This is a genomic window from Chitinophaga jiangningensis, assembly GCF_900142605.1.
Lineage (GTDB): Bacteria > Bacteroidota > Bacteroidia > Chitinophagales > Chitinophagaceae > Chitinophaga > Chitinophaga jiangningensis.
This window is the reverse complement of record NZ_FRBL01000010.1, coordinates 173015-275994: the sequence shown is the minus strand read 5'-3', so window position 1 is coordinate 275994 and position 102980 is coordinate 173015. Positions and strand designations below refer to the sequence as shown.

The 102980-nt window shown below is 47.8% G+C and carries 96 protein-coding genes and 1 riboswitch (1 of these 97 cut by a window edge); of the genes, 39 read left to right on the top strand and 57 right to left on the bottom strand.

The annotated features are described in order from the left end of the window. Positions 1-117 precede the first annotated feature (117 nt). Positions 118-564 carry a cold-shock protein gene (locus BUB18_RS25340; RefSeq protein ID WP_073086496.1) on the bottom strand — a complete coding sequence of 149 codons (447 nt, stop codon included), beginning with the start codon at positions 562-564 and terminating at the stop codon, positions 118-120. Positions 565-877: 313 nt separating this feature from the next. Here BUB18_RS25340 and BUB18_RS25335 point away from each other — a divergent pair, with 313 nt between their 5' ends. The 12 genes from BUB18_RS25335 to BUB18_RS25280 all read left to right on the top strand — a co-directional run bounded on the left by BUB18_RS25335 (position 878) and on the right by BUB18_RS25280 (position 14406). After that, positions 878-2446, top strand: a complete 1569-nt coding sequence (locus BUB18_RS25335; RefSeq protein ID WP_073086494.1) for a Na+/H+ antiporter — start codon at positions 878-880, stop codon at positions 2444-2446. Between the two features lie 9 nt (positions 2447-2455). After that, on the top strand, positions 2456-4171 hold the full coding sequence (locus BUB18_RS25330) for a CocE/NonD family hydrolase (protein ID WP_143160097.1): 1716 nt from the start codon (positions 2456-2458) through the stop codon (positions 4169-4171). A 144-nt stretch (positions 4172-4315) separates the two neighbouring features. Beyond that, a complete protein-coding gene (locus BUB18_RS25325) occupies positions 4316-5506 on the top strand; it encodes an ankyrin repeat domain-containing protein (RefSeq protein WP_073086490.1) in 1191 nt (396 codons plus the stop codon). A gap of 4 nt (positions 5507-5510) precedes the next feature. Beyond that, positions 5511-6845 (top strand): ankyrin repeat domain-containing protein, encoded by a 1335-nt coding sequence (locus tag BUB18_RS25320; RefSeq protein WP_073086488.1) that lies wholly within the window; start codon positions 5511-5513, stop codon positions 6843-6845. An 83-nt stretch (positions 6846-6928) separates the two neighbouring features. Further along, complete coding sequence (locus BUB18_RS29220; protein WP_083550761.1) at positions 6929-9556, top strand: sigma-54-dependent Fis family transcriptional regulator; 2628 nt, start codon at positions 6929-6931, stop codon at positions 9554-9556. A 160-nt stretch (positions 9557-9716) separates the two neighbouring features. Beyond that, positions 9717-10478 carry an SDR family oxidoreductase gene (locus tag BUB18_RS25310; protein ID WP_073086486.1) on the top strand — a complete coding sequence of 254 codons (762 nt, stop codon included), beginning with the start codon at positions 9717-9719 and terminating at the stop codon, positions 10476-10478. Between the two features lie 281 nt (positions 10479-10759). Beyond that, the gene (locus BUB18_RS25305) at positions 10760-10945 is read left to right on the top strand and encodes a hypothetical protein (RefSeq protein ID WP_073086484.1); all 186 of its coding nucleotides are present in this window, start codon (positions 10760-10762) and stop codon (positions 10943-10945) included. Between the two features lie 100 nt (positions 10946-11045). Next, on the top strand, positions 11046-11348 hold the full coding sequence (locus tag BUB18_RS25300) for a hypothetical protein (RefSeq protein ID WP_073086482.1): 303 nt from the start codon (positions 11046-11048) through the stop codon (positions 11346-11348). A 57-nt stretch (positions 11349-11405) separates the two neighbouring features. Continuing rightward, on the top strand, positions 11406-12434 hold the full coding sequence (locus BUB18_RS25295) for an alpha/beta hydrolase (RefSeq protein WP_073086480.1): 1029 nt from the start codon (positions 11406-11408) through the stop codon (positions 12432-12434). A 17-nt stretch (positions 12435-12451) separates the two neighbouring features. Next, positions 12452-13216 carry an SDR family oxidoreductase gene (locus BUB18_RS25290; RefSeq protein WP_073086478.1) on the top strand — a complete coding sequence of 255 codons (765 nt, stop codon included), beginning with the start codon at positions 12452-12454 and terminating at the stop codon, positions 13214-13216. A 37-nt stretch (positions 13217-13253) separates the two neighbouring features. Further along, the gene (locus BUB18_RS25285; RefSeq protein ID WP_178372205.1) at positions 13254-14015 is read left to right on the top strand and encodes an alpha/beta fold hydrolase; all 762 of its coding nucleotides are present in this window, start codon (positions 13254-13256) and stop codon (positions 14013-14015) included. A gap of 43 nt (positions 14016-14058) precedes the next feature. Next, positions 14059-14406, top strand: coding sequence for a YciI family protein (locus BUB18_RS25280; protein ID WP_073086476.1), 348 nt, complete (start codon positions 14059-14061; stop codon positions 14404-14406). A 43-nt stretch (positions 14407-14449) separates the two neighbouring features. Here BUB18_RS25280 and BUB18_RS25275 read toward each other — a convergent pair whose 3' ends face one another. The 8 genes from BUB18_RS25275 to BUB18_RS25240 all read right to left on the bottom strand — a co-directional run bounded on the left by BUB18_RS25275 (position 14450) and on the right by BUB18_RS25240 (position 26455). Continuing rightward, entirely contained in the window at positions 14450-15742 is a 1293-nt protein-coding gene (locus BUB18_RS25275; protein WP_073086474.1) for a M43 family zinc metalloprotease, read from the bottom strand. A 6-nt stretch (positions 15743-15748) separates the two neighbouring features. Next, a complete protein-coding gene (locus tag BUB18_RS25270) occupies positions 15749-16426 on the bottom strand; it encodes a collagen binding domain-containing protein (protein ID WP_073086472.1) in 678 nt (225 codons plus the stop codon). Between the two features lie 2 nt (positions 16427-16428). Next, positions 16429-18807: a hypothetical protein gene (locus tag BUB18_RS25265; RefSeq protein ID WP_073086470.1), complete on the bottom strand. Its 2379-nt coding sequence runs from the start codon at positions 18805-18807 to the stop codon at positions 16429-16431. Positions 18808-19271: 464 nt separating this feature from the next. Further along, on the bottom strand, positions 19272-20489 hold the full coding sequence (locus BUB18_RS25260; protein WP_083550759.1) for a CHASE2 domain-containing protein: 1218 nt from the start codon (positions 20487-20489) through the stop codon (positions 19272-19274). Further along, a complete protein-coding gene (locus BUB18_RS25255; RefSeq protein WP_083550756.1) occupies positions 20467-21786 on the bottom strand; it encodes a caspase family protein in 1320 nt (439 codons plus the stop codon). The genes BUB18_RS25260 and BUB18_RS25255 overlap by 23 nt, the downstream gene beginning before the upstream one ends. Before the next feature lie 9 nt (positions 21787-21795). Further along, positions 21796-23727, bottom strand: a complete 1932-nt coding sequence (locus BUB18_RS25250) for a C1 family peptidase (RefSeq protein ID WP_073086464.1) — start codon at positions 23725-23727, stop codon at positions 21796-21798. A gap of 218 nt (positions 23728-23945) precedes the next feature. Beyond that, positions 23946-25499 carry a S41 family peptidase gene (locus tag BUB18_RS25245; RefSeq protein ID WP_083550754.1) on the bottom strand — a complete coding sequence of 518 codons (1554 nt, stop codon included), beginning with the start codon at positions 25497-25499 and terminating at the stop codon, positions 23946-23948. 89 nt (positions 25500-25588) lie between these two features. Continuing rightward, positions 25589-26455 carry an AraC family transcriptional regulator gene (locus BUB18_RS25240; RefSeq protein ID WP_073086460.1) on the bottom strand — a complete coding sequence of 289 codons (867 nt, stop codon included), beginning with the start codon at positions 26453-26455 and terminating at the stop codon, positions 25589-25591. Between the two features lie 127 nt (positions 26456-26582). Between BUB18_RS25240 and BUB18_RS25235 the strand changes: the two genes are divergently transcribed. The 5 genes from BUB18_RS25235 to BUB18_RS25215 are packed head-to-tail and all read left to right on the top strand — an operon-like array spanning position 26583 to position 31971. After that, positions 26583-27335 (top strand): SDR family NAD(P)-dependent oxidoreductase, encoded by a 753-nt coding sequence (locus BUB18_RS25235; protein WP_073086458.1) that lies wholly within the window; start codon positions 26583-26585, stop codon positions 27333-27335. Positions 27336-27356: 21 nt separating this feature from the next. Next, positions 27357-28583 carry an enolase C-terminal domain-like protein gene (locus BUB18_RS25230; protein ID WP_073086456.1) on the top strand — a complete coding sequence of 409 codons (1227 nt, stop codon included), beginning with the start codon at positions 27357-27359 and terminating at the stop codon, positions 28581-28583. A 23-nt stretch (positions 28584-28606) separates the two neighbouring features. Further along, positions 28607-30253 (top strand): sodium:solute symporter, encoded by a 1647-nt coding sequence (locus tag BUB18_RS25225; protein ID WP_073086454.1) that lies wholly within the window; start codon positions 28607-28609, stop codon positions 30251-30253. An 18-nt stretch (positions 30254-30271) separates the two neighbouring features. Continuing rightward, positions 30272-31570, top strand: coding sequence for an alpha-L-fucosidase (locus tag BUB18_RS25220; protein ID WP_073086452.1), 1299 nt, complete (start codon positions 30272-30274; stop codon positions 31568-31570). Next, on the top strand, positions 31567-31971 hold the full coding sequence (locus tag BUB18_RS25215) for an L-rhamnose mutarotase (protein WP_083550751.1): 405 nt from the start codon (positions 31567-31569) through the stop codon (positions 31969-31971). The genes BUB18_RS25220 and BUB18_RS25215 overlap by 4 nt, the downstream gene beginning before the upstream one ends. Here the strand turns inward: BUB18_RS25215 and BUB18_RS25210 are convergent. Further along, the gene (locus BUB18_RS25210; RefSeq protein ID WP_073086450.1) at positions 31968-32315 is read right to left on the bottom strand and encodes a PKD domain-containing protein; all 348 of its coding nucleotides are present in this window, start codon (positions 32313-32315) and stop codon (positions 31968-31970) included. The two genes, BUB18_RS25215 and BUB18_RS25210, sit on opposite strands and share 4 nt — an antisense overlap. A gap of 160 nt (positions 32316-32475) precedes the next feature. On the opposite strand from BUB18_RS25210, the gene BUB18_RS25205 reads away from it, so the two are divergent. After that, positions 32476-33489: a hypothetical protein gene (locus tag BUB18_RS25205; RefSeq protein ID WP_073086448.1), complete on the top strand. Its 1014-nt coding sequence runs from the start codon at positions 32476-32478 to the stop codon at positions 33487-33489. Positions 33490-33529: 40 nt separating this feature from the next. Here BUB18_RS25205 and BUB18_RS25200 read toward each other — a convergent pair whose 3' ends face one another. Next, positions 33530-34273 carry an SDR family oxidoreductase gene (locus tag BUB18_RS25200; protein ID WP_073086445.1) on the bottom strand — a complete coding sequence of 248 codons (744 nt, stop codon included), beginning with the start codon at positions 34271-34273 and terminating at the stop codon, positions 33530-33532. An 85-nt stretch (positions 34274-34358) separates the two neighbouring features. Between BUB18_RS25200 and BUB18_RS25195 the strand changes: the two genes are divergently transcribed. Next, the gene (locus tag BUB18_RS25195) at positions 34359-34694 is read left to right on the top strand and encodes a winged helix-turn-helix transcriptional regulator (RefSeq protein ID WP_073086443.1); all 336 of its coding nucleotides are present in this window, start codon (positions 34359-34361) and stop codon (positions 34692-34694) included. 61 nt (positions 34695-34755) lie between these two features. Here the strand turns inward: BUB18_RS25195 and BUB18_RS25190 are convergent, their stop codons facing one another. The 4 genes from BUB18_RS25190 to BUB18_RS25175 form a co-directional block, all read right to left on the bottom strand. Then, positions 34756-34980 (bottom strand): helix-turn-helix domain-containing protein, encoded by a 225-nt coding sequence (locus BUB18_RS25190; protein ID WP_073086441.1) that lies wholly within the window; start codon positions 34978-34980, stop codon positions 34756-34758. A 3-nt stretch (positions 34981-34983) separates the two neighbouring features. Continuing rightward, complete coding sequence (locus tag BUB18_RS25185) at positions 34984-35526, bottom strand: DUF2975 domain-containing protein (protein ID WP_073086439.1); 543 nt, start codon at positions 35524-35526, stop codon at positions 34984-34986. A gap of 96 nt (positions 35527-35622) precedes the next feature. Beyond that, positions 35623-36858, bottom strand: a complete 1236-nt coding sequence (locus BUB18_RS25180; RefSeq protein ID WP_073086436.1) for an MFS transporter — start codon at positions 36856-36858, stop codon at positions 35623-35625. Positions 36859-36877: 19 nt separating this feature from the next. Beyond that, the gene (locus BUB18_RS25175; RefSeq protein ID WP_073086434.1) at positions 36878-37567 is read right to left on the bottom strand and encodes a DUF2461 domain-containing protein; all 690 of its coding nucleotides are present in this window, start codon (positions 37565-37567) and stop codon (positions 36878-36880) included. A 259-nt stretch (positions 37568-37826) separates the two neighbouring features. Between BUB18_RS25175 and BUB18_RS25170 the strand changes: the two genes are divergently transcribed. The 3 genes from BUB18_RS25170 to BUB18_RS25160 all read left to right on the top strand — a co-directional run bounded on the left by BUB18_RS25170 (position 37827) and on the right by BUB18_RS25160 (position 39977). After that, the gene (locus BUB18_RS25170; protein ID WP_083550748.1) at positions 37827-38684 is read left to right on the top strand and encodes a helix-turn-helix domain-containing protein; all 858 of its coding nucleotides are present in this window, start codon (positions 37827-37829) and stop codon (positions 38682-38684) included. A gap of 91 nt (positions 38685-38775) precedes the next feature. Continuing rightward, positions 38776-39318: a YbhB/YbcL family Raf kinase inhibitor-like protein gene (locus BUB18_RS25165; protein ID WP_073086432.1), complete on the top strand. Its 543-nt coding sequence runs from the start codon at positions 38776-38778 to the stop codon at positions 39316-39318. A 149-nt stretch (positions 39319-39467) separates the two neighbouring features. Then, entirely contained in the window at positions 39468-39977 is a 510-nt protein-coding gene (locus BUB18_RS25160) for a hypothetical protein (protein WP_143160096.1), read from the top strand. A gap of 39 nt (positions 39978-40016) precedes the next feature. Here the strand turns inward: BUB18_RS25160 and BUB18_RS25155 are convergent, their stop codons facing one another. The 5 genes from BUB18_RS25155 to BUB18_RS25135 all read right to left on the bottom strand — a co-directional run bounded on the left by BUB18_RS25155 (position 40017) and on the right by BUB18_RS25135 (position 45018). Further along, on the bottom strand, positions 40017-40736 hold the full coding sequence (locus BUB18_RS25155) for a 3-keto-disaccharide hydrolase (RefSeq protein WP_245805734.1): 720 nt from the start codon (positions 40734-40736) through the stop codon (positions 40017-40019). Between the two features lie 31 nt (positions 40737-40767). Next, the gene (locus BUB18_RS25150; RefSeq protein WP_073086428.1) at positions 40768-41517 is read right to left on the bottom strand and encodes a DeoR/GlpR family DNA-binding transcription regulator; all 750 of its coding nucleotides are present in this window, start codon (positions 41515-41517) and stop codon (positions 40768-40770) included. A gap of 113 nt (positions 41518-41630) precedes the next feature. Then, a complete protein-coding gene (locus BUB18_RS25145) occupies positions 41631-42503 on the bottom strand; it encodes a sugar phosphate isomerase/epimerase family protein (RefSeq protein ID WP_073086426.1) in 873 nt (290 codons plus the stop codon). Positions 42504-42658: 155 nt separating this feature from the next. Beyond that, on the bottom strand, positions 42659-43843 hold the full coding sequence (locus tag BUB18_RS25140) for an MFS transporter (RefSeq protein WP_073086522.1): 1185 nt from the start codon (positions 43841-43843) through the stop codon (positions 42659-42661). A gap of 191 nt (positions 43844-44034) precedes the next feature. Continuing rightward, positions 44035-45018, bottom strand: coding sequence for an aldo/keto reductase (locus tag BUB18_RS25135; protein ID WP_073086424.1), 984 nt, complete (start codon positions 45016-45018; stop codon positions 44035-44037). A gap of 250 nt (positions 45019-45268) precedes the next feature. On the opposite strand from BUB18_RS25135, the gene BUB18_RS25130 reads away from it, so the two are divergent. After that, positions 45269-46162: a helix-turn-helix domain-containing protein gene (locus BUB18_RS25130; protein ID WP_073086422.1), complete on the top strand. Its 894-nt coding sequence runs from the start codon at positions 45269-45271 to the stop codon at positions 46160-46162. A gap of 68 nt (positions 46163-46230) precedes the next feature. Here the strand turns inward: BUB18_RS25130 and BUB18_RS25125 are convergent, their stop codons facing one another. The 5 genes from BUB18_RS25125 to BUB18_RS25105 form a co-directional block, all read right to left on the bottom strand. Continuing rightward, entirely contained in the window at positions 46231-48444 is a 2214-nt protein-coding gene (locus BUB18_RS25125) for a xanthine dehydrogenase family protein molybdopterin-binding subunit (protein WP_073086419.1), read from the bottom strand. Between the two features lie 9 nt (positions 48445-48453). Further along, positions 48454-49431, bottom strand: coding sequence for an FAD binding domain-containing protein (locus tag BUB18_RS25120; protein WP_073086417.1), 978 nt, complete (start codon positions 49429-49431; stop codon positions 48454-48456). After that, a complete protein-coding gene (locus BUB18_RS25115; protein WP_073086415.1) occupies positions 49428-50018 on the bottom strand; it encodes a (2Fe-2S)-binding protein in 591 nt (196 codons plus the stop codon). Before BUB18_RS25115 ends, BUB18_RS25120 begins: the two co-directional genes overlap by 4 nt. Positions 50019-50250: 232 nt before the next feature. Continuing rightward, entirely contained in the window at positions 50251-50706 is a 456-nt protein-coding gene (locus tag BUB18_RS25110; protein ID WP_073086413.1) for a hypothetical protein, read from the bottom strand. A 6-nt stretch (positions 50707-50712) separates the two neighbouring features. Continuing rightward, positions 50713-51216 carry a hypothetical protein gene (locus BUB18_RS25105; RefSeq protein ID WP_073086412.1) on the bottom strand — a complete coding sequence of 168 codons (504 nt, stop codon included), beginning with the start codon at positions 51214-51216 and terminating at the stop codon, positions 50713-50715. Positions 51217-51622: 406 nt separating this feature from the next. Here BUB18_RS25105 and BUB18_RS25100 point away from each other — a divergent pair, with 406 nt between their 5' ends. Next, positions 51623-52273 carry an NAD(P)-dependent oxidoreductase gene (locus BUB18_RS25100; protein WP_073086409.1) on the top strand — a complete coding sequence of 217 codons (651 nt, stop codon included), beginning with the start codon at positions 51623-51625 and terminating at the stop codon, positions 52271-52273. On the opposite strand, the gene BUB18_RS25095 is transcribed toward BUB18_RS25100, so the two are convergent. Next, the gene (locus tag BUB18_RS25095; RefSeq protein ID WP_073086407.1) at positions 52270-52644 is read right to left on the bottom strand and encodes a hypothetical protein; all 375 of its coding nucleotides are present in this window, start codon (positions 52642-52644) and stop codon (positions 52270-52272) included. The genes BUB18_RS25100 and BUB18_RS25095 overlap by 4 nt on opposite strands. A gap of 146 nt (positions 52645-52790) precedes the next feature. Here BUB18_RS25095 and BUB18_RS25090 point away from each other — a divergent pair, with 146 nt between their 5' ends. Beyond that, entirely contained in the window at positions 52791-54704 is a 1914-nt protein-coding gene (locus BUB18_RS25090; protein ID WP_143160095.1) for a zinc dependent phospholipase C family protein, read from the top strand. Between the two features lie 40 nt (positions 54705-54744). After that, positions 54745-55890 (top strand): hypothetical protein, encoded by a 1146-nt coding sequence (locus BUB18_RS25085; protein ID WP_073086403.1) that lies wholly within the window; start codon positions 54745-54747, stop codon positions 55888-55890. A gap of 78 nt (positions 55891-55968) precedes the next feature. Here BUB18_RS25085 and BUB18_RS25080 read toward each other — a convergent pair whose 3' ends face one another. Then, entirely contained in the window at positions 55969-56640 is a 672-nt protein-coding gene (locus BUB18_RS25080) for a YceI family protein (protein WP_073086401.1), read from the bottom strand. A gap of 252 nt (positions 56641-56892) precedes the next feature. On the opposite strand from BUB18_RS25080, the gene BUB18_RS25075 reads away from it, so the two are divergent. Beyond that, positions 56893-57558: a hypothetical protein gene (locus tag BUB18_RS25075; protein WP_073086399.1), complete on the top strand. Its 666-nt coding sequence runs from the start codon at positions 56893-56895 to the stop codon at positions 57556-57558. A gap of 64 nt (positions 57559-57622) precedes the next feature. Here BUB18_RS25075 and BUB18_RS25070 read toward each other — a convergent pair whose 3' ends face one another. Continuing rightward, the gene (locus BUB18_RS25070; protein ID WP_073086397.1) at positions 57623-57925 is read right to left on the bottom strand and encodes an HP0495 family protein; all 303 of its coding nucleotides are present in this window, start codon (positions 57923-57925) and stop codon (positions 57623-57625) included. Between the two features lie 163 nt (positions 57926-58088). On the opposite strand from BUB18_RS25070, the gene BUB18_RS25065 reads away from it, so the two are divergent. From BUB18_RS25065 to BUB18_RS25055, 3 genes are read left to right on the top strand one after another with little or no spacing between them, the layout of a single operon-like run. Further along, positions 58089-58742: a FadR/GntR family transcriptional regulator gene (locus tag BUB18_RS25065; protein WP_073086395.1), complete on the top strand. Its 654-nt coding sequence runs from the start codon at positions 58089-58091 to the stop codon at positions 58740-58742. Between the two features lie 3 nt (positions 58743-58745). Beyond that, complete coding sequence (locus BUB18_RS25060) at positions 58746-59579, top strand: sulfite exporter TauE/SafE family protein (protein WP_073086393.1); 834 nt, start codon at positions 58746-58748, stop codon at positions 59577-59579. 5 nt (positions 59580-59584) lie between these two features. Further along, a complete protein-coding gene (locus BUB18_RS25055) occupies positions 59585-59977 on the top strand; it encodes a DUF1634 domain-containing protein (RefSeq protein ID WP_073086391.1) in 393 nt (130 codons plus the stop codon). A gap of 85 nt (positions 59978-60062) precedes the next feature. On the opposite strand, the gene BUB18_RS25050 is transcribed toward BUB18_RS25055, so the two are convergent. From BUB18_RS25050 to BUB18_RS25020, 7 genes are read right to left on the bottom strand one after another with little or no spacing between them, the layout of a single operon-like run. After that, positions 60063-61985 (bottom strand): early set domain-containing protein, encoded by a 1923-nt coding sequence (locus BUB18_RS25050; protein ID WP_073086389.1) that lies wholly within the window; start codon positions 61983-61985, stop codon positions 60063-60065. 23 nt (positions 61986-62008) lie between these two features. Next, on the bottom strand, positions 62009-64285 hold the full coding sequence (locus BUB18_RS25045) for an FAD-dependent oxidoreductase (protein ID WP_073086387.1): 2277 nt from the start codon (positions 64283-64285) through the stop codon (positions 62009-62011). 26 nt (positions 64286-64311) lie between these two features. Then, positions 64312-66054, bottom strand: coding sequence for a sodium:solute symporter family protein (locus tag BUB18_RS25040; protein ID WP_073086385.1), 1743 nt, complete (start codon positions 66052-66054; stop codon positions 64312-64314). Next, on the bottom strand, positions 66051-68597 hold the full coding sequence (locus tag BUB18_RS25035) for a YyaL domain-containing protein (protein WP_073086383.1): 2547 nt from the start codon (positions 68595-68597) through the stop codon (positions 66051-66053). Before BUB18_RS25035 ends, BUB18_RS25040 begins: the two co-directional genes overlap by 4 nt. A 6-nt stretch (positions 68598-68603) precedes the next feature. Next, positions 68604-69422, bottom strand: a complete 819-nt coding sequence (locus BUB18_RS25030) for a sialate O-acetylesterase (RefSeq protein WP_073086381.1) — start codon at positions 69420-69422, stop codon at positions 68604-68606. After that, positions 69388-70884 (bottom strand): RagB/SusD family nutrient uptake outer membrane protein, encoded by a 1497-nt coding sequence (locus BUB18_RS25025; RefSeq protein ID WP_073086379.1) that lies wholly within the window; start codon positions 70882-70884, stop codon positions 69388-69390. The genes BUB18_RS25030 and BUB18_RS25025 overlap by 35 nt, the downstream gene beginning before the upstream one ends. Positions 70885-70911: 27 nt before the next feature. After that, positions 70912-73932, bottom strand: a complete 3021-nt coding sequence (locus BUB18_RS25020; RefSeq protein ID WP_073086377.1) for a SusC/RagA family TonB-linked outer membrane protein — start codon at positions 73930-73932, stop codon at positions 70912-70914. A gap of 214 nt (positions 73933-74146) precedes the next feature. Here BUB18_RS25020 and BUB18_RS25015 point away from each other — a divergent pair, with 214 nt between their 5' ends. Next, positions 74147-75187, top strand: a complete 1041-nt coding sequence (locus BUB18_RS25015; RefSeq protein ID WP_073086375.1) for a LacI family DNA-binding transcriptional regulator — start codon at positions 74147-74149, stop codon at positions 75185-75187. On the opposite strand, the gene BUB18_RS25010 is transcribed toward BUB18_RS25015, so the two are convergent. Further along, positions 75188-75577 carry a DUF6766 family protein gene (locus BUB18_RS25010; protein ID WP_073086373.1) on the bottom strand — a complete coding sequence of 130 codons (390 nt, stop codon included), beginning with the start codon at positions 75575-75577 and terminating at the stop codon, positions 75188-75190. Positions 75578-75760: 183 nt separating this feature from the next. Between BUB18_RS25010 and BUB18_RS25005 the strand changes: the two genes are divergently transcribed. The 4 genes from BUB18_RS25005 to BUB18_RS24990 all read left to right on the top strand — a co-directional run bounded on the left by BUB18_RS25005 (position 75761) and on the right by BUB18_RS24990 (position 78644). Then, on the top strand, positions 75761-76201 hold the full coding sequence (locus tag BUB18_RS25005; protein ID WP_073086371.1) for a hypothetical protein: 441 nt from the start codon (positions 75761-75763) through the stop codon (positions 76199-76201). Positions 76202-76225: 24 nt separating this feature from the next. Beyond that, a complete protein-coding gene (locus tag BUB18_RS25000; protein WP_073086369.1) occupies positions 76226-76672 on the top strand; it encodes a hypothetical protein in 447 nt (148 codons plus the stop codon). A gap of 363 nt (positions 76673-77035) precedes the next feature. Continuing rightward, the gene (locus BUB18_RS24995; protein WP_073086367.1) at positions 77036-77416 is read left to right on the top strand and encodes a hypothetical protein; all 381 of its coding nucleotides are present in this window, start codon (positions 77036-77038) and stop codon (positions 77414-77416) included. A 16-nt stretch (positions 77417-77432) separates the two neighbouring features. Next, entirely contained in the window at positions 77433-78644 is a 1212-nt protein-coding gene (locus tag BUB18_RS24990) for a hypothetical protein (RefSeq protein WP_073086365.1), read from the top strand. A 16-nt stretch (positions 78645-78660) separates the two neighbouring features. On the opposite strand, the gene BUB18_RS24985 is transcribed toward BUB18_RS24990, so the two are convergent. The 5 genes from BUB18_RS24985 to BUB18_RS24965 all read right to left on the bottom strand — a co-directional run bounded on the left by BUB18_RS24985 (position 78661) and on the right by BUB18_RS24965 (position 85619). Further along, complete coding sequence (locus BUB18_RS24985; protein ID WP_143160094.1) at positions 78661-80376, bottom strand: hypothetical protein; 1716 nt, start codon at positions 80374-80376, stop codon at positions 78661-78663. A gap of 16 nt (positions 80377-80392) precedes the next feature. Beyond that, the gene (locus tag BUB18_RS24980) at positions 80393-81736 is read right to left on the bottom strand and encodes a PKD domain-containing protein (RefSeq protein WP_073086362.1); all 1344 of its coding nucleotides are present in this window, start codon (positions 81734-81736) and stop codon (positions 80393-80395) included. A 50-nt stretch (positions 81737-81786) separates the two neighbouring features. Further along, entirely contained in the window at positions 81787-82803 is a 1017-nt protein-coding gene (locus BUB18_RS24975; RefSeq protein WP_073086360.1) for a hypothetical protein, read from the bottom strand. A 188-nt stretch (positions 82804-82991) separates the two neighbouring features. Beyond that, a complete protein-coding gene (locus BUB18_RS24970; protein WP_073086358.1) occupies positions 82992-84002 on the bottom strand; it encodes an outer membrane protein assembly factor BamB family protein in 1011 nt (336 codons plus the stop codon). A 93-nt stretch (positions 84003-84095) separates the two neighbouring features. Then, complete coding sequence (locus tag BUB18_RS24965; protein ID WP_073086356.1) at positions 84096-85619, bottom strand: hypothetical protein; 1524 nt, start codon at positions 85617-85619, stop codon at positions 84096-84098. A gap of 6 nt (positions 85620-85625) precedes the next feature. Here BUB18_RS24965 and BUB18_RS24960 point away from each other — a divergent pair, with 6 nt between their 5' ends. Next, on the top strand, positions 85626-86444 hold the full coding sequence (locus tag BUB18_RS24960) for a hypothetical protein (protein WP_073086354.1): 819 nt from the start codon (positions 85626-85628) through the stop codon (positions 86442-86444). A 45-nt stretch (positions 86445-86489) separates the two neighbouring features. On the opposite strand, the gene BUB18_RS24955 is transcribed toward BUB18_RS24960, so the two are convergent. Both BUB18_RS24955 and BUB18_RS24950 read right to left on the bottom strand, forming a co-directional pair. After that, on the bottom strand, positions 86490-86963 hold the full coding sequence (locus BUB18_RS24955; protein WP_073086352.1) for a MarR family winged helix-turn-helix transcriptional regulator: 474 nt from the start codon (positions 86961-86963) through the stop codon (positions 86490-86492). A 3-nt stretch (positions 86964-86966) separates the two neighbouring features. Continuing rightward, a complete protein-coding gene (locus BUB18_RS24950) occupies positions 86967-87455 on the bottom strand; it encodes a GNAT family N-acetyltransferase (protein ID WP_073086350.1) in 489 nt (162 codons plus the stop codon). Between the two features lie 101 nt (positions 87456-87556). Here BUB18_RS24950 and BUB18_RS24945 point away from each other — a divergent pair, with 101 nt between their 5' ends. After that, positions 87557-88345 carry an acetolactate decarboxylase gene (locus tag BUB18_RS24945; RefSeq protein ID WP_083550744.1) on the top strand — a complete coding sequence of 263 codons (789 nt, stop codon included), beginning with the start codon at positions 87557-87559 and terminating at the stop codon, positions 88343-88345. 1 nt (position 88346) lies between these two features. Here the strand turns inward: BUB18_RS24945 and BUB18_RS24940 are convergent, their stop codons facing one another. Then, complete coding sequence (locus BUB18_RS24940) at positions 88347-88949, bottom strand: DUF502 domain-containing protein (RefSeq protein ID WP_073086348.1); 603 nt, start codon at positions 88947-88949, stop codon at positions 88347-88349. 93 nt (positions 88950-89042) lie between these two features. On the opposite strand from BUB18_RS24940, the gene BUB18_RS24935 reads away from it, so the two are divergent. Continuing rightward, on the top strand, positions 89043-89483 hold the full coding sequence (locus tag BUB18_RS24935; protein ID WP_073086346.1) for a PepSY-like domain-containing protein: 441 nt from the start codon (positions 89043-89045) through the stop codon (positions 89481-89483). A gap of 1 nt (position 89484) precedes the next feature. Here BUB18_RS24935 and BUB18_RS24930 read toward each other — a convergent pair whose 3' ends face one another. The 5 genes from BUB18_RS24930 to BUB18_RS24910 form a co-directional block, all read right to left on the bottom strand. After that, positions 89485-90477: an SDR family oxidoreductase gene (locus tag BUB18_RS24930; protein ID WP_073086344.1), complete on the bottom strand. Its 993-nt coding sequence runs from the start codon at positions 90475-90477 to the stop codon at positions 89485-89487. Positions 90478-90539: 62 nt separating this feature from the next. Next, positions 90540-91514: a hypothetical protein gene (locus tag BUB18_RS24925; RefSeq protein ID WP_073086342.1), complete on the bottom strand. Its 975-nt coding sequence runs from the start codon at positions 91512-91514 to the stop codon at positions 90540-90542. A 1-nt stretch (position 91515) separates the two neighbouring features. Then, complete coding sequence (locus tag BUB18_RS24920; RefSeq protein WP_073086340.1) at positions 91516-92952, bottom strand: MBOAT family O-acyltransferase; 1437 nt, start codon at positions 92950-92952, stop codon at positions 91516-91518. Positions 92953-93084: 132 nt separating this feature from the next. Next, positions 93085-93747, bottom strand: a complete 663-nt coding sequence (locus BUB18_RS24915) for an NAD-dependent epimerase/dehydratase family protein (protein ID WP_073086338.1) — start codon at positions 93745-93747, stop codon at positions 93085-93087. 33 nt (positions 93748-93780) lie between these two features. Further along, positions 93781-94158: a winged helix-turn-helix transcriptional regulator gene (locus tag BUB18_RS24910; protein ID WP_073086336.1), complete on the bottom strand. Its 378-nt coding sequence runs from the start codon at positions 94156-94158 to the stop codon at positions 93781-93783. Positions 94159-94235: 77 nt separating this feature from the next. On the opposite strand from BUB18_RS24910, the gene BUB18_RS24905 reads away from it, so the two are divergent. Further along, positions 94236-95639, top strand: a complete 1404-nt coding sequence (locus tag BUB18_RS24905) for an MFS transporter (protein WP_073086334.1) — start codon at positions 94236-94238, stop codon at positions 95637-95639. A gap of 95 nt (positions 95640-95734) precedes the next feature. On the opposite strand, the gene BUB18_RS24900 is transcribed toward BUB18_RS24905, so the two are convergent. The 8 genes from BUB18_RS24900 to BUB18_RS24865 all read right to left on the bottom strand — a co-directional run. After that, entirely contained in the window at positions 95735-96316 is a 582-nt protein-coding gene (locus tag BUB18_RS24900; protein ID WP_073086332.1) for a PhnA domain-containing protein, read from the bottom strand. A 60-nt stretch (positions 96317-96376) separates the two neighbouring features. Further along, the gene (locus BUB18_RS24895) at positions 96377-96676 is read right to left on the bottom strand and encodes a GNAT family N-acetyltransferase (protein WP_073086330.1); all 300 of its coding nucleotides are present in this window, start codon (positions 96674-96676) and stop codon (positions 96377-96379) included. A 162-nt stretch (positions 96677-96838) separates the two neighbouring features. Further along, on the bottom strand, positions 96839-97423 hold the full coding sequence (locus BUB18_RS24890; protein WP_073086328.1) for a pentapeptide repeat-containing protein: 585 nt from the start codon (positions 97421-97423) through the stop codon (positions 96839-96841). A 124-nt stretch (positions 97424-97547) separates the two neighbouring features. Next, on the bottom strand, positions 97548-97931 hold the full coding sequence (locus BUB18_RS24885; RefSeq protein WP_073086326.1) for an acyl-CoA thioesterase: 384 nt from the start codon (positions 97929-97931) through the stop codon (positions 97548-97550). A gap of 37 nt (positions 97932-97968) precedes the next feature. After that, positions 97969-100287 (bottom strand): 5-methyltetrahydropteroyltriglutamate--homocysteine S-methyltransferase, encoded by a 2319-nt coding sequence (gene metE / locus BUB18_RS24880; RefSeq protein ID WP_073086324.1) that lies wholly within the window; start codon positions 100285-100287, stop codon positions 97969-97971. A 148-nt stretch (positions 100288-100435) separates the two neighbouring features. Next, a riboswitch (cobalamin riboswitch) is annotated at positions 100436-100629 on the bottom strand. A gap of 213 nt (positions 100630-100842) precedes the next feature. Continuing rightward, positions 100843-102102 (bottom strand): MFS transporter, encoded by a 1260-nt coding sequence (locus BUB18_RS24875; protein ID WP_073086322.1) that lies wholly within the window; start codon positions 102100-102102, stop codon positions 100843-100845. 33 nt (positions 102103-102135) lie between these two features. Further along, positions 102136-102729, bottom strand: coding sequence for a TetR/AcrR family transcriptional regulator (locus BUB18_RS24870; protein WP_073086320.1), 594 nt, complete (start codon positions 102727-102729; stop codon positions 102136-102138). A 127-nt stretch (positions 102730-102856) separates the two neighbouring features. Further along, positions 102857-102980: the 3' end of a nuclear transport factor 2 family protein gene (locus BUB18_RS24865; RefSeq protein WP_073086318.1), read on the bottom strand. The gene runs 257 nt beyond the window's last position; only the last 124 of its 381 coding nucleotides appear in the window; the start codon falls outside the window, past its right edge; its stop codon occupies positions 102857-102859.

The window sequence follows — 102980 nt, the reverse complement described above, 5'->3', positions numbered from 1 at the left end:
CCAATAAATCAAAATGAGAGAAAAACTCTCATAATGTGAGATATATACTTAAAAAGGAAAGAGGGCGTCTCAGGTATTTTTGAGACGCCCTCTTTCAATAACTTAAGTATGGTGGTATTACCCCCTCCCGTCAATTCTCTTAATTTCTTTTGCAAAGTATCCTTTCGCATTTCTGTCGCGTAAAAATGATACCTTATCTTTTTCCTTTACAGGCACTACTAAGTCGTTCATATGAAAGAATATGTCTTCCCTGGATTGATCATCAGAAATAAACCCAAAACCTTTGGTGGAGTTGTAAAAGGTTACCATGCCCGTTCTCAGAGGATCCTCCGCAGGTCGTGGAGTGGCACCAATTCTTATATCTTTTGAATCAATTTCCACTTTGTTGGAACGATCCGGTGGGGTAGAACTCAGGTTCCCATTTTCGTCCACATAAGCTAACATATCCTCCAGGCTTTTGCCCTTGTTATTGTTCTCTTTACGGTCCTGTTTCTTTTGAGCCTTGTTCTCTTTGGCTTTGGCTTTTTTATTTCTGTTTTCTTTTTTTGAGAAGGATTCTCCCATAGTTACTTGTTTTAGTTATATCGCAATATTGCACCAATACGATTTTTGTATAATGTGTTGAGTAAGATAATTCGGCAGCTGGAAAAGCGAAGACTGAGGAAGAAAAGAAGAAATCCAGACTAGATCAGAAGAAGCCGAGGCAGAAGCCTTTATATTTGATTAAAGGTACACCTAAAAACCGAATAATGGCGGATTAATTTGAAAGTCGCCGTCCGGCAACATTTTTCACCGTTTGTTTATTCCCTGGTAAAGGAATTGTTTATCTTACGTTCCAGTTGCATTACAACCATGCAAAACCCATAATTTTCGAGAGATGATACCTCAGTTTTCTTTTTATCTTACCCTTATTGTCATTATTATCGCGATCATCATGCTGGCCAATAAGCTGAAGGTCGCCTATCCTGTGCTGCTGGTAATAGCCGGCCTGATCCTGAGCTTTATTCCTGGTGTGCCTTTGTTGCGCATTGACCCGGAGCTGATATTCGTGATCTTCCTTCCTCCGTTGCTCTACGAGGCTGCCTGGGCTATTTCCTGGAAAGAGCTATGGCGCTGGCGCCGCATCATTGGCAGCTTTGCGTTTGTAGTGGTGTTTCTGACAGCCATGAGCGTAGCTTTTGTAGCCAACCACTTTATTCCCGGTTTTACGCTGGCATTGGGCTTTTTGCTGGGTGGCATCGTATCCCCGCCGGATGCAGTGAGTGCCAGCGCCATCCTCAAATTTGTGAACGTGCCTAAGCGCATGTCCGCCATCCTGGAAGGGGAAAGTCTCCTGAACGATGCTTCCTCGCTCATCATATTCCGCTTCGCCCTAATTGCCCTCAGTACCGGCCAGTTCATCTGGTACCAGGCTGTAGGCGGCTTCGCCTGGATGATTATAGGTGGCATCGGCATCGGCCTGCTCATCGCCTGGGTGATCATACAGGCCCAAAAGCGCCTGCCTACAGATGCCAATATGGACACCATCATCACCATCATCACCCCGTACATCATCTACATGGTAGCGGAAGATGTACATAGCTCCGGTGTACTGGCCGTGGTTTGCGGTGGCCTGCTCATGTCCAACAAACGTCATACCTTCCTTAATAACACCTCCCGCCTGCGCGGCGTGAACGTATGGCAAAACATCGTGTTCGTACTCAACGGACTGGTGTTTCTGCTGATAGGACTGGACTTACCCGAAATCACCAGCGGCCTGGAAAATATAAGCATCATGAAAGCAGTTGGCTACGGCCTGCTCATCACTGCTGTACTCATCATAGGAAGGATACTGGCCGCTTACGGCGCTATTGTGGTTACACGTATCGCCATGAAATTCATAACGGTGGCAGATACACGAAGCCCCGGACTTAAAGCCCCACTGATAATCGGCTGGACTGGTATGCGCGGCGTGGTATCGCTGGCGGCAGCGCTCAGCATCCCCGCCACACTCCATGGCGCTCCCTTCCCCCAGCGCAACCTGATTCTCTTTATTACTTTCATCGTAATCCTGATCACCCTGCTCCTGCAAGGACTCACCCTACCCTTCCTGATCCGGAAACTCAACCTGCCGGAATACGACGACTTTGTACCGGAACAGGAAGCCGAAGCCCTCATACGGAAAGGACTGGCGGATCATACGGTGCATTTTATCGAGTCCCGCTTCGGAGAGCGACTCAACTCGGACCAGCACCTGCGGCAACTGCAGGAAAAATGGAACAGCCTTTTACAGGAAAGCAATGAGGAGCTGCAAACACTGTCGAAATCAGAAAGCTATGAAATCATCAATAGTCAACGCGCATGGCTGCTATCACAAAATGCAGCGGACAAACACTTCGATGAAGATCTCATCCGCAAATACCTGACAAAGCTGGACCTGGAAGAAGAGAAATTAAAATACAGCTAAACCGCCAATATGACTATCAGAACTCTTTGTGTCATTTTACTGCTAATGATCTTCCACACTGCGTTTGGGCAAAACGACAGCATCTATATCATACAGGACAGCGTCCTGATTCCGACACGCAGCGGCATCAGCATCAGCGCTATCATTGTCCGCAAAAAGGCCATTACAGCACCGTTGCCAGCCATCCTGTTTTACACCACGTACTACCAGGGACCTGGCGATGCGGTGTTTGGCAAAAGGTCGGCCGACAGAAACTACGCTGGCATCGTGGCCTACGCACGCGGCATCCGAACAGATATGCGACAGTACGCACCTTATGAACATGAAGGCACTGATATATACGACATCATCGACTGGATCAGCAAACAACCCTGGTGCAACGGACAGATTGGTATGTTTGGTGGTAGTTATACCGGCTTCTCCCAATGGGCGGCCGTAAAGCACCTCCACCCAGCCCTCAAAACCATTGTGCCGCAAGTAGCCGTGATGCCGGGTTACGACACGCCCATGGAAAACAACGTGCAACTGAACCTGGCTTTTCAATGGCCGAATATTAACGTCTACCAAAAAAAACCTGCCACGGCCGGACTTCAATTTGAATGGTTCGCAAGCGGGGTGGCTTTTAATAAACTGGATAGCCTGTCGGGCTATACCAACGAGGTATTCCAACGATGGCTACAACACCCGGACTACGACCAATACTGGCAGTCCATGGTGCCTACCCCTAACGAATACACGAAAATAAACATCCCCGTACTCAGCACAACCGGCTATTACGATGGTTGTGCCATCAGTGCCATGCAGTACTTCAAACTGCATCACCGCTACAATCCACATGCGGAGCACTACCTGGTAATAGGCCCGTACGACCACTGGGGCGGCCAGCGTACGCCGTCTAAAGTTTTAATGGGTTATCCTCTCGATAGTGTGGCCAACGTAAACATGATGGCACTTGCCTATGACTGGCTCGATTACATCCTCAAAGGCAAACCTAAGCCCGCCCTGCTACACGACAAAATTAACTACCAGGTGATGGGCACCAACGAATGGCGGCATGCCCCCACCCTGGAACAAATCAACAATGATACCCTTACCTTCTACCTAAATCAGCAAACGCTGGCTGCGAAGCAGCCTGAAAGGAAAAGCTACGTAAGCCAAACGGTAGACTTTAAAAACCGCGAAACACAAAACAACTACTTCACCCCTGATATTTTGTTCGATTCCCTGGATGCCAGCAATGGTCTGGTTTTCACCACCCTGCCATTTGAAAAAAGCCTCAGTATAAACGGCGCATTCACCGGCAACCTCCTGGCTACCATCAACAAAAAAGACATGGATATTTCGCTGGCACTGTATGAGCTCATGCCCAACGGAAAATATTTTTTCCTGACACGGTTGCTCGCCCGCGCCAGTTACGCCGGCCATCCTGAAATAAGGCAGCTATTGACTCCGGGCAAAAAAAACAGTATCCCCTTCGACAATACACGATTTGTGAGTAAAGAGATCAGTAAGGGAAGTCGCCTCGTAGTGCTGCTCAACATTAACAAACATCCCTTTGAAATCATCAACTATGGCTCAGGGAAACCTGTAGCAGAAGAAACAATCAGCGATGCCGCCCCCCCCTTGCAGATCCAATGGCACAATGAAAGTTTCATTCGTATTCCGGTGTACTTATCCCATCAATTTTTTTCGGGAGATGTTAATGCCACCCTTGTTAATTGCTGAGTAATTTTTCGTTTGTACCTCCACGTGGCTGATCCCTGAAACCAGGGATTTCTGCGCCTGCCTTTTGCATTTTTATTTTTATCCCTTACATTTGGCGCCCAGGCCTGGCTTGGATATACCTTAACCCACATATCTTTAGTAACCATGACAGATGTGAATAACCTGGCGGATGCGCTCAGGAAGAGCCAATGGGCCGATGCCATACAACGCATACAACAGCACGAAAAATTATCAAAAGATTTGGCCGATCATGATAAACGTTACATCTATGATCAGTTAGCCAGAGCCAAGCAATATGAACTGCTGCTCGCACTGGCCGACAATGGCAGTATTGATACGGACGTGTATGAGTACGAAACGCTGGACAGGTCCGCATTGGAATGTGTACTGCGGTACATCACAAACGAACCGGAAGCACTGGATTTCCTGGGAAAATTCATTGCCAAATTCGATAACATTAACGACACTGTTAACAATAAATCCTTACTCCTGCTGGCTTTTACGCTCAATGTACCGATAGAGGCCATCTCCGTACTGGTAGATGCAGGTTGCGATCCACGCTTTAAAAATAATTATGAGGAGAACTACCTGTTTAACATCACGCGGGAGTTCAGCATCAAGGAAGATACCGGTGTAAAATACCTGGAATACCTGATGGACCAGGGCATTGACCCGAACGATGGCAACATTGTAAAGGAAACCCCACTGCACATCGTTATCGGCAACCGGAAGTTGAAATACCTGGACCTGCTACTGGAACGTGGTGCAGATCCTAATCAACCCGGTAAAAATGAGGAATCCGCATTTTATGCCGCCCTCATTCACCAGGTATGCAATGCCGACCTATACAAGAAGCTGGCACAATATGCACCGGCAGATTTCAACCAGGCCAATAAATCCGGTGAAACACTGATCTGTGGCGCCTTGCGCATGCGCAGCAGGGCTGCTGCAGAAGAAGTGGAACTGGTGAAAACTTTGCTGGAAGATGGAGCCGATATCTATCAGACCTCCCCATACTATAGCAAACCGAAAGCAGCGCTGGACTGGGTAGCGGAATACCCTGCCGAAATGCTTGCCGGCATACTGGAAACCGGTGCCATTGACGTCCACCGGAGAGATGATGAAGGGAACACGCTGCTGCATAAAGTATGCGGCTATAACGTGAACTACGACCAAAAGGCCGCTCAGCATCTCTATAAAAAAGTAAAACTATTACTGGAAAACGGCACGGATGCCAGCATCACCAACGACCAGGATCAAAGCGCCATGGACCTGGCCGCTCAGGATAACCTGAAAGCCAAAACCGTGGAACTCCTTCTAAAACAAAAAGCATAGTATCATGTCCATGTCTTTTATTGTGGCCTGCGAAAGCGGTAAACGTAAAATTGCCGAAATCCTGTTGGCCAACAACGAAGTAGATGTTACGTATACAGACGAAAAGGGGCGCACCGCCCTGCATTACGCCGCACACCACGGCTACCAGGACCTCGTAAAGCTACTCCTGGAAGCAGGGGCCGCCCTCGATTACGAAGATCATAACGGCGAAACGCCTTTCTACTTCGCCTGCCTGCAAAAACAAAAACAAACCGCACTGCACCTGCTGGAAAGCGGCGCACGTACGGATATCAACGATTATAACGGCAACGGCCTCCTGCACCTCTGCGCCCGCACCGGCCAGAAAGAAATCATGGAAGCGCTGATCCGCAACGGCAGCAACGTGGACATCGCCAACAACGACGCCGAAACACCACTGCTCATTGCCGCCGCCTGGCGCAATAAAGATATTGTGCAACTGCTGCTGGATAACGGTGCGGATGTAAACACCACCAATAAAGCGGGCGACAGCCCCCTGCTGGTGGCGGTAAGAGCTAAAAATCCCGTGATCGCCACTCAGCTGATCGAGCATTACGCGGACCTCAATCATACCAACCATGCCGGCGAATCTGCCCTGCTGATCGCCTGTTACGATACCAATCGCGCACTCACCAATCTCCTCGTGGATAAAGGCGCTGATGTCAACATCACGTCCAAAGATGGGCTGTCGCCCATCTGGTACGCCTGCGCCAATAACCAGAAGGAAATCGTGAGCATGCTGCTAAACAAAGGTATTGATGTAAATTTCAGTCAGCCCGTATCCGACAACACTACGGTGGTCAACAGCTACCTCGAATGGGTGGAAACGGCCAATAACCTTTCCCTCAACAGCACCTTCTCCTTTAACCACAGCTATTCCAACGGTGGGGAAAGTTTGCTGCATGTAGCCGCCAAAAACGGCCACCTCAGCATGGTGAAACTATTACTGGAACAAGGCGCCAACATCAACATCCAGGACGAAGGCGGCAATAGTGCCCTGCACTATGCCGCATCTGCCGGAAAAAAAGATATCGTAAAATACCTGCTGGAACAAGGTGCCGATGTCACCTTCGTCAACAGCAAAGAGCAGAAAGCCATCGATTATGCCTCCATCAAAGGGTTCAATGAAATTGCCGCACTGTTGTTATCGTACAACTCCCCGCAGGCAAAAGCCGGCCCCGCTCCTACCCCCGCGGCTACCGACAACAACCCGATGGCCGATAAGAAAAAGGCGCTGCTGGACCTGAAAGAGCTGCTGGATGCGGGTATATTGTCGCAAGATGAATTTGATGCAGAGAAAGCGAAGATATTAGCTAAATAAATAACAGCCCCGGATTGCACCATGCGCTCCGGGGCTGTTGCATTAAATCGAACATTTTTCGTAATCCGCGGGTTCTTTTCAGTATGAAAAGAAACGCTAAAAACGACAGCGCACCCGCTCCTTCAAAAGCAATACTGGAACAGGAAAGAAAGGTATTGCTCGACCTGGGCAATGATATCACCAGGATCAGGGAAAAAAATGACCTGATTACACTGTTCAAAAACCGGATCAAGGGCCTGTTTTACTTCACCCACACCATCATCACCCTCATCGACCATAAAGACGAAACCTACTGGCCTTTCCTGCTGGACAACGAAGGCTCCCCCATCCGCACCCATCCCCGTTACAAAGAAATGGTACAGGCGCACTTTTCACTGAATGATCCTTTCATCCAGGCGGTATTGCATTCCGAGGAGCCAGTATCTTTTTTACTGGAAGACATTATGGACGAGCCGAAAAGTCCGCCCTTCCTGCGGGTCAATTACGAAGGCGGCGTGCGGGAAATCCTGATGACCCGCCTGATGAAAGAAGGAAAACCAATGGGATTTATACATCTCTACTCCGACCGTACGGACAGCTTCACCGCCGAACTCCGGGGTGTGATGAAAGGCTTTGCCCCACAGCTCTCCAGTGCAGTTTCCAATATTATCAAAAACGAAGAAATACTGAATAAAGAAAAAGAAAAATCCTTTTTGCTGGACTTCAGCAGTGAGATTGCAGCCGTGCGTACGAAGGAAGACCTCACCAGGGCCCTGCGATCAGCGCTCCGTAAACTGGATCAGAACAGCGGCTTCGTTATCCGACGGATCAATGAAGATAAAACTACACTATCCGCCTACGTGTACGATCTCGGCACCATTAAGCGGGACGAGAAAGCCTTACAGGTACTGGTAAAAACAAAATACCCGATTAACGACGGTCTCCAAAACCGTGTGCTCAACAGTGCCATCCCCCTGTTGTTTAACGTGGAAAGGGAAATACAGCGGGGTATTACTTCGAGCTACCTGGCGTTATGGAAAAAGATGGGTTTCCGGAATTTTGTGGGAGTGCGGTTACGCAATGGAGAAAACAACCTGGGCATCCTCCTGTTGGACATCCAGGAAATCAAGATCGAATTGCTGCAGGGTATCTGTTCGCAGATATCCACGGCGCTGGCTAATATTATGGCCAACGAGCAGGTGAGCAAAAAACAGGAGGAACAGGCGTTTTTGCTGGGCTTCAGCAGCGCTATTACCAAAGTGCGGACGAAGGCAGACCTGCAGGCTGCGATATTTGAAGTACTGGCCCAAACGATGAATACCCAACTGGCCATGATCCGTGTAATGGAAAGCGATGGTATACACCTGAACGTGTTTATGTACGATGCCAGCCTGTTCGCCAACGCGAAAGTCAATTTCGATAAAATGTCCGGCAATACGATTACCGTGCATGAACAGTATACCGCGCAGGTGCTGGCCAGTAAGGAGGGTGTAGTATTTAATGTGCAGGAAGAGCTGAGGAATGGTAGTGCGTATGCCAAACTGTGGAACACCACCGGATATAAAAATATGTACGGACTGCCCTTGCGTGTAGGCGATAAAAACATAGGCTCCATCTGGCTGCTGGCCGATTCACTTGGCCCGCTGTTGTTAAAAGGGATCTGTTCACAGATTGCAATTGCAGTGGCCAACATCCTGGCAAACGAGCAGCTGATTGCATATAAGAAGCAGCTGGAAATTGAAAACGATTATCTGAAAGAGCAGATTAAAACCATTTATAACTTTTCAGAAATCATTGGCAGCGGCGAAACCATGCAGGAAGTATACCGGCTGATGGGACTGGTGGCGGAATCAAATACCACGGTTTTAATTTTGGGAGAAACCGGAACCGGCAAGGAGTTAATTGCAAGGGCTATCCACAACAGCTCTCCGCGAAAGGAGCATTTAATGGTGAAAGTAAATTGTGCGGCCCTTCCCGCCAACCTGATAGAAAGCGAATTGTTTGGCCATGAAAAAGGCGCTTTTACCGGTGCTATCGACCGGCGCCTGGGCAAGTTTGAGCTGGCACATAACAGTACCCTCTTTTTGGATGAAATCGGGGAACTACCGCTGGAAGCGCAGGCCAAGCTATTGCGCGTGATCCAGGAGCGGGAGCTGGAGCGCGTAGGCGGCAAGCAGGTCATCAAAATAAATGTGCGCCTGATAGCCGCTACCAACCGTAACCTGGAGGAGGAGGTAAAGGCGGGACGCTTCCGTGCCGATCTCTATTTCAGGTTGAATGTATTTCCAATTTCGCTGCCACCGCTGCGCGAGCGCCTGGAGGATATTGAAGCCCTCGCGTATTTCTTCGTTAAAAAATATAGCAGGAATACCGGGCGTAATATCCGGAAAATTTCCCCGCGGGTGATACAGCAACTGCGAAGTTATACCTGGCCAGGTAATGTGAGGGAACTGGAACATCTGATTGAAAGAAGTGTATTACTGGCCACAGATCACACCCTGAATGATGTGTATATTCCACGTCATACAGATTCCGATAAGCAGGAGCAGGCGTTTTTACTGAACCGGACCCTGGAAGAAGTAGAGCGTGCCTATATTATAGAAACGCTGAAACGCTGTGCAGGAAAGATTTCCGGTGTAGGCAGTGCCGCGGAGGTATTAGACATTCCCGGCAACACCTTACATTCTAAAATGAAGAAACTGAACATTACTAAAAGGGATTACTTCTCCTGATGCCATTTCCCCATATTTGGTGAAAGCTATGGTGGTTTCACTTTATAAAGTGAAAAATCGAAATGGGGAATTTTCATTACTAATTGATTATCAATTTTTTAAGTGCATTGGCATGGCATTGGCCTAATAGGTAGCATCACTAAAAAATAAAAATCAAGTCATGAAAATCGTCGTAATCGGAGGCTCTGGCCTCATAGGAACAAAAGTAGTCAACAACCTTCGCCAGGCGGGACACCAGGTAATCGCAGCCTCTCCGGCTACCGGCATCAACACCGTTACAGGGGAGGGACTGGCAGAGGCGATGCAGGGCACAGATATTGTAATTGACCTGGCTAACTCCCCTTCCTTTGAAGATAATGCAGTAATGGAATTCTTCCAGACAGCAGGCCGCAACCTGCTGGCAGCGGAAACCAATGCAGGAGTGAAACATCACGTGGCATTGTCGATCGTAGGTACTGACCTCATGCAGAACATTGGCTACATGCGCGCCAAACTGGCGCAGGAAGAGCTGATTAAGCAATCGGGCATACCATACACCATCGTTCGCAGTACCCAGTTCCTGGAATTTCTGGGTGGGATTGCTAACCAGGCTACAGAGGGCAACGAAGTACATTTATCGGATGTGCTCGTTCAACCAATTGCCTCCGACGATGTTGCTAGATTAGTCGCCACCCATGCGACCGGTACACCAGTGAATGGCTATGTTGAAATTGCAGGGCCTGAACGGTTCAAAATGTATGAAATCGTTGAGCATTACCTGCAGCTGGCCAATGACCCCAGGAAGGTAATACCTAACGGTAAGCCGGTGTATTTTGGTGGCGAAGTTTCCCATGAAGCCCTTGTTCCTGCCGGCAAAGCAGAATTAGGCGCTATCAATTTTGATAAATGGTGGGCCACACAGGCTCAGACTGTAAAGGCATAACCACCTGAATTGCTACTTGTTGATAAAACGAAGATGACGGGTGTCAGCCTGTAGAGGCAGTTGTAACGGGAGTGCACTTTCCACCTGTTCGTGCACGAGGATATCCCCACGCCGGCGTACTTATCCGTACGGATGTCCGGTCAGCTACACTACAGGTCAACAGGAGGCAATTCATCTCTACCACCTTTCTCATTGATTCCCATATGGCAATAACAGCTGCCCGATCCCGCGAGGGAAGCGGCCTGGGAATCTATTATCTATCACCCATAAAATCTTGCGTCATGCATATTCCATTTTTTCATCTCCATCCCCATCAGGATCCTAAAAACGGCGAACGGGAGTACGGCAACGTAATCCATGAAGAGCCGGATCACAATGAAAGCGAAGGTGCTGAATTTATGAATGAGGACCTCCGCATGGTAGAACAGCCATTCGCCGGCGAAGACGCACCAACGCACGATGAATAGCGGCGGATATAAGTGCCTCGCAGAAAAAATGCAACATCAGACAGGATAACAGACACGCATACACGCATCGCTGATTTATTAACGCAAAATTTTTACCCATATGAAAGATTACGTTTCACTCGCAGCCGCCTTGCAGGAACTGTACAACAATGGCTACTGCGTGGATTTCACCACCGACACCGTTTGTTTATACTGTGGCGAGTATGATATCCGCCTTGATCCGGAAGATTTTCATATCGATGAATATGTTGAGTTGACAGCCAGCGCTGGCAGTGATGCCGGAAAAATTGTATACGCCATTACTTCCATATCGGGAGAAAAAGGCACACTCGTACTCAACGCAGGCACTTATATCGCTTCTATTAACGCCCGGATGGCAAGAAAACTAAGGCTCGACCAGTAAGCCCCCTGGTGAAATTGCAACTATTCTACACACAGTTAATCACAACAAGTTTAAGCCATGACACAAATTGTTAAAGCAGAAAACGACCCCCATATTCTGAAGGAAGTGAGAGCATTTCTGAAAGTATTAAATGCCGGAAAAGGCAAACCCCTCGAAGAGCTCACCCCGGTGGCCGCCCGCCAGGTGTTAACGGATGCACAAAACTCGGTAGCAGTAGATTACTCCGGTATCGAAGAATCCGAACTAACCATCACACAGGATGGACTGGAAGTAAAACTGCATATTACCAAACCACTCAACTGCCCGGCACACGCCCCTGTGTTCCTCTACATTCATGGTGGCGGCTGGGTACTGGGCGATTACCCGACGCATAGAAGACTGGTGCGCGACCTCGTTGTACACGCTGGTGCAGTAGCAGTTTTCCCCGACTACACCCCGTCCCCGGAAGCACAATACCCGGTAGCCATCAACCAGATTTACGCAGCCTTAAAATGGGTAGCTGAGCGTGGGACCGAAATCGGCGTTAACGGTAAAAACCTCGCAGTGGCAGGCAATAGCGTGGGCGGAAACATGGCAGCAGCCATCGCACTGATGGCAAAAATGAAACATGGCCCCGCCATCAAACAACAGGTGTTGCTCTGGCCCGTTACGGATGCGGATTTCAAAACCGAATCCTATAAAGCCTTTGGCGAAGGCCGCTTCCTCACGCGAAACATGATGAAATGGTTTTGGGATAATTACCTGCCGGAGAAAAAAGACCGCAGGGAAATATATGCGTCCCCGTTACAGGCCACTCAGGAACAACTCAAAGGCTTGCCGCCGGCACTGATCCAAACCGCAGAAAACGACGTGCTCTGCTCCGAGGGAGAAGCATATGCCCGCAAGCTGAATGAAGCCGGCGTACCGGTTACCCTCACCCGCTACGGTGGTCTCATTCACGACTATGGCCTGCTCAATCCCATTGCTTCCGTACCTGCTGTACAAACAGCACTGCTACAGGCGGCAGCCGTGATCCGGCATGCACTGAAGGTGGACGCAACCAGCAATAGCTACGATAACGCGCAACGCTCCATTGCCATTAACTAAACAAAAAAACTGAGGTTATGAAAATTGTAGTTGTAGGCGGCACCGGCCTTATAGGCGCGCGACTCGTGGATAAACTGAAAAAGGAAGGTCATACCGTGATCCCGGCTGCCCGGCAAACCGGTGTTAACACCCTCACAGGGGAAGGCCTGCCCGCCATTATGAAAGGTACTGAAGTAGTGATAGATGTTTCCAATACGCCTTCCTATGAAGGCCCCGCCAGTGCTGCATTTTTTCCCGCATCTACCACTCATCTGCTCTCGGCAGAGCAATATGCAAACGTGCGCCATCATATAGCCTTGTCCGTTGTAGGCGCGGAGCGACTCCAGGAAAGTGGGTACATGCGCTCCAAAATGGCGCAGGAAGCATTAATAGAAGCTTCCGGTGTACCCTATACGATCCTGCGCTCCACGCAGTTTTTTGAACTGGCTGCGCGCATTGCAAATGCCGCCACCGTCAACGGTCAGGTGCATATTTCTCCAATGCCGATACAGCCCATTGCAGCAGATGAAGTGGTAGCTGCACTGGCTGCCATCACTGTCAGACCACCCCAAAATGGCACCATCGAAATAGCGGGCCCGGAAAGCATGCCGATGTATGAACTCATCCGGTACTACCTCAATGAAACGGAAGACTCCCGGCAGCTCATTGAAGATCCACAGGCCACCTACTTTGGTGCAACATTGCAGGAAGACTCCCTCCTGCCTGGCACCGATGCCATCCTCGGTAAAATAAGGTACGAGGACTGGTACCATCGCCGCCTGACAGGACAATCCATTGCATAACCTCAGTTTTTCATCCTCATATTTAAAACCACTTATTATGACTCCAATAAAAAAAATAAGCTCCGCCTTATTACTGTTATCTTTTCTGTTTCTGACCGCCACCGCACAGGTGCAACCCAACAAGATCAAAAATATCGTGTTGGTGCACGGCGCATTTGCCGACGGCTCCAGCTGGGCAAAAGTAATCGCGCTCCTGCAGGCAAAAGGCTACAATGTGGTAGCCGTTCAAAATCCGCTCACCTCGTTAACAGACGACGTTGCGGCCACTAAAAGAGCTATTGCGCTGATGGATGGCCCGGTACTCCTCGTGGGCCACTCTTACGGCGGCATGGTGGTTAGTGCCGCAGGTAACGATCCTAAGGTAGTAGGCCTCGTGTATGTGTGTGCGTTAGTGCCGGATGAAAATCAGTCGGCAGTGGATGTGACCACTCCCTACCCTGCTCCGGGAGGTGCGGAATTCAGACCCGATGCAGAAGGTTTCCTCTCGCTCAGTCCTAAAGGTATCCGGGAATATTTTGCGCAGGACTTACCACTGGAAGAACGTAAAATAGTATATGCCACCCAGGTGCCATGGGCTACCCGCGCTACCACCGAAAAAGTTACCAACCCTGCCTGGAAAAACAAACCCTCCTGGGCTATCATAGGCCTGGAAGACTACATGGTACCACCTGCCCTGGCAAGAGCAGAAGCGAAAATGATCAGGGCTAAAACACTGGAGTTGAAATCCAGCCATATCCCAATGGTATCACAACCTAGGCGTGTGGCTGAATTCATAGCAACTGCCAGTCAGCAATTATAACCAAATACAAACACTAACTAATAATTACAAAAAACCAGAAAAAATGAATGAATTTTTGATTGCAATCCACAGAGATTTGACCAGCAAAAGCCCTGTTCCAACCCCGGAACAAATGAAAGAAGCCATGCAACCTTACCAGGAATGGATCGCCGGCCTCGCTGCGCAGAATAAACTGGTAGCACCGGTTAAAAGATGGGATGTAGACGGAAGGGTGATCAGTCATGGCAAGAAAACACATCATGGCCCTTATGTTGAAGGCAACACCTCCATCGGCGGATTATTCCTGATCAAGGCGAAAGATTATGAAGAAGCCGTTGAAATTGCGAAGGCTTGCCCGATTGTTAAATATGGTGCAGTTGTAGAAGTACGTATGGCCGTACCAGCAGCTTAAGAGTGGATGTACAGGAGCGCCCCTTCCAGGCGCTCCTGATTTTTTAATTTATTTCCATTTGATGTCCGTCTGTAAATTTAGCTGCTTCCGTGAGAAAGTATGTAGAAGGAAAATCCTTGAAACCTTCATTATTTTTTCCAGACTTGAGTTTTATCTCATATATTTCACCCGGTTCAAGCCCTTGTGCGTTGAAACTACTATCAGCAGTGTGGTGCAACTGCCAGGAGCCATCACTTAATTTTCGTATATAGATGTCCGTTATATCTCCTGGATGACTGGTACTGAATTCTACAACTGCTTTGTTCTGATACTGTGATATATTCTTTACATAAATCAATTCTTGCAGCATTTCCAGATTCCAGGGCGCATTTTTATCCCATATCAGATAGAATGGGTAGAAAGCGGAGATTACCTGATGCATTTTTTGGGCTTGCCCTTTTGTGAACATGTACTTGCAGGCATCCGGCGTGTAGTCCATATAATTCATGTACATATCGCCATCATTTTTGCAGGAAGCATAAGTACCAGTTCGACAAACTACATTTGCATCATATTGTATCGGAGTATCATCAATGTTATCATCCGTACAGGTGGATACATCTCCAAAAATGTGCTGCAAGCCAAAATAGTGACCAACTTCATGCGTACATACCCTTCCAAGGTTGTAATTATTATTCACACTATACAGGCGGCCAAAATTCCTGGCATTAATCACCACACCGGATAGATTTAGTGGTGCTGGTGGCATCAAAGCATAACCTTGTAACTCTTCTTCTTCCCCAAATTCACCACTCATTTTTATATTCCCTACCCAAATGTTAAGGATCGTGGCGGGACTGATAGCGTCAAGACCACCTGTGCTATAAGTCCGGATCGGATCAGTGATTTCAGTCCTGGTTTTGCCCGAAGAAAGATTTCCAATAATAAAAGTCTGCGGCGTTGCCCTCGTCTTAACATCCTTTAAATAAAATCTGATTTTAGTATCTCCCGCAAGATCTTTTTTAAAACAATCCGGAACTTGTGAGATATCAGGGTTTTTCCCGGAGAAGTCCTCGTTTAAGACTTCAATTTGTGAATTGATTAAATCCATCGTAATTGTTGACGGATCTGAAATGATGATATGGAAAACCACCGGTACTCTGATCTCTTTGACTTGCGGTGTTCCAATAGAATTCTGAATCGAAAACTTAAGTTTTTGAAGGGTTTCGTGATCATTGAGGCGTGGGAATAAATGCTGAACGTCCGTTGTAAATTCTGCTGCACAGCAATGCATTTGGGCTCGCGATTTACCAATCCACAATATCAAGACGAGTAAAAAACTGATTACACTTTTCATTACTGTCTATTTTATTCTGGTTAATTGTAGTATACTGATAATTGGTTTGCCACGTTCTATTTGCACCTCCTGCGCCAGTTTCTCAAATTTCATTGTATCCACACTCTTCTGGCTATTCACATAATATGTTCCTGGCTTTAGCTTATAGGTAACAAAATCTCCATAGCCATCCGCAGTACCTACTAATGTGGCGGCAGTGGTATCGCCTAATTGTGCCAGTACGGAGCTGGTAAAGAAAGAAACTTTTGCATTGGGAATTCCTCCGCCGGCAGTATCCTGGCTGCTAATCTTGATATAGTTCAAAGTAGAATTATCCAGTCGAATTGTGAGGAGGATATTTTCTTCTCCCCTGGCAACCGGCTGTGAGCCAAAATACCGATAGCCATTAATGGTATCAGTAAATCGCACGGTGTAATGGTCCTTATTATCATTTAGCAGATTAAAAAGAAAATAACCTTCTATATCAGTGGTATCGCTATAGAGAAAGTTTAGGGAATCATTTTCATTATCTACCAGCAATACCCGTTTTTGAGCCAGCGGAAGATCCTTTTTTCCCAGCAGAATTTCGTCCGACACAAACAATCTTCCCCGCAGGTATAGCTTTTTATCTGTTTTTGTACAGGAAGATACTATCGTATATATCAAAACTGCTACAAGCAGCAGTGGAGTATTTTTTTTACACATGTTTAATTCGATTTAATTACGTTCAATGCCTTTAATAACCCTGCGGGATCTACCTGGATCGCAAAAAATGGCAATGCCATTCTGTATTCCAACCTTTCTTCTACAATCACATTGTTGAGGATTTCATACTGATTTTGTCTATAGAAATGTGCTCCCACAATTGATTTTAACCCTGGAAAGAAGTCATAGCTATAACCCAGGTAGAGATTACCCAATGGCTCCGGAATGCCAATGCCTACATATACAGAAGATCGTTCCAGGAATTTGCCCGCAAACCGCTCATCTTTTAGCACGAGACCTTTCCCGAGGTGAATGTGCAACCCGATTCCGAGTTGATATTGCTGTGACTGATTACTGATGGTTATTTGTCCATTTTCCTGTTTGGCAGTGGACTGTACCAGGTGCTGGGCGGTATAGGCAAGTCCTGCGCTCAACTGGAAACGATGATGCTTACCTCTTTCATACTCGAAAGACTTCAGTTTAACAGTATCATCCTCCGCCTTGGTGTAATAAGGGGTAATAATTTCTGTATTAGATTTATTGGATGTGGATGTTTCAAAAACGCCGGTAGTTAATAATGGTTCTTTCGTAAATGCGGTATCCAGTTTTTTGGGTACCAGGGTAGCATTAGCCAGCATTCGGCTTAGATAAAGTGCCTGGAGGCTATCACTAGGGAAACGAGCTGTATATTTTTGTGTCAGATCATCCATGTAGGAGCTAAACATTTCCTGGATAAGGCTTTTTTGTGCAGAATCCTTGATATACTGTTCATTTGTATTTTTCTGTTTCAGGATAAATTTTTGGTTTGTTTTATTCAGTAATTCCGCATCTCTATGTAAAGGTGGCACCTTCGCTTTAAATTCTTCAAAGACACTACGATCTGACACCATAAATGCATTTGAATTATTACTGAATTTTACTGGTGCTACTTTAGGCAATGTTGTGAGCGCTGACAATACTGCTCCTGCGGCTCCATACTGTGACGCATAGGAGAATATCTGCACAGCAGAACCAGCCAGTGTATCCACAAGCTTCCCGATGGCTGATTGGTCGGGGGACTCAGAGATATTTTCCAACAGCCCTGATTTCTGGCCCGCAGGCACGTTTAACAGCACAACCGTTTTGCTTTCACCTTCCGTAACAGTTCTCGTTAAATATTTATCCGAATTGTTATTACTTTTAAAATCCTTACTGGTGGAGTATAGATAAAACGCCGTTTTCTCCGGTAACTTTATCTCATTGAGATTTCTGCCGGTAAGTGTAAACTTCGCCATTTTAGCGTTATTCTCATCTGTCAGCTGCTTGATCTTTTCCTTTTGATTAAACAAATCAGATCCGCTTTTTTTCATGGCAAGAATTTTCTTAAAATCTTCCACACGGCCGCTAGTATCATAACGTTTATACCTTGCAATTAAAGAATCAATGTATTGGTCAAAATCCTGCGCGCGGTCATCGGCAAGGGGATGGTTTTTGTAGTTGCTCTCAGTAGTAAATTCCAGCGGATTAATCATCAACTGATCACTATGCAACCAGGACCAGCTATACAACCAGTTCTTTTTTGACGAATCTTTTAAGTATTGATAGCCCTCACAGGCTTGTAACTCATTATGAAACCGCTGCATCGCATCCAATGCAATCCTGACGGAGGCAGTGTCTTTTGCCGCATTCATAGTATCCCTTACGCGCACTGACTTTTGGGCGAAGGAATCCAGGGCAGCGGCAAAGGCGGCCAACTTATCTGCCGTAAGCTCATAGACGCTCGCATGTGCTGAAGTGTGGTTATAAAAATCAATCAGGAACTTATTATCCGGATAGGTACGAGAAAGTATACGCGTTATAAATCCTTCTTGTTTCTCAGGCCCGGACAATGTAAATACAGGGGCTGACTCTGTGAACAAATATTTATTAATGAAACCCGGCATACTATCCAGCATCCTTTTATGGGATGCATTTACACCCGGTTGATTGCCTGCAAGAAAGCTTCGAACACTCCCCAGCTGTTGCTTTAAGTCAGCCGGAGCATGATCACCATAATATCCTTTCAAAAACAGGTACAACTCCCTCGATGGATCCAAACTGGCAATAGCCGTATCTATCTTTTTTAACATCTCCCTCCTGATTTCAGCTTTAATAACCGTGTCTTGGCTAGAAACAGCAGGAATGGAATCCAAACGTACAGGCTTGTTTTTGTTCCAGTCTCTTTTTTCTGCTCTCCAGTTAACTCGCGCAGTATCACGTTTAAATGACAAAAAATGACATTTACGATCAGGCTTCTTACGGAAATCCTGGGTTTCATAGTTTAACGTGTTCACCACGCTGTTCTTATCAAACTTTACTTGTTGGGCTTTGCCAGAATTAGCCAGCAGCAAAGCTACCAGCATTAGCAACGGTACAGGACAGAATTTTCTCATGGATTACTAATTGATTCGGGGATATTATTTTTTGGTTGTTAATTATTTCAAGGTAATTTTTTCCGGGAGTAAAAATACGCGACAAATATAACAGGATGTTTGGATAATACAACAGGTGTTTTAACCCTCTTTATAGTTTTTTAAAACCTGACTAAACAGGTACGATACGTACACAAGTGTCTCAGTGTCACAGGTTCACACGAAAGACACATTTCCACTCTGCTAACGAGGCGAAGCCTCACCCGGCCGGGTGAGGCTTCGCCTTCGTTTTTTATAATTTGCCGTTGAAATTGCGAAGGCTTGCCCGATTGTTAAATATGGTGCAGTTGTAGAAGTACGTATGGCCGTACCAGCAGCCTAAGAGTGGATGTACAGGAGCGCCCCTTCCAGGCACTCCTGTTTATTTACCGGTACCATATTTAGTAATGACATTCTTATCTCTCTATTACCTTAATAGCAATACCCCAGCGCGAACTTTTACGGTCCAGCTTACCGGCTATCAACTGCCAGATATCCACCAGCGAAAAAATAACAATCAGGTGAAAAATACTGATGTTGACATGAAACACCAACGCTGATAAAACGGTAAATACAATCAGTAACAAACTAACGGAAATAATATTGAAAGGCAGGTCAAATGCCTGGAAATACATAGGTTTAAGTGCAATATTATAGATAAAGGATTTTCGCCGCCATTGCAGCCACACCACCACGTAAATAAAAAGATACAGCACCAGCAGATACCATACACTTATTATCTGACGCCGCGATTCCAACTGCCAGAACGCATTAAAAAGTATCAGTGTACCCGGTTGAGTATTCAGGTAAGTTTCATGCAGATCGTTTTTAAAATCTCCCACCAGGATATACCTGTTTTTCAGATACAAATCAAACAGCTCAGGGGAAATATTCATCAGCGCCACGAGTTCTCCCAAACTGACTTTGGGATAGTTCCCCTCCGTGAAATCGTGTGCCCGTAAATACATTTCAGGTATCTGCGTATTAAAGGCAATACCCGCCTGCTGAAAGCGGGTATAAAACCGATGAACAACGGCCCCATCGGGATGTACATCGAGGTAGATTTTTAAAGGCACCATCGTATCTCCCCTGCTGCCGGTAAAAGGAATTTTATAAATAGCACCGGATTGCAGTCGCATGGTAGCAGTAGCCGCACGCACACCTAATATATTCTGCTGCAATGTATCCGCTACATAACTGTTAACTGCAAGCAACTTATTTCCTAGTGCCTGGATACTGACCAGGAGCGCACTATCGTCGGGCGTAGGGGTGTCAAACACCACGTCTGTAAGGATATACCGCACCCGGCATTGATGTGCCGCGATATACTGAAAAAGTTGCGCGAGATATTTCCGGTTGGTGATCACCTCATTTTCTGTGCTGTCCATATTGAGTGGCACCAGGTATTTTGACGCCGACACATCAATAAAAATAACGGAATCCGGTGATGACTTTTCCTTTTCCGGCCCGGCAATTTTAATTAACTGCGTCCATTTGTGCACCGCCATATCCAGCCCATTATTGTATGGCAATGCCATCCAAACAAAGGTGACCGCTATCAGCAGCATTGTATAGACGTGCAGCTTCAGGTGACCAAAAAACCGGAATGCTTTACCGGACATAACTTGAAACATACCGCACGGTTGATATTCCCGAACATTTACTTCTATCAGGGGAATTAATACTTTTAAGCTCTTCTTCAAATTTAATGGTGACAGATCCGCCAGGCTGGAGTATCACCACCTTTCCCCAATAGGCATCTTCCACAAAGTTCTCCGGATCACTGTTACAATCACGGTAGTAGCCATAGGGCAGTCGCACATTGGTTTGTATTTTAAAGTGCGACGAATTACGCACGATATACTCGCGGATATAAATATGCCCGTTGCGGGTAGACCTGTTGCCGTAGTCCGTTTGCGTCACCGTAATATAATCTACAGCAGGCTTGTTGGGCGTTTCCTCTACCACAAATACTTCTCCCATGTTGGAATAGATTTTCCCATACAGCAGGTTGCGTTTCATATAAATCTCTGCCTCTGAAGAGGAGGCAAACTGCTGTGTACCCTTGTTCCCGCGCTGATCTACATAGTAATAGTATTTCTTTTCCGGCACTACAGGCGGCACTTCATTTTTTTTAGGAAGAAAATAAAAATCGCTCCGGATACTGCTGTTTTTAAACGGCGTTTGTAAGTCGTTGGTAAGGGTGGCCACATCGTTGGTTACATTATTAAACACCTGGTCGATGGTAAGTCCGGGCTTTACAATTTCCTGTTTGAGATAGTAGGTAAATACACCATTGGGGAGATTGTAATTGCCACCGTCCTGCGCGGTGGACCCGGGCAGGGCAGCAAAAGCGATGTAGGTGCCTTTCGGGGCCGACATCGTTGCGAGTCCGGGGCTGCTACTGCTCCTGGTCCAGCTACGCGAAAAGGGATTGTCGCGGCAGGCATCGAGGATGAGCAGCTTCATACGTACTTTCTTTTCATCCATATTTCCCAGCACCTGGTTTACATTCAGGGTATTAAACTGTGCGTCGGTAGCGGAGTTGAGTGAAGCGCCCACGGGAATCAGGTAGTTTTGACCGTTTACTTCAATGCCATGGCCGGCGTAATAAAATACGGCCATATCATTATCGGCGATGGTGTTATACCATTCCGTCAGGTTGGTAAGGAGGGTTCGTAAATCATTATTCTTGAGCAACGTTACTTCAAAGCCCAGCCGGGTAAGCACTTCCGCCATATCATTGGCATCGTTAAGGGTATTATCCAGGTTACGGCCTTTATCATAATCGCTCATACCAATTACCACTGCTTTACGCTTCTGGCCTGAAGGATTTTCGGCGGGCACCTTCACCACCCGGAAGTTCCTGGTTTGCGCGATTGCACCAAGCGCCATCAGCATGCACAAACAGATAAATATAAGGTTACGCATAAGGGGTTATTATTGATGTTTAAATCCGATGAATACAGGTACGGCTGTACGTTTGGCCGAAGCAGCAGAAAAGGATATCTTATTTTTATCAAAAGCTACTTCCTCCTCATTTACAATCCTGCCGGCTAACGCCTCTTTCACCGCTTTTACAAAGCTCTTACCTGAACCCTGCACACTGTTTTTGATACGGGCCATATCCAGGGGCTCCTTGGAGTAAATCACACAGAGGTAATCCTCTCCCGGGGTTTCATCCATCTGGATATACTGGCTTTCGTCTGGTATACTCACTTTTACTTCGGAGGTAAAGTCGAGCAGGGCGGAAATATTCCTTGACTCATCCGGAAAAAGCTGCACTACCGGACTCCGTTTGGAGTCGGTGCCCAACAGGTATACATAAGCCGGCTGCGCGCTGGTAAACTGCAACCTGAAATTAGTATTGGAAGGATAGGCTTCCGCAATATTGTACGTCATTTCATCTATGTTAGTGAGTCGCAGGCCGCGTACACCACTTTCATTCCTGATGGCCTTCATATGATTACCATTGGCCAGCACCAGGCTAAATGAGCCGGTTAGTCGCTTCAGCGTATCGGTTACAATTACCGGAATGGTATCTTTCTTAATATCAGCAGGTATCAGTGGCTGGGGTTTCACATCATCATACACCGAAATGGCTCCGCGAAGAATCCGGCGCAGGTCCGCATACTTCACATGAATAAAACCACCGTTGCCCCAGAAAGGGCTCCAGCTGTTAAGAATTTCCACTGCACCTTCTCCGTTGGAAAAACTATCGTCATACCCGATGATGCAGATGGCATGGCCACCCATATTTTTATCCGCCACACCATTCCATACTTTTCCCTTAAAGGTACCGTAGCAGTCGATTGCAGCGAGGATAGGCTTTTTTTGACTGATAGCGGTTTTGATATTAGTCAGTGTTTTCTGAAACTCTTCATCTGTAGCTGCTATGCCATAGCGTTCGTTCAGCGCCTGAAAATCCTTGATGGTATAGTTCAGGGCAGCGGAACGGTAAGGCTGCAGGTCTGCATTGCAGCTGAATGATAAATCGCTCAGAAAAGGCACGCCGCTGGTCTTCATCAGCTGCACCGCCCGTGTAATAGAAGATCCCCGGGAGCAGTTTACATCATCGTTATCCTTGATCTGCTCATATACGAAAGTGGGCGAAAAGGCCTGGTTGGTAATATCGCTGGTGGCGGTAAGGTTATTGCGGATCGCCCAGGAAATAGTTCTGGTACCATATGCAGCCGACCAGCCTGTGCAGGTACCAAAGTGGCCCTGGTCGCCGGGAATAGGGCAATACTTTTTCAGCGAGGCAGCATTGGGGAGGTACTCCCTTGTTTTTACCTGCGCCATTTTCGGAATAGCATCAAATGCGGCCGCCGTAAGCGTATTACCGGTGCTGGTATTCACCTGGTATCCATATTTTGCCTGCAGCATGTCCCCTATTTCTGTCCAGTAGGGAGATGTAAAAGTAGCCACGCAGTAGGGGTTAATGTATGTGAACACCAGCCCCGAAATATTACCGGCATTAGCTCCAAGCAAGCGACAGAGGGAATCTACCAGCTGCACCTGTTGCTGTGGACCCGGATCAGTGGAATACTCGCGGGTACCCAGGGTGGCGACGGAGTTTTTGTGAATAGTAGCGGCCACCAGTTGCAGCAGCTCCGACTTCGGACGCTGCTCATAATCCCGGTAACGGATCACACATACGCCTTTGGGAGATAGCAGTTTCACTTCCGGACTCACCATTCCATCCGGCCGGAACAGAAGGACCGCATTGTTTTTGATGTTATCGCCTTTTTTTACTGGCTGCGAGTTTTGGAGGGTAATATTTCCCTTCACTGCGATGACGATATTCTGGCTATGTAATTGTTTAATGCATACAAACGAACACAGAATAAACAGGAGTGCTGCATACTTCATGACTGGTATATTTGGATATGAATCTTTGGGGATGCTACGTTATTAGTTTACACGAACCATTTAAATTTTGGAATTAATCATTTTCTCGTACAGATTTCACCTGGCACAAAAATAGAGCTTTTCAGTAAATCTGTTCATAATTCTTTGGTGAACGGGTTGTTAAACAAACAATCCCCACCACTAAGGTGAGGATTGCCTAACATCTTATGAAAGTTGATTTATTTTTTTTCGCGGATCAGTTTCAGTACATACTCCATCTGGGTATCTTTTCCGGCCATAAAATCGCTGTATGCCGGCCATACTTCATGATCCGGCATGGTACCACGGCCTTCCGGCTGATTAGGTTTTACCGGCGCATCCTGGGTCACCGCCACGATGGAGAACTGGGTTTTAATCTTTGAATTTGGCAGTTCATAAACCAATGGTGCATGTCCGTTATGGTAGTAATAACCACCTACTGTTTCCACGCCCACAATGGTGACATTCCTGGCGTATGCCCGTACCAGTGAGGCCAGGTGCGACGCCGCAGAAGCGGTATTTTCATCTATCAGCAAATACAGCTGTCCTTTGTAGGCCGGTTGCTTAGGATGGTATACCGGGTTGATGTTCGGGTTTTGCATGCTCTTACCGTCTTTATAAGGCAGGTAGGTTTCCTTCAGGTATGCCAGGCCGGCTTTTATTTCATCGGCTGTATACTTATGGCTGGTGCTTACTCCCCAGAAATACTGCTGATAAGGTATTTCATCCCTGTTAAAGGAAATATAGGCAGCTGCATTTTCCTTGAAGTCATGATCTGTCAGGTACATCATCGGTTGCTCGAAGGTAGGGTCGCTCCCACCAGGATTGCTTCTTATATCTATAACCAGGTTTGGAACGGCCTGTTTATCCAGCTGCTGGAAGATGCTGTCCACCCATTTGGCATACACCGGAAATACCGGGTCATCGCTGCCGTAAGCCATACTGAAAATACGGAAGTTAAGCAACCCTGTTTTATCATCCAGCATGCGGAAGCTGTATTTAGGTTGTACGTTATAATCAGTGATACTGTCCACCCTGGCACTGAAACGGCCTACCAGGTTTTGCTTCCTTTTTTCCAGGGTAACTGCCGGCAGGGTAGCCGTTTTCACCTCGTTGGAATAAGGCGGTGTGAAGGTGAGCGCAAAGTGGTCCTGCACGCCGTATTCCAGCAGGTAACGCACGCCATAGGCGCGACTCACACTACCGGATAACTTCTGTGTTATCGTATAGCCGTCGCCGGTAAGGTATTTATAAAACGACTTCATCAGGGCCGTATCCGCCACACCGTTGATACTCAGGATGCGGGAGCCGGCAGGAATTTCTGGTAGCTGCTGGTTGAAGATGATCTTACCTTCCAGGTACTTCAGGTCGTACGGGAAAAAGCCCTGCGACTGATTAAGGTACCGGAACAGGTCCGTACCCACCTCAGTGTAGTTATGGCAGCTGCCTTCAAAGTCAGTCAGCTGCAGGATGATCTTAAAAAATCCTGTGACCGGCAAAGGCTGTTTAATAGCGGAATAAGCCCACTTATAAATGCTGTCTATCTCCTTTTTGGAATGATACCGATACAGCCCTGAATTGGCTTTTTCGCGGATATCGCGGAATAGCTTCAGGTCTGCCTGCATTTCGCGGGGTTGGAGCATCCTGTTATAGATTTTCAGACTATCGGTTGCCGGCGTAGGTTTGGTTTGGGCTACAGTTGTAACTGCCGGCAACTGAAAGGCGAGCAGTACAAACAAAACTAGTTTTCTCATAAATCAGTGCTGCATTTAGCAGAATTGGTTGAATGTTATACTGCAAGCTACAAAACTAATCCCTTCAGGACAAGATTAATTACCTCCTGCTATTCCACCAGCTTTACCCTGTAGTCCCGGGGCGGCATCCCCTTTATTTTCCTGAAATAGCGGTTGAAATTAGTGAGCGTGTTAAACCCGCATTCGGCAGCAATCACACCGATGGGAAGCTGGTCGGCCGCAATGAGCTTACAGGCATGTGCAATGCGCACTTCATTTACAAAATCCACGAAGGTTTTTTGGGTGCGACTTTTAAAATACCGGCAGAAAGCCTGCTTATTCATGAAGGCCAGATCGGCGGCCTCGCTCAGACTAACCGTGCCGGAAAAATTAGCGAAAATGTACCTGAATACCCGGTCCATTTTTTCATTGTCCTTGTTGGAATAAGTGTTTACGTAGCCTGCGCCGGCCAGCAATTCATATTCAGTGGTAGCGGTTACCACCTGTAGCACTTCCAGTAATGAAATCAACTTTGCAGGCCCGGCAGGCTGACCTGCCATAGTCAGCAGCAAGTGTTTCAGGCGTTCCTTCGTTTGGCCGTAAAACTTAATACCACGCCTTGCCTGATCCAGGAAGGCCGCTAATTTTTTAACGCTGAAAAAGGGCGATAACAATTCATACAGCTTTTCCGCATGAAAAAACAAAGCCACTGATTTTGCCGGCATAGCATCGCTAACCTCACGGGTACGGTTATACCAAACATGCGGAATATCAGGCCCCAGCAGCGTCAGCTCTCCCGGCTCAAAATTCTCCACACAATCGCCTACCACCTTATGCCCCGCACTCTGCACGATATACGTCATCTGGCACTCCGCATGAAAATGAAATTCCGTGGTAAAAAATGGACGCTCTATCAACCGGGTGGTAAACACCTCGTTTTCCAGGCCTTCCAACACTTTGGCATATACAGGCTTCATATTAGCACAATTTAAACCCTCTCCTATTACTAATGCTAATATAAGCCCAATAATCATCATTTAAAGTGTAAATCTGCATGCATTAAGTAAATACTTTCGTATCTGTTTCACGTTATTATTTTTTCGCATGCTACATAACAAAATTATATTACTTACCGGGGGCAGCGCTGGCATTGGCCGGGCATGTGCACAGGCCTATGCCGCTAATGGAGCCACCGTTTGCATTGCCGACAAACAGTCGGCTGCAGAAGCATTACCCGGCCACGGCCATCTATTTATACGATGCGATGTGAGCAACGAAGCAGAGGTAAAAACTGCCATTGCGCAGGTGATTGCAACCCATGGCCGGCTCGATGCCATACATAATAACGCCGGCATCACCCATCCATCCAGGCCTTTACATGAAACTACAGACGACGAATGGGACCTCCTGTTTAAGGTGAACCTGAAAAGCATCCTGTACACTGTTCGCCACGGTATCCAACATCTCATAGAAACAAAAGGCTGCCTGTTAAATACCAGTTCCATGGTGGGCGACATTGGGCAGGACAACCACGCTGCCTACGTGGCCACCAAAGGGGGAGTAAACGCTCTCACCAAAGCCATGGCACTAGACTACGCCCCTTTGGGTGTCCGCGTGAATGCCATTAGTCCGGCCGCCATTAAAACCGAGGCTTTAGAAGCCTGGAGCAAGGCCCAGCCAGGCCATGAAAAAATCCAACAATACCTGGATCACCTACACCCGCTCGGCAAAATGCCTGAAGGGGATGTAATCGCCGATACGGCAGTGTTCCTGCTGAGCAATGCCGCCCGCTTTATCACCGGCTGCATCATGCCCGTAAGCGGAGGCGCTGAACTGGGCTACCGTACCATTCTTTAAAGCAACATATTCCTTAAATAAATGATCGCAAAAGTAAATATCAGCGACCGGCGGTTTGCACTCGCCAAAGGCGCCGGCAGCGATGCCGTGCACAGAGACCCGGTATACTCCTATGCCGTAACGCAACTCACCGATGAACATCACACCACCTCCAGTGGCCTCGCCTTTACCGTAGGCGCCGGCAACGAGCTGGTATGCGGCGCCGCGAAATTTTATGCCGACACCCTGGTAGGCAGAAACGTGGATGAATTAATGGCCGACTTTGGCAGCTGGTTCAAAAACGCTGCAAACGAACAGCAGTTCAGATGGCTGGGGCCCCACAAAGGTATTGTACACCTGGGCCTCGCCAGCGTTACCAACGCCTGCTTCGACCTGTGGGCAAAACAAAAGCAGGTGCCGCTCTGGAAATTACTCATTGACTTGTCACCGGAGGAAATCGTTAATACCCTCGATCTCTCCTACCTCGAAGACGTGCTTACGCGTGAAGAGGCCATTGACATACTGCAACAGCAACAGGCCACCAAAAACGAACGGACAAAAATCCTGACGGAAGGCTACCCCGGCTATGATACCTCTGTAGGCTGGTTTAACTATAACAACGAACAGGTGCGCGAAAACTGTAAAAAAGCGATTGATGCCGGCTTTAATGCCATGAAGCTGAAAGTAGGCGCCACCGATGCCGCACGGGATATTGAACGTGCCAACATTGTAAGAGAAGTGGCCGGAGGCGATAGAAAAGTAATGCTCGACGCCAATCAGCAGTGGACATTACCGCAGGCAATCGCTATCTGTCAGCAGCTGCAACAGATGAACCCCTACTGGATTGAGGAACCTACCCATCCGGACGACATCCTTGCACATCAAACACTGGCCAAACAAATAGCACCTTTGAAACTCGCGCTGGGAGAACATGTACCCAACCGAATTCTATTCAAAAATTATTTGCAGACGGGCTGCGCGTCCTTTATGCAGGTAGACGCGGTGCGGGTTGGCGGGGTGAGTGAGTTTATCACCGTTAGCCTCCTATGCAAAAAATTCGGCGTACCGGTGGTACCGCACGTAGGTGATATGGGACAACTGCACCAGCACCTGGTACTCTTCAACCATATAGCCATGGGCCATGAGGCATTGTTTTTGGAACATATTCCACACCTTAAACCCTATTTTAAACAACCGGTGAAAATTGAAAACGGCGTATATGTAACACCGTTAGAAGCCGGCAGCAGCTGCGACCTGGTACCCGCATAATTGATCACACAACATTATAACGGATGATTTCAGTAACAGACATCACCATCAGTATCCTGTATATATTGCTGATCGTTACCATCGGATTATGGATTCCGAAGAAAAAGCGGGAAAGCAGCAGTAGTGAAGAGTATTTCCTGGCAGGAAAAAATTTGAAGTGGCCAATGATCGGCTTGGCTCTGTTTGCCAGCAACATTTCCTGTTTGCACCTGGTTAGTCTTGCCCAAAGCGGGTTTGACTCCGGTCTACTCAACGGAAATTTTGAATGGATGGCAGCATTTACGCTGATCCTGCTAGCCTTGTTCTTCATTCCATTTTATATCCGCTCAGGTATTTCCACCTTGCCGGATTTCCTGGAAAAGCGCTATAATAGGGCGTGTCGCGATTGGCTCGCCTTTGTATCCATTCTATCAGCCATCGTAATTCATATTGCATTTTCTTTCCTGGCGGGAGGCATTGTACTGGAAACACTTTTTGGGATAAACATGTACGTTAGTATCGGTCTGATTGCCCTGGTGACCGGCCTTTACACTATTATTGGCGGACTGCGTGCAGTGGTGGTAACGGAAACGATCCAGAGCATTGTACTTCTGGCAGGGGCGCTGATCATTACCTGGTTTTCGTGGCAAAAGGTAGGCGGCTGGCAACCACTGACCCATGTTTTATCAGGTGAGGGAGAGATGAACCGTCTCAGCATGATACGGCCCATAGGTGATGCCAGTGGCCTCAGCTGGATAGCGGTGTTCTTAGGATATCCCGTGCTCGGCATCTGGTACTGGTGCGCAGATCAAACCATCGTACAGCGGGCGCTGGGTGCAAAGGATGAAAACCACGCCAAAACGGGCGCCATCTTTTGCGGGTATATTAAGTTATTGCCGGTGTTTATTTTCGTTATGCCTGGCCTGTTTGCCTATGTGCTGTACAAATCCGGTACACTGGATATTTCCGGCCTTCCCATGATTCAGCAGGGAGATCATATGGTACCGGATTCCAAGGGAATTTACACCCTCATGATCACGCAGCTGCTTCCTAAAGGACTGGTAGGCATACTTATCGCAGCACTGTTGTCAGGTTTGATGAGCCAGATTGCTGGTGCACTCAATTCTATCAGTACCCTTGCCAGTTATGATATTTACAAGCGTATTAAGCCTACGGCTACAGATAAAAGCCTGGTAACAGCTGGTCGCTGGTCCGCCGCTATTGCGCTGGCAGTATCGCTCCTGCTGCTGCCGCTGCTGAACAGGTACACCAGCCTGTTTGAAGGCATCAACGATGTGATTGCACATATCGCACCACCCATTACCTGCGTTTTCCTGACGGGCATATTCTGGAAAAAGGCTTCTGCTAAGTCGGCCCAATACACACTCTGGTGGGGTTCACTGGCGGGCATAGTGGTTTTCGCAGCCAGTAAATTAGGCGGCAGCCATTCTTTCATCGGGAATATTCCATTTATGATGATGGCATTTTACCTGTTTGCAGGCTGTTTGGTTTTCCAGGTAATTTTATCCTATTGCTACCCGGTGGTACATACGGAGCAAAGCAAGCAGCTTTACTGGCATTCTTTTGCGGCACCACTGCGGATTCCGGGCTGGCAGGGCTTAGCCAACTACAAAGTACTCTCCGGCGGACTTCTGCTGATCATGGCAGTATTGTATTTTCTTTTTCGATAATTATTAATCTCACGTACAATGAAGAAAATTAAATTTATAGGGGTGCTTTTCCTGTTAGCCATCACTAACGTGTATGCGCAAACGAAGGATATGGCACTGAAAAATTTCATGGGCGACCGATTCGGCATGTTCATCCATTGGGGACCTGTTTCCCTGAGAGGTACTGAAATTGGATGGAGTCGCGACAGGGAAGTATCCAAAGAGGATTATGATAATTTGTATAAAGAATTTAATCCGGTGTTGTTTAATGCGGACGAGTGGGTAAAAGCTGCCAGGGATGCCGGCATGAAATACCTGACCATCACTGCCCGCCACCATGACGGGTTTTGTTTGTGGCCTTCAAAATTCACTACCTATAGCATTGCAAATACACCGTATAAAAAAGATATTGTAGGGGCGTTGCAAAAGGCCTGTAAAAAGCAGGGAATCAAATTCTGCATTTACTATTCTGTGCTGGACTGGCATCATCCGGATTACCCCATCCATTCGGCGCACAATAACACGATAGATCCGAAGTCGGATATGCAACGATATCTCACCTATATGAAAAATCAGCTGAAAGAGCTGATCACCAATTATGATCCTTATATGCTCTGGTTTGATGGTCAGTGGGAAAGTCCATGGACCGACGAAATGGGTAAAGAGCTCTATGCCTATTTGCATCAGCTGAAACCGGACATTATCACCAACAACCGCCTGGGTAAAGAATTTGCCGCCACGAAAAACAAGGCTATTGACGCAGATAAGATGGTAGGTGATTACGACACACCCGAGCAGGTGGTAGGACGCCTGAATATGACCACACCCTGGGAAAGCTGCTTCACCCTTTGTAAACAATGGGCCTGGAAACCGAATGATAAGATGCAGTCGCTGGAACAGTGTCTGTCCATCCTTAGCCGCACTGCCGGTGGCAATGGTAACCTGTTGCTTAACGTAGGTCCTATGCCGGACGGCAGAATCGAATCCCGCCAGGTGAAGCGTTTACAGGAGATAGGTGATTGGCTGAAAGTAAATGGGAAAGCGGTATATAACACACTGGGAGGGCCTTACGAACCTACCCCTGCCTATGCCACTACCAGGAAAGGCAATAGCATCTACCTACATGTTTTAAAAACGGATACAGCACAACTGACATTAAAAAGTATACCTGATGTGAAGATTGTTAGTGCCCGACTACTGAATGGGAATGCGGTAACTATAACAGAGCAGGATCAGCAGTTTACGGTGCAGTTGCCGGCGAACAAAAGAGGACAGCTGGAATACATCATTGAGCTGGAAACCACTGCCAATACAGAAAAACTACCCGTCATAAAATGAAAATACGCTTCTATGCGCAGCTTTGCTGCCTGCTGATATTAGCAGCCTGCAGTTCCAAAACAGGTACCCGCTATGGCATGATTACCGGCCTGAAACCGGAGAAAGTAGCCTACTACAAAAAACTGCATGCAGCGGTGTGGCCGGCCGTATCTGAAAAAATCAGGGAATGCCACATCACCAATTATTCGATTTACTTCAAGGAGATCGACGGTAAGCCGTATTTATTCAGCTACTGGGAATATACCGGCAGTGATTACGCAGCTGACATGGCTGCAATGGCCGCAGATACTGCCACACAGCGATGGTGGAAGGAAACGGCGCCCTTACAGGCACCATTACCCGATGCTGCGGCCAAAGGGGAAACCTGGGAGCAAATGGAAGAGATCTATCATCAGCGTTAGAAAATCGTAACACGCTTTGCCGGAGTAATGGCACAAATTACCCCGGTACTGTTTTGCAGCGTAAGTGTTGCTTTAACAATATAGACGCCCGGCTGCGCGTAGGTATGCGAGCCCGTAAGCACCGACAGGCTTTCGGTTTTACCATCTCCATAATCAAAAGTAATGGAGGTAATACTGATGTCACCGGTGTAACTGATGGTGTAGTCCACTTTACGGGAATTGGCCGGATCAGTGACGTAGTCAAATTTCACCGCATTGGATTCGCCGGGGCAATCTACATCCTGGCGCTCTGATTTTCCGCAGGCGGAAAGGAGGAGGAATAATAACAATGATACTTGTTTCATGACGGGGTAATCTGGAGGTTGAAAATTGGATTGGGGGTATCTAGATAACAAGGCTGCAGGATTTATGTTCATCTACGGCAGGCAGTTGACCATTTTGAGAAAAATCATTTCCAGCTTATCTGTTATGGTGTATTTTCGCAACTGATCTAAAGCAATCCCTATGTCGGTTAAATTGAAATGTTTTGTTTTCCTGTTGCTATGCCTGGCAACATTAAAAGCAGGCGCGCAGGCACATATTTATCGGGCCCCGGTGCAGATTTATGGCCACGAAGAAGGAGCAGTAGTCTTACACCCGGATGATCCGTGGAGAGTGGTTACCAAAACCATGTATACCCCTATTGAAAGCATGTTTGGAGATCCTGTTCCGGCTGGCTATAGCCGTGAGTACTACCTGTTAATCAAAAGTGCGGATAACTATCCCGGATGCGGTAATGTGCATTTTCGGTTCTGGTATGAATGGCAACCCTCAAGACCAGGAGCAGAAGTTGTGTGTGGTAACGACTGGGGGCAGGTATTTGAAGGTTCCATGAAATGGGTACAGATTCCTAACACTACAGAACAATGGAATATCCAGAATCGCCCCCCAGGATCGGGCGGAAACCATTATTGGCGGCTGGAGGCTAAAACAATAGGCTGTACGGGCGCCTACAATTTAGCAACCCGTATCAGTGCGATTTTTATTACTGCCATTGATAAACCTATTGCAGATGCCCATCCACCGCAAATGACGCTGAATACGGATGAGCGGGCCCGACCTGGTGTTTATGGCTTTGGCGGGACGCAAAATCCCGTGGTTGTTGATGACAGCAGTGGTTTTGTAGGTATCTGGACGGAAAGACCCAGAAGTCAGCTGGCTGTGAAAGGAACGATTACGGCACAAAAGGTTAAAGTAACGCAGAACGCTGCAGAATGGCCGGATTACGTATTTCATTCCGACTACAGACTGCCTGATCTTGATTCTGCCATCGCTTATGCTAAAACACATAAACACTTGCAGGATGTACCCTCCGCAGAAACCATTGAGAAGGAAGGGCATGATCTGGGCAACATCAATATGCTTTTATTGCGTAAAATTGAAGAGCTCACACTTTACCTGGGTGAACAAAAAAGCGTGAATAATCTGCTAATGAAGCGCGTAGAGGAGCTGGAGAAAAAAGTAACATCATCTAAATAAAATAAAGCGGTTGTATCAGTTTAGATACCACCGCTTTTTACTATATCGTTAACCCGCCATCAATCACAAATTCGGCCCCGGTAATAAATCCGGCGGCATCATCACAGAGGTAGGCCACCATTTTAGCCACATCGCCGGCAGTGCCGATCTGACGCAGTGGAATAATACTCTCCAGATGTTCGTAGATGGCTTCTACCGCCTGCTGGTCTGCTCCGGTTTTGGTGAGTACTTCTGTTCTGGTAGGGCCAGGACTCACAATGTTTACCCGAATTTTTCTTGCCGCCAGTTCAGCAGCTGCTGTTTTCGCTATAGAGTTCAAGGCTGCCTTGCTGGCCTGGTACATAGAGCTCATGGGCTTGTACATATTGGCTACTATAGAAGATAACATCACCACAGATGCCCCATCTGCCAGTACCGGTACAAATTTGCTCAGGGTGAAGTAGGCACCTTTGAAGTTGATGTTCATCACCTGGTCAAAATTTTCTTCCGTGGCATCCGCTATCAGCATTTGGTTGCCGGTGATGCCAGCGTTAACGAAGAGAATATCGAGCTGGCCATATTGCTTTTTTACTGCTGCTACCAGGGTGTTGATATCATCCATGCTGGACTGATCAGCTACGAAGTAGGCGGCGCCTATTTCGGCGGCTGCCTTTGACAAGGCCGCTACTCTCCTGCCGGTGATAATTACTGTTGCTCCCTGTGCCACCAATTCCTGTGCTGCTGCATATCCTATTCCGCTGTTTCCGCCGGTGACTAACGCCGTTTTTCCTGTTAACTTTTTCATGCTTTTAAATTTTCCTCAAAATTATAGGCAAAATGGTATACTTTTGTAACCAGTATCACTGAGTATACCAGTAAAATTTTCTGTTATGGAGAGAAATCAGACCGAAGAATTGATGGCATTACAAGACACGCTTTACTTCATCGGGGGCAAATGGCGGGTACCAATCATCAACTCCCTTTGTAATGGCAACAGGCGTTTCCGTGAGATTGAGCGCAGCATTCCGGGCATCACCACCCGTATGCTTTCGAAAGAACTCAAAGAGATGGAAATGAACAAGCTGCTGGTAAGAACCGTGTACGACGAAACGCCGGTACTCGTTACATACGAGCCCACACCCTATTGCCGCACCTTTGGGAACATTATCCAGGAGATGATTAACTGGGGCAGGGCGCATCGGAAAGTGGTGCTCAGGCATGCATAAAAAAAGTCCCGCATTATTCTGCGGGACTTTACTGAATCTGAATCTATGCTGCTAAATGAGTTTATTCCTCTTCTTCCATCGGATCGCTTGTAAACTCAAGCAGATCACCCGGCTGACAGTCAAGTGCCCTGCAAATGGCGTCCAGCGTGGAGAAGCGAATAGCTTTTGCCTTTCCGGTTTTGAGTACGGAGAGGTTCGCCAGGGTTAATCCTACTTTTTCCGACAGCTCGCTCAAAGAAATTTTTCGCTTGGCCATCATCACATCCAGGTTTACTATTATGGCCATATACTATACTGTTAAATCGTTTTCCGTCTGGATTTCTACACCCCTTTTGAAAATCTGTGATAAAATAAATACCAGTCCACCCAGTATTAAAAATTGTTCAATGGATATATTATTCAGGGAGGTGTTCATGTCCTTTCTGATATATCCTAACTGTGTATTGTAAAGGTACGCGATGGCAGCCGCGCTAAGGAAAAAGTAACTCATCTTTTCCAGCAGCTTCACCGTTTTTCCGGTAAACGGACTTTGCATATTTACACCTGATAAAATCTGTATCATTATTTGCGACAGAAATACCTTTACGAAATTAAAAACGATCAGCAGCGAGCCTACACTATAATATTGCAGGGTATCCTGCTGTTGCAACGCTGCCATCGCCGTCCAGTCCATCAGCTTAGGCGCAATGGCAGGATTGATCAGGCTCACAATAAAGCAAACCAGCACCGCACCCAGGTTGATGGACAAGCCAATGAAAACAACCCAGGCAAATACGTACATCACTTTTAATAACTGTTGTGTTTTAGTATAGGAAGAAGTAAGCGCGTTCATGGTAAATAATTTTTCTCATCCAAATATACGATAAAAATTTATCGAATATCGATAAATAATAAATATTTTTCGATAAATATTGAAAGAGATTGATTGTCAGCTTTTCCGCGTTTCTTTCATCTTTAACCATACAATAATGCCGGACAGTAATGTCAGTAATCCGGCGATATGAACGGCCCATAGGAGGCCGAGTGCACTTGCCACTACTCCTGCCATCAAGGCGCCGGCCGCATAACCCATATCCCGCCAGAAACGGTAAACGCCCAGTGAAGAAGCGCGCCATGAGGGATGCGCCGCATCGCTCACCGCCGCCAGCAAAGCCGGGTACACCATCGCCGTACCAGCTCCCAATAATACGGAACCCACCATCCCTGAAATAAACGGCGAGAACCATTCAAAGCCAATCACCACATGCCCCAGTACCTGCACAAACATACCCCATACGATCAGTGGCTTGCGACCGAATCGATCTGCCAGCGGGCCGGTAATTATCTGCCCTGCACCCCATACCACCGGGTAAATAGCTTTGATCCATCCGACTCCTTCCAGACCCACGCCCATGGAAATAAAAAGCAATGGAAACACGCCCCACGACATCCCATCATTTAGATTATTGATCAGCCCCGCCTGCGAAACCGCAAAGAGGTTGCGGTTTTTCAGCGATGTTTCCTTAAATACCCATAGCAAATCCGGCCGGTGCTGCTGCTCTCCGGGGGTCACCACCGAAGCCGATTCCAGCGCCGCATACGCCCTCGTGTCCCTGATTACAAATATGGAAAGTAGCAAACCGATGATCGTATAGGCGATACCGATATAGAAAGGTTGGGGCCGGAGGCCATACGCAGCAGCCAGATAACCGGTAAGCAGAGCAGTGAGCCCTACTGCGCCGTAGCCCGCAGCCTCATTGAGTCCCATCGCCAGGCCGCGTTTCTTCGGCCCTACCAGGTCAATTTTCATGTTCACCGTCATGGACCATGCCAGCCCCTGACTAATTCCCAGCAATACATTGGCGCCTATAATCCACGCCCAGGAAGGGCCCCAGGCCAGCATGAACGGAACCGGCAGTCCAAACAACCAGCCCATCACCAACACCCGCTTACGGGTATACTTATCCGCCAGTACCCCGGAAATAAGATTGGTAAAGGCTTTCACCACCCCAAATGCAATGATGAATGAAAACACCAGCATGTCGGCACCTATACGAAACTCCTCCGTACCCACCAACGGTACCACCGTTCGCTCCAGGCCTACCATCCCACCCACCATCATGTTTACCAACACGAGAAGGGTAAATTGCTGCCAGTTTTCTTTTAATCCAAGCTGTATCTGCACGTGATATTATTTGTATACTTTACGCCCCATTTCCATCACTGCTCAGCACCTCACTCATATAATCAAAAAAGGGACGCATAGCCTTAAACGTTTTATTCGCTTCTTCCAAAAAACCGGGACGCAGCACCTCCTCATCCGTAAACCGGCGACGCAGCAAAAACTGCTTATAGCGTAACAGGTCAATTGCGGGATGATCGTTAGGAAAGCCTTTGGGAGCAGTCTTCAGCTGTTCACCTTCCAGTTCTCCAAACATGCTCACAAATGATTTACTGCTGATAATTTTCCGAAGCGGCGCGTCATCAAAAGCAATATCATCGCGGATCAGTTTCAGGTCGTCCGGTACTGGCCCCCAGAAACCACCCCCCAAAAAACTGTTTCCTTTTTCGATCTGAAAGTAATAACCGCCGCGGCGCGCCCTGGTAGCGCGTTTGAAGCTACCGCTAAAATGCGTTTTATAAGGAGTTTTATCGTTGGAGAAACGGGTATCCCGGTAAATACGATACAGGCTCTGCTTACCGGAAGGCGTTTCAATCACATCATGCTCATTCATTTTCTGCAACAGCGCCTCCGCGAAATTTTCCACGTGCATGAGTTCCTGCTGGTACCTGGCTTTATGTGCATGGAACCATTCCCGGTTATTGTTAATACGCACGTCTTCCAGGAAATCTATTACCGAGCGTTCAATCTTAGGTTGTTCTTTTTTAGCCATAGTGCGGATTTTGATAAAATGAAATTACAGCAAAATTATGGATTCGCGTTTTCAGCCATATTACGAAGGATTTTAAATTGCTTTAACTCATTATTTGCGGGCCGCAGGCCCGCAAATAATGTGAACCGGTCGTGGACCTTCGGTCCACGACCGGTTCACAAAACTCATGCTATTCACATTACCCCCACCTGAACTTTTACCCACAGTTTTTGACCCTCTCCCTCTTAAATAAACCATTCCTTTTTACTACTTTTAGGCCATGGGACAGGCAAATAATACGATCCAGGAAATGTATCTCCCGCATGGACTCATCGACCATATCCCCGGCGAGGTATTCGCACTCCCCTATCGTACCGGTAATGTGAATCAGAAAGCACGTATCGTGCTGGAATGGCATCTCTTTAACTTTTTAATGGAAGGGGAAAAATCAGTCAGCTATGCCACCGGCACGCAACGCCTCGGTGCAGAAGGCTTCTTCTTCCTGCCTGCCGGCAACTGCCTCATGAGCGAAAAGGTAGCTGACAACGGCAAATACAGCTGCATGCTGTTATTTGTAAGCCAACAGTCGCTTATCAGGTTTTTCCAGGCCCACTCCTTTGATGATGCGCATTCCACCACCACCGATCCATCACCAGTGGCATTCCGGAAAGATGCCTACATCACTAATTTTATTACCAGTCTGCAACTCATGCAGTCATCCGCCAACCCTGCGCTGTATGAACTCAAACTGCATGAATTACTCCTTTACCTGATCAGTAAAGACAAACAACTGATCTCCTACTTCAAAGGACTGTGCAACGAATATGATGAAGAAACACAACTTCGCAAAATCGTAAACACCCACCTGGAAACCGCCATCACCGTGGAAGAACTGGCATTCCTCTGCAATATGAGCATCTCTACCTTCAAACGTAAGTTCGCCCGCACCTTCGGCGACTCACCCAAGCAGTGGTTCCTGAAAATGCGCATGCAGAAAGCCGCCGCCATGCTGAAAAACCAGGGCCTCAAAGCCAGCGAGGTATATTACGATCTCGGCTACGAAAACCTCTCCAGCTTCGTGCAGTCGTTCAAGCAGGTCCATGGCATCACCCCTAAACAATACCAGCTCACCCACTGACATTGAGCCTTTAGCTATATTTTTTGAACCACCGGCTGACATCCACACCGCAATAGTGCCAGTAATTTTGTGACAGATAAAAGCAAATATTATGAAGCACTTAATCGCAACCGTATTGCTGGTGGCCATGGCCGGCCTTAGCGCCTATGCCCAGAACTTTACCCTGAAAAGCAATGAACTGGGTGGCCAGTTAACCAACAAACAATATTTTAACGGCTTCGGCTACAACGGTGAAAATCAGTCGCCGCAGCTCTCCTGGACAGACGCTCCCGCCGGCACCCAGAGCTTTGCCGTAACCATGTACGACCTCGACGCACCCACAGGCAGTGGCTTCTGGCATTGGGTTGTATTCAATATCCCTGCAGATGTACACGAAATTAAATCCGGCGCCGGCGATGTGAAGAAAAATTTAATGCCCGCCGGCGTTATCCAGAGTAAAACAGACTTCGGCGTACCTGGCTATGGTGGCGCCGCACCGCCTGCCGGCCCCGTGCACCGCTACCTGATTACTGTATATGCGTTGAGCAAAAAGCTGGAACTTAATGCAGACGTATCTCCTGCACTGGTCGGATTCAATATTCACTTTGCCACCCTTGCGCAGGCTTCTATCGTTGTGTGCGCACAACACAAATAGTTTTTAATGCCACGGGAATATATCCCTTCCCGTGGCTCACTATCTCCCTTTATCACCTCCTGCAACAATTCCCTGCCCTATTACACGGAAAATGCTAACTTGTAAACTAAATTTTACAGGTACCCACACCTACGTATAAACGAAATGCTATGAGAAAACTACCCCTATTCATGTTGCTGTTTGCAGGACTTTGTACAACCGCCCATGCTCAACAGCCGGTAAAAAAACTCCCTGCCGATTTCATCCATTACTTTGCCGGTTATTACAATGGAACGGGAACGTTTGCCAGTGGCAAACCCATAACGGCTACTGCTGAATTTCATATAGCCATGGACAGTTGCTGGCTAACCTATGATCATTACGACCAGCCACCCAATCAATACAAAGCGCACTCCCTGTGGGGCGTGGAAGCCAATGGCGACATCATCGCCCTCGTATTTGATAATTTTGGTGGTCACCGGCAGTTTAAAGGGAAATTTTCCGCAGAAGGACTGGTGCTGAATAATGCCTTCCCGGATAAAAACGGGAACAAACGTTACGAACATTTCATTTACCGGCAGCTCCCCGAAGGGCCGCTAAAGATGAGCTATGAAGTAAGTCAGGATAGTATCCATTGGAGAATGGTGGACACATTACATCTGACCAGAAATAAAAAATAAAACAGGGTGTATCAAATCGAACTGATACACCCTTCGAGCTTATAACTGCTTAATCTTAATATTCTTAAAGGAAACGCCTTTGTTCCAGTCCTGCAGGGCAATGTGGCCTGCGGTATACTTCCCGAAATCGGCGTAGTTCTTAAAATGTGTAGCCGCCACCGTATCCTTCCATTGTTGGGAGTTAAGGTCCTGCTGTGCCGTTAATTGCCCATTCAGGTAAAACTCAAACTTACCATCCACCTGCCTGATTTTCGCCTGGTTCCATTCTTCCTGTGCCTTTAAAGGGGCAGCATTTACCGGTGCGAACAGTGCAAACAAACCACCGGAACGTTTCTTAGGATTTTCATTGTCGTGGTGACTGGCTTCCAGTATTTGGTACTCCGGCCCCGTGGCCCATGCTGCCGGCAGATCCGGGCGTTCCACCACATTGATGAATACACCGCTGTTGCCTTCCTTGCTGATTTTCCAGTCAAACAGTAGTTCGTAATTTTTATACTCCTTATCCGTTACCAGGTCGCCCACATCCTTGGCGGCGCCTTGTGTACATACCAGCGCACCATCTTTCACGCTCCAGGCAGACGGTACATTGCCCATGTTATACACATGCCAGCCATGCATGGTTTTGCCATCAAACAGCAATTCCCATCCTTCCTGCTTTTCTGTGGAAGTCAATTCATTATCGGCTGTACCCTGACTACCACAGGATACAGTAAAAACGGCAAGGGCGGCTAATACAATAGCGCTTTGTTTCATTTTCATATTGATGGAATTTTAAAATATCGTTGTTGGCCTACACCAGCTGCACACCCTGGTTACGAAAGGCATCCAGGTCCGCATGATCACTTTCCAGGTCAGTAATTAACACATCGATTTCATCAAAAGCACATACCCGGAAATTTTTATTCCGGTGTAAAATATTATGATTAGAGAGAGACATGGTTTGTCGTGCATGACGCATCATCGTCCTCTTCACGTGTGATTCGGGCTCAATAGTACAGGTAATCCCAAATTGATCATCAATGCCACAGGTACCCATGAGGTACAGGTCTGCCATGTAGTGCTCTGCTTCTCTACAGGTGATGGTACCGGTGTTGGTGGCGGTACCACGGTCGTACACGCCGCCCAGTACAATTATTTCAATATGCCTGTAGGCATCCAGGATAGGCACCAGCGGCTGGTTATTGGTAATCACCCGAATGGACAAATCCGCCGGCAGTACTTTGGCTAAAGTGCATATGGTAGTACCACCGTCCATAAACACCGTCATACCGGATTTAAGAAAGGGAATCGCTTTCAGCGCGATAATATTTTTTTGTTCACAGAGAAAACCACTGCGGTCGCGGAAGGTAAGCGGGTTTTTAGAAGGCAGCATCGCACCGCCGCGGATTTTAGACAACAGGCCATTGCGGTACAACTGATCAATGTCGCGGCGGATGGTATCTTCCGATACCAGCAGCGAGGCAGCCAGCATTTCATAGGTTACCTGCTCATGCTCCCTCAATTCATTCAGAATAAAATCAAATCGCTGTTCCTTAATCATAACGGGTGTACAGTTTAACGAATAGGTTAGAATAGGAAAATGCTACAAAGGGGAATGACAGCGTACTACCGGGAGGCTGTTACTCCCGGTAGTGAAGTGGCTTTATTAATTGCTTATTTGATATTTTTCCTGATATAGTTGAAGCTGGTGGCAATAGAGCCTAACTCATCGGGTTGATAGTTATTTTCATGCTCTACATAGAAATGCTTCAAACCTGCGGTGGATGCGTGGGTGAAGATCTCTTTAAAATCGATGCTGCCTTTTCCTACTTCGGTATTCTGACCAGGATTAGCCTTGTCCATATCCTTCACATGCCACATTGGGAATCTGCCCGGATGTTGTGCAAAGATGGTATCAGGTTGCTGGCCGGAATGCACTGCCCAGAAAATATCCAGTTCAAAACTTACCAGTTTAGGATCGGTTTCTTTGAGCAGGATGCTGTAGCCGGTTACACCGTTATGCTGCTTGAATTCAAAGTCATGGTTGTGGTAAGCGAAACGCAGGCCGGAGGCTTTACACAGCTCTGCTGCCTTATTCAGTTTCTCTGCAACTTTTTTATAATCATCGGCTGACTGGCGGAGGCTCTCGTCCAGGTAAGGCACGGTGAAGTAAGTGGCACCAATTGTTTTCAGCGCTTCGATATTCGCTTTCAGATCATCGGTATTGCCATCTCTGATGAAAGGATCAACGCCTACGTGGCCACTTGGTGCAACCAGTTTTGTTGATTTCAGCACCTGTGCCAGTTGTTTGGCTGGCATGCCCCAGAAGCCGGTCTTAGGATTATAGCCGTAAGTTTCTACTTCTTTATAGCCTATAGCCGCCACTTTGCGGATCACTCCTTCCGGATCTTTCGGAAGCAGGTCACGCAGGGTATATAACTGTAAGCCTACTGTTTTAACAGATTTAGCGCTGGCGATAGAAGGCAGCAATAATGCACCTGCAGAAACCAGGGCCGCCTGTTTGATAAAATCTCTCCTCGAATTCATAAAAACTGATTATTAACGTGAACGGAGGACAAAATATTCAAACATTTGCAAATTTGCAACCTTTTGCAAATTTTATACATTCCGGTAACTCCCACTCAACCTTCGGTTTGGGGAGTTACCGATGTTATCTTTGCCAAAGGCCAGGATTAACAACATCAATGTCCAAATACCTGCACTGGCTGCAGTGGCACAGGATTATTCCGCTGCCGCCTTACAATCATCATCGCAAACACCACACCACCAGTGGCCATAAACATGCCCACCAGAGAAGGGTAATTGTAGGTAAGTCCATAAGTAATCGGCAAACCACCGAGGAAAGCACCTAAAGAGTTACCGATATTAAATCCGGCCTGTGTAATGGAGGCACCCAGCATCTGCGCATCTTTGGCGCACTGCATCATCAGTACCTGTATGGGCGCTGCCAGTGAAATACTCAACGCACCAGCCACAAAGGTGAGCAACAGGGATATCACCCGGAATTGTGAAAACAGGAAGATGCCCAGCAAGGTAACCGTCATGGCGAAAAGCAGCCATGCGCAAGCTTTTCCGGCCGACATCCGATCCGCCAGCTTACCACCAAACCAGTTACCGATCACCATGCCGAAACCGGCAAGCACCATGATCCAGGGCACTGTAGAGGAAGCAAAACCGGAAATCTCCGTCATCAGCGGCGCAATGTAACTGATCCAGCAAAAAAGTCCGCCGGTACCAATAGCCGTAATCAGTATCACCAGCCATACATCTGCATTCTGAAATATTTTCAACTGCGTTTTCAACCCTTCACTGCGCTCAGCAGGAATAGCCGGCAGCCAGAATTTTATGGAAACAATAGTGATCAGTCCAATCACAGCCACCAACCCAAATGTATAACGCCACAGGAAATTATGGCCTATCCAGGTACCGATAGGCACCAGCGCCAGATTAGCAATGGTGAGGCCAGCAAACATGGTAGCTACCGCCTGCGCCTGTTTTCCCGGCTCAGCGAGGCGACTCGCCATAATAGCACCCACCCCAAAGAAGGCACCATGTGGCAGTCCTGCAAAAAAGCGTGCAATCAGCAACGTGTGTTCGTCCGGCGCAAAAGCAGACAGCCCATTAAACACCGTGAAAATGCCCATCAGCGCCATCAGTATCTTCTTGGGCGGATAGTTACCGCTGATCATCACCAGCAAAGGCGCACCAATCACCACACCCAGCGCATACGCTGAAATAAGGTGACCCGCTACCGGTATGCTGATTTTAAGATTTTTCGCAACATCCGGGAGTAATCCCATCATGACAAACTCGGTCATTCCAATACCGAGACCACCCAACAACAGGGGGAATAATTTTTTATTCATATACCTAAAAAAAAGATACAGGCCCGTAAAGACCTGTATCATAACCAATGAAATTTATAATTTAATTCTTTGAGATCGCCGGAAAGAACAAGGGCAACACGATTGCCCGTCTGACCACAAAGATATTTATAATTCCCAGGATTTGTTAGTCAGATGAATGATAGCAGCTATCAGCAAAATAATGACAGGTATTATTTACCCACGGCTTTCTGGAAAATTTCCGGATAGCGGGCGCCCTGTATGGCAATTTTAGCGGCCGCCGCTTCTATTGCTTCAAGGTCCGCACTGGTCAACGTGATATCCACCGCTCCAATGTTTTCCTGCAAACGATTCACTTTGGTAGTACCCGGGATAGGCACTATCCATGGGCGTTGTGCCAGCAGCCAGGCCAGTGCGATCTGTGCAGGTGTTGCGTTTTTATCGGCAGCAATGCCTTTCAGCAGCTCTACCAGCGCCAGGTTAGACTTGCGGTTTTCTTCCGCATAGCGTGGCAATCGGTTACGGAAATCGTTCGCATCAAATTTAGTATCCTCGTTGATGGCGCCGGTGAGGAAACCTCTTCCCAGCGGACTAAAAGGCACAAACCCGATACCCAGCTCTTCGAGCAGCGGCAGGATCTGTTGCTCCGGCTCCCGCCACCAGAGGGAGTATTCACTTTGTAAGGCTGCTACCGGCTGTATCGCATGCGCTTTACGAATCGATTCCACGCCTGCCTCAGACATACCCCAGTGACGCACTTTTCCGGCTTTAATCAGGTCCTGCACCGTGCCGGCCACCTCTTCTACAGGCACTGCCGGGTCCACCCGGTGCTGATAGTATAAATCGATATAGTCGGTCTTAAGGCGGCGTAAGGCAGCATCGGCCACGGCGATAATATTCTCCGGCCTGCTGTCTACTCCCAGGTCAGGTATACCATCTTTAAAACCAAATTTAGTGGCTATAATAACCTTATCACGATAAGGCGCAAGTGCTTCGCCCAGCAGTTCCTCATTTTGGTAGGGGCCATACGCTTCTGCGGTATCAAAAAAGTTTATGCCGGCGTCTACTGCCGCATGCAGCAGTTTGATGCTTTCACTTTTTTCAGGCGCTGTGCCGTAGGCAAAACTCAGTCCCATACAGCCTAATCCGAGTGCGGATACTTCCAGCCCACTGTTTCCTAATTTTCTTGTTTTCATAGACTTGCTGTTTTAATTTTTTTTGAAATATCGGGGAGATGTCAGTTACCCTGCCTCCCGGTGCCGGCGTAATTGACTGATGCAAATGTAGGAATGCCTGCACTACCGGATGGTATACCGATTACTGCAATGGCTACCAAAATTACTGATCGCTAAGGTAATGGCATACAGTACGGATTTTCCTACCAATATTACGGGTGTCTGGTATCTCGACCAGGAAATCAATAAATTTGTATAAAATCAGCAGCACATGGAAGAAATCGTTAAGCTGGAAAGTATTGATCAGTACAACAAGCTACGCGGCGTGGAAACATTACACCCACTGGTATCCGTGATTAATCTTTCACAGGCAAATTCGCTGCCTGTCCAAACTTTTAATTTCAACCTGTACTGTGTTTATCTCAAGGAGCTGAAATGCGGTGAACTGAAATATGGCCGCAGTCATTACGATTACCAGGAAGGCACGCTGATGTTCATTGCACCCGGGCAGGTAGTAGGTGTACAACCCAAAAACGGTGTGCAGGCACGTGGATGGTCGCTCGCTTTCCATCCCGACCTGATAAACGGCACCTCACTGGGTAAAAATATACATGAATATTCCTTCTTTTCTTATGATGTAAATGAGGCGCTGCATTTGTCCGAAAAAGAGCGGCAAATTGTGCTGGACTGCTTTGCAAAAATTCAATATGAATTAATGCACGCTATCGATCATCATAGTAAGAAACTGATTACTGCCAATATCGAATTATTCCTCCATTACTGTAACCGGTTTTATGACCGGCAATTTATCACGAGGGACCATGAAAATAAAGGCACCGTAGAAAAATTTGAGCGGGTGCTGCATGATTACTTCCTCTCCGATCAGCCGCAGCAGCAGGGCCTTCCAACAGTTGGTTACTGTGCGGACACTTTGCATTTATCCGCCAACTATTTTGGCGACCTGATCAAAAAGGAAACCGGTAAATCGGCCCAGGAATATATCCAGAATAAGGTGATTGAACTGGCAAAGGAAAGGGTGTTTGATTTTGAGAAAACAATCAGCCAGGTAGCGTATGAGTTAGGGTTTAAATATCCGCAGCATTTTACGCGGTTGTTTAAGCAGCGGGTGGGTATTACGCCAAATGAATATAGAGCTTTGAATTAGCCATCACCTTCGCCTTCGGCGAAGGCGATGGCTGGTACCGGGACCGAAGGTACCGGTACCAGCAAAGGTTATACAAGCACCTTATCGGGCGTAATCGGCAAATCTCTCAACCGTTTACCGGTCGCATTATAAATTGCATTGGCAATCGCCGGTGCACATCCGATGATTCCCACTTCTCCCAAACCTTTCGCCCCACTTGGATTCACATAAGGATCAGGCTTATTGATAAATGCCACCTCGATAATTGGCGCATCAGCATTTACGGCGAAGTGATAACCTGCCAGATCGTTCCCTACCAGGTTACCCAATTTTTCATCCGCGTGAATTTCTTCCATCAATGCCATACCGATACCACCTACAATCGCACCGGAAATCTGGTTAGCAGCGGGCTTCTCGTTTACGATCGTACCACCGTCTGCCACACATATGGCTCTTTCCACTTTCACTTTTCCGGTTTTGGTGTTTACCCGCACCTTCACAAAATGTGCGGTAGAGCAGCAGAAAGCGTACTGCTGGCGCTCTGCACCCGGGCCTGAGCTGGCTTTCACGGAAATGTCCGTGAGATTATTTTTCTGCCAGATATCCGCCAGGGATACAAACTCGTTTTTATCCGTTTTTAAAGACACACCTGTAGCGGAAAGCAGCACATCAGCAGGTTTTGCATCCTTGTACGCCGGGTTGATTGCAGCTGCGTAGTCGGCCAGTTGCTTTTTCAACGCGTCGCACACTGCTGATACGGCGCCGCTAATAGACGACAAACCTGTACTACCACCCTGACTACCTGCGGTAGGCAATGTAGAGTGTCCCAGGGCTATTTTAATTTTATCTTTTGGCATACCGGTAAAAGTATGCGTCATGTTTTGCATAGCGGTGCCGGTACCGGTGCCGATGTCGGTCATGGCCGTTTTCACCGTCATGGTACCATCTTTTTCCATGGTGATGCCTGCGCTGGCATTACCGCGGCCTGCGCCCCACATCCCTACTGCCACACCGTAACCTATTTTCCAGTCGCCCTCTGTAAGTGCGCCCGGCTGTTGTTTACGTTGTTTCCAGTCTATCATTTCGGCGCCTTTGGTGATGCACTCGTCGATGAAGTTGCTGGAATAGGGTTTTTTATTTTCCGGATCATGTGTGATCGCGAAGTTTTTGAGTCGCAATGCTACCGGGTCCATATTCAGCTGGTAGCTCAGCTCATCGATGGCGCATTCTACGGCAAAGGCTCCGGTACAATCGCCCGGCCCCCGCATCCAGGTAGGTGTGCCGAGGTTGAGCGGCACGATGGACTGTTCGGCCTTCAGGTTATCGAAGTTATAAACCATCCGGGTGATGGAGGTGATTCCTTCCTGGAATGGTTCGAATACGGAGGTACCGTTTTTTCCCTGGTGATGGATACCGAGGAATTTACCATCATTATCCGCACCCAGTTTTACACGTTGCCATGCGGCGGGGCGGTAGCCGGTGAGGGAGAACATCTGGGACCTGGTGAGCATCAGCTTTACGGGGCGTTTTACTGCTTTAGCTGCCATGACGGCGCCTACTCCGTTGGTCCATACCCGTAGTCCGGAGCCGAAGCCACCGCCTACAAATTCGCTGAATACTTCAATATTTTCCTGTGGGATTTCGAATATTTTGGCGATGGTACGCTGTACGTTTACCACGCCCTGTGTTTTATCGTAGAGCACCAGTTTATCGTCTGCCGTCCAGTGGGCGATGGTCGCATGCATTTCCATAGGGTTGTGCACTTCGGCAGCGATATCGTATTGCTGGTCAACCACTTGAGGCGCATTACTCCAGGCGTCCAGCGAACCTCTTTCTTTGCCCTGCATTTTGAGAGGTACAGATGGGTGTGCTTTTTTGAAGTCCACTGTGGGAGTATCTTCCTGGTAGGTGAACTCAATCAGGGAAGCCGCGTAGGTAGCATTTTCCAGCGTGTCGGCTACCACCATGGCTACCGGCTGATTTCTGAAATACACTTTATCCGTATGAAACAGCGGCAGACCGAAACGGGTTTCTTTTAATTTGGTTTCTGAAGCAAAGCCTGGAACAGCAGGTTTGTTGAGATGAGTGATAATGTCCAGCACCCCTTCCACCTGTTTGGCATTATCCAGGTAAATGCTTTTGATGGTACCGGCGGCGATGGTGCTGCCTGCAAATACGGCATGGCACATATTATCCACTTTGTATTCTGCGGCATATTTACCGGCGCCTGTCACTTTTGCAATACCTTCTACGCGACCATCAGGTTTACCGGCTGCTTTATTTTTAGTATTGAATAATCCCATGTTGATAGATTAAGCAGTTAAACAATGCTGCAAAGCAGTTTCAATAGCGCCCATGAGCATAACCTTCTTAAAACCGTTGCCAGGCAATGGTTTCACTTCATCGGCCACGATAGCTGCGGCGGCGTGGAAGGTAGCGGCATTGGCTTCTTTTCCTTTGAGATATTGCTCCGCTTTTTGCCAGCGCCATGGTTTATGGGCTACCCCACCGGAGGCCAGTCGCGCCTCTTTAATACGGGTGCCGTCCAGGTCCAGCGCCGCGGCTACTGATACGAGCGCGAAAGCGTAGGAGTCGCGGTCACGCAGTTTCACGTACGCGAAATGCTTATTAAACGGATTATCCGGAATATCCACCGAGGTGATGATGGCATCTTTCGGCAGATGGTTATCCAGGTCCGGTGTGGATTCCGGCAGTTTATGAAAATCTTTGAATGGTATTACCAGTTGTTTATTGCCTTTATCCGTAACGTTAACGGATGCACCGAGTGCGGCGAGTGCGATGCAGAGGTCGGACGGATGTACGGCCACGCAGGCATCGTTATAGCCGATGATGGCGCTCATGCGCTGTTCACCGTGGAGGGCGCTGCATCCGCTGCCAGGTTTTCTTTTATTGCAGGGAGTACTGGTTTCGTAGAAGTAAGGACAGCGGGTACGTTGCAGGAGGTTGCCTGCGGTGGAGGCCATATTCCTGATTTGCGGGGAGGCCCCTGCCAGAACAGCTTTTGCTACCAGCGGATTTTTAGCGAGTATCTGCGGGTCCGTTGCCAGGGCGCTATTGCGCACCATGGCGCCGATGCGGGTGCTACCGGATTGCGCTTCCACTTTGTCGGACAGCACAGCGGTAATATCAATCAGCCCATCGGGAACGGCTATATTTTTTTTCATGAGGTCTACCAGGTTGGTACCACCTGCCAGAAACTGTACGGCTTCTTTCTTCGCAGATAAAGCCTTACTTACTTTGTCGGATTTACTAAAGCTGAATGGCTTCATTTTGCTACTTTTTGAATGGATGCTACAATACCGTTATAAGCGCCGCAGCGGCAAAGGTTACCGCTCATAAACTCTTTAATTTCGGCTACGGATTTGGTATGCCCTTCTTTCACGCAGGCCACGGCCGACATGATCTGTCCCGGTGTACAGTAACCGCACTGGAAACCATCGCATTCCAGGAAGGCCGCCTGCATGGGGTGCAGCTGGTCGCCATCAGCGAGTCCTTCGATGGTGGTGACTTCCTTGCCCGGCAGTGTAGCCGCCAGGGTTAGACAGCTCAGTACGCGTTCCCCGTTTACATGCACGGTGCAGGCACCGCACTGGCCGTGGTCGCAACCTTTTTTGGTACCTGTGAGGTGAAGGTCTTCCCGGAGCAGGTCCAGCAAGGTGGTGCGTGTATCCACATCCAGCTTATGGGTTTGTTTGTTGACCTTTACGATCAGCGGCTGCTTTTGCCGGGGAGGGATGATCAGGCGTTTAGCATCCATGTAAAACGACTTCACCGTGGCCGGGATTGCTGCCAATGCCGCCAGGGCGCCTGAAGTTTTCAGGAAAAAACGTCTGCTGTAGTAATTTTTGCCATTCATAAACGCAGTGTTGTGTTGTTAGAAAGGTGTGATGAACCTCCTTTACACTAAATAGTTCCTTATCAGAATATCAATTAATCAGGCTAATGGCCGAATCAGCACAAATCTAATTATATCGGCCTGTATTTACTTATATAATTGGAACAAAAAATTATGATTTTCAAACCGGTTTTCCAAACCGGATACACTGCCGGCAAAAGGCGACAACAAGTGGCAGGCAGCAATGCGAGAATTAGAAAACGAATTTCAGACCGTAATGGATACCGTTCTCCCCGTTAAAATATTGAAATACTTCCGGAAAGGAATGAAGCTTGGCGAGGTCTTCGGCAATGAGGCGGGCTGGTTTCCAACGCATTTTGTATTGAGCGATGTGGTCGAGGCAAACTTGTTTGATAGCGGCAATGTCCAGCATGCGTAATTGCACCAGCTCCAATTCAACCGAGAACATAGGCCATACCCGCCTCAGGGTTTGCAATACCGGCGCAGCATCCGGCATCACACGGGTTACCAGGTATGCAGCTCCCCTGCTGTCATAGATCATGGTGAGGTCATCATAATAAAACGCATCCTGGCCAATGGGAACTATACTTAACTGCTGTAACTGTGCTGTATAAAAAATAGCGGGGTCCTGCCGCCTGATTCTGAGAACAGGAAATTCCAGATCTGCAAGGTGATATAGGTTGCTCACAAAATGTCAGATTTCGTTTTTCAAATAGGGAATAATGGTGTCATTAAGCATACGCACCCGTAGTTCACAAAACTCATTCAAACTGGCAGCTAATGCCTGGCTGGTTTTCCGTGAGGCTCCGCTTGCTATCGAGAATCGTTCTTTTTTAATTACCAGGTCCAGGTCATAGTGGGTGCTGTACCTCCTTCTAATTTCGGAAATACAGATATAATCCTTCGTATAGTCGAGCACGTATTCCCTGTTTTCAATAATAAACTTACCTGGTTCGGTTTTTCGTAAATGTTTATTCCGGTACTTTTTCAGATTTACAACCTTAAATGACAGGAAAATCAGAAGCCCCACCGTAAAGATTATAATCGCTGATTGGTGAAATTCAGTAAATCCTGATGTTAGGCAGAATAGGCAACCTGTGAATAAAAATAGGACCATGATAACAAATTGAAATATCTGGAGCTTCTTTTTAAGCACCCATTCATCATTGGTGGTTATAAGTTCTATGTTCTTATCCATTTTCCTAAGTTAGGCAATTTAGATATTGTGTTTTTATTGTATTTAGGGAGATGTAATAGCAGCGGCATCTGCATCTTCCTGAAAAAATAATGTATGCGCTAAATATTTATCAAGTAGTCGGTATATAAACTTTTATTCGCGTTGAGAACCTTTGACTTTAGATATTTCGTGATTAAAGCGAAGATTATGTTTTGATAGACGCCTGCAAGGCGTCTATCAAAACATCTACAATGATTCTAAACCTGAAATAATTATCCATGTTCGTTTACATTATTAATTCGCGAAGTAGAGACGCCTGGCAGGCGTCTATCCGGATAGATCTACTCAATAATCTCTGCTAACATCATTCCCTGCCCTACCAACCTTTTCCCCAGCCATGTGTTATTTCTATATAAACGAAAATCTTATGGCAAACATAGTAATCATCGGAGGCAGCGGCTTTATTGGTTCGGCACTGGTAAAAGAAGCTTTATCAAGAGGACACCATGTGAAAACAGTCGTACGTAATCCTGAAAAAATCAATATTAAAAACGATCACTTTACCGCCATACATGGTGATGTTCAAAATCCGGGCGTGGTGGCTGAAGCTGTTAAAGGTGCGGATGTAGTGATCAGCGCCTATAATCCGGGCTGGAGCAATCCGCACATTGCCGCCGATACGCTCAGTGGTTACAAATCCATTCTTAAAGGTATCCGGGAGGCTGGCATTAAGCGCTTGTTGGTGGTAGGAGGAGCGGGCTCGCTCTTCGTGAAGCCCGGGGTTACTGTAATGGATAGCGGCGCCATCCCTGAGCAAATGCTGCCGGCAGTTAAAGCACTGGCCGAAGTATACCACGATTTTCTTCCGAAGGAAAAAGAACTGGACTGGGTATTCTTTTCGCCGGCAGGCAATATCAGCCCCGGAGAACGAACCGGCAAATATAAGCTGGGTAAGGACGACCTGATTACAAATGATAAAGGAGAAAGTAAAATTTCGGTGGAAGATTATGCCGCTGCCTTGATTGATGAGCTGGAAAAGCCGCAGCATCACCGGGAAAGATTTACCATTGGGTACTAATTTATACTGCAAGATAAAGGATGCCTTCGGCATCCTTTATCTTGCAGTGCTTCCGCGCCGCCGGCGCGAAAACACTGCAAACTAACAAAACACAATACTTGGCTGCTTACCTGCTTTCGCTGCTTTGCGAGAAAAAAGATCGCTCCCCTGGCGCCAAAGGCGCCTAAAACAAAATCCTTTGCAAGCTTAAAATCCTTACGCCCCTTTGCGAGAAAAAAGCCCTGCGTATTTCTACGCATTTGACAACTACGTACTCCCCCAACACCGGTTTTCAAAAAATTCCTGCCAGTTACCGCGGCATCACTGCCAGCCGTCCGCTCCATCTCCCCGGATAAACTAAAACCAGCACTTTCCCTCTTTTCAACTATCATCGACACTCCTAATTTTGCATTCAACATCAGGGTATACGCAACCTCAAAATAAGCTGGTACTGTAGCACTAAATGTTTATTAATCCAACCAGCGGCGATACTTCATGGTGATTCGTTTTCATTTTTTAAACCCCAAAAAATTTAGTTATGCCCGGACCATCGTTGCATCACATGATCGCTCAGCAATTGCGGTCGCAAATTCAAAATGGCCAAGGACTTGGTGGAAGTGCGGCGTATGCCGACATCAAAGCTGCCCTCTCTGATCCTAAACATCTGCCCTATTTGTTTCTGGGATGCCAGGGACCTGATTTCCTGTTTTTTAACACCAAAGACTGGAACGGCACCGTAGGTGATCTTGCTCAGATCTATTTTAAAGTGTATGACGCCATAGAAGGCTTCAAAAAAGGTTTACTGGATGCCGTACCACAGCCGATCATTGATGCAGTGGAAGCTGCCGGATACGCTGCTGACCAGGTGATCGACAACTCTTCCACCCTCTCCGAAATCGAAGAGCTGTTTAAGGATATGCAAAAGGTGATTGACGGCCTCGCAGCTACCCTGGTGGAAATGCTCAAGGAATTCGTGACCGAATTCAATGTGTATAATGTATTGGCTCACCCTTACCGCGACGGACAAGACAAAGGTAAATGGTGGTGGTTTGATGCCATGCACTACCGCAAAACCGGCAGATTTGCCAAAGCCCTCCTCGATAAGACCCAACCCAACACGCCGGAGCATCTGTACGCCATTGGGTACCTCACCCACTTTACAGCTGATACGGTAGGTCATCCATATGTAAATGTAAATTCAGGTGGACCTTACCGCATCCATGCACAACGACATAAGACCCTGGAAAATTTCCAGGACGTGTTCAATATGTTTTTGAAAGAGGGTACCGACTGGAACCGCTCCAAACTGCATGCCCTGTATAATTTCAACTTCGAAGGCGTTATCTCTGCACCAGATGCGGAAGATGAAATTCCGGATCCGGATACACACATGCCTGGGGACCTTTCAAAACTCATTGCAGAAACACTGAACGAAGTATTTAACAGCGGCTCCGCAGATGATAATGAATACGGCCCTGCTATCAGTGCAGAAGATGTAAACAATGCCTACCGACTCTGGTACAAATGGATGCGCAACGCCACCGATACCGGCACCATCCCAAAACCTGAACCATACAGCCTCACCGCTGAACTGGAAGAAGTATGGGAAAAAGCGATGGAAGACCTCGGCGATATCGGCGACTTCATCGAAGATGCGGTAGATCAGGCGGGTAACTTCAGCTTCCTTGCCATCTTCCTGATCCTGGCGGCGCTGATCCTGGCGGCCATTGCAGCGGCACATGCCCTGGTGGATGCCATCGTTGGCTCCCTCACCACCCTCACTACTGCGGGTATCCGTTATGCAGCAAGCCTGGTGTACGAACAATTGTACAATGCATTCCAGAACTTCAGGCTGGGCGTGGCTTTCAACGGACTCGCATTCCCCATGCAGGAACACCTGAACGAACCACGCTTCGCACAGTTTAAAAACACCAGCTTCCCTGACCCACTGGGTACCAAAGCCGGCGACCTGTTTGGCCAGCTGCCAAAACTCGCTGTAACCCTGGGCGCAGGCGGATTCCTGGATGAATTGTTCCACCGGGAAAAACATATGATCTATCCACCGGTATCCGGAGCTACTGAACAAAACCCGGCACATCCGGCTCCTAACAGCTATTTCAGTAATACCGCACTGCACTACGCATTTGATAAAATTCCGCTGAGCAAAACACTGATCGATACACTGGCAACGCTCAACGGTCCGGAATCACAGGTTGTTGCAGCCTTTAACCCGGCCGCTACCACAGGTATCAAGCCTTCTCTCGGCAACGCGATGATGCTGACAGAAGAGATTTACGACCGCTGGAAAAAGAATATCAAGTTCCCGGATTTCAATATGGACGCCGACAGAGGATATGGATATCCCTGCTGGACACAAAAAGGCGATCCGCGTGAACAACCTGATCAGCTCGACACTACACCAGTTGATCTCACGTTCATTCCGCCGGCCTGATAAATCCTTTGTTATTTCATCTCCCCAAAAAATTAAATTTATGAACGAAACAATTGCAAATATTCAAGCATACCTGAAGGAGCTGCAAGGCAATACAGATAAATATATTGCGGAAGCACCAGCCCTTATCGACCGCCTCTACGCCACCAACAGTACCACGGGTGGCAAAAGGCGCCCTGAAAAAGTAAACGACAGCTCATTTTTATACATCCGGTCATATGGCACCGACCTTGGCGTCCGCCCTTTCAGCAATATTACATTCTGGAATTCACCGGATATAACGGTGACGCCTATGGCTAACCCTGGTGCGCCTACTACGGCGTTGCAGGCAGGCCAACAGTACAACATTCAGTGTACAGTTAATAATCGTGGAGACATTACCGTTCCTACGGCAAAAGTGGAATTTTTCCTCTGCACTCCTTCACTGGGTTTTGATACCCGCTATGCAGAAAACATTGCACTCACGCAACTGGATTCATTTTTACTGCCCCTGAGCAGCGGTAGTGTAAACGTTCCTTTTGATGTGCAGAATCACCAGGCCGGGCACCGCTGCCTGTTTGCACGCACCTATTCTTTCAGTCCGCTGGATAAGCCGATCAGTTTATATGGCCTCGATCCAACCATCGACCGCCACATCGGCCAGAAGAACCTGAACATCACCGGTCAGGCGCAGAACTATAACTTCCAGCTGATCCACACGGCTAATGCGCAGGAAAACATCAAGTTTGTACCGCTCACGAAAGATCAGATCATTGCGCTGCAGCACCCTGCCCTGGCTAATTTCCGCTTCCGCGAAAACACCGCCGACCTGGTGGCCAAACTGGTGCCGGTACTGGAAAGTAAGGGCGCAGAAAGCGTAACGGTAAGAGCGGGTCGTACAGGCTTCGACGTGGTAAGTCAAAGTAAAGAAGGGATGAGTGTGGAAAGACAGCAGGCGATCCAGAAACAGGTAGATGCGGCTATTACCCAGATCTACAGCGGTGCTGCTCCTGCTACTTCTTTCAAGGCGTTATTTAAAGAGTTCAACGCTATATTCGATAGCAATAAATGTTCGAAGTTCAACCTGAAAATCCCTGATTTCGGGCTTGTGGCCGGAGAGGCGATTGCATTGAACATTGTAAATACCAATGTGGGTACCGGCAAAGTGAAAGGAGGGATTACCCTCATTATTACCGGTAACCAATAACAGTGAATGGCATAAATAGAAAAGCGCCTGGCAGGTTTGCCAGGCGCTTTTTCGATTATATCAACCACAAATGTTGAATTATTTTTTCGCAGCTTTCAGGCTGAAACCAATTTCAACATCTTTGCTGATCATCCAGTTTTCAGGGCTACCTTCAGTTTTGTAGGAGATGCCCCATGCAGAACGATCAATAACAAATTTTGCGTTTGCAGTAACTTCTGCGTCAGTAACAGTGATTTGTGCAGGGAAAGTGATGTTCAGGGTGCTGTCTTTCAGGGTGAGGTTACCGCTGATCAGGTTAGTAGCACCTGGTAACAGACTTTTTCCTTTAGTGCTGTCGAAAGGAGCAACAGCAGTGATCACAAATTTAGCAGTTGGATACTTTGCAGCATCGAAGAAATCACCACTTTTCAGGTGACCATCCAGATCGGTAGATTTTTTGCCTTCTTCAGTTACAGAAGCCGGATCTGTAGTCAGGGAGTTCATGTTTACTTCGAAGTTACCGCCGGTTACTGCACCGTTTTCAACGTTCAGGGTACCGTCAGTTACTTTGATAGCACCAAAACGAGGTGCGAAACCGCCTTTGTGAGTAGCACGCCATTGTACAGAAGTGGTGGCAGTGTCAATAACATAAGCTGTGCCGGTGGCTACAGCTGCTTCTTGTTTTGCTTCGGTCTTCGCCGCATCGGTCGAAGCACCGCCACAAGCTGCCAGAGTGAGCAGCAGCGCGAGCGCAGGTACTGTTTGCTTCATAAATTTGTATTTATTCTATATATATTGGTGCACAAAAATAGGTTATTGTCGTCAATTGTACCTACAAGATATCGAAAAATGTCAATACTTTAACAATTCTATAAAATGGCGCCTGCAAATCCCGGGGCAGTACATGATAAAAATCCGGGCCGCTTCCAAAAATAAAATGGACTGATTCTGATCGTTTTACATCAGGCATAACAAACAAATCAGGAAAAAGGACGAAATTCAGCAATAATAAATATCAGCCAAATGAGAACCTTGCTTTTATTGTTTGTACCTGTGTTACTATTATGGTCGTGCAAAAAAGACGACACCATTCCCGCTAATGAAGACGTAACCCAGGGTAGCCGATGGGGAATTATCATCGGCAGTACACCGGAACAGGTGTATCAACAATTACAGACGCTCCAGGAACCACTGCACGTAAGTTCGGTATATCAAGTACCCTTAATGCAGTATGAAAAAATTATGGATTTCAAAAGCGATCCCGCGCTCTATAAGCAGTGCCATATCCATGGGATCGACTCTGCTGGCGTGGTTAGCATTGATTACGATCAAAGCATCACAAAAATTAGGTGGTCCGGACCGGATGGCAATTACAGCCTGGATAAATGGCCGTCCAATACTGATGAATATTTTGCCGTAGGCGACGCGGCAGCTGTAATAAAAGCCAAAATGAGTAAGATTTTCAATAAATGGCCCTATAACGGCAGATACGAAATTGCCCTGGGCTCGAAACCGCTCTCCGCAGGTTTTGATGAGGAAATGAAAAAATGGAATATGTGGCAGTTTACGGCAAGTGCATTGGTAAACGCTGAGGCATTTGGGACATATATAGTATCACTGTATTTCAGCGGTGGTAAACTTTCACGTATTAACATTCAATACACGCAAAGTCCTGTTATAATTGAGTAGGCATAAAATGAGGAAATTGCTTACCTAGCAACAAGGCAGCGCCACCGGCGCTGCCTTGTTGCATTTATAGCATAATTACAGATTCAATCTTTGAAACTTCCTTGTAATAACGGATTACTTCCTCTTCGTCCTTAACAGGCACCACTACGCTGAATGACCGGTACTTCCCCTGAGAGGAATTATTCTCCGTTATCTGCGCATCCGTCCCGGCAAACACCGCCAGTACCTGGTCATGTTTCTGATCGTCCACCTTCACAATAAATTTAAACGTATACTGGCAAGGAAAACTCACATTTTTCTGAAGCAGGGCCCTGAAGTTCTCATACGGATCTGCGCCGGTGTTGGCATTATTTGCGTTTGTACTCATATGCTGTCGTTCTTAATGACGGGTCGCCCCTTGTTAAAAAATCAACTACAAAAATAGGCAGATTCAGCGATAAAACCCCGTATTCTCCCCTTTTCTGCCGATGAAAATACCCTGTCAAAAAATAAAACATCTGATGTTTATTTAAACATCATACCTTTGAGGCATGGAACACTTACCTAAACTCTCTGATAAGGTGATCAACGCCATACAGAAAGATATATCGCGGGGAAAGTACAAGCCCGGCAGTAAAATCCCGGCAGAGCCGGAACTGATGGCACAATACGGGGTGGGCAGGTCCACCATCCGGGAAGCCATTAAAACGCTGGCCAACAGTGGCATCCTGCGGGTGCAACAAGGCGCCGGCACTTTTGTGAGCAATAACATTCAGCCGGAATCGCTGGACCAGCGTCTTCGCCGGGCCGACTTCGAAGAAATCAACCAGGTGCGCCGCATGCTGGATACGGAAATTGTGAAACTCGCCGCGGAGCACCATACCGCCGCCCAGCTGGCGGCTGTTGAAAAGCAGCTGCTGTTACGCAAAGCCGCCATCATGGCCAACGATAACCAAGCCTGTGCGGATGCAGACATCGCCTTCCACACCGCCATAGCCCGCGCCACACAAAATGAGGTGCTGGCAGACCTCTACCACCGCTTTACCGCAGTAATCCGTGACTTCTTCAGTAAACGCGATAAACAAGGCGTAGGCCATTTTGCGATCAGCCACCACCTGCACGAACAGCTGTATAAAGCCATCAAAGCGAAAAAACCGAAAGCGGCGCTGCAGGTAATGCAGGAAATTATTGACAACAACTATTAACCCATGACCGTCATAACTTTTACCCTTATTATGCTGGCAGCGGCCTATATGGCCGGTCTGCTGGGTTCTCTTACCGGCCTGGGCGGCGGCGTAGTATTGATTCCGTTGCTGACGCTGGTATTTCACGTGGATATGCGCTATGCCATCGGCTCCGCCCTGCTGGCTTCCATTGCCAATTCATCCGGTGCTGCCAGCGCCTACATCAAAGAAGGCATCACCAACATTCGCCTCGGCATGTTCCTGGAAATAGCCACCACCATAGGTGCGGTATGTGGTGCCGTAATTGCAGTGTTCACACCCACCAACACCATCGCCATCCTCCTCGGCGTAGTACTGCTGTTTTCCGCTGCCATGACACTGCGTCGTAAAAACGAGCAGGCACTCCAACAGGGCAGCCGCCTGTCCCACCTGCTAAAACTTAACAACAGCTACCCTACCAAAGATGGTGTAGTACACTATGAACTTAAAAATGTAGCCGGCGGCTTTGGTATGATGCTGGTTGCCGGCGTGCTCTCCGGCCTGCTCGGCATCGGTTCGGGTGCATTGAAAGTACTGGCCATGGACTCCACCATGCGCATTCCTTTTAAGGTGAGTACCACCACCAGCAATTTCATGATCGGCGTTACCGCCGCAGCCAGCGCAGTGGTATACCTGCAGCGCGGCTATATTGTGCCTGATATCGCCTTCCCTGTAGTACTGGGCGTGCTCGGCGGCGCCTTCACCGGCGCGCGGCTATTGAAGGTCATTAACGCCAGCACCTTACGCTATATCTTTTGCGCGGCCATCGCATTTATAGCGCTGGAAATGATGTATAACGGCCTTCACCATAAATTTTAACGGCTATGAGCTTTATAAAAAAATTAGTGGACAGAGATGTGGAAGTAATCGTAGGCAAAATGCTGCGCTACGGCGTATTTACCGCCAGCGGCATCGTACTGGCCGGTGGCATCTTCTACTTAATACAAAGGGGCCACACCCTGGTTCCCAACTACCAACACTTCCACAGTGAAGGAAAAGAATTTACCACTTTCAGTGGTATTATTAAAGGAGCAGCCGGCTTTAGCAGCACGGAAGTAATTCAACTGGGGGTGATGGTGCTGCTGGCCACACCTATTCTACGTATTGTGATGTCGCTGGGGGCATTTGCCTTAGAAAAAGATAAGTTGTATGTAGGGATTACTGCACTGGTGCTGGCCGTGATTTTGTTTAGTATGTTCGGGGGACTTAAGGTTTAACTAAGCCGTTGCTTGAACGAGGGCCGAAGGCCCTCGTTCAAGCAACGGAGATCGTCCGCCTCCGGCGGACGATCTCCGTTCAGGACTATATGGTAAGCTCCAGCTTTTTCGCCAGGAAACCCAGGCCATACACCGCAGTGATCTTATCACCCTGTTTCAACCCCTTCAGCTGACTCACCGGCACAACAACCGTATAGTCACTACCGTTAGCAGGCTTTAAATGCACAGTAGTTTTAACCACCCCATTTACCAACAGGGTTAACGGCAACGTTTGCCCTTCCATCAGCGGTGCCTGCCAGCTGATCTTTAAACCATCTTTATCGCGGGTAATAGTCTGCGGACGGTTATCGTACCAGTTCAGCACAGCCAGGCTAACATTCCATGCTGTATTATGGTTTACCCAGCCTTCCAGGTGACGATCCTTCCCGGTTGGATTAAACGGATACATTTCTGTACCTGGTACGCAGCTGATGGTACCACGACACAGCTCCAACCGCGCCGTTACGTTTTCGTGGTAGCCCCGCGGATATCCTTTTGTGATACCTTCAAAGCCCATTTCAGGATGATGCGCCGCATGCACATTCAGCGGATTACGACCGTATAAATTATCGAAATGCGCGTAGGCAATCTGTTCCAGTCTTGCTTTTTTGCCCGGATCTTTTATGACAGCGGCAGCCAGCAGCGCGGAGGCCGGGAAGCCCGCCACGTTACCCACTTCATTCATTGCCGGCACGGTCCAGTTGCTGTCCAGATCATAACGCCTGAAATCCCACGGGTTATCGGACCGGTTGATCACCACATCCGCCCACTCATTAATTTTCTGCTGCAAACCTGCAGGTGCCTTGTCAGGATATTGCAGCCGGAAGGTAGCCAGCCCCGTCATCAGGTTGTATTCACTCATACGCTGCCCTTTGGTATTTAGCGGCACCTGCAGCGATAAGGAGTCAATGATCCAGGCCGTTTGGTTGTACGCTGCCTGCATATATTTGGCAGCATCCGGAAGGTGCTCCCGTTTGGCCACTTCAAACAGCAACAGGTTAGGTAATACGGAAAAACCGGGTGCATGCCGCCCCTTTGTAGTACCTACTTGCCGCTGTACGTCCAGCAAGCCGGTTTTTTGCCAGTTGTTTAAAGTGAATGAAAGTACCTGACGGTAATATTTTTCAGAGAACCACTGTTTCAGTTCCGGATAGGCATACAGGAAGTAAGCAAATTGTGCCAGCGTTTGCGGATGTAATTGCTTAGGCAACGGATCTCCGCTAGGGTCTTGCGTTTCAGGGTTCACCATGTAGTAACCAAGTCCCCAGTGCAGGTCCATAATAACGTCCGGCACCCGCTTGCCCATTGGTTTTTCTATGGTAGTAAAATATTTTTTGGTAGCTGCCAGGGCGCTTTCATCATTGCGCTCCTTCGTAGGTTTGTAATCGGGACTAAATACCAAGGCCTTCAGACTATCATAGGAGATGGTAGCCGGCAACTCCGTATATACTTTCGGGTTAGAAAGAAATAGCCAGATCAGTGACGGCATCTCGTAGGAATAATAAGTACCATCCCTCCAGGGGCAGCCACCATAGGCGGAATGATGGGTACCAGTCATACTGCGGGCATCATTCATAAACCATACCGATGGCAGGAAACCAGCCCTTTCCAGCTGGTAAGGTGCCACCCGGAAAGGATAAGAAACACCTTCCGGCAAGCCACCTCCCTGGACGTGAATCACATAACGTTTACGCGTATCCGTAGGTGTAAAAGCGGTAAAGTCTCCCAAACCATTACTGGCAGTACCTTTAAACAGCGGCGTACCATCCCCTTCCGCTGTAATGTAAAAAGATACAGTCCCCTGCATGGCCGTAGGCACCGTAAAGCGCTTGGGGGCATTGGTATTATACCCCGTCTGGCTTACACATACCCAGTGTGCTTCCGGTGTAAAACTCCCCTGGGCCATGGTTTGGCCACCGGCAGCTAAGCCGGCAGCCAGTATCAGCGAAGCAATAAAATGTTTTGGCATAACGATGTATTTAACGTGGAATCTTAATAGCACCTGATCGCAAATAAGCCCGGCGGTGTGCCTCCATGCGTCCCTTTCAGATGGATGGTAAGGCTGCTGGTTTGCAGCGGCGCCGCCAGCTTTATCCGGTGCAGCGACTGATGATTATCCGTCACCTTCAGCACCTCTTCCTTTTTATCATTGCATAACACGAACGACGTTACGCAAAAAGGCATCGCCGTTTCGGGATGATGGTAAATCACATTCTCCATCGGATGGTCGAAGTCGGTATCAAATACCAGCTCAATCTCGTGTATGGTCTGCTTTTCCTGCCAGCTGAGTGTCAGCGTTGGATCTGCATCTTCTGCAGCAGCCAGCCAGATATTAGGCTGATGTGTAGGGCGATTGATGCCATTACGCACCTGCTCTGCACCAAACAATGCAATACCTGCCGGGATATGCAGCGCCAGGTTCTTCCCTGCCGGCCTGCGCTCCGGACACCAGAACTCAAACGCTTCCACGCCGATATCTTCCGTAGGCACCTGCGCACCGTAGTTGGATACGGCAGGATTGGTTTTGTTGAACACCGTCAGCACTCCGCTTACCCTTTCACTGCTGCTTTTCAGACCTATCAGCGGATTTTTCATAAAACACAGGAAGATGTAATTGTCTTCCGGCAACAGCACATCAAAATCAAATGTCAGTTCCTGTGAACCACGTATAACCGGTACTGTTAGCTCCTGCAAAATCACATCCGGCGTATGATGCACCTGCCGGCTACTGGTCCGTAAGGATACGACCAGCCCGGTATCTTCCTGCACTTCAGCAAACACGGTAACAGCAGGTATTTTACCGGATTTGAGCGGTAACATCTGGCCCATGGAGGCATCCAGTTTTATAGTGCCGCCATCCGGTTGCAGTGTCCTTAACACATATTCACTGCTGGTGGTAATGGTCGCCCGCTTCACCAGGTCCTGATGATCGGCTGGTACCAGCTGCGGGATATATTGCCCGTTGCGCACCAGCGCCACCTGTAACTCCTGCATCAGTTCCTCCTGTAATAACGCTCTCGGCTGTACGTGATGGCGGGTACACAATACCGCAGCCATACCTGCCGCCTGGGCAGCGCAGGCGCTGGTGCCCATTACGCGGCTGGAACCAAACGCCACATGCGTAGCACTGATGATACGCCCTGCCAGCAACAGATTGCCGATGTTATGACTGTACATGCTCCGGAAAGGAATCTGGTACACGCCCTTGCTATGCCATTGGTTACATGCCGGCTTTTCACTGAACACGCCATCGGCCGGATGCAGATCGATGGACCAGCCCCCAAATGCCACGGCGTCCTTGTGCGTGCGTTGCTCCACAATGTCCTGCTGGCACAGCATGTAATCGCCTTCAAAACGGCGGCTCTCCCGCTTTCCGGGAATCTGGCCCACCCACTCTAAAGTCATGGTTTCCGCTTCCGGAAACTCCCCGGAATTTTTAATATAGTTCCAGATCCCGTATACCACTTTCCAAAGTTCCCATTTGATGGCCTCGGTGTCATGCACGGTATCAAGGCGGCCGCCGTATTCCAGCCACCAGAACTGGCAACCCTGCGCCTGTGCATTAATGCGTTTGTAACGTGGAATTTCAGTAATATCTTTCAGCGCATATGCCGGTGGTACAAACTTCACCGGGCGCCCCGTATCCTTTGTATAGAAGTAGAGCGAATGCCCCAGTAACTCACCATATTCTTTAGTGGGCGCAAACTTCTCCCCAAACTCCGACTCACTTTCTGCTCCCATCCGAAACGCTGCACCTGCAAGGAATCCAACCACGCCATCACCGGAAGCATCGCAAAACAAAGGGGCCTTGAGGTGATATAAAGTGCTGTTCTGACTACAAAATGCGGTTACAGATTCAATAGTATCTGCATTGGATTTATGCACTTCAAAAGCAGCTGTATTCAGCAGCAGCGTGATGTTGGGTTCACTGGTAACTTTTTCCAGCAGGATGGTATCATAAATGAGTGGATTGCCTTCCGGATTTCGCCAGATATTTTCGGTCATGATTTCATCAATCACACCCCCTTCTCTTGCCCAGCGGTTATTGTTACCCATGTGTGAGGTAGCACCCAGTACCCATAAACGTACTTCGCTGGAGGAGTTGCCTCCCAGCACAGGCCTGTCCTGTACCAAAATAACTTTTATACCCTCTCTGGCTGCGGTGATAGCGCAACACACGCCCGCTAACCCACCTCCTGTTACTACCAGATCTGCTTTATACTCCGTTGTTTTTAATTCCCGGCTTTCAATGGACTGTTCTTTCAACATAAGCTTGATTTTTTATCCTGCAATCATCAGGATGCCACATTATTTTCTTGAATGATGCTTTTCCCTGTGGGAATATTCACTTGTTTTAATTTGAGTTTACGCAATGCCAGCAAAGGAATACCGGCAGCCAACAGCACTACCGTGGCAATCACCGCCACCAGCACTTTCCCGGTAGCAGCCAGCGCACAGAGAATAAACAGCAACACCGCCGTAAATGCCAGTGAAAACGCGATCACGCGCAATCCAAAAACATTCTGCCGGTGAATAGCGTCTACTTCTTCGGGCGACTGCTCAGCTGCCTGGTCTTTTTGCTGCTGGCGGAATACCTTGTAGTGCTGGTAATCCACTGACGGGCCCTTACGCGCTGCCAGTACAAATTCGTATAGGAGTAACAGTATGAACGGCAAACCAGCTCCCAGCAACATTTCCTGGGAACGGTTCAGTTTCAGCGTACTCACCATCGGCACTAAAAATTTAAATACCAGATTCACCGCCAGGCAAAGGGCGGAAATGATATAAGCCACCCGGCCGGTGAGTTTCTTTGAAAACAGTGCCCACAGCGGTGGTAGTAAGGTGGGCCCGCCGGTGATAGCGGCAATACTGATTACCACTTCTATCATCCCTCCTACCATCGGTACCATCAGCGCAATACCAATCATACCCATACCCAGCAACAATCCGGATACACGCGCCACACGGATCAGCTGTTTGTCTGTAGCTCCGGGGTTTATCACGCCTTTGTAAATATCATTGGTAATCACGGCTGAAGTCACGTTCAGCGTGGTGTTTGCTGTAGCAGAGGTAGAAAAGTACATGCCCGTAAGCATCAGGCCCATGAGTCCCGGTGGCAGCACCAGCCGGCATACTTCCAGGTAGGCATTTTCTGCATTGAGCCCTGCCAGCGCAGGATTAATGCTTTTATAGATCATAGGCGGCAGCATCCAGATGACAGGACTGATCAGATATAATCCTGCAAACAGCAGCGCTACTTTTTTGGCGGACTTCGGCGAATCCACGCTGGTATAGCGTTGCACGAATGTCCAGTTACCACCGATGTAACTGATATGGTATAACGCGAACGCCAGTATGAAACCGAAAGTATATTCACCATTTACCAGTGAGAAGAAATCATCCGGCACATTTTGCGTAAACTGTTGCCAGCCGCCGGCATGGTCCAGTGATAATGGCAGTACCAGCATCACCGCAGCCGTGAGGATCACAAATTGCAGGATATCCGTTACCATTACTGCCCAGAGGCCACCCACTGCGGTATAGGCAATCATCATTAGTCCGAGTACAATGGTGCAGGGCACCAGCGGAAACCCTAATGATACGCTTACCAGCTTAGCCACCGGATATAATACCGCACCTTTATTTACGAGTGATACTATCAGGAACGTATATACGTAGAATTTTTGCACCGGCGAGCCGAGTCGCTGCCGTATAAATTCGGCGGCAGTCAGGGCACCAGTACGTTTCCAACGGGGGGCCAGCAAAAAAGCGGTAATAATCCCACCCAGGCACATGGTCCATTGAATGGTAACGGATACAAAGCCATATTTATAGGCAATACTTCCCCATGCCACAAAGGTGCCTGCGGAAAAGAAACTCATGAAGAGCGAAAGTCCGCCGATGAACCAGGGCACTGCTTCTCCCCCTGCAAAAAATGATTTCATATTGCGGCCGGTACGGGCAAACAGCAAGCCTATTACCAGTACGAAGGCAGAAAACACGAATATGACCCCTGTATCTATCGTTGATGTACTCATGAGCGGATTTTAATAATTTTCAGTCCATATGCAGGAATCGTCACTTTCCAGCTGTTGCCTGTCAGCGCCTGCTGCTCCGGTTTTCCATTGGCGTCCAGCAGTTCCACCTGTTTTGGATGCTTTAGTTGTGCCGGGGAGATGTTAATCTCACTTTGCTGCGTGGCATCGTCGCTGTTAAGCAGCATCACATATAAAGTGCGCTGGTCGGTGCTCCTGGCGCCGAGGTAATCTACCAGAGGGTTTTCCACAGTCAGTAAACCATCCGGCATATACAGGTTGGCGGCGGTGCCCAACACTTTACCGGGTGCAAAGCCATAGCTGGTGTGCGGTCCTACTTTGGGCGTTACAAAACCCTGTGGGAAGCTGATTTGTTTATTGCTGCGTAACGTGATTTCTGACACCAGGTAATCGGTGAGTAACCCAACCTGCCACCAGGCGTGGTGTGGGTAAGGACCGGCACCTTTGTTCATCACATCCCAGTAGTAGGAAGCTACCTGCGTTGGCTGATCCACAAATGCATCGCGGCCCAGCACAGCGGCGCGCGCCATGTTGATGAACAGGGAATCGTGGGTAAGGCCAAACATGCGCACAAACATACCGGCATGACTGGCCAGCATAATCGGGCCATGCGGATTGGCGGAACCGAGGCTGCCCCCGTGTTCAAAGCTCAGACCCACCTGGGTGATTTCCCAGTCCTGGCGCGGCGTACCTTTCACTGTTTTTTGTGCTGTGGAAGGTATCGGGTGAGTGTATATAGATGCCGTGTAAACTTTTGCTGCGCTTACAGCGGCGTTTTGATAACGTTTATCTTTTGTAAGGTCGTACATATCCAGCATGGCCTGCACGGTTTGGGCCGTTGCAAAGTCGGCCACAAAGCGGGTATCACCGCATACCCCGAGGTAAGCGCCTTTGTCCACGCCGTTTTTAATTTGCCAGTCGGCGCCTTTACGGGCTGCGGCCAAATACTTAGGATCTTTTAATAGGCGGTAAGCTACCAGCAGTCCGTAGAAGGTGGGCCTTAAATCCGGTATATCCGTAAACGTTGGTTTGGTGTCGTCGTTGTAGGCTACTTCCCAGTGGCCATCGCTATGCTGCCATTCCAGCAGTTTATCGGCGCCGAGGCGGAGGCGCTGCTGCAATTGTTTGTTATTGGGCTCAAACAGGAGGATGTTACCGATATCCAGCATGGTGTAATAGGTAAGGGCAATGGGTTCTACATAATGCCCCCATTCCTCTGTAAACTGCTGTCTTTTCCAGAGGTAGTACTGCCCTACTGCAGCGCCCTGGAAAAAGCCGGGTTCTTCCTGCTGCTGCACCAGTTTAAAGTTGAGTGCTTGCGGCAGCCGGTGTTTGAGTAGGGTAGTATCTTTGGAGATATTGGCCAGCATCCACATAGCGCCATAGTCGGAGTTTTTCATGGCATCGCCGGCTGAGCCTACCACGCCACCCATGTATTGCTGGGCGCCTATTTCCAGGCCTTTGTAGTTAAAGGTATGCCACATGGAGGTACTGTCGTTACCGAGGTAATGCAGCATGGCCATGATTCTGCCGGTGAGGGAGGTACGGGTACTTTTCAGCTTCAGGAAATCGGGGAAGCGATACACGTCGTTGATGGCGTGTTTGTAAACGGTGTACCAGTCCGCCGGTTGTACGGTATAGCGGAAAGCGAAAGTCCGCTGCTCACCTGCACGCATATACGAACCCTCCTGCCCCAGCACGGGGTGATAGGCTACGGGGGTGTATTGCCCTGCACGGTTCATTACGGAGAGGCCCAGTTTCCACTGGCTATGCGTGTTCACGTCTTTCTCCCATGGATCGCGGCCGGTGCCGGGATCAGGGATCACTGCCATGGTGATACCCTTGCTGCTTACGAGCGGGCTCAATGTAGAAGCGGCACGTTCCCGGAATACGACTGGTTTGTTGGGAATGCCTTGTCCGTATGCGTAAGCGAGCACCAGGTCGGGCTCTATGGTGTTACTCTGGAAGTAACCCGGTACCATGGCAAAGTCGGGCTTATTATTGGCAACCGTAGCCAGCGTAGGTGAGGCGATGGAGTAATAGCCCGCCTGTTTGGCGGTGAGGGTGATACTTACCAGGATATCGTTTTCATTTTTGTTATCCAGTTTCCAGGAAGATGTAATACTGCACTCCGCATTGTTTGCACGGAATTCCAGGCTGCCGTTGGCTTTGGTGGCCTGTGAAGGAAAGAACCGTATTGCTTTGCCGGCGGTGTTCATGGCCACCGGGCTCAGGTTACGTTCCCAGTTTTTGATGAGGTAGATGTAATCTTTCAGCGGAAATCCACCGGGGTGGGTATCTGCCAGGCGCATATCCGGAACACTGTCCGGTTTATCCGCAGCGTATAGCACAAGATATTCACCGGAAGACTGCGGCAGTTGCTGCCCGCCGGCTGCGATGTGTTGCAGCTGGTAACCCTGGCTGGTTTGTTTCCATTCCAGCAGCAGGCGGTTGTTTTGTAGGCGCTGCTGCGCAAAAAGGGTGGGTGTAATAAACAGTGATAATAGCAACAAGCAATTTCTCATACCAAACTATTTTTTCACGGCAGCTGCTACAGTAGTGCCGATATGGTTTAATCCGTTTTGATTATAGTGAATATCATCCGTCATCCAGTGCTTGCCGGGAAACTGCGGTGTATCGCGGTATACGATAAATACCTGCGGCATGGCGCCTGCCAGTTCCGCCTGTATTTTTCGTACTTCGTTGAAGCCGGTTTCCGGGTGGCCTTTGTAATTGCCTGTTTGCACGATGTAGAAGGGTACCTGAGTACCCAATGCATGTCTGAAGCGGCGTATCAGATTGATTAGGGCAGCCTTGTATTCGTCCGGTTGCAATACACCGCTGTTAATCGCATTGGCATCTCTCTCCCCCTGTAACCAGATAATACCTTTTAAAGTGCCCTGTGAAAGGGCCGCCGCTGCCTTAGCTTTGGCAACAGCGGCGGTAAAAAGATTCCCCGAAGTATCCCAGGTATCCATATCCCCGAGGCGGGCTTTCTGATGGCAGGAAGCACCACCTCTGGCTGCCGGCACAATGATAACGGTATCGCCTGTACGTTGATGGTAGGCATCTGCAAATGCCGGCCACATGCTCCCGGTGGTTGCCTGCTGGAGATGCTCGTAGTCCTCTCCTGCAGGGTCTTCCAATGGCACCAGTGTATTATGCTGCCACTTGTATTCAAAGGCCGTTGCCGGCGCCGGGTGTACGGACGAACTGCTGTCCCCCTTTCCTACTGCATTGCTTTGCCCTGCAGCCAGGAATATACTACATTGTGCCGTAGCCGTTAGTGATATACCTGTTAACAACACCATGAGGCTATTGCCAGTCAGGATTCTGATCCAGCTTGTCATTCGCGTTCACTTCAGATTGTGGAATCGGAAAATATTTATTTCTTTTTTGTGGTGCTCTGGTTGGGAACACATCATTTACTGCTTTTGACACTACCTGCTGATAGGTATCCGTGCGCGACAAATCATACCAGCGGTCACCTTCGCCAAACAGCTCCCAGCTGCGTTCCTGCAATACTGCGGCAATAAATTCAGCAGCGCCAAGACCAGTAGAAAGTCCATCCAGTCCTGCACGTAATCTTACTTTATTAATATACGTATAGGCTTTACTGGTAGGCCCGTTCAATCTTGCTTCTGCCTCAGCGGCAATCAGGTATACATCCGCTACACGCAGTATTGGAATATTGGATGCATGTGCATTGCCGATTGAATTTGGATCCGCATATTTTCTCATCAGCACCCCTTCTTTGGTAATGGGTGTGATAGCAGCCTGCGGTACAATTACGCCCTGCTTATTTACGTAGTTTGTATCCAGGAGCGCACGGCGTTTATCTTTTGGATCAAAGGATTTGAAAAACGAAGGATACACGAATGCAGAGCCAAAAGAGCCTTTGCCGTAAGCAGGAGCGGCAGCGCCTGTAGGGCCATACAAACTCATGATTTGTGAAGTACGACCATTGGCAACCGACTCGGCTTCAAACGCCCAGAGGTTTTCCTTGCGGGCCGCATCTTCTTTCGTTACATCAAAAACGTCCTGGAATTGATCCATCAAACCGGTACCACTGCCGGCATTGATTACTTTTTCAGCCTGCTGGATGGCCACTGCGTAGTTTTCCACATACAAGGCAGCTTTTGCATGCAGGGCCTGTACGGCCTGTTTGCACGGGCGACCTTTTACTAACCCGGCACTGTAGTCAGGCAGTAATGCTTCTGCTGAGTCCAGGTCCTGGAAGATTTGCTTATACACATCCGCCTTGGGGCTTTTAGGCATATAAGCATCTGTCAGTGTTTGACTGGGTTTAATCCTGATTACCACATCACCGAAGGTTTTTGTCAGCATCCAGTGGAAGAAAGCGCGAAGGAAATACGCTTCGCCGAGGATCTGGTTCTTACGGGTGTTGTTCGACATCACGGTGTTCGGCACCTTCTGTAAGATCCAGTTAGCGTTTTCTATACCGCCATAGCTGTTATTCCACAGGTCTATCGGCGACTCATTTGTGCGGCTAAAGCTTACTACCGCGCTGTATTGCGGGTCAAAGCTGAACAGTGTATAGGTGTCTCTTCCTACCACCGGACGAGGATAAATCTGGTCAGCACTAAAGTCGGCCACCAGCAAGGGTGACGGACCTGCATACAGATCTGCCAGTTTGCTGTACACAGCTGCCAGTCCGGCCTCTGCATCTTCCGCTGTTTTATAGAAATTTTCAGTATAAATAGAAGAATAGGGTGTTTCTTCCAGCTTGCTGCAAGCGTAGCAGGAGATTGCCAGCAAACCTATAGCGCTATATTTAAGAATACTTTTCATGCGAATTACAATTTAAGAAATGAAACATCAGAAACCCACCTGTAAACCAACGAGGAACGAGCGTGCGGTAGGATATACCAGGTTGTCGACCCCAATTTGTTTGTTAGAGTTGCCGAAGCTGTTTACTTCCGGGTCAAAGCCGGTATACTTTGTAACCGTGAAGAGGTTGTTAGCGCTCACGTATACTCTTGCAGAAGAAATGCCTTTGATTTTTGGAACCCGGTAGCCCAGTGTAATGTTTTTGCAACGGAGGAACGAACCATCTTCCATGAAGCGGTCTGTAAGCGGTAAACGTCCACCCTGAAAGCCACTCACATATTCATTAGATGGGTTGGTGGGTGACCAGCGATCCACTAATGCAGCATACATATTTCTGCTTCCCAGTGGATTTTCGAAAGAGTAACGGGTAAGGTTATATACTTTGTTACCCTGGGTACCAGTGAAGAAAGCACTGAAATCAAATTGCCTGTAGCTGAGGTTAGTGGAGAAGCCATAGATGAAATCCGGATTGGCATTTCCCACTACTTCCTGGTCAGCGGCGCTGATCACTTTATCACCGTTCAGGTCTTTCACTTTTACACCGCCGGTGCGGCTACCAGAGCCATCCAACACGGTTTCACCCGTTTGGTATATTCCGTCGAATACATAAGTTTTGAATAAACCTAAAGGCTGCCCGATCTGCATCACCTGATAGTTACTAACAGCGTATTCATCGAGGCCGCCGGCAAGGCTCAAAAGTTTATTCTTGTTAAAGGAGATGTTACCTGCAACGGACCATCTCACCGCACGATCCACTATGATAGCATCCGCAGAGAATTCAACCCCTCTGTTTTCCATGCTGGCGAAGTTGCCTGTTACATCGGCATATCCGGAGGAGCCGGGCAGGGCACGAACAAACAGCAGATCATCTGTCTTTTTATGGTAGATATCGGCGGTCACATTCAAACGATCCCTGAAGAGCCCCAGGTCAAATCCGAAGTCGGCCTGCACGGAGCGTTCCCATTTCAGGTCCTTGTTGGCGATACCGGTAGGGCTAATACCTGTAACCGGCTCATGGTTGAAGTAATACTGGCCGCTGGTACCTTGCAGGGAGAGCGATTTGTAAGCATCGATCGCACCGGCGTTACCTGTTGTACCGTAGCTAAGGCGGAGTTTCAGGTTGCTGATGGCGTTGATATTTTTAATGAATGGTTCTTCAGAAGCGCGCCATGCGAAAGCAGCTGCGGGGAAGAAACCATATTTATTGTTTTCGCCAAACTTGGTAGAGCCGTCTACGCGGGCGATCAGGTCCAGCAGATATTTATCGCGGAAGCCGTAGTTGATGCGACCCATGTAAGAATCCAGCCTGTCTTTGGAACGGTTGCTGTTTACGGTTCTGATGGTTGCCAGCTGCACTGCTTCGTTGGCAGTAGCATCGTTCGGGAAATTGCTGGCATTGATGCTATTGGAATTTGCGTTGTTGGATTGAGTGGCGAATACACCGGTTGCTTTTAACGAATGTTCTTTACCGATGCGTGTTTCATAGGTAACGATGTTTTCAAACAGCAGCACGAGTGTGTTGGAATTGTTTTTCTGTGCTTTACCGGCGCCGCTGGACAAGTCACCACTGTTTACGATGGAACGTGGGGAGTAGTAGTCATTGAGAGAAGAAGACAGAATCGGGCTGAAGTTAGCGCGATAAGTCAGTCCTTTCAGCGGGGTAATTTCAGCGTACAAATTTCCCAGGGTGCGGTTGATTTTATCGCGGTTGAGAATCTGTGCCAGGCCCAGTGGGTTTACTACTTCGCGGTAGCGGCTGTTCATCTGGTCGCCGAAGGGGAGTATATTCCCGTTTTCGTCATAAGGCTTCAGCGTAGGAGGTGCGCCCATGGCGGCTCCGAGAATGCTGGTGGTAACTGCGCCGGCATCGATACTGGAAGAACCTGTAGGGATGCTGTTATTAACAACGAAGCTGGTGAGCATGCTGGCCCCTACTTTTACTGCGTTGTTAACGCGGTGGTCGAAGTTGAGACGGAAGGAGTAGCGGGTAAAGTCCGAGTTGATGATTACGCCTTCCTGTTTGAAGTAGTTACCAGACAAGGCGAACTGCGTTTTTTCGGTGCCACCGGCTACTGATACCTGGTGGCTTTGCATAGGTGCACTTCTGAAGATCATATCCTGCCAGTCTATGCCTTCGCCCAGTGTTTCCGGGTTGGCGTATACCGTGGTTTTATAGACTTCATTTTCCAGCGCGGCAAACTCCGCTGCGTTCATCATGTTCATGCGTTTGGTGGTGTTTTGCACCCCATAGTAGCCATCGTAGGTTACCATGGTTTTACCGGCTTTACCGCGTTTGGTGGTGATGAGTACAACCCCGTTAGCGCCGCGGGCGCCGTAGATGGCGGTGGCAGAGGCATCTTTGAGTACCGCTACCGATTCAATGTCGTTTGGATTGATAATAGAAAGGGAGCTGATATCGTTAACGCCCCCGGAGTTGGATAATTGTACGCCGTCCACTACATAGAGGGGCTCGGAGGTACCGTTGATGGAGTTTACACCGCGGATGCGCATACTGATGCTACCGCCCGGTGCAGAGGAGTTTTGTGTGATCTGCACCCCTGATACGCGGCCCTGTATGCCTTGTACCACGTTTGAGATAGGTGTTTGTTTCAGATCAGCAGTTTTCACGGAGGTGATGGCGCCGGCTACGTTGGCTTTTTGTTGCGTACCGTAACCTACTACTACCACTTCGTCGAGGACTTTGTTGTCTGTTTGCAGTACTACATCTACGGTGGTGCGGCCGTTGACCGGTACTTCCAGCGAATTGTAGCCTGTAAAAGTGAATACGAGGGTGGCATCCCCCTGTTTTGTTGTAACCGAGTAGCGGCCATCTACATTTGTGACGGCACCTTCGGAAGCTCCCTTCACCCTGACCGTTACCCCAGGCAGTATTTCTCCGTTTTCTGCGCTGGTCACCTTACCCTTCACCGTCAGCTGCTGGCCAAATGCCAACATTGGGATGAGTAAAATTGGGAAAATTCCCATTAATTTAGCGAACTGTTTATTCATAACTGTGGATCTTGGTGTTTATCCGGGACACATAATGAGTACCTGTCAAATAAGGCACTTTCTTCGATAACATGGAATAATTCGATCCCAATTTTGGTAAACAATCTGAGCATTCAAAACTTTTTGGGAATTATTTTTCATGGGAACGGTCCCAATATTTTGGGATAGTTCCCAAATGATTATTTTTGATCCCGGTTGCGTAAACTATCCACGTATGAAATCGAAGTACACGACAATTATTGACATTGCGAAGCAATTAAATATCTCTAAGTCCACCGTATCGCGGGCGCTCACGGGCCATCCTAACGTGAAGGAACACACGCGAAAGGCGGTGCTGGAGCTGGCCTCCACCATGGAATACCAGCGAAACTCACTCGCACTGGGCTTTAGCAAGCATACTACCCATACCATAGGTATCATGGTGCCAGAGTTTATGTCTACCTACTTTCCGAGCGTGATAGTAGGTGTGCAGGATGTGATGCAGGCTGCCGGTTACAACGTTGTGATATGCCAGCAAAATGAATCCTATGAAACAGAGGTAGATAACATGAAGTTGTTATTATCTTACCGGGTAGACGGGATCATTGTATCCCACACCAAAGAGACGCGGAACTTTGACCATTTCGCGCTGGCGCAGCGCCGTGGCGTGCCCCTGGTGTTTTTTAACCGGGTGCCGGAGGAGCTGAATGTGCCGAATGTGATTGTAAATGATTACGAGGCGGCATTCCAGGCGGTGGAGCACCTGATCAGTATAGGAAGGAAACGTATTGCGCATCTGGCGGGTCCGGATGCACTGGTAAATTCCAGGCTGCGCCGCCAAGGTTACCTCGATGCGTTGAAAAAACATGGCATTCCCTATAACCCCGACCTGGTGTTGTCTTATGATCTCACTATAGAAAAAGTAAAAATATACATGAAGCATTTCCTGGACCTGGGAACACCACCGGATGCGTTGTTTGCCATTAACGATCCTACGGCCATTGCGGCCATGGAAGTGGTGAAGGCAAAGGGATTGCGCATTCCGCAGGATATTGCGATTGTAGGCTTCAGTAACGACTTATCAGCCGGACTGGTATACCCGGGCCTTACCACGGTGGCGCAGCCTACAGGTGAAATAGGCCGCATGGCCGCGGAAATGTTACTGCAGGAGTTAAATGCCAAAGTGAAAAATGATTACACTATCAAGAAGGCGCCTACTACGCAGCTCCCTACCAAACTGATTATCCGGGAATCCACGGTGGCAAAAACGAAATAGTTATTTACAGGGATACTTTTGTTCCCACTCCTTCAACAGTGCTTCAGCATTTTCAGGATCGAGCCGGCGGATGATGAAATCCAGTTTCTTTTCACGCCGGTCGTCTCCTTCTTTGGATTGTGGCGAACCACAGTACCAGAGCAGGGATAAACCTACTACCTGCCAGATAAGCTGTAGGAATTCGGACTGCCAGTTTTCAAAAGTTTCCCGCATCATCTGGTTTACGTAGTCGCCTACGATAATTGGCTGCCCATGTGCCAGTTGTTCGCTGCTGAAATCCTTCCAGCCAAAATACCAATGGGCCGCTACGGATACGGCGAAGAGAATAAATGTTACCCAGAAATAGGCTTTACGCTTGAGCCAGGAGGGAGTAAGAGATTGCGCTGCCATAACAAACAATTTGATACATGATAACCATATCAAGAAGTGAACCACACCGCTATCACCTGTAAACGCTGCTTCAAATCACAATACCAGCCTGGCTTTCTGTAGAATGTTGTGCACATTTTGCAGGTGCAGGATTGAATGAGTCCGGCAGCTATTTTGTACCTTGCCAGCCATTCATCTATACCAATGGAACAAGAAAGCATTTTTGGAACTGAATTTCCTGACGCATACCCGCGCAGGAGAGATTTATTACCGCTTGTAGCGAAAATATATGCCTGGGTAGCGGTTGTAATCGGCGCTTTTTATCTTTTAGCAACTGCAGGCATGTTCCTGATTTCTGCCGTTCCCGATCCACAGGGGCGTCCAGTAACAAATGGTCAGATATTGATGGCGGTCATGTGTAGTGTTGTATTCTTTTTAATAAGTATCCCTGTTTTATTAGGAAAGAAATATGCTATTATCATCTGTAACCTGCTTGCATTTGTTTTTCTTGCTTTTGATGTAATTGTATTTCTGATAATGTCGACTGCACTTGCACCGTTTATTCTTACCATCGTCTTTTTCCCCTACTGGCTGATGCTGCGCCGCATACAACGTAAATGGGAATTCGAGGCTCAGGTTAATTAGTATTTTTGCACGTCAACCAAACCTATGGAACAAGAAACAATTTTCGAAGACATCCCCGTATCACCTTTACGCCGACACGAAGTATTGCCATTAATGGCAAAAATCTATGCCTGGGCATCACTGGCTTTAGCTATCATATTGATCATTGGAGGCATGAAAATGATGCTGCGCAATTCCGGTAGTATTTTCACGGATGTTCCGTTATATCTCACCGTGATGGTAGCCAGTATCACGCTGGTGCCGGCAACTATTTTGCTGGGCATGAGCGTCCCTGTGTTGTTGGAAATGAAATATGCGGTACGTATCGTGTTAGTGATCGCCGTCTTATATTCCGTATCTGCCGTTGTCAGCTTCCTTTTTGGCATGCCGCCCGTGGCTCAATTGGTTTTCATTGCCGTGTATTGTCCTTACTGGATGAAGATGCGGAATTTGCGGTATGAATGGGAAAATGAGGCGGTAGGAAGGAAGTAATTTTTTGTCAATAGTGGAATTTTTAAGGTGAATGGATTTTAGCGAAGATGTTGGAGAAGATCTACTCGAATAGACGCCTGCAAGGCGTCTCTACTTTGTGGATCAATAGTGCTTCTAATAGTAATAATTATTGCAGGGCATTAACAGTATAATATCGTGTAGAGACGCCATGCTGGCGTCTATCAAAACACAATCTCCGTAAAATAACAAAACCTTATAAACAAGGTTATTTACTACATAATAATGCCTGCAAAACGCAATTATTATTGGACTTTGCATATGGCATTTTCCCATGGTATTCCTATTTTTGCAAAAACACCTGACCTACGTCAACCGAGCCAATAAATACTAACTCCCCACCACATGAAGGAAGTTTACTTCAAGCCTGATGGCGGCGCTTTGCGTGCAAAAGCTATCTTTCCGCAAAGTACCATTGCCCCTGTCAACTATGAGATCATTTTACGGGAAGCCGGCAGCAATAATACGATCAGCCTGTTGCAGGGTGATAACCTCAATCCGGAGGATGATGTTGCCAGTCTGCCCTTTACGCCCGACCTGCTCCATGGTCGCCGGGTGATCCTGGATGCTACCTACGTAGGACTTAACCCCGTGCAATCCCCCGGTTACCGCATCCGCCTGGAAATATGGCAGGATAAGGCCTGCCTGGGCTTTGTAGAAGAAACCGGAGTGCTCACCGGCAAAGGCCAATACACCATTCTGTTCATCCGGCTGCTGGCCAGCTGATATTCGTACATCCGTTATGTTTAGATACTTCTTCTGCGCCCTATTGCTGGTAACAGTGGCAGCCCGGGGTCAGCAACTGGATTCGCTGACACTCAGCAAAATGCGGCTCAATTTCATTGTGCCGGATATGCCGGCATTTAAAAGTTTGGGTACCGGGCCTTCCAACCTCCTCCGACCTTCTACCCCCATGCCGGTGGCAGTGGCTATGTCTGAGTTTTTTCAGGGAGATAAAATTATTATCCCCAGGGCATTTGCACTGGAAATAGCACCTGCGCAGCTGCTTAATGCCAAAACAACGGTGGTTCAGCTGGACCACCGTTATAAACAATATCGCACCTGGCACAGCTTCCGGGTATCTCTGGGCAGCTCCCGCGATACCACCCTCGGCGTGAACGCCCGCAAGCTGGCATTGGGCTTCCGAATCAACATAATTGATGACGGAGATATGGCCACCGACCGTAAAGCCCTGCAACAAATTATTGCTGCACTTGGGGAGCTCCGACTGGAAACACGCGCCATCCGCAAGGCTTTTGCAGCGAAAAATCTGGAGTCGGTAAAAGAATGGGCACTGGCGGAAAACCCCGGTGATTCCACCATCATCCGCGCCGCCGCCATACCTGATCAGCTGCCCGATTGGGATTATTATCTCCATAAAAAAATAAAAACAGATAGCAGCTGGGCCAAGGCATATGACCAATATGTATATAACGCCAAAGCACCCGAATTCGACGCCTGGTTTGCAAACTTTAAAAAAGATTATAAAAGGGAAAACTGGAATGCAGATAAACTCGATTTTGCCCTTGCCGTTATGGGCGCTTCACGAGACAGTATGATCGGCAATATTCGATTTGCACAGGTTGGATTTTGGAGTACCTATGCCCTGCGTACCGGCAAAAACGGACAAACGCTTTTCGGGGTGAACGCCGGCATTTCAACAGATACCGTGCTGAAAAAAGATGCTACTAATTATTTCAATATATCCGTTCCGGTTAGATATGTAATGGGCACCAACCGCGTAAAAGGCTTTGGTGAATTCCAGTATCAGTATCGGGGGCGCTATGCCGAACATCACAGCTTCCTGAACCTGGGAGCGGAATTCAACCCGGTGGATGGCCTCTGGCTCAACTTTTACGGCGGTGTGGATCATAATTTTACCGCCGGTAAAGGCAGCTTTGTCACCAACCTGGATATTAAGATTACGCTGCCGGAAAAATTCGGTTTATTTTAGTCCGCCTGCACGCAGGTTAAAAATTATAATTATAGCCTGCAGTTGCCGTCAGATCGTTCAGCGCAGGCCTTGCAGGCATCCATCTGGTTTGACGTATAGCCGATAGCGTTAAATTGTGTTTTTTCAGCAACTGATAACTACAATTGAGCCGTAGGTTCAACACCTGGCCCTGTGCACCTTCCCCACTGTTACTGGCATTATAAGAGGTAGTAAAACCTGCGGATGCCTTTTTGTTCAATAATCTGGTATTGGCAGCCAGCGTTGGCCCCATGGTTAAAAATTCATTTCTGCCGATGGTATTGTAACTCAGGTTGAAAGCAGCGACCAGATTCAACTGCTGCTTAACAAAAAGCAATGAATATGCAGTACTGGCATAGTAAAACTGTGAACCATTGCCCTTGCGCAACACGCCGTCCTGTAGATCAGCAGCATCCTGGAAGTTCAGATTTAAATTGATGTTGTGGTTACGCAGCTTATTATTTCGAATGCTATAGTTTAGATTCCAGGCCGCATTCTGCGAAATCTGCTTAAAGTTCAGCGTATCCAGGTTTTGAAATGGACTGGTTTGATTGATGTAATCAAACTGTGGCTTGATATGCATGTAGCTCTGGAAGTTCGAATAGGTGAGCGTGGAATTGAATTTATCCGAAGGCATATAATTCAGGTTCATCATCCCTACCATACGGGAGGTGGTGCCGGACTTGGTTTTATCAAGATCATCCCGCTGAAAGCCTACGTTCACCGCAATGGTGGCCTTATTGTTAAGCAAAGGATGCGACACATTGAAAGTGATATTTTCCAGGTCGTTGTTGAAATAGTAAGCGCCCAGGGTCTGGTACCCCGGATCGATCCTTTCATAACCAACCCCCACAGTTCCTTTATGGATGCTATAATTCAGCTTTGCATTAAAGGCTTTATAAAACGTGGTGTTATTTGCCTGGTGCATCAGGTACTTTAACAGGTTCCAGCGATAGTTGGGCGCTACCGAATGATCCCGGTTATCCAGCTTCATGGCACTGTTGGCATACTCGGCGGAGAGCTCCAGGCCTTTGGCCGGGCGTACCATTCCGTTCCAGCTTATCACCAGGTTGGATCTTGGGTAGATATTGAGTGAATCCAGGTGCAGTGGCAGCGATTCGGGATCATCAGCAGCATGAAAAATAATCATGCCTATAGCGTACTTTTCTTTGCGCAGCTGAAGGTTCAGACCTTTGGCCATACGGCGATAGCTCGGTTGATTGGTGGGATTGAGGCTATCCCAGGATACCGGCTTCTGCATGCGGCCATACATGGCGCTGATTTGCCAGTCTTTTTGCGTGGCCACATCCACACCTGCACCACTAAACTGATAACCGTTGAGAGTATACGGTGAAAACGACATGGACACATCTCCGATATGGGCTGTAACACCTTTATAGGCAGGGTGTAAACTGAGCCGGTTCGGCATCACCGGATAAGAGTAGTTAGCTCCAGCATTGGTGAGGTTGAAGGAAAAAGGGAGACTAATCTTGCCGAACAAGTTAAGTCCCAGTGTACCATTCAGGTTCCAGGTAAACGGCTGCCGGCCATTCTCCATACCGCCGGCATGGTAGATGGTATTAGCCGAAATACCACCATAGACTTTGAGAGGCTGACCTTTACCAAAGAAATCACCAATATGTTCCAGGTCAATCTGCTGTGCCCATAACGGCAACGGGCATAGCAGGCATAGCATTAGTACAATTTTTTTCATAGGCTAACAGTAAGGGCTATTCATATTTCTGAACTTTAATATCGACGATGACATAGGAATTTATACCATCTGCAACGTATTGTTTGATTTTGATGGCACCGCGACGCCCATCCGCAGTTTCAAATGGTACAATGCGAGGTAGCAGGGTGTTATTAAACTGCACACCGCCATTCATCTGATCGGTGATATGAAACTGTTTAAACAAGTCGTCATTTTGGATTTTATCAAAATCAGTTGTTGTTAGGGAGATGCCACAGCCGCAGGTTTCTGTAGTGTTTACATACCGGGTACGAGTGGCGCCCGGGATCAATGGAAAAGAAAATGCAGTAGCTGAATCCGGGGAAATAAATTTATTAAACCCAAAGGTAGCACTTAGTCCGAAAAACACCAGGTCAATATCCTTACCGGCAATGGTGATATCCTCGTCTTTTTTATAGACGCGCCGGTGGCGTATGGCATAGAACGAGCCAACCGTACCATGGGCAGCGTTAATCCCCAGCTTTATATCTCTCAAAATACTAATGAAACTATTGGGCTTCACCGTAATTGTTCTGGTAACGGATTTGGTATCCTTACCGTTGGCGGCCTGATAGATCACTTCATAAGTTCCGGGATCTTTGAAATAAATGCTGGTGTTGCCGGCGGTGTCATTTTTAATTGTACCTCCACCAGCCTTCCACTGCTGCGTTAAGAAATTGGCGGCACTTCCGTGCAACATAGCGGTAAGCGGCGCCTCCTGATCTTCGTCCTCAAAAGCATACTGCCAGCTGGCATCCACGGTGAGAGCAGGCAATACCGTTATTTTCTTCTCCGTTACAAATTCCTGACCGCCGTTGCTCACGCGCAGGCGGATGGTATGATCCCCGGGAGTGGTAAAAACTACATTTGGCGGCGCGGCCCCCTGAAAGGTGGCAGGGATACCGTCTTCGAAAGTCCAGTCATAGGTGCTGCCGCCGATACTCTTGTTCGTTAGCTGTACTTCCACCGGCGAAAAATGATTGACTAATACCAGGGTATCGAAGTTGATATTCACTGCGCTGTCCAGTTGAATGGTCAGGGATTTTTGCCGGCGTTCATCTTCATTCCAGGCTTCCAGCGTGATGGTATAGGTACCCGCTTGTTTAAACCGGATGGTTCCCGGATTTTCATAATCAGATACAGCTGGTTCACCACCTTCAAACGTCCAGTGGTAATGGGAGGCGCCGGTGCTGAGATTACTGAAAGCCACATTCACCGGCACGGTACGTAAGTCAGCCGGCAGCTTATAGGAGAAATCGATATTCACGGGTACGCCTGTTTCTTTATAGCAGCTGCAGAGCAGGGATAAAAGGAAAAGGGCGGGATAGGTATAGCGGGTCATAGGAGGATTATTAAAAGGTGACTGATTACAGGATTATAGTCATCTGGAACTTAGGTTCTTTCCCAAATAAATACCTCCCCTACATCGGATACTTCCATTATAAAATCACCATCATTCCCAACTACAAGGCCTGTCAATGTTCCAGAGGATTCCATTCCGTGTTCCCAGTCCACATCTTTTGAAACGGCATTAACGGCAATCGTTTTTGCATCAAAAATGCTCCAGAAATAAAAATGAGATGAAGTGACATTAATACCGCTAATCATGTATTTGAAATGGCGGTCCACAATCTCATTGATATCAATAACTACCTGACGATTTTCCCCGTCTATTATTAGTAGGATTACCTTGTCTCCTTCGGTTCCATACTTTAAGCCATAAACTATATTATGCTGAACTAACAAGGGCTGGTAATTTGTTAACTGGTAAATCTCTTCCCCTGTCCTTAAATCCAGTGCAATTGCACCGGAGCCATCATTTGAATCAAACCTTAATATTATAGAGCTATCTGTAAATAAGGCTTTATAATCACTTTTTGCCGCCCTGCTATTGTCTATATATCTCTTAGACCATCTTAATTCCCCGGTCATACCCTCATAGCATTCTATTATTAGCTCGTCCTTCTTCCATAAATAGCAGAAGTCATTTATTGCATATACATCATACAATTTTGATGTTTCAATGGCCCAGACTTTCTCACCTTGTTCAAAGTTGTAACATATCAGGCCGGGTTTCTCTCCTATCCAGGTAGATCCATATAAAAAAGGGCCAGTAACCACCTTATATAAATATAAAGAGGTGAGCGGTGGATAGGTGGCAATAATATTCAGGTCTCCGTCAAGTCTATGTACACCATATTTGTCATAAACCAGCATTGAATTTGGAGTCGCCTCCAGAAGTCTGTAATCACCAAGCTCTTCCCCTCCTTCAAGTTTGCTTACATGCACTGAATCAGCCCCATTTACTCGTATAAACTGGTTCCCCTCACTTGTAAGACCTACGACCTCCTTACTATATACCTGAGCAGATTTTATATTATCAATCTTTTTTAGTAATTCATAGTTCATGCAAGCCCTGTTTAGATCATTCATTCGCTAACAATGCATTTCTCCCGTCACTGTCTTCCTTTTAACATCTTCAGGTTGACAGCAAAAGATATAACCTTTTTGGTATACTGCTGTATGTATATCTTATTATTCAAATACAATTAAAATCAATTGACATTTTGCTGAAGTTGTTAACAAGCATTAGATAATCAGGATTTCTTTTCCATCACCTGTATTTCACCATCATTCGTTATCAGATAAAGGCGGTTACCATTCATTTCAGATATAATTTCTTGTAAATACCAGGCTTCTGTTTCCATCTGAAAATGACCTATCATCTCGTAATTCTTCGTGTTAAATATCAATGCTTTCTTTTCATCTTCACTCCAAATATAAATCGCAGTGCTATCTGCTGCGATGAATAATCCTTTGTATGGCAGCTCAAAGGTTTGGGCGACGATAACTGAAATATCATACAGCTGATCTTCACCGGTGTCATCATCGATTACAGCAAGATAATTACGCTCATCTTCTTTTTTTAAGGCATAAATCAATCTTCCAACACAAATACTCTTCGGTGTTACCACCTGACGATATTGCTCCTTCCCTGTTTGTAAGTCTACTGCCGCTAAACCATGCATATTTTCAGAGGCATATCTCACAATTATGTGTCTATTTGTGAGATATGGTTGGAAGTTATAATCAAAGGGGCTCGAAGTCTCCGCATAAGTATGTTGCCAAATGATTACGCCTGATGCCGCATTTATTGCCGTCATTACCAGGCCGGTGCTACCCCAAACATAGCAAAACCCGTTATGTAATAGCACCTGGTTTGCCGCTGCTACAGTCGTTTGCCATATAATTGTACCTGCAACGTAATCATACTTGGTTACCAACACTCCCTGCTGCTCTTTGATGGTGCCATACAATATATCCCCGTCCGCCACCAGGTCTTGCATGTTAGCTGGCAGTATGGGGAACCGTTCGGTAATTTGCAAGTCATTATCAAGCAGGAAAACTCCTTCCTTATTAGCGATAAGTATCTTTTCGTCATCAACGGTTATGATACGACTGGTCAAATTTCCTAATTGACTGATCTTTTTTCCAAGGTCTGGTCCAACTCTTAGAATTTCCCGATCGTCAAACTTTGTACCGACAATAATTCCTTTATAAATTTTCGGAGCAAAAAGGCCATAAACAGTGTCAATTTTCTGATACATTTTTGAAGAATTGTCGTAATTAGAAAAACTTTATGTTCAATATACTATCTTCTATCGAATCTACATGTATTGATACCGTATTTTACATTCAGTCTAATAGTCAGATGATTCATCCTTCTCTCGCAAATTTTCCGTTACAAAAATATTATCAAAGTAACTATTCAGAAAATAGTCAAAGCAGGCGTCATATCCTTCTTCGCTATCAGGTAAATTTTCTGTTCCAAACCAGATCTTCATTCTGGAAACCGGGATAAGGGCAAACAACCTGGTATTATTCTGCATACTTTCCTTAATTGCTTCTTTTAGGGCTGCCCTATCCCCCAGTTTAGCACCATCAATAATCCAGTGTAGATTGTCAGGGTTTGTCACATTTGTAGCTAGGTCCTTGTATAATTGCTTAGTATGGCCATCCGTCCATTCGCCAACACTTTTAAATTCGAAAATATTGGTTTTACCCCCATCCTCAGTGCGCACATCGGAATACCGACCCGTAAACTGAGTGCCACTTAAATCTGCCGATTTTTCAAAATAAATCACACCTTTAAACTGATCAGCGTGATTGATCATATACAACATCACCCAGTCTGCCCCAGCCAATCCCATTCCTACTCCACCATCCTTCGTAATCATAGGCATAAAGGCCTCAAAATTCTTAATGCGTGTCATAAAAGGCTTTTTCGCAAATGCACTCAAATGCCGGAAAAAATATTGATCCAATCGCCCGGTTTCGTTTAGTTGCGCGCCTATGTTCGAAACAATTTGCTTATACTGTTGGAGGTCTTTTAATGCAAACGGATCTGCCTTTAACTTTTCATTCTTACGGGCTACGACCAATGAGCGAAGCGCAGGAAGGGAAACTCTTATGCATTTTCTTTCAGCATATATTTCGTATGCCTCTATCAAATCTGCATTTAGTGCGTGCAGATTATCATAAAATGGTTCGGGTATTTCCACAGTCAAACATTTATCATCGATCCTGCCTGCCACATCCCTGATAAATTTCTGAAGATCTAACGTTGGTAAATTACTGATTGCTCTAAGGGTTTCAGTCCGCGTTTTGATATCCAGTTCCTTACATAATCTATTCAGTGCATATGTTTTCCCATTTACTTTTCCTGCCTTCTTACATATAATTTCTATATATGGCTGCTCCGTACAAATTTTACAATCATCTTGTTCTTCCTTGTCTTTATCCGTGGTTTGTTCAACAGCTGTATTTCTCCAACCACTCCTCCCCATCGCCATCGCTGCCGCCATCAACACCGATGCTGCCGCCTGACTAGTCCCGCACACACTGGCATAGGTACCCGTTTTTGTACTCACTTCCACTAAAATAACCCTTCCTCCACCTCCCGGAGGAATCACCGGTGTAGCCCTTACCGTAGCTGCCTCAAAAGGCCCTGCTCCGGCAATGGCCGATTCAGTAACCTGCCCGGCTTCCACAGAAATATTTTGAGCAGTGGTAGCAGCGTAGGTTTCAACAGTCACTGCCTCCCGCTCTAATACCATATATCCCTCCCTGGTAAGATTTCCCATCACATTTTCCGTAGTACGGGTCACCTGCTCTATCACAAACCGCTCTCCCATCTGCAAAATTCCCGAACTGGCCACTCTCATGTGCGCATGTTGACTGCTGTTGCCTTAGTATCCCTAATTGCTGCCTGTAGTAAAAATGATGGGCCTGCAGCTGTACCTGTAGCGGTGAGCCTGCCCAGTGTAATTTACCTGGACGGCCAACCACTGGATAGCATCAGCTATAACGATAAGAACAGCCCGGACAAAATATTTATGTATGATGACTACGCAAAAAAATATGCCTCTTATTACCAGGTGATATACAACAGCAATGGCGCCTACACGGCATTAAAGCATTACGATATCAACGGTACCCATATGACTACTGATAGCCTGGCATTTCGGGGAGATTCTATGTTTTCCTATCGCTTTACTCCAGGCCATGAAGGTGAAGCCTCTAAACAGGCGTACCTGATCGGTAATGGCGGGATTATTTTTGGCGGCTCCAGGGATACCATTGCAAGTGGGTCCATAAAGCGTCTGGATTATTTTGAGGCAACATATGACCCACAGACCTTCAACCTTACTAAATATAACAGTACTGCATATTATAGCTCACCCAACACCACTGAAAGTGAAAAAGTAAGCATTATTTATTCCTACGATAACAAGCCTAATGCCATGCAAAACCTTTTTGGTGGTATGTACTATATTGCAGCTTTGCTGAATACTGAACAGATAGGTGTTCCCTTGCTTTCAACCGGTTTTAACAATATCAATGGTATGAACATTCAAAGCTCCAGCTACAATGGTACCGTAACTGTGAAAAACACCTATGATGCACATGGTCAGCTGACTGCCCAGAGCATGACCATCAACAATGAGTCATTGGCTGAACTCAAATTTACTTACATCGATCGTAAATAATATCCTGGCAGGTTGTGGTCGGAATCTCCCAGCTACAACCTTGCCTTACCTGATACCCCGCTCCCTTTCGTAGAATCCTTTTTCCTCCATCTGTGCTTCCACCTCCGCAATAGCAGCCATCAGGTTATTAGTTGTATTCGTTAATGCCGTCAGCGCTTTTTCCATGCGCTTCCATACCGGCAACATCTGCTGCACCAGCTCCTGCCCTTTCTCGGATAGTGTGAGCAGGCGCTTTCGCTCATCCTGCCTGTCTTTCCGGGAGCGGATCAGCTTTTGCTTTTCCAGCTCTTTCAGCAGACTGATAGTCGACGGATGTGTATAGCCTATCTCGGCGGCAATCTCCATTACACTCATGGTATCCTTCAAATGCAAGGTATAAATCACCGGAAACCACTTTGGTTCAAAGTCAATCCCATGCGCCTTGTAAATCTGCTGCCCGTCTTTTCGCAAACTGTCGGCCAGGCGCTGCAAACGCGTTGATATCGCCAGGATACCCGACTCGTTAATTACATTACTCATACCTTATTTCATTTCCAGGTGGTAAAATAAGGTATCTACAGCCATTCTCGGGAAATAAGGTGGTAGATGCTCCACAGCTATCTGTGCAAATCCATTGCGCTCATAAAACCGCAGCGCTGCTTTTAATTGGGGTACCGTACCGAGGTATAAATCCCGGATACCATTTTTTTGGCTGTATTCCATCAGTGTTTCCAGTAATGCCTGCGCCAACCCCAGCTCCTTACCCCTGAATTCTTTTTTCACAAACATCTTGCGGATAGCACCTGCCGCGTGGCCGGTATTGATCAGGGCAATCGTACCCACCAGTTCTCCATCCACAAAAGCCCCCCAAAATCCGCCTCCACCCTGATGGTAGTTACTTTCCAGGTCCTGCAGGTCCGGCTGATCCGCAGCCGTAATGGGCACATTAAACTCGTGTACCTGTATAGGTAAAATGATGTCGATCACCTGCGCACAGGCGTCATTATAAAGCAGTCTGATGTCCTTTTCCATAAGCTATTCCAATTTAGGTATAAAACTACGTAGTTGACTACATAAATACAAGTTTTTTTTCAGCAGTACAAGATGTTATCTTTATAATATAAAATCACCCCATGAAAAAATACCTGATACTATTATTAGTTGGCATAGCGTTACATCAGCATGGAAACGCCCAGCAGGCAAAACCCCATCACCTTTTCACCGCAGGCGTAGCCTCCGGACTGATGGGCGGCCTGTTCGAAGGATTTTACCCGGTCAGTAAACTGCTGCAGCACGGCAACTTCGGCCTCGGCGCACCAGATAAAATAGACGGGGAGCTGCTTGTACTCAACGGCGTGGCCTATCAAACCACGTCCACCGGCGCCACCCGTGTATTACCGGGCAACCACCTGGTATCCTTTGCCATGGTGCATCCTTTTGTGACCAAACGCCGCCTCCGGGCACCTGCGGTTATCAGCAAATCGATGTTTTTTACCATGCTGGATACACTCATGCCACAAAAAAACGGTCTATATGCAGTACATATCAAAGGCAGGTTTAAATACCTTAAAACACGCGCCTTTCCACCGGTAACCTCACACCCCTACCCCACACTGGCAAGCATGATCCCACAGCAAAAATTCTTTGAATTTGAAAATATTGAAGGCGAACTGGTAGGCTACCGCCTCCCCGCATACATGGATAATACCAATATCTCCGGCTATCATTTTCATTTTTTATCGGCAGATAAAAAACACGGCGGCCATATTGTAGACCTCACCCTCTCAGGGGTCACCATTGAAATAGACCAATTGGAAAGCTATACGGTGGAATTACCGGACACGGAGGAATTCCGTCATTTCGACTTCCACCAGAACCGGGCAGAAGATATTAAGCAGGTGGAAAGAGGCAGTAAAGAATAAATTATTTTGCCAGAGGCTGCTGCCTGTCCAGGTTTTCAAGGACAGCAGCAGCACCAACACCCAACTGCCGGATAATCATAAATGTTTCACTCACCGATATTGGCAGGAGTCGCACATCCCCCTTCAACCGCGCCGAAACCGTACCCGACGTAGGTGTAGGTGCCCCCGGAAAAAACAAGCTGTAGTAATTTTCAGTTTCATCTACCACAAAACAAATCACCTCGTTACCGTCAATCAGCACACTGGCAGGGCGCCACGACTGATCCTGACTATTGAGTTTATCAGTGGACAATGCTCGCAAATAAGAATAACCGGGAATATGAACCAGTATCTTCGTTTCCAGCCAGTTTTTAAATTGCTGCGCTGGCTTCGACTTCATAAATACTCCCGCTAAAAAGCACAGTATTAACAATAGCAGGATGGTCACCACCGTCTCTTTGCCGATACCGGGGATCTCAATGGGGAAATGATGCGCCACCGGCATCACTATCTTTTTTACTAACTCTGCTATTTTCAGGATTAAAAATATTACCGCAAAAACTGGTAATAAAAGCAGTGCGCCGGCAGCAGTAGTGCGCCTGAGATTTCTCCAGAATGTATTCATGCGTTACGTATATGCTTCCTTAACATACACATGCGGCCGGTTGTTCAATGGAACATTCTTTCCCTGCAGTTGTTAAAAGAATAAAGCACCATCATGAAAACATTCCTGCTCTCCATAGTGCTGTTCGCATTCGCAGGCTACGCCACAGCACAGGACATTCCGGCCTCCCAGGTACCGGTAGCCATTGTGAAGGCATTTAAGCTGAAATTCCCCAGAACTTCCAAAGTAGAATGGGAAATGAAAGGTAACCTGTATGAAGCAGAATTTAAGGTGGACCGGCGCGAATACAAAGCCCTCTATGACGCTGCTGGTAAACTGCAGACCTATAAACGCGAAATCAGCCCCAATGAGCTCCCTGCTGCCGTTCGCAATGCTATTGCCACACAGTACAAAGGCTTCCACATCGACGATGCCGACCGACTCGAGAAAAATGGTAAAGTATACTACCAGGTAGACCTCGATGGCAAGCCGCACGATGAGCACGTTGTATTTAATGCCAACGGCACCGTTGCTAATGACGTAGCATATTGGTAAGCTAAGGCTGCCCCGCTCCACCGGATGAGCCATATACCTGCCCGGTAGCATAACTGGCATCAGCCGCTGCCAGCTGCACATAAATCGAGGCCAGCTCCACCGGTTGCCCCGGCCGGCCCATCGGCGTATTACCCCCGAACTGTTTCAGCTTTTCCATGGTAGCCCCACCGCTTACCTGCAAAGGTGTCCAGATAGGACCCGGCGCCACACCGTTTACACGGATGCCTTTGGGCGCCAGTTGCCTGGCCAGCGACTTTACAAAATTGGTGGTTGCCGCCTTCGTTTGTGCATAGTCGTATAAGTCGGCACTGGGATCGTAAGCCTGTTCGGAAGAAGTACCAATGATCACCGATCCCGGCTTCAGGTGCGGCAAAGCAGCCTTGATTAACCAGAACGGCGCATAGATATTCGTTTTCATGGTGGCATCAAAATCTTCGCTGCTCACATCCAGAATGGATGCTCTTGTTTGTTGTCGCGCTGCATTGCTCACCAGTATATCCAGCCCTCCCAATGCACTCACTGCATCAGCAATTAATTTCCTGCAAAAGCTTTCTTCCCGCAAATCGCCCGGCAAGGCCACTCCTTTGCACCCCGCTGCCTTAATCAGTGCGATCACTTCCTTTGCATCGGCTTCTTCCGCCGGCAGGTAGTTGATGGCTACATCTGCACCTTCGAGGGCATAGGCAATTGCCGCAGCACGGCCCATACCGGAGTCTCCACCGGTAATGAGCGCCTTACGGCCTGCCAGCCGGCCGCTACCCTTATAGCTCTTTTCCCCGTGGTCAGGCTGCGGTTCCATTTTGGAAGCCAGGCCGGGCCAGGGCTGCGACTGCTCTTTAAAAGGAGGTTTGGGATATTTGCCTAGCGGATCTTCCGGGCCGGCAGCCGCATGCACATTGCCTGCGGCCACCACCACATCAGGTAGTGATAAAGCAGCCAGCGTACTGCCTATTCCGGCTAATACCTGGCGACGGGTAAACGTATTCTGCTGCATCGTTAAAAGGTGTTGGTGATAATGATCACGATCACATTTATTATGCCAGCAGCTTACCGGACTTATCTGTTGGAGAGTAACATTTTTTCCCCGTGCAGCTGCGCCGTCAGCGGCTGCACCAGCTTTATCAACTGCTGCGTACGGAGGTTTCTTCCGGTTTTGGTGAGATGGTAATAGGAATCATAGTATAACGTATCCGGATATACGAAATCCTGCGGCCCGGAAATAACCGGAATCTGTAAGTCCCTGTGCAGGGTAGCTTCCAGATTCGCTATCGTAGCTGCATTGTTGTTGAAAGAGGAAGCACAAAAAGCAGGGAACACGAAGTAAAACTTTACACCCCGTTGCGCCAGTATCCTGCTGGCAGCATTGATTTTAGGTATGCCATCCCAATATCCCGCATATAGCTTCAGTGGCACTTTAGGAGCCCCATACGAAGGTAAATCCAAATGTGCCACCACATCTCCATAACTATTAAATGCTTTATGAGAATAAACCTCCGCGGCATAATCCCTTTCCGGTGGTGCATTCCGCTTGCGCCACCGCGCCATCAGGTAGTCGCGGTTATAACCGATCTGCGTAAAGCGCGATTCTACACCATACTTAAACACCGTATAAAAATCATGCTTGAAATATTTTTTCGATGCCGGCATAAAAGCCGCCACTGCAGCATCCAGCTCATAGCGACCTGCTTCCAGGAAATATTCCGGCGACAATATCACCACATCACCGTTACGCACCACATCTTTTAGTTCCTCCAGCATGAAATCCAGCCCCAGCCCGCCATGCAGCGCCAGGTTTACCACCGGTATTTTGAGGGAGTCTTCTACAGCCTTACTATCTAAACCAAATGCCATATTGGAGCCGCCGGCAAAAATCAACCGCGGACCTTTAATTTCGTTTAGCCGTTTATGTTTAACCACAATTCCACCTACATAGTCCATTTCCCCAGGCTGCGCCAGTTTATAGGCAGCTATCACTACGAGCCCGGCAAAGAGTGCACTGAAAATCAGCAGGCGTATCAGGAATGTTCTCATATCAGAATTGGAAATAGATAAATTGTTGTTGTTCGGATTTCAGCAGGATCAGGCAAAACAGCAGCACCGTGTACAATGCCCAGCGGGCAGGCCTCGGCCAGCGCGGTTCGAGATTGGCCAGGGCATAAGGATACTCCCTCCCCTGCCACTCTGCCAACAGAAAAAGTGCTGTAAGCAAGAGCAAACCTTTCGGAAATATCACCGGCATCTCTATAAGAGAAGCAGAGAAAATACCACTGATATACACTGCCACCTCCTGCATGCTTTCTGCACGAAAAAAAATCCAGGCGAAAGTAACCAGCGCGAACGTACGCACCATCTGCCAGGCCTCCGGCACGGATGGTAACCGGCGCCCCTGTGCCACAATTTCCATGTTCTTACGGTTACGGTTGGCCAGCAATAATGGCAGAAAATACAAAGCATGGATACCACCCCAAAGGATAAACGTCCAGTTGGCACCATGCCAGAACCCACTCAGCAAAAAGATGATAAACGTATTACGGATTGCTTTAAAACGCCCTTCCCTGCTGCCGCCCAGCGGTATATACACATAATCCTTAAACCAGGACGACAACGAAATATGCCAGCGACGCCAAAACTCCGCGATATCCCTGGAAAAATAGGGATATGCAAAATTGCGTAGCAGCTCAAATCCAAAAAGTCGCGCTATACCCAGCGCCATATCCGAATACCCGGAAAAGTCCCCGTAAATCTGGAAAGCAAACAACACTGCACCCACCACCAGCGTACTACCGGAATAGGTATGCGGATTATCAAAGATCTGGTTGGAATAAAAAGCACAACCATCGGCAATCACCATTTTCTTGAGCAGACCCCAGAGAATCTGGCGCAGGCCATCCGCAGCCTTGCTCAGCTCAAACCGGCGCGGCTGCTCTATTTGCGGCAACAGATGCGTAGCCCTTTCAATGGGGCCAGCTACCAGCAAGGGAAAGAAGCTTACAAATAAAGCGTAGTTCGTGAAATTACGTGTAGGCGTTACTTTTTCCCGGTAAATATCTATCACGTACGACAGGCCATGGAAGGTATAAAACGAAATGCCCACCGGTAGTATGATCTTCAGCGTCCAGACATGCGGCTGTAGTCCGAAAGTCCGCAGCAGGTCCGAAAACGAATCCACGAAGAAGTTGTAATACTTGAAAAAAAACAGGAAACCCAGGTTGATGACGATGCTGGCAAACAGCCACCATTGCCTGGCCCTGGGTGTTTTGGCGGCATGTATCTGCAAGCCGGAAGTATAATCCAGCAGGATGGAGAAAAACAACAGGAAGAGGAAACGGTAATCCCACATTCCGTAGAACACAAAGCTGGCCGCCAACAACACCAGGTTTTGAAATAGCAGGGAGCCTTTTGCTACCAGCCAATACAAGATGAACACGATTGGCAGGAATAGCGCAAACTCAAAGGAGTTGAATACCATAGATATAAGTAGAGGGGGTTTACCTTTCAGCCAAAGCTGGCAAACTATCGTTGGTCCGAAAGTAAAGATTTCCCCCAACAATTCAAAGTAAACTACGGCTATTCATGCCCGTTAGGCCCTCAACTTATCATGCTATTGTGCTCCCAGCTTATTGATGTCTTTTACCTCCAGCACATTGGCAGGATAGCCTTTGGTAACTGCGTTGATCATAGCAGTGCCCACTTGTTGCAGCGTGGAAGTCATGTTGGGCATCAACAGTTTCAGGAAGGGATACATCCAGGCGAAAGCGTAGTAGAGCCTGGGCGGATTTTTTTGTCCGGGTACTGCTTTCATGAATCCTGGCCGGAAATTATATTCTTTTTTAAAAGGCAGTTTAGCCAGGTCGTTTTCAGTTTTGCCTTTTACGCGGGCCCACATGCTCCTGCCTTTTTCTGAGGAGTCAGTACCGGCACCGGAAACATAAATAAAGGAGATGTCAGGGCTTTGGGCGAGCAATTGCTGCGCAAAAGCGATAGTGGTATCGTATGTTAAACGCCTGTATTCATCCTCTCCTTTGCCTATGGACGTTACGCCGGCACAAAAGAAACAGGCATCAAATCCTTTGAGGTCCGCTGCTATGGTATCCAGGCGGAAAAAATCAGGCACCAGTCGCTCTGTCAGCTTAGGATGTGTAAAATCGTAATGCCTTCTGCTTACGATCAGCACCTGCTCTACCTGCGGATTTTCCAGGCAGGTTAGCAATACTCCTTCTCCCACCATACCGGTAGCCCCGGTGATAATAATTTTTAGTCCCATAGGATGTGATGACGTATGAATGAAAATAATATTTTAAACCATCCTGTTTTTGTAGGCTTCCCCCCAGTCGCACAGCGAGGTGATGATGGGCACCAGGGTAATGCCCAGCGGGGTGAGTTTGTATTCTACACGTGGCGGCACTTCCGCATATACCTTACGTTCAATAATGCCGTCCTGCTCCAGTTCCCGCAATTGTGCCGTAAGGGTAGCGTGGGTGATGTCCTGCATTTTTTTACGCAGTTCACCAAAGCGTGCGGGGCAGTCGAGCCGGATACTGTTTAACAGCAGCAGCTTCCATTTTCCTCCTATTACCTGCATTGCGTTTGTCAGCGCAATGTTATTTTCCATCAACAGCTGCAATTCATCCGTCATGCTAACTGCTTGTTGCTCACTAATAGTATTCTTTTCCATACCAGGTATTATTCGATGAACTACTTGATAATGCCCTATAGGGCCATCAACTTTGCTTCCTTAAAGTTACGGAATAGATGATTAGCATAGTACAATCGGAGAACAACAGGTGGTGGCAGCTCTGGATCGTGTCGGCTGCTGCATTTTTATCGGTGATCGATATTTTTATTGTGAATGTGGCATTGCCTTCGATACAGGCCGGCCTGCACAGCACAGAGGCGGATTTACAACTGGTGATAGCGGCTTACCTGATAGGGTATGCGGCATTTTTGATTACGGGCGGGCGACTGGGCGATTACCTGGGCAAAAAGCGTGTATTCGTTGCCGGTATGATATCGTTTACGGTGATGTCGTGCTGCTGCGGCCTGGCGCAAACTGCCGGGCAGTTAAACAGCTTCAGGTTTTTACAGGGCGTATGTGCGGCCTTTATGGTGCCGCAGAGCATTGCTTATATACACCTGCTTTTCCCGGAACACGAGGAGCGTATAAAAGCGCTGGGCATTTACGGCAGCATTGCAGGTACTGCCTCTGTGATTGGGCAGCTGCTGGGCGGGCTGATTCCCGATGTACATTTCCTGATGGATGGCTGGCGGTGGATCTTCCTCATCAACCTGCCTATAGGCATTCTGGCCACCTGGTTTGCCGTAAAATTCCTACACGAGACCCCGCTGGTATCGCAGTCGCGCTTTGATGTATCCGGTGTGCTGCTGCTTACCGCCACGCTGATTTTCCTCATTTATCCGCTGATACGGGGCAGGGAGCTGGGATGGCCGCTTTGGGCGGTATGCATGCTGTTGGCTGCGTTGGTAATGCTGGTCCTGTTTATCCGTGATCAGCGGCACAAAGGGCTACGAAACCAGGAGCCGTTGATAGACTTACGGCTGTTTGGCTTCCGGGATTTTAATATCGGGCTGCTGGCGGTATTGTTTTATTTCATGGTGCAGGACAGCTATTTCCTGATCAATGCGGTATTGCTGCAAAACGGGCTGGGTTTCAGTTCCAGCCTTACGGGGCTGCTGTTTGCTGCGCAGGGTATTGGTTATGTGGTGGCCGCGGTATCGTCTATCCGGCTGGTAAAGTTATACGGTCGCAAAGTGTTAATGGCCGGTGTGTTGCTGATGGCTGTTACTTTATTCCTGCACATTAAATTTTTTCAGGGAGATGTAATAGCATCTTCAAAAATATACCTGCTGTTATTTGTATATGGCATGGGGTGCGGGTCGGTATTACCATCGCTGCTGACACTGAGTATTCGTAGCATACCTCCTGCCTTTGCCGGTGCGGCATCAGGCACCTATACCACTTTTCAGCAAACGGCGGTGGCGCTTGGGATAGGTGTGAGCGGTGGGGTATTTTTCCGGTTGTTGGAGGGGGAGCATTCGGTGACGGCATATATACATGCTTACCATTGGGCTACATGGTTGAATATCGTTTTTCTGGTGGTTACAGCAGTGTTGCTGTATTTTCTGCCGAAAAAGTAGAGACGCCTCGCAGGCGTCTATTCGAGTAAATCTCCGCTTTAATCTTATTGATTAAAGCAGAGATAGTGTTTTTACAGACGCCTGCAAGGCGCGTATTAATGCTGCTTGCGCAGGTATTTCGTCAGAATTACGATCATCTGTCCTTCGATCTTACCTTCAATTTGTTCGGTATTATCCGGAACGAGGCGTATGTTTTTCACGACTGTACCCAGTTTGGCGTTGAGGGTGGTACCTTTTACGTCGAGGGATTTGGTGAGTACAACGGTATCACCATTCTGGAGTACCGCACCGTTGGAATCGCGGTGGAGGTCAACGGTGGCATCATTTTCATGATCTCCGGAAGCCTTCGCCCATGCGAGCCTGTCGTCGTCGAGGTACATCATATCCAGTTGCTCTGCGGCCCAGCTTTGATCGCGGAGTCGATTGAGCATACGCCAGGAAACCACCTGTACGCCTGGCACTTCGCTCCACATGCTGGTGGTAAGACAGCTCCAGTGGGCAGGGTCCAGTTCGGCTTTTTTCTCAATCTGGTTACGGCAGGTATTGCAGAGCAAAATGCTGTAATCCTCTACAGCGCCTGTTTCCGGCAGTACTTCGTAGATTTTCAGGTCTGTATTGCCGCCGCATACTTCGCAGTTGCCGCCGCTACGTTCGTTCAAAATAGCATCCAGTGTCATATCTAGTCTAAAAATTGGGCAGCAAAGATACGTTTTTTCCCGGAGAGGGTTGGTTGGGGATCAGTGATGATAATTTTTATCCAGCTGTGCTTTGTATGCCGGATGTTTGGTCAGGAAGCTGGCAACAAACGGACAGTATACCATCACCGGTTTGCCCAGCTCGCGAGCTAAATCAAATGCGGCTACGGCCAGCCGGGTCGCAATCCCCTTCCCTCCCATGGATGCGGGCACAGTGGTATGCATCAGCGCGATGTCGTTTTTGTAAAACCGGTAAGTAAGGGTTGCTTTGTCAGTACCATCGGTTACTTCCAGTTGTTGCTCTTTGGTGTTGTTGGTAACGGTGTAGGTAGCATCTGCCATGTGATAGTTGTCTTTTTATAGGATAACAATGGAGATAGAGTTGTTGTTGTCTACCCGTAATCGCCAGGTCCCTGCGGTCCTGGCGATTACGGGTAATTCCTCCCGCCGTTGGCGGGAGGAATTACCCGTGGCGAGGGCCTCGCCCCCTCGCCACCCATGACGTTAAGCATCAAAATCTATATCCAGGTTATACTTTGTCAACAAGCCCGACAAGTTAGCTGCCGCAAACTTTGCCTTCTTGATTTTATTAAAATCAGGATCGATACTAAAATTATACGCGGTTCTGAAATCTGTTTTTTCCAGTTGGGTAGCGGAGAAACGCGTCAGTGTAAGGTCGCAGTTGTCAAATACAGCCGCTGTCAGGTCCGCTTCCGAAAAATCAGCTTCTTTCAAGGAACAGCCCTGGAAAAGGGTTTTACGCAGCCTTGCGCCGAAGAAAACACAGTAATCCAATACGGTATCAAGGAAGGTGAAGGAAAACATGAACTTGTTGGAGCGACTAAAATCCACACCCAACACCTTGCACGACTGGAAGGTAATATCCCTGAAACCTGCGCCGTCGATGAGTGTCAGCGAGAAATTGCATTGCCTGAAAACACAGTTTTCAAAGTTATTATCACGGAGGTCACTTTTCGTAAAGTTGCAGTTAACAAATTCGCATTTTACAAATTCACGGTTCACCAGTCGCTTTTCTGTATAGTCCACATCCGTGAATGTTTTGTTTTCGTGCAAAATCGTTTCTCCCATTGTTGGCGGTAATTTTTCCCAATTTCGTAAATCTTTTGCCTTTTTGGATGAATGAAATAGCCGAAAAAAGTAGCCCCCGGAGCAGTCATGCTGCCGGGGACCTTTTTATAGGAAATGAATATGGTTACAAAACACTCACGGGTCGTTTCTGATCATCGATGGCTACAAAGGTGAATGTGCCGGAAATAGCCATTTCCCTGTTGTTGCAATACATTTCTTCCACGTAAATTTCTACGCTTACTTTCATGCTGGTGTTCCCCACTTTGGATACGCGGCCTATCAGCTCTATAATGGTACCGGCGGGGATAGGTTTGGTAAAGTCGATCCGGTCCGATGATACGGTTACCACCTTCTTACGCGTAAAGCGGGTAGCAGTGATAAAGGCTACTTCATCCATGAGGTACATGGCGGTGCCGCCAAACATGGTGTCATAGTGATTGGTACTATCGGGGAATATCGCTTTAAATATATGCGTTTCCGATGCCTGCATGCGTTCTTCTATAGTCATATTACATTGTTTTCCTGGATCATTACTCCCTGTTGAATCAGGCAGGCACTTTGTTCCTGAGTGTTTTAGCGGCAGCCACCATAGCGGCTACAGCAGCTTTTGTTTCCGGCCAGTCCCTTGTTTTAAGGCCACAGTCAGGGTTTACCCATAGCTGATCGGCCGGAATCACTGTCATCGCTTTTTCCATCAGGTCTACCATTTCTTCTTCAGCAGGAATGCGGGGAGAGTGTATATCGTATACTCCCGGCCCAATATCGTTAGGATATTGGAAACTGGCAAAACCTTCCAGGAGTTCATTTTGGGAGCGACTGGTTTCAATTGTGATCACATCCGCATCCAGGGCGGCTATGCTCTCAAAGATGTCATTGAACTCAGCATAGCACATATGGGTATGAATCTGTGTTTTGTCCTGTACCCCGGAGGAAGCTACTTTAAAGGCACGAACGGCATGATAGAGGTATTTCTCCCAGTTTTCTTTGCGCAGCGGCAGTCCTTCACGCAGCGCCGGTTCATCGATCTGAATCACTTTAATACCGGCTGCTTCCAGGTCGCTCACCTCATCGCGGATGGCGAGTGCAATTTGCAGGCATGTAGCAGCGCGTGGCTGGTCGTTGCGCACAAAGCTCCACTGCAGAATGGTAACAGGTCCGGTAAGCATCCCTTTCACAGGGCGATTGGTGAGTGATTGTGCGTACCTGGTGTAATATACCGTCATGGCATCTTTACGGGAAACATCACCAAAAATTACCGGCGGCTTCACACAGCGACTCCCATAGCTCTGTACCCAGCCGTACCGGGTAAATACAAAGCCTTCCAGTTGCTCGCCAAAATATTCCACCATGTCATTTCTTTCAAACTCGCCGTGTACCAGTACGTCCATGCCAATTTCTTCCTGCCAGCGGATAGAGGCCGCGGTTTCTTCTTTGATCAGCGCATCATATTCGGCAGGTGTAAGTTCCCCTTTTTTCCATTTGTTTCTCCAGGAGCGCACGGCGGGCGTTTGCGGGAAAGAGCCGATGGTGGTGGTAGGGAATTTAGGCAGCCGTAATACTGCCTGCTGCGCCTGTTTGCGTTGCAGGAACGGAGTGGCTCTGCGTGCATCCGTGTCTGTTACAGCAGCAGCGCGTGCAGTTACCGCCGGGCGGTGAATTAATGGAGACGTGCGGCGACTCTCCATGGCCGCCTGATTGTCTTTCAGGTCCTGCAAGGCATTCACAGAAGGATTGTCTGTTGACAGATCTGCCAGTGTTTTCACCTCATCCAGTTTCTGTTTAGCAAAAGCCATCCAGGATTTGATGGTAGCCGGCAAACTTGCTTCGTCTGTTTCCAGGTCCAGGTCGCAGGGCACATGCAGCAGGGAGCAGGAAGGCGCTAACAGGAGGCGGTCGGCCCCCAGTGCCTGCTGTGCCTTTTGGATCAGCGCCAGGGATTTATCGTAATCGTTTTTCCAAATATTGCGGCCATCTACTACACCAAGGGATAAACGAAGTTTTTTGTGTTTGATATCGGTAGCCAGGATGTCATCCAGTTGGGATGGACATCGCACCAGGTCCAGGTGCAGGGTTTGCACCGGCAGGTTCAGGGCTGTCTGGAGATTTTCGCCATAGCATTCAAAATAGGATGCTAAGATAAAATGCATATGTGGGAAGGCCTGCTGGAAGGTAGTGTAGGCTTTGGTGATGGCGTCCTGCTCTACTTTGTTGAGGTTGAGCGACAGGCAAGGCTCATCGAACTGAATATAATGTGCATCGAGGTCGTTGAGTTTAGACAGCACTTCCAGGTATACCGGCAGCAACTTACCCAGCAGTTGCAGGCGATGGAAGCCTTTTTCCTTTTCCTTACCGAGCAGCAGGAAAGATACAGGCCCCAGCAGTACCGGCTTTGCCTGGAATCCTGCACGTTTCGCTTCGTGGTATTGTGTAATCACTTTTTCTGAGAACAGGGAAAATTGCTGGTTGGCTGCAAACTCCGGAACGATGTAATGGTAATTGGTATCGAACCATTTGGTCATTTCCATGGCGGTAACGTCCAGTCCTTCTTTCTGATAGCCGCGGGCCATGGCAAACTGGAGGTCCAGCTGACTAAGTTGCTTATCTACCAGCAACTCGTGATAACGGGCCGGGATGGCGCCTGTCATCAGGCAGGTATCCAGCACATGGTCGTAGAAGGAGAAATCATTACACGGAATGATATCGATGCCTGCATCTTTTTGCAGGTACCAGTTGTTGAGGCGGATGCTTCTGGCGGTTTGTTCCAGTTCAGTTGCATTAATTTTGCCAGCCCAGTAGGCTTCATTGGCTTTCTTCAGCTCCCGGTGGGCGCCGATGCGGGGATATCCCAGGTTATGTGTGATCATGGTTCATCCGGTTTTAAAGTGAATAAGGAGCATTTACTTTAATACCTGCGCAGGCCTGTTGTGGGAAGGAAGTAACGTATGGACGCTGCGTACGTCAGCCCATAACGGCATTCCTGAAAGCTGACCCACTTCAGTCCACGAAAGTATTTGTCAACAGGCAGATAAGGCAGGTTTCCTGGCTCGCAGTATTTTATCTGTTCTTCTCACCGGGCCTGCCGGCAATGAACATCAGGTAGATAAAATTCAGGTACTGCTTACAGTTGCGGGACAGCCAGTGATTTGCACACTATTCCCTTTTAATGCTGTTATTCCTAACAGCCACCATTATCTGAATCAAAAAATGTTATTGGGTGCAATTTATAGCATAAACATCTATAAAACGCAACACAAACAGAAATAAGTATAATTTTCTACCATATAAACAGAACATGAAATCAAATTATATAAAATAAATAGAAAAATATTCCACCACACTATACATATACAATAAAAAACACCGGCCGGCAGAATAATCTGCGCGGCCGGCGGTGCCCGTATTTTTTAGCGTCAAAGGACTCAGGAAGTTTGTGCTGCCAGCTCCGGTTCCTTTGCTGCTGTATTTTTTGTTTTGATCATCTTACTTACCCGTCCTAACAAAAAGATGCCGACCATACTGAATCCTACTACCACCCAGCCTACGGTATCATAATGTTCGAGCGGACTAAAATTATTCTTTTGTATTACGATCCTGCCTGCCAGCACAGCTGCCAGTCCGCCGGCGATGGATTGCAGCGAGGCGTTAATACTCATAAAAGCGCCTCTGTCCTGCATTTGCGGCACAGCCGAAATCAGCGCTGTAGCCGGTACCATGCGGGAGAGGATACCCACCAGCATCAATACGTTGAGCAAGATGATGATCCAGAACGGACTTGGACCCAGGTTCGTGTACACCACCACCATCACCATGGTATACAGCGAGGCGATGCTGAACAGGGCGAACTTATCGATCTTATCACTCAGCTTACCAATCAGCGGTACGGAAATCAGCGATACGCAACCGGCAAAAGTAAACAGCAGGGGAAGCTGCTCCGTAGTTACGTGGAGGTTATTGATCGCAAAGGCCGAACCGAAAGGCATCATCATAAAACCACCTACCGACAACAACGCCGTTGCCAGAAAGGCAATCCGGTAGTTACGCTTGCTGAAGGTATGTAGCAGGTGCTGTACCGGACTTTTATCTGATTGCAACGCCAGATGCGCTGTAACGGACGGGAGTCGCATCACGATTAGCGCCATTACCAGGGCAGCCAATATTACCACCATGAAAAATGGTGCTTCCCAACCCCAGTGATTCGCGATGTACAGGCTGATAGGAATCCCCAGTACCTGGCTGGCACCAAACCCCATCTGCATGAATCCCATTACGCGGCCACGCATTTCAAGTGGAAATAAATCTGTGATAATAGCCATGGATACGCTGCCGATCACACCACCAAAAATTCCGGTGACAATCCTGGCCGCTACCAGCATAGGGTAGGTTTGCGCCAGACCACAGCAGAGCGTACCAACAATAAATCCTGCATAAAAGAAAATGAGCAACTTCTTACGGTCATACTTGTCCGCAAAACCAGCAGTTAGTAAACCGGAGATGCCCGCACTAAAAGCATAGGCAGCCACCACTATGCCAAAATGATCAGGCGAAATTTTCATTGACTTCATCAGCATATCTCCCAGGGGCGACATCACCATGAAGTCCAGAATAACAGTAAACTGCGTGAGTGCCAGCATCACCACGATCAGCTTCTGTTGTGGGCTAAACGATTGTTGTGTTTTCATAAAAATTACTATGTATATATGGAGCTAAAAAACTTATGATTTCTTTAAGGCTTTTATCACCCGTTCAAATGTTTGACGCATCACGGATTCAGATATGGTGAATGACCTGCCGCCTATACTCCTGCCCTCCTGGTGAAAGCGAATCAGTGTATACAATGGCGCAAATGCCACCGCCCAATATACTTCCAGCGGCATTTCATCAACCTCGTTATTGTCCTTCGCATGTTGCAGGAAACTCCCCATGTGCTTGCGCATCTCGTCCGAAATACCATGCAGGAAACGCTCTCCAAAAGCGGTGTTGCGTATTTTTTCCATGAACTGGTTCAATTCCTTGTACTCAAATGCATGGTCCGAACGGTTTTTCCACTGCACCCACAAGCCCTCTTCAAAACTCATCTCCGGCGAAAAGCCTTTGAATAAATAGGCGATCCACTTCTCCGTTTCTTCCTTTACAATGGTACTGATGAGATCTTCCTTATCTTTATAATAGATATAGATGGTAGCCGGGGATACCCCCGCCGCCTTCGCCAAACGATTTATGCCGAAATTCTCCAACCCTTCCTTCGCAATCATCTCAATCGCCCGGGCCTTGATATTCTGAACCTTATTTTCGTCACGATATCTCATGGCACAAAAATAAGTAAGCATTCGCTTATTTAAAAAAATATTTTTTGACCACATGAAAATGGCCCGACCTCAGGTCGGGCCATTCTGAGAATCCAGGGATCAGCCTATATGCTCAAATACCTAAACATCATAAGAAACATTTCGACACCAGCGCCGTATCCAGGCAATACAGCTGCACTTCCACGATACGCCCATCCTCCACAATCCATACATCAGCAAAAGGCACTTCTCCTATCACCTCCCCATTGACC

Coding starts and splice junctions, on each gene's coding strand:
- BUB18_RS25070 (WP_073086397.1), bottom strand. CDS start 57,925: ATGAGTACAAACGCAAATAATGCCAACACCGGCGCAGATCCGTATGAG.
- BUB18_RS25075 (WP_073086399.1), top strand. CDS start 56,893: ATGAGAACCTTGCTTTTATTGTTTGTACCTGTGTTACTATTATGGTCG.
- BUB18_RS25335 (WP_073086494.1), top strand. CDS start 878: ATGATACCTCAGTTTTCTTTTTATCTTACCCTTATTGTCATTATTATC.
- BUB18_RS25090 (WP_143160095.1), top strand. CDS start 52,791: ATGCCCGGACCATCGTTGCATCACATGATCGCTCAGCAATTGCGGTCG.
- BUB18_RS25005 (WP_073086371.1), top strand. CDS start 75,761: ATGGAACAAGAAAGCATTTTTGGAACTGAATTTCCTGACGCATACCCG.
- BUB18_RS25215 (WP_083550751.1), top strand. CDS start 31,567: ATGAAAATACGCTTCTATGCGCAGCTTTGCTGCCTGCTGATATTAGCA.
- BUB18_RS25010 (WP_073086373.1), bottom strand. CDS start 75,577: ATGGCAGCGCAATCTCTTACTCCCTCCTGGCTCAAGCGTAAAGCCTAT.
- BUB18_RS25080 (WP_073086401.1), bottom strand. CDS start 56,640: ATGAAGCAAACAGTACCTGCGCTCGCGCTGCTGCTCACTCTGGCAGCT.
- BUB18_RS25305 (WP_073086484.1), top strand. CDS start 10,760: ATGCATATTCCATTTTTTCATCTCCATCCCCATCAGGATCCTAAAAAC.
- BUB18_RS24910 (WP_073086336.1), bottom strand. CDS start 94,158: ATGGAAAAGAATACTATTAGTGAGCAACAAGCAGTTAGCATGACGGAT.
- BUB18_RS25240 (WP_073086460.1), bottom strand. CDS start 26,455: ATGAAGCCTGTATATGCCAAAGTGTTGGAAGGCCTGGAAAACGAGGTG.
- BUB18_RS25260 (WP_083550759.1), bottom strand. CDS start 20,489: ATGTTTCAAGTTATGTCCGGTAAAGCATTCCGGTTTTTTGGTCACCTG.
- BUB18_RS25265 (WP_073086470.1), bottom strand. CDS start 18,807: ATGCTGGTAGCTTTGCTGCTGGCTAATTCTGGCAAAGCCCAACAAGTA.
- BUB18_RS25155 (WP_245805734.1), bottom strand. CDS start 40,736: ATGAAAATGAAACAAAGCGCTATTGTATTAGCCGCCCTTGCCGTTTTT.
- BUB18_RS24940 (WP_073086348.1), bottom strand. CDS start 88,949: ATGAATACATTCTGGAGAAATCTCAGGCGCACTACTGCTGCCGGCGCA.
- BUB18_RS24920 (WP_073086340.1), bottom strand. CDS start 92,952: ATGGTATTCAACTCCTTTGAGTTTGCGCTATTCCTGCCAATCGTGTTC.
- BUB18_RS25310 (WP_073086486.1), top strand. CDS start 9,717: ATGAAAATCGTCGTAATCGGAGGCTCTGGCCTCATAGGAACAAAAGTA.
- BUB18_RS24890 (WP_073086328.1), bottom strand. CDS start 97,423: ATGGGAGAAACGATTTTGCACGAAAACAAAACATTCACGGATGTGGAC.
- BUB18_RS25020 (WP_073086377.1), bottom strand. CDS start 73,932: ATGAATAAACAGTTCGCTAAATTAATGGGAATTTTCCCAATTTTACTC.
- BUB18_RS25325 (WP_073086490.1), top strand. CDS start 4,316: ATGACAGATGTGAATAACCTGGCGGATGCGCTCAGGAAGAGCCAATGG.
- BUB18_RS24945 (WP_083550744.1), top strand. CDS start 87,557: ATGAAAAAATACCTGATACTATTATTAGTTGGCATAGCGTTACATCAG.
- BUB18_RS25245 (WP_083550754.1), bottom strand. CDS start 25,499: ATGAGAAAACTAGTTTTGTTTGTACTGCTCGCCTTTCAGTTGCCGGCA.
- BUB18_RS25000 (WP_073086369.1), top strand. CDS start 76,226: ATGGAACAAGAAACAATTTTCGAAGACATCCCCGTATCACCTTTACGC.
- BUB18_RS25035 (WP_073086383.1), bottom strand. CDS start 68,597: ATGAGAAATTGCTTGTTGCTATTATCACTGTTTATTACACCCACCCTT.
- BUB18_RS25065 (WP_073086395.1), top strand. CDS start 58,089: ATGGAACACTTACCTAAACTCTCTGATAAGGTGATCAACGCCATACAG.
- BUB18_RS24995 (WP_073086367.1), top strand. CDS start 77,036: ATGAAGGAAGTTTACTTCAAGCCTGATGGCGGCGCTTTGCGTGCAAAA.
- BUB18_RS24930 (WP_073086344.1), bottom strand. CDS start 90,477: ATGCAGCAGAATACGTTTACCCGTCGCCAGGTATTAGCCGGAATAGGC.
- BUB18_RS25270 (WP_073086472.1), bottom strand. CDS start 16,426: ATGTGTAAAAAAAATACTCCACTGCTGCTTGTAGCAGTTTTGATATAT.
- BUB18_RS25125 (WP_073086419.1), bottom strand. CDS start 48,444: ATGGGATTATTCAATACTAAAAATAAAGCAGCCGGTAAACCTGATGGT.
- BUB18_RS25060 (WP_073086393.1), top strand. CDS start 58,746: ATGACCGTCATAACTTTTACCCTTATTATGCTGGCAGCGGCCTATATG.
- BUB18_RS24985 (WP_143160094.1), bottom strand. CDS start 80,376: ATGAAAAAAATTGTACTAATGCTATGCCTGCTATGCCCGTTGCCGTTA.
- BUB18_RS25210 (WP_073086450.1), bottom strand. CDS start 32,315: ATGAAACAAGTATCATTGTTATTATTCCTCCTCCTTTCCGCCTGCGGA.
- BUB18_RS25295 (WP_073086480.1), top strand. CDS start 11,406: ATGACACAAATTGTTAAAGCAGAAAACGACCCCCATATTCTGAAGGAA.
- BUB18_RS25225 (WP_073086454.1), top strand. CDS start 28,607: ATGATTTCAGTAACAGACATCACCATCAGTATCCTGTATATATTGCTG.
- BUB18_RS25095 (WP_073086407.1), bottom strand. CDS start 52,644: ATGATAGTTGAAAAGAGGGAAAGTGCTGGTTTTAGTTTATCCGGGGAG.
- BUB18_RS25290 (WP_073086478.1), top strand. CDS start 12,452: ATGAAAATTGTAGTTGTAGGCGGCACCGGCCTTATAGGCGCGCGACTC.
- BUB18_RS25170 (WP_083550748.1), top strand. CDS start 37,827: ATGGGACAGGCAAATAATACGATCCAGGAAATGTATCTCCCGCATGGA.
- BUB18_RS25195 (WP_073086443.1), top strand. CDS start 34,359: ATGGAGAGAAATCAGACCGAAGAATTGATGGCATTACAAGACACGCTT.
- BUB18_RS25030 (WP_073086381.1), bottom strand. CDS start 69,422: ATGACAAGCTGGATCAGAATCCTGACTGGCAATAGCCTCATGGTGTTG.
- BUB18_RS25205 (WP_073086448.1), top strand. CDS start 32,476: ATGTCGGTTAAATTGAAATGTTTTGTTTTCCTGTTGCTATGCCTGGCA.
- BUB18_RS25040 (WP_073086385.1), bottom strand. CDS start 66,054: ATGAGTACATCAACGATAGATACAGGGGTCATATTCGTGTTTTCTGCC.
- BUB18_RS25275 (WP_073086474.1), bottom strand. CDS start 15,742: ATGAAAAGTGTAATCAGTTTTTTACTCGTCTTGATATTGTGGATTGGT.
- metE (WP_073086324.1), bottom strand. CDS start 100,287: ATGATCACACATAACCTGGGATATCCCCGCATCGGCGCCCACCGGGAG.
- BUB18_RS25200 (WP_073086445.1), bottom strand. CDS start 34,273: ATGAAAAAGTTAACAGGAAAAACGGCGTTAGTCACCGGCGGAAACAGC.
- BUB18_RS25130 (WP_073086422.1), top strand. CDS start 45,269: ATGGAAGAAATCGTTAAGCTGGAAAGTATTGATCAGTACAACAAGCTA.
- BUB18_RS25280 (WP_073086476.1), top strand. CDS start 14,059: ATGAATGAATTTTTGATTGCAATCCACAGAGATTTGACCAGCAAAAGC.
- BUB18_RS25055 (WP_073086391.1), top strand. CDS start 59,585: ATGAGCTTTATAAAAAAATTAGTGGACAGAGATGTGGAAGTAATCGTA.
- BUB18_RS24975 (WP_073086360.1), bottom strand. CDS start 82,803: ATGAACTATGAATTACTAAAAAAGATTGATAATATAAAATCTGCTCAG.
- BUB18_RS25135 (WP_073086424.1), bottom strand. CDS start 45,018: ATGAAAACAAGAAAATTAGGAAACAGTGGGCTGGAAGTATCCGCACTC.
- BUB18_RS24955 (WP_073086352.1), bottom strand. CDS start 86,963: ATGAGTAATGTAATTAACGAGTCGGGTATCCTGGCGATATCAACGCGT.
- BUB18_RS25150 (WP_073086428.1), bottom strand. CDS start 41,517: ATGATTAAGGAACAGCGATTTGATTTTATTCTGAATGAATTGAGGGAG.
- BUB18_RS25330 (WP_143160097.1), top strand. CDS start 2,456: ATGACTATCAGAACTCTTTGTGTCATTTTACTGCTAATGATCTTCCAC.
- BUB18_RS24885 (WP_073086326.1), bottom strand. CDS start 97,931: ATGACTATAGAAGAACGCATGCAGGCATCGGAAACGCATATATTTAAA.
- BUB18_RS24895 (WP_073086330.1), bottom strand. CDS start 96,676: ATGGCAGATGCTACCTACACCGTTACCAACAACACCAAAGAGCAACAA.
- BUB18_RS24935 (WP_073086346.1), top strand. CDS start 89,043: ATGAAAACATTCCTGCTCTCCATAGTGCTGTTCGCATTCGCAGGCTAC.
- BUB18_RS25165 (WP_073086432.1), top strand. CDS start 38,776: ATGAAGCACTTAATCGCAACCGTATTGCTGGTGGCCATGGCCGGCCTT.
- BUB18_RS25320 (WP_073086488.1), top strand. CDS start 5,511: ATGTCCATGTCTTTTATTGTGGCCTGCGAAAGCGGTAAACGTAAAATT.
- BUB18_RS25255 (WP_083550756.1), bottom strand. CDS start 21,786: ATGCGTAACCTTATATTTATCTGTTTGTGCATGCTGATGGCGCTTGGT.
- BUB18_RS24950 (WP_073086350.1), bottom strand. CDS start 87,455: ATGGAAAAGGACATCAGACTGCTTTATAATGACGCCTGTGCGCAGGTG.
- BUB18_RS25105 (WP_073086412.1), bottom strand. CDS start 51,216: ATGGATAAGAACATAGAACTTATAACCACCAATGATGAATGGGTGCTT.
- BUB18_RS25145 (WP_073086426.1), bottom strand. CDS start 42,503: ATGAATTCGAGGAGAGATTTTATCAAACAGGCGGCCCTGGTTTCTGCA.
- BUB18_RS25285 (WP_178372205.1), top strand. CDS start 13,254: ATGACTCCAATAAAAAAAATAAGCTCCGCCTTATTACTGTTATCTTTT.
- BUB18_RS24965 (WP_073086356.1), bottom strand. CDS start 85,619: ATGAGAGTGGCCAGTTCGGGAATTTTGCAGATGGGAGAGCGGTTTGTG.
- BUB18_RS24905 (WP_073086334.1), top strand. CDS start 94,236: ATGATTAGCATAGTACAATCGGAGAACAACAGGTGGTGGCAGCTCTGG.
- BUB18_RS24925 (WP_073086342.1), bottom strand. CDS start 91,514: ATGAGAACATTCCTGATACGCCTGCTGATTTTCAGTGCACTCTTTGCC.
- BUB18_RS24990 (WP_073086365.1), top strand. CDS start 77,433: ATGTTTAGATACTTCTTCTGCGCCCTATTGCTGGTAACAGTGGCAGCC.
- BUB18_RS25230 (WP_073086456.1), top strand. CDS start 27,357: ATGATCGCAAAAGTAAATATCAGCGACCGGCGGTTTGCACTCGCCAAA.
- BUB18_RS24915 (WP_073086338.1), bottom strand. CDS start 93,747: ATGGGACTAAAAATTATTATCACCGGGGCTACCGGTATGGTGGGAGAA.
- BUB18_RS25050 (WP_073086389.1), bottom strand. CDS start 61,985: ATGCCAAAACATTTTATTGCTTCGCTGATACTGGCTGCCGGCTTAGCT.
- BUB18_RS25300 (WP_073086482.1), top strand. CDS start 11,046: ATGAAAGATTACGTTTCACTCGCAGCCGCCTTGCAGGAACTGTACAAC.
- BUB18_RS25190 (WP_073086441.1), bottom strand. CDS start 34,980: ATGGCCATAATAGTAAACCTGGATGTGATGATGGCCAAGCGAAAAATT.
- BUB18_RS24900 (WP_073086332.1), bottom strand. CDS start 96,316: ATGACACTGGATGCTATTTTGAACGAACGTAGCGGCGGCAACTGCGAA.
- BUB18_RS25045 (WP_073086387.1), bottom strand. CDS start 64,285: ATGTTGAAAGAACAGTCCATTGAAAGCCGGGAATTAAAAACAACGGAG.
- BUB18_RS25235 (WP_073086458.1), top strand. CDS start 26,583: ATGCTACATAACAAAATTATATTACTTACCGGGGGCAGCGCTGGCATT.
- BUB18_RS25220 (WP_073086452.1), top strand. CDS start 30,272: ATGAAGAAAATTAAATTTATAGGGGTGCTTTTCCTGTTAGCCATCACT.
- BUB18_RS24960 (WP_073086354.1), top strand. CDS start 85,626: ATGTTGACTGCTGTTGCCTTAGTATCCCTAATTGCTGCCTGTAGTAAA.
- BUB18_RS25140 (WP_073086522.1), bottom strand. CDS start 43,843: ATGAATAAAAAATTATTCCCCCTGTTGTTGGGTGGTCTCGGTATTGGA.
- BUB18_RS24875 (WP_073086322.1), bottom strand. CDS start 102,102: ATGAAAACACAACAATCGTTTAGCCCACAACAGAAGCTGATCGTGGTG.
- BUB18_RS25340 (WP_073086496.1), bottom strand. CDS start 564: ATGGGAGAATCCTTCTCAAAAAAAGAAAACAGAAATAAAAAAGCCAAA.
- BUB18_RS29220 (WP_083550761.1), top strand. CDS start 6,929: ATGAAAAGAAACGCTAAAAACGACAGCGCACCCGCTCCTTCAAAAGCA.
- BUB18_RS25025 (WP_073086379.1), bottom strand. CDS start 70,884: ATGAAAAGTATTCTTAAATATAGCGCTATAGGTTTGCTGGCAATCTCC.
- BUB18_RS25100 (WP_073086409.1), top strand. CDS start 51,623: ATGGCAAACATAGTAATCATCGGAGGCAGCGGCTTTATTGGTTCGGCA.
- BUB18_RS25250 (WP_073086464.1), bottom strand. CDS start 23,727: ATGAAGTATGCAGCACTCCTGTTTATTCTGTGTTCGTTTGTATGCATT.
- BUB18_RS24970 (WP_073086358.1), bottom strand. CDS start 84,002: ATGTATCAGAAAATTGACACTGTTTATGGCCTTTTTGCTCCGAAAATT.
- BUB18_RS25185 (WP_073086439.1), bottom strand. CDS start 35,526: ATGAACGCGCTTACTTCTTCCTATACTAAAACACAACAGTTATTAAAA.
- BUB18_RS25085 (WP_073086403.1), top strand. CDS start 54,745: ATGAACGAAACAATTGCAAATATTCAAGCATACCTGAAGGAGCTGCAA.
- BUB18_RS24870 (WP_073086320.1), bottom strand. CDS start 102,729: ATGAGATATCGTGACGAAAATAAGGTTCAGAATATCAAGGCCCGGGCG.
- BUB18_RS25115 (WP_073086415.1), bottom strand. CDS start 50,018: ATGAATGGCAAAAATTACTACAGCAGACGTTTTTTCCTGAAAACTTCA.
- BUB18_RS25120 (WP_073086417.1), bottom strand. CDS start 49,431: ATGAAGCCATTCAGCTTTAGTAAATCCGACAAAGTAAGTAAGGCTTTA.
- BUB18_RS25160 (WP_143160096.1), top strand. CDS start 39,468: ATGAGAAAACTACCCCTATTCATGTTGCTGTTTGCAGGACTTTGTACA.
- BUB18_RS25175 (WP_073086434.1), bottom strand. CDS start 37,567: ATGGCTAAAAAAGAACAACCTAAGATTGAACGCTCGGTAATAGATTTC.
- BUB18_RS25015 (WP_073086375.1), top strand. CDS start 74,147: ATGAAATCGAAGTACACGACAATTATTGACATTGCGAAGCAATTAAAT.
- BUB18_RS24980 (WP_073086362.1), bottom strand. CDS start 81,736: ATGACCCGCTATACCTATCCCGCCCTTTTCCTTTTATCCCTGCTCTGC.